The organism is Bacillus sp. FJAT-29814, from assembly GCF_001510715.1.
In the GTDB taxonomy this organism is placed as follows: domain Bacteria; phylum Bacillota; class Bacilli; order Bacillales; family Cytobacillaceae; genus Neobacillus.
This window is the reverse complement of record NZ_LMTJ01000005.1, coordinates 255,702-371,044: the sequence shown is the minus strand read 5'-3', so window position 1 is coordinate 371,044 and position 115,343 is coordinate 255,702. Positions and strand designations below refer to the sequence as shown.

120 protein-coding genes, 1 other RNA gene, 1 pseudogene and 2 other annotated features (2 of these 124 cut by a window edge) are annotated in these 115,343 nt (G+C 43.5%); of the genes and pseudogenes, 16 read left to right on the top strand and 106 right to left on the bottom strand.

Going from position 1 to position 115,343, the window contains the following annotated elements; all coding sequences use genetic code 11:
• The 11 genes from AR334_RS14210 to rpsU form a co-directional block, all read right to left on the bottom strand.
• A protein-coding gene (locus AR334_RS14210) for a diacylglycerol kinase family protein (protein ID WP_156431278.1) crosses the window boundary here: on the bottom strand, positions 1-307 show its 5' portion. It extends 83 nt beyond the left edge of the window; only the first 307 of its 390 coding nucleotides appear in the window; the start codon lies at positions 305-307; the stop codon falls past the left edge of the window.
• On the bottom strand, positions 291-761 hold the full coding sequence (ybeY, locus tag AR334_RS14205) for an rRNA maturation RNase YbeY (protein WP_066312026.1): 471 nt from the start codon (positions 759-761) through the stop codon (positions 291-293). The genes AR334_RS14210 and ybeY overlap by 17 nt, the downstream gene beginning before the upstream one ends.
• Positions 758-2,929, bottom strand: a complete 2,172-nt coding sequence (locus AR334_RS14200; protein WP_066312024.1) for an HD family phosphohydrolase — start codon at positions 2,927-2,929, stop codon at positions 758-760. The genes ybeY and AR334_RS14200 overlap by 4 nt, the downstream gene beginning before the upstream one ends.
• A gap of 198 nt (positions 2,930-3,127) precedes the next feature.
• A complete protein-coding gene (locus AR334_RS14195; RefSeq protein WP_066312023.1) occupies positions 3,128-4,093 on the bottom strand; it encodes a PhoH family protein in 966 nt (321 codons plus the stop codon).
• The gene (gene yqfD / locus AR334_RS14190) at positions 4,090-5,286 is read right to left on the bottom strand and encodes a sporulation protein YqfD (RefSeq protein WP_066312020.1); all 1,197 of its coding nucleotides are present in this window, start codon (positions 5,284-5,286) and stop codon (positions 4,090-4,092) included. Before yqfD ends, AR334_RS14195 begins: the two co-directional genes overlap by 4 nt.
• Positions 5,283-5,585: a sporulation protein YqfC gene (yqfC, locus tag AR334_RS14185; RefSeq protein WP_066312018.1), complete on the bottom strand. Its 303-nt coding sequence runs from the start codon at positions 5,583-5,585 to the stop codon at positions 5,283-5,285. Before yqfC ends, yqfD begins: the two co-directional genes overlap by 4 nt.
• A 96-nt stretch (positions 5,586-5,681) precedes the next feature.
• Positions 5,682-6,119, bottom strand: a complete 438-nt coding sequence (locus tag AR334_RS14180; protein WP_066312016.1) for a hypothetical protein — start codon at positions 6,117-6,119, stop codon at positions 5,682-5,684.
• Positions 6,120-6,142: 23 nt separating this feature from the next.
• The gene (gene floA, locus AR334_RS14175; RefSeq protein ID WP_066312012.1) at positions 6,143-7,132 is read right to left on the bottom strand and encodes a flotillin-like protein FloA; all 990 of its coding nucleotides are present in this window, start codon (positions 7,130-7,132) and stop codon (positions 6,143-6,145) included.
• A gap of 14 nt (positions 7,133-7,146) precedes the next feature.
• Positions 7,147-7,785 (bottom strand): nodulation protein NfeD, encoded by a 639-nt coding sequence (locus AR334_RS14170; RefSeq protein WP_066312010.1) that lies wholly within the window; start codon positions 7,783-7,785, stop codon positions 7,147-7,149.
• 116 nt (positions 7,786-7,901) lie between these two features.
• Positions 7,902-8,348, bottom strand: coding sequence for a GatB/YqeY domain-containing protein (locus tag AR334_RS14165; RefSeq protein WP_066312002.1), 447 nt, complete (start codon positions 8,346-8,348; stop codon positions 7,902-7,904).
• Positions 8,349-8,361: 13 nt separating this feature from the next.
• Positions 8,362-8,535: a 30S ribosomal protein S21 gene (rpsU, locus tag AR334_RS14160; protein WP_003152957.1), complete on the bottom strand. Its 174-nt coding sequence runs from the start codon at positions 8,533-8,535 to the stop codon at positions 8,362-8,364.
• Positions 8,536-8,740: 205 nt separating this feature from the next.
• On the opposite strand from rpsU, the gene AR334_RS14155 reads away from it, so the two are divergent.
• Entirely contained in the window at positions 8,741-9,685 is a 945-nt protein-coding gene (locus AR334_RS14155; RefSeq protein ID WP_066311998.1) for a Na/Pi symporter, read from the top strand.
• Positions 9,686-9,717: 32 nt separating this feature from the next.
• On the opposite strand, the gene mtaB is transcribed toward AR334_RS14155, so the two are convergent.
• The 12 genes from mtaB to gpr form a co-directional block, all read right to left on the bottom strand.
• A complete protein-coding gene (mtaB, locus tag AR334_RS14150) occupies positions 9,718-11,073 on the bottom strand; it encodes a tRNA (N(6)-L-threonylcarbamoyladenosine(37)-C(2))-methylthiotransferase MtaB (protein WP_066311997.1) in 1,356 nt (451 codons plus the stop codon).
• Between the two features lie 8 nt (positions 11,074-11,081).
• Positions 11,082-11,831, bottom strand: a complete 750-nt coding sequence (locus AR334_RS14145) for a 16S rRNA (uracil(1498)-N(3))-methyltransferase (protein WP_066311995.1) — start codon at positions 11,829-11,831, stop codon at positions 11,082-11,084.
• A 110-nt stretch (positions 11,832-11,941) separates the two neighbouring features.
• Positions 11,942-12,883, bottom strand: a complete 942-nt coding sequence (prmA, locus tag AR334_RS14140) for a 50S ribosomal protein L11 methyltransferase (RefSeq protein WP_066311993.1) — start codon at positions 12,881-12,883, stop codon at positions 11,942-11,944.
• Between the two features lie 17 nt (positions 12,884-12,900).
• Entirely contained in the window at positions 12,901-14,040 is a 1,140-nt protein-coding gene (dnaJ, locus tag AR334_RS14135; protein ID WP_066311986.1) for a molecular chaperone DnaJ, read from the bottom strand.
• A gap of 121 nt (positions 14,041-14,161) precedes the next feature.
• Positions 14,162-15,997 carry a molecular chaperone DnaK gene (gene dnaK, locus AR334_RS14130; RefSeq protein WP_066311982.1) on the bottom strand — a complete coding sequence of 612 codons (1,836 nt, stop codon included), beginning with the start codon at positions 15,995-15,997 and terminating at the stop codon, positions 14,162-14,164.
• Positions 15,998-16,028: 31 nt separating this feature from the next.
• Complete coding sequence (grpE, locus tag AR334_RS14125; protein ID WP_066311978.1) at positions 16,029-16,646, bottom strand: nucleotide exchange factor GrpE; 618 nt, start codon at positions 16,644-16,646, stop codon at positions 16,029-16,031.
• A gap of 97 nt (positions 16,647-16,743) precedes the next feature.
• Positions 16,744-17,775, bottom strand: coding sequence for a heat-inducible transcriptional repressor HrcA (gene hrcA, locus AR334_RS14120; protein ID WP_066313845.1), 1,032 nt, complete (start codon positions 17,773-17,775; stop codon positions 16,744-16,746).
• Positions 17,776-17,853: 78 nt separating this feature from the next.
• The gene (gene hemW / locus AR334_RS14115) at positions 17,854-18,996 is read right to left on the bottom strand and encodes a radical SAM family heme chaperone HemW (protein ID WP_066311976.1); all 1,143 of its coding nucleotides are present in this window, start codon (positions 18,994-18,996) and stop codon (positions 17,854-17,856) included.
• A gap of 77 nt (positions 18,997-19,073) precedes the next feature.
• A complete protein-coding gene (lepA, locus tag AR334_RS14110; RefSeq protein ID WP_066311967.1) occupies positions 19,074-20,912 on the bottom strand; it encodes a translation elongation factor 4 in 1,839 nt (612 codons plus the stop codon).
• Between the two features lie 119 nt (positions 20,913-21,031).
• Positions 21,032-21,358 (bottom strand): DUF3679 domain-containing protein, encoded by a 327-nt coding sequence (locus AR334_RS14105; protein WP_066311951.1) that lies wholly within the window; start codon positions 21,356-21,358, stop codon positions 21,032-21,034.
• Between the two features lie 17 nt (positions 21,359-21,375).
• Positions 21,376-22,575, bottom strand: coding sequence for a stage II sporulation protein P (gene spoIIP / locus AR334_RS14100; protein WP_066311948.1), 1,200 nt, complete (start codon positions 22,573-22,575; stop codon positions 21,376-21,378).
• Positions 22,576-22,682: 107 nt separating this feature from the next.
• A complete protein-coding gene (gpr, locus tag AR334_RS14095) occupies positions 22,683-23,798 on the bottom strand; it encodes a GPR endopeptidase (RefSeq protein ID WP_066311946.1) in 1,116 nt (371 codons plus the stop codon).
• Between the two features lie 210 nt (positions 23,799-24,008).
• Here gpr and rpsT point away from each other — a divergent pair, with 210 nt between their 5' ends.
• Entirely contained in the window at positions 24,009-24,269 is a 261-nt protein-coding gene (rpsT, locus tag AR334_RS14090) for a 30S ribosomal protein S20 (RefSeq protein ID WP_066311944.1), read from the top strand.
• A gap of 150 nt (positions 24,270-24,419) precedes the next feature.
• Here rpsT and holA read toward each other — a convergent pair whose 3' ends face one another.
• Entirely contained in the window at positions 24,420-25,436 is a 1,017-nt protein-coding gene (gene holA / locus AR334_RS14085) for a DNA polymerase III subunit delta (RefSeq protein ID WP_066311937.1), read from the bottom strand.
• Between the two features lie 302 nt (positions 25,437-25,738).
• Between holA and AR334_RS28925 the strand changes: the two genes are divergently transcribed.
• Positions 25,739-25,873, top strand: a complete 135-nt coding sequence (locus AR334_RS28925) for a YqzM family protein (RefSeq protein ID WP_082692944.1) — start codon at positions 25,739-25,741, stop codon at positions 25,871-25,873.
• A 70-nt stretch (positions 25,874-25,943) separates the two neighbouring features.
• Here the strand turns inward: AR334_RS28925 and AR334_RS14080 are convergent, their stop codons facing one another.
• The 3 genes and pseudogenes from AR334_RS14080 to AR334_RS14070 all read right to left on the bottom strand — a co-directional run bounded on the left by AR334_RS14080 (position 25,944) and on the right by AR334_RS14070 (position 29,520).
• Positions 25,944-28,271, bottom strand: coding sequence for a DNA internalization-related competence protein ComEC/Rec2 (locus AR334_RS14080; RefSeq protein ID WP_066311935.1), 2,328 nt, complete (start codon positions 28,269-28,271; stop codon positions 25,944-25,946).
• 72 nt (positions 28,272-28,343) lie between these two features.
• A pseudogene (locus tag AR334_RS14075) lies at positions 28,344-28,793 on the bottom strand (ComE operon protein 2); the annotation flags it as partial.
• Positions 28,794-28,863: 70 nt separating this feature from the next.
• Positions 28,864-29,520: a helix-hairpin-helix domain-containing protein gene (locus AR334_RS14070; protein ID WP_066311917.1), complete on the bottom strand. Its 657-nt coding sequence runs from the start codon at positions 29,518-29,520 to the stop codon at positions 28,864-28,866.
• An 85-nt stretch (positions 29,521-29,605) separates the two neighbouring features.
• Between AR334_RS14070 and comER the strand changes: the two genes are divergently transcribed.
• Positions 29,606-30,430: a late competence protein ComER gene (comER, locus tag AR334_RS14065; RefSeq protein WP_066311914.1), complete on the top strand. Its 825-nt coding sequence runs from the start codon at positions 29,606-29,608 to the stop codon at positions 30,428-30,430.
• Positions 30,431-30,499: 69 nt separating this feature from the next.
• Here comER and AR334_RS14060 read toward each other — a convergent pair whose 3' ends face one another.
• Genes AR334_RS14060 through AR334_RS14025 form a run of 8 tightly spaced genes read right to left on the bottom strand, consistent with a single transcriptional unit; the run spans position 30,500 to position 35,531 of the window.
• On the bottom strand, positions 30,500-31,264 hold the full coding sequence (locus AR334_RS14060) for a class I SAM-dependent methyltransferase (RefSeq protein WP_066311910.1): 765 nt from the start codon (positions 31,262-31,264) through the stop codon (positions 30,500-30,502).
• Positions 31,261-31,617, bottom strand: coding sequence for a ribosome silencing factor (rsfS, locus tag AR334_RS14055; protein ID WP_066311907.1), 357 nt, complete (start codon positions 31,615-31,617; stop codon positions 31,261-31,263). The genes AR334_RS14060 and rsfS overlap by 4 nt, the downstream gene beginning before the upstream one ends.
• Positions 31,618-32,187 (bottom strand): bis(5'-nucleosyl)-tetraphosphatase (symmetrical) YqeK, encoded by a 570-nt coding sequence (gene yqeK / locus AR334_RS14050; RefSeq protein ID WP_066311905.1) that lies wholly within the window; start codon positions 32,185-32,187, stop codon positions 31,618-31,620. It abuts the gene before it with no gap.
• A complete protein-coding gene (locus AR334_RS14045; RefSeq protein ID WP_066311903.1) occupies positions 32,177-32,746 on the bottom strand; it encodes a nicotinate-nucleotide adenylyltransferase in 570 nt (189 codons plus the stop codon). The genes yqeK and AR334_RS14045 overlap by 11 nt, the downstream gene beginning before the upstream one ends.
• 9 nt (positions 32,747-32,755) lie before the next feature.
• The gene (yhbY, locus tag AR334_RS14040) at positions 32,756-33,049 is read right to left on the bottom strand and encodes a ribosome assembly RNA-binding protein YhbY (RefSeq protein WP_066311895.1); all 294 of its coding nucleotides are present in this window, start codon (positions 33,047-33,049) and stop codon (positions 32,756-32,758) included.
• Complete coding sequence (gene aroE, locus AR334_RS14035) at positions 33,049-33,882, bottom strand: shikimate dehydrogenase (protein ID WP_066311891.1); 834 nt, start codon at positions 33,880-33,882, stop codon at positions 33,049-33,051. The genes yhbY and aroE overlap by 1 nt, the downstream gene beginning before the upstream one ends.
• Before the next feature lie 24 nt (positions 33,883-33,906).
• A complete protein-coding gene (gene yqeH / locus AR334_RS14030; RefSeq protein ID WP_066311889.1) occupies positions 33,907-35,013 on the bottom strand; it encodes a ribosome biogenesis GTPase YqeH in 1,107 nt (368 codons plus the stop codon).
• 2 nt (positions 35,014-35,015) lie between these two features.
• On the bottom strand, positions 35,016-35,531 hold the full coding sequence (locus tag AR334_RS14025; protein ID WP_066311887.1) for a YqeG family HAD IIIA-type phosphatase: 516 nt from the start codon (positions 35,529-35,531) through the stop codon (positions 35,016-35,018).
• A gap of 567 nt (positions 35,532-36,098) precedes the next feature.
• Between AR334_RS14025 and AR334_RS14020 the strand changes: the two genes are divergently transcribed.
• Positions 36,099-36,239 (top strand): sporulation histidine kinase inhibitor Sda, encoded by a 141-nt coding sequence (locus tag AR334_RS14020; RefSeq protein WP_066311885.1) that lies wholly within the window; start codon positions 36,099-36,101, stop codon positions 36,237-36,239.
• A gap of 48 nt (positions 36,240-36,287) precedes the next feature.
• On the opposite strand, the gene AR334_RS14015 is transcribed toward AR334_RS14020, so the two are convergent.
• Positions 36,288-37,085 (bottom strand): phosphatidylserine decarboxylase, encoded by a 798-nt coding sequence (locus AR334_RS14015; protein WP_066311882.1) that lies wholly within the window; start codon positions 37,083-37,085, stop codon positions 36,288-36,290.
• 131 nt (positions 37,086-37,216) lie between these two features.
• On the opposite strand from AR334_RS14015, the gene pssA reads away from it, so the two are divergent.
• Positions 37,217-37,756 (top strand): CDP-diacylglycerol--serine O-phosphatidyltransferase, encoded by a 540-nt coding sequence (gene pssA / locus AR334_RS14010; protein WP_066311879.1) that lies wholly within the window; start codon positions 37,217-37,219, stop codon positions 37,754-37,756.
• Positions 37,757-38,043: 287 nt separating this feature from the next.
• Positions 38,044-38,760 (top strand): RNA polymerase sporulation sigma factor SigK, encoded by a 717-nt coding sequence (gene sigK, locus AR334_RS14005; protein WP_066311876.1) that lies wholly within the window; start codon positions 38,044-38,046, stop codon positions 38,758-38,760.
• Between the two features lie 32 nt (positions 38,761-38,792).
• Here the strand turns inward: sigK and AR334_RS14000 are convergent, their stop codons facing one another.
• Positions 38,793-39,767, bottom strand: a complete 975-nt coding sequence (locus AR334_RS14000) for a F510_1955 family glycosylhydrolase (protein ID WP_066311868.1) — start codon at positions 39,765-39,767, stop codon at positions 38,793-38,795.
• A gap of 202 nt (positions 39,768-39,969) precedes the next feature.
• On the opposite strand from AR334_RS14000, the gene AR334_RS13995 reads away from it, so the two are divergent.
• The gene (locus AR334_RS13995) at positions 39,970-41,769 is read left to right on the top strand and encodes a M3 family oligoendopeptidase (RefSeq protein ID WP_066311864.1); all 1,800 of its coding nucleotides are present in this window, start codon (positions 39,970-39,972) and stop codon (positions 41,767-41,769) included.
• A 493-nt stretch (positions 41,770-42,262) separates the two neighbouring features.
• Here AR334_RS13995 and AR334_RS28920 read toward each other — a convergent pair whose 3' ends face one another.
• The 6 genes from AR334_RS28920 to mtnN form a co-directional block, all read right to left on the bottom strand.
• Positions 42,263-42,403, bottom strand: coding sequence for a YrzI family small protein (locus tag AR334_RS28920; RefSeq protein WP_082692942.1), 141 nt, complete (start codon positions 42,401-42,403; stop codon positions 42,263-42,265).
• Between the two features lie 38 nt (positions 42,404-42,441).
• Positions 42,442-42,582, bottom strand: coding sequence for a YrzI family small protein (locus AR334_RS28915; protein WP_082692941.1), 141 nt, complete (start codon positions 42,580-42,582; stop codon positions 42,442-42,444).
• A 30-nt stretch (positions 42,583-42,612) separates the two neighbouring features.
• Positions 42,613-42,753 carry a YrzI family small protein gene (locus AR334_RS28910; RefSeq protein ID WP_082692940.1) on the bottom strand — a complete coding sequence of 47 codons (141 nt, stop codon included), beginning with the start codon at positions 42,751-42,753 and terminating at the stop codon, positions 42,613-42,615.
• 543 nt (positions 42,754-43,296) lie between these two features.
• Positions 43,297-44,430, bottom strand: a complete 1,134-nt coding sequence (locus AR334_RS13990) for a bifunctional cystathionine gamma-lyase/homocysteine desulfhydrase (protein ID WP_066311862.1) — start codon at positions 44,428-44,430, stop codon at positions 43,297-43,299.
• 1 nt (position 44,431) lies between these two features.
• Positions 44,432-45,355, bottom strand: a complete 924-nt coding sequence (locus AR334_RS13985; RefSeq protein WP_066311859.1) for a PLP-dependent cysteine synthase family protein — start codon at positions 45,353-45,355, stop codon at positions 44,432-44,434.
• A 10-nt stretch (positions 45,356-45,365) separates the two neighbouring features.
• Positions 45,366-46,067, bottom strand: a complete 702-nt coding sequence (gene mtnN / locus AR334_RS13980) for a 5'-methylthioadenosine/S-adenosylhomocysteine nucleosidase (protein ID WP_066311856.1) — start codon at positions 46,065-46,067, stop codon at positions 45,366-45,368.
• Between the two features lie 253 nt (positions 46,068-46,320).
• On the opposite strand from mtnN, the gene AR334_RS13975 reads away from it, so the two are divergent.
• Positions 46,321-46,524 (top strand): DUF2536 family protein, encoded by a 204-nt coding sequence (locus AR334_RS13975; RefSeq protein ID WP_066311853.1) that lies wholly within the window; start codon positions 46,321-46,323, stop codon positions 46,522-46,524.
• A gap of 44 nt (positions 46,525-46,568) precedes the next feature.
• Here the strand turns inward: AR334_RS13975 and AR334_RS13970 are convergent, their stop codons facing one another.
• The 22 genes from AR334_RS13970 to AR334_RS13870 all read right to left on the bottom strand — a co-directional run bounded on the left by AR334_RS13970 (position 46,569) and on the right by AR334_RS13870 (position 69,512).
• The gene (locus tag AR334_RS13970) at positions 46,569-47,270 is read right to left on the bottom strand and encodes a YrrS family protein (protein WP_253701296.1); all 702 of its coding nucleotides are present in this window, start codon (positions 47,268-47,270) and stop codon (positions 46,569-46,571) included.
• Positions 47,271-47,393: 123 nt separating this feature from the next.
• Positions 47,394-49,379, bottom strand: coding sequence for a S9 family peptidase (locus AR334_RS13965; protein WP_066311847.1), 1,986 nt, complete (start codon positions 49,377-49,379; stop codon positions 47,394-47,396).
• A gap of 117 nt (positions 49,380-49,496) precedes the next feature.
• On the bottom strand, positions 49,497-51,242 hold the full coding sequence (locus AR334_RS13960) for a penicillin-binding protein 2 (protein WP_066311845.1): 1,746 nt from the start codon (positions 51,240-51,242) through the stop codon (positions 49,497-49,499).
• 73 nt (positions 51,243-51,315) lie between these two features.
• Positions 51,316-51,792, bottom strand: a complete 477-nt coding sequence (greA, locus tag AR334_RS13955) for a transcription elongation factor GreA (RefSeq protein WP_066311842.1) — start codon at positions 51,790-51,792, stop codon at positions 51,316-51,318.
• Positions 51,793-51,941: 149 nt separating this feature from the next.
• Positions 51,942-52,574 carry a uridine kinase gene (udk, locus tag AR334_RS13950; protein WP_066311839.1) on the bottom strand — a complete coding sequence of 211 codons (633 nt, stop codon included), beginning with the start codon at positions 52,572-52,574 and terminating at the stop codon, positions 51,942-51,944.
• Between the two features lie 4 nt (positions 52,575-52,578).
• The gene (locus AR334_RS13945; RefSeq protein ID WP_066311836.1) at positions 52,579-53,850 is read right to left on the bottom strand and encodes a U32 family peptidase; all 1,272 of its coding nucleotides are present in this window, start codon (positions 53,848-53,850) and stop codon (positions 52,579-52,581) included.
• Between the two features lie 25 nt (positions 53,851-53,875).
• A complete protein-coding gene (locus AR334_RS13940) occupies positions 53,876-54,805 on the bottom strand; it encodes a peptidase U32 family protein (RefSeq protein ID WP_066311834.1) in 930 nt (309 codons plus the stop codon).
• Positions 54,802-55,452: an O-methyltransferase gene (locus AR334_RS13935; RefSeq protein WP_066311832.1), complete on the bottom strand. Its 651-nt coding sequence runs from the start codon at positions 55,450-55,452 to the stop codon at positions 54,802-54,804. The genes AR334_RS13940 and AR334_RS13935 overlap by 4 nt, the downstream gene beginning before the upstream one ends.
• A 333-nt stretch (positions 55,453-55,785) precedes the next feature.
• Positions 55,786-56,910: an endolytic transglycosylase MltG gene (gene mltG, locus AR334_RS13930; RefSeq protein ID WP_066311830.1), complete on the bottom strand. Its 1,125-nt coding sequence runs from the start codon at positions 56,908-56,910 to the stop codon at positions 55,786-55,788.
• Between the two features lie 266 nt (positions 56,911-57,176).
• Positions 57,177-57,485: a DUF1292 domain-containing protein gene (locus tag AR334_RS13925; protein ID WP_066311827.1), complete on the bottom strand. Its 309-nt coding sequence runs from the start codon at positions 57,483-57,485 to the stop codon at positions 57,177-57,179.
• A 12-nt stretch (positions 57,486-57,497) separates the two neighbouring features.
• A complete protein-coding gene (gene ruvX, locus AR334_RS13920; RefSeq protein WP_066311824.1) occupies positions 57,498-57,914 on the bottom strand; it encodes a Holliday junction resolvase RuvX in 417 nt (138 codons plus the stop codon).
• Between the two features lie 3 nt (positions 57,915-57,917).
• Positions 57,918-58,184: an IreB family regulatory phosphoprotein gene (locus AR334_RS13915; protein ID WP_066311816.1), complete on the bottom strand. Its 267-nt coding sequence runs from the start codon at positions 58,182-58,184 to the stop codon at positions 57,918-57,920.
• Between the two features lie 57 nt (positions 58,185-58,241).
• Entirely contained in the window at positions 58,242-60,878 is a 2,637-nt protein-coding gene (gene alaS / locus AR334_RS13910; RefSeq protein WP_066311812.1) for an alanine--tRNA ligase, read from the bottom strand.
• 467 nt (positions 60,879-61,345) lie between these two features.
• Positions 61,346-62,425, bottom strand: a complete 1,080-nt coding sequence (locus tag AR334_RS13905; protein ID WP_066311808.1) for an AI-2E family transporter — start codon at positions 62,423-62,425, stop codon at positions 61,346-61,348.
• A gap of 93 nt (positions 62,426-62,518) precedes the next feature.
• The gene (locus tag AR334_RS28905) at positions 62,519-62,653 is read right to left on the bottom strand and encodes a YrzQ family protein (protein WP_082692938.1); all 135 of its coding nucleotides are present in this window, start codon (positions 62,651-62,653) and stop codon (positions 62,519-62,521) included.
• A 22-nt stretch (positions 62,654-62,675) separates the two neighbouring features.
• On the bottom strand, positions 62,676-62,867 hold the full coding sequence (locus tag AR334_RS13900) for a hypothetical protein (protein WP_066311805.1): 192 nt from the start codon (positions 62,865-62,867) through the stop codon (positions 62,676-62,678).
• Between the two features lie 11 nt (positions 62,868-62,878).
• On the bottom strand, positions 62,879-63,355 hold the full coding sequence (locus tag AR334_RS13895; protein WP_066311801.1) for a PRC-barrel domain-containing protein: 477 nt from the start codon (positions 63,353-63,355) through the stop codon (positions 62,879-62,881).
• 32 nt (positions 63,356-63,387) lie between these two features.
• On the bottom strand, positions 63,388-65,817 hold the full coding sequence (locus tag AR334_RS13890) for an ATP-dependent RecD-like DNA helicase (RefSeq protein ID WP_066311794.1): 2,430 nt from the start codon (positions 65,815-65,817) through the stop codon (positions 63,388-63,390).
• 34 nt (positions 65,818-65,851) lie between these two features.
• Positions 65,852-66,499 (bottom strand): lipopolysaccharide assembly protein LapB, encoded by a 648-nt coding sequence (locus AR334_RS13885; protein WP_066311792.1) that lies wholly within the window; start codon positions 66,497-66,499, stop codon positions 65,852-65,854.
• 247 nt (positions 66,500-66,746) lie between these two features.
• Positions 66,747-67,865 carry a tRNA 2-thiouridine(34) synthase MnmA gene (gene mnmA, locus AR334_RS13880; RefSeq protein WP_172799218.1) on the bottom strand — a complete coding sequence of 373 codons (1,119 nt, stop codon included), beginning with the start codon at positions 67,863-67,865 and terminating at the stop codon, positions 66,747-66,749.
• A 38-nt stretch (positions 67,866-67,903) separates the two neighbouring features.
• Entirely contained in the window at positions 67,904-69,046 is a 1,143-nt protein-coding gene (locus AR334_RS13875) for a cysteine desulfurase family protein (protein ID WP_066311781.1), read from the bottom strand.
• Positions 69,047-69,092: 46 nt separating this feature from the next.
• Positions 69,093-69,512 carry an Rrf2 family transcriptional regulator gene (locus AR334_RS13870; RefSeq protein ID WP_066311779.1) on the bottom strand — a complete coding sequence of 140 codons (420 nt, stop codon included), beginning with the start codon at positions 69,510-69,512 and terminating at the stop codon, positions 69,093-69,095.
• A 235-nt stretch (positions 69,513-69,747) separates the two neighbouring features.
• Between AR334_RS13870 and AR334_RS13865 the strand changes: the two genes are divergently transcribed.
• Positions 69,748-71,019 carry a replication-associated recombination protein A gene (locus AR334_RS13865; protein ID WP_066311777.1) on the top strand — a complete coding sequence of 424 codons (1,272 nt, stop codon included), beginning with the start codon at positions 69,748-69,750 and terminating at the stop codon, positions 71,017-71,019.
• Between the two features lie 53 nt (positions 71,020-71,072).
• Here the strand turns inward: AR334_RS13865 and AR334_RS13860 are convergent, their stop codons facing one another.
• The 3 genes from AR334_RS13860 to AR334_RS13850 all read right to left on the bottom strand — a co-directional run bounded on the left by AR334_RS13860 (position 71,073) and on the right by AR334_RS13850 (position 72,995).
• Positions 71,073-71,684 (bottom strand): superoxide dismutase, encoded by a 612-nt coding sequence (locus AR334_RS13860; RefSeq protein ID WP_066311776.1) that lies wholly within the window; start codon positions 71,682-71,684, stop codon positions 71,073-71,075.
• A gap of 133 nt (positions 71,685-71,817) precedes the next feature.
• On the bottom strand, positions 71,818-72,657 hold the full coding sequence (locus AR334_RS13855; protein ID WP_066311772.1) for a 2OG-Fe(II) oxygenase: 840 nt from the start codon (positions 72,655-72,657) through the stop codon (positions 71,818-71,820).
• Positions 72,658-72,701: 44 nt separating this feature from the next.
• Complete coding sequence (locus tag AR334_RS13850; protein WP_066311768.1) at positions 72,702-72,995, bottom strand: HesB/YadR/YfhF family protein; 294 nt, start codon at positions 72,993-72,995, stop codon at positions 72,702-72,704.
• 191 nt (positions 72,996-73,186) lie between these two features.
• Between AR334_RS13850 and AR334_RS13845 the strand changes: the two genes are divergently transcribed.
• Both AR334_RS13845 and AR334_RS13840 read left to right on the top strand, forming a co-directional pair.
• Positions 73,187-73,813: a metalloregulator ArsR/SmtB family transcription factor gene (locus AR334_RS13845; RefSeq protein ID WP_066311762.1), complete on the top strand. Its 627-nt coding sequence runs from the start codon at positions 73,187-73,189 to the stop codon at positions 73,811-73,813.
• Between the two features lie 112 nt (positions 73,814-73,925).
• Positions 73,926-74,546 (top strand): NAD(P)H-dependent oxidoreductase, encoded by a 621-nt coding sequence (locus tag AR334_RS13840; protein ID WP_066311753.1) that lies wholly within the window; start codon positions 73,926-73,928, stop codon positions 74,544-74,546.
• 29 nt (positions 74,547-74,575) lie between these two features.
• On the opposite strand, the gene AR334_RS13835 is transcribed toward AR334_RS13840, so the two are convergent.
• From AR334_RS13835 to AR334_RS29930, 5 genes are all read right to left on the bottom strand, one after another.
• Positions 74,576-75,343, bottom strand: coding sequence for a ThiF family adenylyltransferase (locus AR334_RS13835; RefSeq protein ID WP_066311745.1), 768 nt, complete (start codon positions 75,341-75,343; stop codon positions 74,576-74,578).
• Positions 75,344-75,506: 163 nt separating this feature from the next.
• Positions 75,507-75,704: non-coding RNA, 6S RNA (gene ssrS / locus AR334_RS13830), on the bottom strand.
• Between the two features lie 66 nt (positions 75,705-75,770).
• The gene (aspS, locus tag AR334_RS13825) at positions 75,771-77,540 is read right to left on the bottom strand and encodes an aspartate--tRNA ligase (protein ID WP_066311737.1); all 1,770 of its coding nucleotides are present in this window, start codon (positions 77,538-77,540) and stop codon (positions 75,771-75,773) included.
• A gap of 3 nt (positions 77,541-77,543) precedes the next feature.
• The gene (gene hisS, locus AR334_RS13820; RefSeq protein WP_066313837.1) at positions 77,544-78,818 is read right to left on the bottom strand and encodes a histidine--tRNA ligase; all 1,275 of its coding nucleotides are present in this window, start codon (positions 78,816-78,818) and stop codon (positions 77,544-77,546) included.
• Between the two features lie 85 nt (positions 78,819-78,903).
• Positions 78,904-79,148 (bottom strand) — a binding site (T-box leader).
• 54 nt (positions 79,149-79,202) lie between these two features.
• A complete protein-coding gene (locus AR334_RS29930; protein WP_066311734.1) occupies positions 79,203-79,379 on the bottom strand; it encodes an RNA polymerase subunit sigma-70 in 177 nt (58 codons plus the stop codon).
• 166 nt (positions 79,380-79,545) lie between these two features.
• On the opposite strand from AR334_RS29930, the gene AR334_RS13810 reads away from it, so the two are divergent.
• On the top strand, positions 79,546-81,315 hold the full coding sequence (locus tag AR334_RS13810) for an SH3 domain-containing protein (RefSeq protein ID WP_066311731.1): 1,770 nt from the start codon (positions 79,546-79,548) through the stop codon (positions 81,313-81,315).
• Positions 81,316-81,361: 46 nt separating this feature from the next.
• Here AR334_RS13810 and dtd read toward each other — a convergent pair whose 3' ends face one another.
• From dtd to AR334_RS13780, 6 genes are all read right to left on the bottom strand, one after another.
• Positions 81,362-81,805, bottom strand: coding sequence for a D-aminoacyl-tRNA deacylase (gene dtd, locus AR334_RS13805; RefSeq protein ID WP_066311729.1), 444 nt, complete (start codon positions 81,803-81,805; stop codon positions 81,362-81,364).
• Positions 81,806-81,818: 13 nt separating this feature from the next.
• Positions 81,819-84,014 (bottom strand): bifunctional (p)ppGpp synthetase/guanosine-3',5'-bis(diphosphate) 3'-pyrophosphohydrolase, encoded by a 2,196-nt coding sequence (locus AR334_RS13800; protein WP_066311725.1) that lies wholly within the window; start codon positions 84,012-84,014, stop codon positions 81,819-81,821.
• 242 nt (positions 84,015-84,256) lie between these two features.
• Positions 84,257-84,769 carry an adenine phosphoribosyltransferase gene (locus AR334_RS13795; protein ID WP_066311720.1) on the bottom strand — a complete coding sequence of 171 codons (513 nt, stop codon included), beginning with the start codon at positions 84,767-84,769 and terminating at the stop codon, positions 84,257-84,259.
• Positions 84,760-87,123, bottom strand: coding sequence for a single-stranded-DNA-specific exonuclease RecJ (gene recJ / locus AR334_RS13790; RefSeq protein ID WP_066311716.1), 2,364 nt, complete (start codon positions 87,121-87,123; stop codon positions 84,760-84,762). The genes AR334_RS13795 and recJ overlap by 10 nt, the downstream gene beginning before the upstream one ends.
• Positions 87,124-87,236: 113 nt before the next feature.
• A complete protein-coding gene (gene secDF, locus AR334_RS13785) occupies positions 87,237-89,501 on the bottom strand; it encodes a protein translocase subunit SecDF (protein ID WP_066311713.1) in 2,265 nt (754 codons plus the stop codon).
• A gap of 127 nt (positions 89,502-89,628) precedes the next feature.
• A complete protein-coding gene (locus AR334_RS13780; protein ID WP_066311707.1) occupies positions 89,629-89,925 on the bottom strand; it encodes a post-transcriptional regulator in 297 nt (98 codons plus the stop codon).
• A gap of 273 nt (positions 89,926-90,198) precedes the next feature.
• On the opposite strand from AR334_RS13780, the gene spoVB reads away from it, so the two are divergent.
• A complete protein-coding gene (spoVB, locus tag AR334_RS13775; RefSeq protein ID WP_066311704.1) occupies positions 90,199-91,746 on the top strand; it encodes a stage V sporulation protein B in 1,548 nt (515 codons plus the stop codon).
• 39 nt (positions 91,747-91,785) lie between these two features.
• On the opposite strand, the gene AR334_RS13770 is transcribed toward spoVB, so the two are convergent.
• A complete protein-coding gene (locus tag AR334_RS13770; RefSeq protein WP_066311700.1) occupies positions 91,786-92,445 on the bottom strand; it encodes a DUF421 domain-containing protein in 660 nt (219 codons plus the stop codon).
• An 82-nt stretch (positions 92,446-92,527) separates the two neighbouring features.
• Between AR334_RS13770 and AR334_RS13765 the strand changes: the two genes are divergently transcribed.
• On the top strand, positions 92,528-93,034 hold the full coding sequence (locus tag AR334_RS13765) for a TIGR04086 family membrane protein (RefSeq protein ID WP_367576359.1): 507 nt from the start codon (positions 92,528-92,530) through the stop codon (positions 93,032-93,034).
• Positions 93,035-93,121: 87 nt separating this feature from the next.
• Here the strand turns inward: AR334_RS13765 and yajC are convergent, their stop codons facing one another.
• The 10 genes from yajC to safA all read right to left on the bottom strand — a co-directional run bounded on the left by yajC (position 93,122) and on the right by safA (position 101,835).
• Complete coding sequence (gene yajC, locus AR334_RS13760) at positions 93,122-93,400, bottom strand: preprotein translocase subunit YajC (protein WP_066311697.1); 279 nt, start codon at positions 93,398-93,400, stop codon at positions 93,122-93,124.
• Positions 93,401-93,429: 29 nt separating this feature from the next.
• Positions 93,430-94,617, bottom strand: a complete 1,188-nt coding sequence (gene tgt / locus AR334_RS13755; RefSeq protein WP_172799237.1) for a tRNA guanosine(34) transglycosylase Tgt — start codon at positions 94,615-94,617, stop codon at positions 93,430-93,432.
• Positions 94,598-95,626: a tRNA preQ1(34) S-adenosylmethionine ribosyltransferase-isomerase QueA gene (gene queA / locus AR334_RS13750; RefSeq protein WP_066311686.1), complete on the bottom strand. Its 1,029-nt coding sequence runs from the start codon at positions 95,624-95,626 to the stop codon at positions 94,598-94,600. The genes tgt and queA overlap by 20 nt, the downstream gene beginning before the upstream one ends.
• Positions 95,627-95,647: 21 nt before the next feature.
• A complete protein-coding gene (locus AR334_RS13745) occupies positions 95,648-95,857 on the bottom strand; it encodes a DUF2905 domain-containing protein (protein ID WP_082692937.1) in 210 nt (69 codons plus the stop codon).
• A complete protein-coding gene (gene ruvB / locus AR334_RS13740; protein ID WP_066311675.1) occupies positions 95,854-96,855 on the bottom strand; it encodes a Holliday junction branch migration DNA helicase RuvB in 1,002 nt (333 codons plus the stop codon). The genes AR334_RS13745 and ruvB overlap by 4 nt, the downstream gene beginning before the upstream one ends.
• A gap of 10 nt (positions 96,856-96,865) precedes the next feature.
• Complete coding sequence (gene ruvA / locus AR334_RS13735) at positions 96,866-97,477, bottom strand: Holliday junction branch migration protein RuvA (RefSeq protein WP_066313833.1); 612 nt, start codon at positions 97,475-97,477, stop codon at positions 96,866-96,868.
• 149 nt (positions 97,478-97,626) lie between these two features.
• Positions 97,627-98,145, bottom strand: coding sequence for an intercompartmental signaling factor BofC (locus tag AR334_RS13730; protein ID WP_066311673.1), 519 nt, complete (start codon positions 98,143-98,145; stop codon positions 97,627-97,629).
• Between the two features lie 125 nt (positions 98,146-98,270).
• A complete protein-coding gene (locus AR334_RS13725; RefSeq protein WP_066311671.1) occupies positions 98,271-98,966 on the bottom strand; it encodes a YhcN/YlaJ family sporulation lipoprotein in 696 nt (231 codons plus the stop codon).
• A gap of 93 nt (positions 98,967-99,059) precedes the next feature.
• A complete protein-coding gene (locus AR334_RS13720) occupies positions 99,060-100,043 on the bottom strand; it encodes an aminoglycoside phosphotransferase family protein (protein ID WP_066311665.1) in 984 nt (327 codons plus the stop codon).
• Positions 100,030-101,835 carry a SafA/ExsA family spore coat assembly protein gene (safA, locus tag AR334_RS30645; RefSeq protein ID WP_066311663.1) on the bottom strand — a complete coding sequence of 602 codons (1,806 nt, stop codon included), beginning with the start codon at positions 101,833-101,835 and terminating at the stop codon, positions 100,030-100,032. The genes AR334_RS13720 and safA overlap by 14 nt, the downstream gene beginning before the upstream one ends.
• A gap of 207 nt (positions 101,836-102,042) precedes the next feature.
• Between safA and AR334_RS13710 the strand changes: the two genes are divergently transcribed.
• Positions 102,043-102,576, top strand: a complete 534-nt coding sequence (locus AR334_RS13710) for a transcription repressor NadR (RefSeq protein WP_066311661.1) — start codon at positions 102,043-102,045, stop codon at positions 102,574-102,576.
• 203 nt (positions 102,577-102,779) lie between these two features.
• On the opposite strand, the gene pheA is transcribed toward AR334_RS13710, so the two are convergent.
• The 16 genes from pheA to radC form a co-directional block, all read right to left on the bottom strand.
• Positions 102,780-103,634: a prephenate dehydratase gene (gene pheA, locus AR334_RS13705; protein ID WP_066311658.1), complete on the bottom strand. Its 855-nt coding sequence runs from the start codon at positions 103,632-103,634 to the stop codon at positions 102,780-102,782.
• Between the two features lie 94 nt (positions 103,635-103,728).
• Complete coding sequence (locus AR334_RS13700) at positions 103,729-104,178, bottom strand: ACT domain-containing protein (protein WP_066311656.1); 450 nt, start codon at positions 104,176-104,178, stop codon at positions 103,729-103,731.
• 30 nt (positions 104,179-104,208) lie between these two features.
• Complete coding sequence (gene obgE / locus AR334_RS13695; RefSeq protein WP_066311654.1) at positions 104,209-105,498, bottom strand: GTPase ObgE; 1,290 nt, start codon at positions 105,496-105,498, stop codon at positions 104,209-104,211.
• A gap of 47 nt (positions 105,499-105,545) precedes the next feature.
• Positions 105,546-106,076, bottom strand: a complete 531-nt coding sequence (locus AR334_RS13690) for a Spo0B C-terminal domain-containing protein (RefSeq protein WP_066311652.1) — start codon at positions 106,074-106,076, stop codon at positions 105,546-105,548.
• Positions 106,077-106,275: 199 nt separating this feature from the next.
• Positions 106,276-106,569 (bottom strand): 50S ribosomal protein L27, encoded by a 294-nt coding sequence (gene rpmA / locus AR334_RS13685; RefSeq protein ID WP_066311650.1) that lies wholly within the window; start codon positions 106,567-106,569, stop codon positions 106,276-106,278.
• Positions 106,570-106,917: a ribosomal-processing cysteine protease Prp gene (locus tag AR334_RS13680; RefSeq protein WP_066311646.1), complete on the bottom strand. Its 348-nt coding sequence runs from the start codon at positions 106,915-106,917 to the stop codon at positions 106,570-106,572.
• A gap of 16 nt (positions 106,918-106,933) precedes the next feature.
• Complete coding sequence (gene rplU / locus AR334_RS13675; RefSeq protein WP_066311643.1) at positions 106,934-107,242, bottom strand: 50S ribosomal protein L21; 309 nt, start codon at positions 107,240-107,242, stop codon at positions 106,934-106,936.
• Positions 107,243-107,255: 13 nt separating this feature from the next.
• Positions 107,256-107,336: a sequence feature (ribosomal protein L21 leader region), on the bottom strand.
• A 36-nt stretch (positions 107,337-107,372) separates the two neighbouring features.
• Positions 107,373-108,833 carry a ribonuclease E/G gene (locus AR334_RS13670; protein WP_066311641.1) on the bottom strand — a complete coding sequence of 487 codons (1,461 nt, stop codon included), beginning with the start codon at positions 108,831-108,833 and terminating at the stop codon, positions 107,373-107,375.
• A gap of 44 nt (positions 108,834-108,877) precedes the next feature.
• Complete coding sequence (locus AR334_RS13665; RefSeq protein WP_066311639.1) at positions 108,878-109,744, bottom strand: M50 family metallopeptidase; 867 nt, start codon at positions 109,742-109,744, stop codon at positions 108,878-108,880.
• On the bottom strand, positions 109,737-110,519 hold the full coding sequence (locus AR334_RS13660) for a M23 family metallopeptidase (RefSeq protein WP_253701295.1): 783 nt from the start codon (positions 110,517-110,519) through the stop codon (positions 109,737-109,739). Before AR334_RS13660 ends, AR334_RS13665 begins: the two co-directional genes overlap by 8 nt.
• Positions 110,520-110,629: 110 nt before the next feature.
• A complete protein-coding gene (gene minD, locus AR334_RS13655) occupies positions 110,630-111,433 on the bottom strand; it encodes a septum site-determining protein MinD (protein WP_066311635.1) in 804 nt (267 codons plus the stop codon).
• A 1-nt stretch (position 111,434) separates the two neighbouring features.
• Entirely contained in the window at positions 111,435-112,118 is a 684-nt protein-coding gene (gene minC, locus AR334_RS13650) for a septum site-determining protein MinC (RefSeq protein ID WP_066311631.1), read from the bottom strand.
• 117 nt (positions 112,119-112,235) lie between these two features.
• Positions 112,236-112,751: a rod shape-determining protein MreD gene (gene mreD / locus AR334_RS13645; protein WP_066311625.1), complete on the bottom strand. Its 516-nt coding sequence runs from the start codon at positions 112,749-112,751 to the stop codon at positions 112,236-112,238.
• A complete protein-coding gene (mreC, locus tag AR334_RS13640) occupies positions 112,748-113,629 on the bottom strand; it encodes a rod shape-determining protein MreC (protein ID WP_066311624.1) in 882 nt (293 codons plus the stop codon). The genes mreD and mreC overlap by 4 nt, the downstream gene beginning before the upstream one ends.
• Positions 113,630-113,676: 47 nt before the next feature.
• The gene (locus tag AR334_RS13635) at positions 113,677-114,699 is read right to left on the bottom strand and encodes a rod shape-determining protein (protein WP_066311621.1); all 1,023 of its coding nucleotides are present in this window, start codon (positions 114,697-114,699) and stop codon (positions 113,677-113,679) included.
• Between the two features lie 317 nt (positions 114,700-115,016).
• Positions 115,017-115,343, bottom strand: the end of a protein-coding gene (radC, locus tag AR334_RS13630; RefSeq protein WP_066311615.1) for a DNA repair protein RadC. 363 nt of this gene lie beyond the right edge of the window; 327 of the gene's 690 nt are visible here — the last part of the coding sequence; its start codon lies beyond the right edge, outside the window — the gene reads right to left on this strand; it ends in the stop codon at positions 115,017-115,019.

Here is a 115,343-nt window from a genome sequence, read left to right as displayed (position 1 = left end):
CCGCGCCTGCAGCGATATCCTTTGCCTGTTTCGCGAGCGGATGAAATTCCGGTGACGCAAGGTCGACAACGCGCTCAATCGCCGTATTTACCATTTCTAGGGCAAACATGCCGCAGATTGCAAACAGAATAAATAACCACTCGATAGCGGAAATCGAGAAATAGATCGAGACAGACAGTACAACCACCGAACCGGCCAAGTGTATTCTCATATTTCGTTCCTGTTTAACGGCAGTTACGATTCCAGCAATTGCATAGGAAAAGGAGTGCCAGATTGGTCTGGATTTTTGTTTATCGTGTGAGTCCATAATCATTCAATATTTCCCTTTGCAATGTGAACATTTCCTTCTCGTCTTCCTCGTTCATATGGTCATAACCCATTAGGTGTAAAAATCCATGAACAGCTAAAAAACCTAATTCCCGCTCGAATGAGTGCCCATATTCCTGAGCCTGCTCCTCAGCCCTTGGTATCGAGATAATGATATCTCCCAGAATGCGGGGCATGTCGCCACCAATGGGCTCCACCTCGCCCTCGCCAAGCTCCTCCATGGCAAACGAGATGACATCGGTCGGTGCATCCTTATCCCGATATTCACGATTTATCTCCTGGATCCGGTCATTTGTAACAAAAGTTATCGATACTTCGCTATGCTGTTCAACCCCTAGTTTTCCTGCTGCAAAATTTACGAGCCGTTCCACGTCAAGGATTTGTTGGTCTGAAAGCATATTCGTTTCGTCAAGGCTGTCAATTAGTAATGTCATGCTTGCTTCACCTTCTTTGTAAGTTCGGGATATTCAATCCGGGAGTGGAAGATTCCCTTAAGAGTTTCACATAAAGAATGAGTTACCATTTCAATTTCTTTTAATGTTAAATCACATTCATTTAACTGCCCATCTTGAAGCCTGTCCGTAACAATTTTTCGGACGAGCGATTCAATGGCTTCCGGTGTAGGTTGGGAAAGGGAACGGACTGCTGCCTCTACACTATCCGCAATTCCAACCACAGCGGATTCCTTAGATTGTGCTTTTGGACCGGGATAACGAAAATCTCCCTCTTGCGTGTCGGGATTATTTTGCACAGCCTTATGATAGAAAAACTTCAATAAAGACGTTCCATGATGCTGTTCAGCTATTTCAACGATTTCCTTCGGCATATGGTGTTTTCTTAAGATGGCGGACCCATCAATGACATGGGCAATGATAATGCTGGCGCTTTTATCCGGCGGCAAGCGGTCATGCGGATTGTCACTATGCATCTGGTTTTCGATAAAAAAGTTCGGACGCCGCGTTTTTCCGATATCATGGTAATAACTTCCAACCCTTGCCAACAGACCGTTTGCCCCAATTGCTTCACAAGCGGATTCAGATAAATTCGCGACCATGACACTATGATGATAGGTCCCTGGTGCCTCCATCAATATTTTTCGCAACAGTGGGTGATTTGGATTGGACAGTTCAATCAGTCTCATCGTCGAAAGAATGCCGAAGCTGGCTTCGAAAAATGGCAATAATCCCATCGCCAACACCGCTGAGCTGGTCCCAGAAACAAGGGCCGTGACAAAGTAATAACCATATTCTAGCCCGGAAAACTGCCCGTTAGGCAAAAACATTAACGCCAATAGCGTCATTAGGTTCACAAATCCGGTGAATAAGCCAGCGCGCAATATATTGGTCCTCTGGTTTTGGCTGCTCAAAAACAAAATCCCCGCCAATGAACTAAAGAGAATATAAATTCCCTCCGAATAATTTAACGTTCCGGAAACACCTTCATTAAACAGGATGCTCCCACAAACAGCCAAAATAATCGAAGATAAAATTGCCAGCCTCTCATCGATTAAAATCTTAATTAGGATTCCGCTCAATGCGGCAGGAACAAGATAGCCAATCCCTGAAAAATTAAAAATTTGCAGCATGCTAATCAGCTTCATTATAAAGATTGATAAACTGAAAATAAACCCAAACAGCAATAAGAACGTTTGACGTTTTTCTGGCTGTGCCTTCATTTCATAAAAATAAAAGTAGACAGCAGACAGGATGGTCACAATCAACATGATCAATCCGACAAAAGGTTTAAATGATTTTTCCGTTTTCAGTAAACCGACAAGTTGAAGCTGGTGAAATATTTCCTGATTGATTAGCTCACCTTCATCGACAATCACCTGCCCCTGAAGGATTTTCACCGGATCAACACTTTCCGCTGCCTGCTGGCGCAGCTCTTCTGTTGCTGATGGATCATAAAATTCGTTTTGAATAACTGCATATCTTCCAAGTTCAATCGCTGCCGCTTTTAGGCTGTCATTCAGTGTCGTATATCTTAATTCTTCTTCGACTCTTTTTTTGGCGTTTTCCACCTCGTCAGCCGGAATTCGTTTGGTCATGACATTGTTTATCGCCGTAACCGTCAAATCCTTGGCAATCGAAAGCTCTTCATTGGCGGAGAGAATTAAGCTTGTAAAAACCTGATCGGACAGCTGCTTTGTGACAGTGGTTGTCAATTTCCCCTTAAGCAAAGTAACCTTTTCAGCAGGGGACGGTTCCACGGGTGCGGGTTGTTCCTCAGTCGCAGCAGCTTCTTGTTTCTTCATAGTCTCTTTTACTTCATCATTTACTTCCGCAACGGCTTTAAAAATAGAAGTAATTAAGTCGACACGGTTCTGCGTATATTCATTTTTCAAGGTATAAACAGGCTGTACTTGATCGCGCGCTTCCTTCCGTTTCCTCTCCGTACTTTTTTTATCTTCAACTGTCGCCGGGGAGCGAATCGTTTTTTCGGCAATGGAGAACATATCAATGTCCAATTTTTCCGGTTTGACATTATTAAACATGACCGCAAACAATACCAACCCTAAAACAATAAAGAAAAGTATGCGAAAAAACGTAATATCCAGCAGTTTTCGTATCCGTAAGAAGTACTGATGCAGTATCTCCAAACAATATCCCTCCAACCAAGGCCTCTGAAATTCCATGCTTAACAACTATATGTATTTTACAGCAAGGCTGCTTTATGTAAAATGATAACAGTTTTTTCTTGAAGTTTCATCCTCAATTGACGGAACCCTCCATATTTATGAAATGAAAATGGGATAAACCTTTAAATTTGGTTTATCCCAAAGCATACATTCGTTCAGTTAAAGACTTGGTTTCTTTTCGTAAGCCTCAATAATTCGGCCGACAAGCGGATGGCGGACAACATCAGTTTGCTCCAGGAATACAAACGAGATGCCATTAACGTCCCGTAAAATGGCTTCCGCCTCAACCAGTCCGGATTTTGCCCCTTTCGGCAAATCGATTTGGGTCCGGTCCCCGGTAATGACCATTTTGGAGCCAAATCCAAGTCTGGTCAAAAACATTTTCATTTGCGCATGGGTCGTATTTTGCGCCTCATCCAAAATCGCAAAAGCATCATCAAGCGTTCGCCCCCGCATATACGCCAGCGGCGCAATTTCAATCGTCCCGCGTTCAATCAGCCTGCCTGTGTGTTCAGCACCCAATACATCATGGAGTGCATCATACAACGGCCTTAAATATGGGTCGACCTTTTCCTTTAGATCACCAGGCAAAAACCCCAGGCTTTCACCAGCCTCAACAGCCGGTCTTGTCAAAATGATTTTATTTACCTGGCCATTTTTGAGGGCATTCACAGCCATCACGACCGCAAGATATGTCTTGCCTGTTCCGGCAGGTCCGATGCCAAAGACAAGATCATTCTTTTTTATGGCATGAATGTAATGGCGCTGGCCAAGAGTTTTGACGCGAATCGTTTTCCCTTTAACATTTTTTCCAATTTCTTCATCATACAAGTTTTCAAAATAATCTAAAGTGCCTTTTTGCGCCATTTGCACCGCATAGAGTACGTCTCTCTGGCTAATATTAATTCCCTTGCGGATTACAGCCATTAACTTGTCGACAATTTGACCTGCCATGATGACGCTGTCTTCGTCACCACTGAGGCTAACGGATTCGCCTCTTGTAATGAGTGAAACATCAAGCTCTTCTTCAATGATCTTCAAGTTTTGATCAGCATTTCCCAATAGGGCGATGGCCTCTGACGGGGTTTCCAGCTGCACTTTAATCGTTGTTAACTTTTCTGTCATTCATTAGTCTCCTTGGGAATAGGTTGTCCGACGGCTATGTTTTCAATCATCTTAAAATGGATGTCAAGTATAACTTTACCATTTTCAACTGTCTTGTGTAAAATTTTTTCGTCTTTTAAGATAGCATCCTCATCCAATTGGCTTTTTATTTCTTTTCTCGCCAATTCCAACGCATTTTCTTCCGCTTCCTTCTCTGTATAGGTACGGGGGAGCACTTCGCTCTCGCGGATGGTTTTATTTATATAAGCGATGGGAAGTTCCCATTTCAAAAAATGAAGCTTATATATATTCTTTTCCGTTTCATACTCCTTAAATTCAGTTTTGCCAAATCCCCAAAATGGCAATTCAACTTTTCCAAAGGAAAGTAAATGCTTCACTTCTTCATTTCCGGTATATGCTTTAAAGTTCGTTTTAAATGGTAGTTCCACATGACTCTTATACCAGGTTTCTCCCCAAATTTCGCCCTTCGCGGCAACCTGCCTGAGATTTTTGCCCTCTTGTCCGATTTCACCTGATACCAGCAATTGCCCCTCTTCAACATGGTCATTTGTGTCGACCATTTTTTGTCCTTCCTCTACAAAAGTTTTCACGATGATTGCTTTCTTTTTTGCGACTAAATTTTGTGGTGCCAATACCTCCGGTGCTTTTGGTTCATTCTTTTCGACAACCTGCAGATGATAGGTTGTCCCGTTTAATTCCACACCAACCCACGTAAGTTCACCAATACTAGTGGTTAAGCCCCGTTGGATTCCTTCCACATTTTTCACGAAAAATTGTAGTTTGCCAATTTTAACGCCCATCTTGTCCAATTCCTGCCTGATTTTATATTCTGTTGCAGGCTTTGCCCCTTTAATCTCGATTCCCCAAATCACATTTGACAATAAAAAGATGATCAGAAGAAAAACCCCTGCCCCCACCATAAAACCGCTGTTTTTTATCATTCTCCGCAATAAAAAAGGGAATCCGTTCCTTCTCAAAAAAGAAACTTTGCACCCGCTATTGCGGACATAGGGCCTGATTTTTTTCGCTTCTGCAAGTCTCATTTTGAAGGTGATTGTCTCCGTTCCATGCCGTTTTACCCGCCAAATAAAAAAACCGTTCCGGGTCAGGTCATTGATAAACCGCTCAATGCCTTTACCGGTTACCTTTACAGTGACAAAGCCAAATAAAAATTCCAACCACTGATTCTTCATTTCGTTCCTCCCGGATTTTCTGTTAAATATAAAACCTGATCAATTTTTCCTTCGAGCAAAATCTCTTCAGGTAAAATTGTTTTGATAACAAATGAATTTCCTTTTATTAATAATTGGCCTTGTTTTAACAGGAGACGGAGTTCTTTATCTGTAAACGCCAGCAAGCCGCGGTGGTTCTCTATGTAGATGTGGATTTGTCCGATCATTGTAATACGGGGCAAATCCATTATGACATCTTGAGGAAGATCCATTTTGCTTGCCATCCAGTTCCGTATGCGCTGGCCCCATTTTTTTGCCATAAAAAAAGAACCCCCTTTCATCTCATGTTTATGAAATGAGCAGAGGTTCTAGCACATATTTTTCGATTTTGAACCTATTGAAATGGCCGTGTATACCTATCTTTTTTTTGCAAGATAGGGCTTTTTGGAACGGGGCTCTCCCAGAATTTCAGCCCAAATTATTCCATTTACCAGTGTGTCCGGATTGGGTTTTTCGGAACGAACGGGCTGTTCCTCTTCAGCATGCTGGATAGTGTCATTGATTCTGCTTTGCGGCATTTCCACTTGCTGCGGGTTTGCCCGATTGGCCGGACTGTCGGCCATTTCTTGTTTAGCCTTTTGGTGCTTATTGGGGAAGTTATCCTTTTTTATAACTTCCTTTAACTCAGTTCCAATTTCATTTGGCAATTCAGTTTGAAAAATTTTTTTAAAATCGTCAAAGGTATTGGCAGTGAACGGTTTGCCTGTTTGGAATGGTTTATTATTCTTGCCTTTGCCCTTTCCGAAAATCGTGGAAATAATCCCGATTATGATCAGGAACAGCAGTGTTTCCATGCTTCACCGCTCCCTTCTTTCGATTATTGTCCGTCCTTTTTCTCGCCTGTCATTTTACCGATAGAGCCTCTCATATCCGTATCCGCGGAGATGTTTTTAAAGTTCATATAATCCATCACGCCGATATTTCCTGACTTAAGGGCCTCCGCCATGGCCAGGGGCACCATTGCTTCCGCCTCGACTACCTTGGCTCTCATTTCCTGTACCCTTGCTTTCATCTCCTGCTCCTGGGCCACCGCCATGGCCCGGCGTTCTTCGGCCTTTGCCTGGGCTATTTTCTTGTCTGCTTCGGCCTGCTCTGTCTGCAATTCGGCACCAATGTTCTTGCCAATATCGACATCAGCGATATCGATTGATAAAATTTCAAAAGCCGTTCCTGCATCCAATCCTTTTGCGAGTACGGTTTGGGAAATAAGATCGGGATTTTCCAATACCTTGCTATGGCTGTCAGATGAACCAATGGTAGAGACAACCCCTTCACCAACACGGGCGACCACGGTTTCTTCACCGGCCCCACCGACAAGACGATCGATATTGGCACGAACGGTGATTCTCGCTTTCGCCTTCACCTCAATCCCGTTCATCGCCACACCAGCGATAAATGGGGTTTCTATAACCTTTGGATTAACACTCATCTGAACTGCTTCCAATACGTCGCGGCCGGCCAAATCAATGGCGGCACAGCGTTCGAACGACAACTCAATGTTGGCACGGTGCGCCGCAATTAAAGCATTGACGACACGGTCCACATTACCACCTGCAAGATAGTGGCTTTCCAATTGGTTAATCGTTACTTTTAACCCTGCTTTATGGGCTTTAATCAGCGGATTGACAACTCTGCCTGGAATAACCCTTCGCAGCCTCATGCCGATTAAGGTAAAAATACTGATTCTTACACCTGCAGCAAGCGCCGAAATCCACAGCATGACTGGCACAAACGACAATAATATGCCAAACAGAATTAATGCTACGACAACAATTGCCAAAATAAAAATAGTACCGTTTTCTAACATTAATTAAAACCTCCCTATTCGTTTACTGCTCTGACCACAATACGGGGTCCCTCTACCTTTATCACAATTACTCTGGTGTCCTTTTCTATAAAATCTCCTTCGCTGACCACATCTACTCGTTCATTCTTAATGATAGCTGTACCGGATGGACGCAACACCGTTAATGCTTTGCCCTCTTTCCCCAATAGGTCAGTACGATTTACATTTGATACATAGCCATCTTCTTTTTTGGCAACATCAAATAAAACCATTTTATTAAAAAGAAGCAGTTTCTTCCCCCAAACCTTGATCATCATAAAAAAAACAATAATTGAGATTAAAATGGCAATCAAAATCGAAACGCCCATTTGCAGGACGTCTTCCCCCGCCATAAAAAAGCTTAAAATCAGGGCTGCGAACCCTAGTGTTCCCGCCACTGCTCCCGGGAGAAAAAATTCAAAGAAAATCAGAAGTATTCCGGCAATAAATAATGCCAGTGTTCCAAAGCCAGCCAGACCTGCTTGAAAATGTCCATAAAAGAATAATAGCAATGCTCCTATACCGATGAAGCCTGCCAGGCCGAATTTCGGCGAAAACAACTCCAGCACAATACCTACACCAGCAATTGATAATAAAACGGTTACTACAATCGGATCAATAAGAAATTCAATCAATGAAAGGCCCTCCTTTCTTGGTCGTATTATGTATTACGGATAAAGCCTGCAAAGGTTTCATCTGGTAAATTAAAAGACCGCAGGCAAAGCTGCCCGCGATCTTAAGTGTCAGAATACTATGAAAGGTGTTGTTGTACAAATTTATTAACAAGTGAACCATCTGCCTTGCCCTTAACTTTTGGCATAATCGCAGACATCACTTTTCCCATTTCCGCTTTTGAAGTTGCACCGACCTCAGCAATCGTTTGTTTCACTATTTCTGATAGTTCCTCTTCAGAAAGCTGCTCCGGCATGTACTGTTCAACAATTGTCAATTCTGTACGCAACTTTTCAACCAAGTCTTCACGACCGGCTTTATCAAACTCATGGAGGGAGTCTTTGCGTTGTTTTAATTCGCGAGAAAGGACTGTTAACTCATCCGCTTCGGAAAGTTCCTTGACGCCAAGCTTAATGGCTTCATTCTGCATGGAAGCTTTAATCATCCGAATGACAGAGAGTTTGTCTTTTTCCTTATTTTTCATCGCTTGTTTCATGTCATTATTTAAACGCTCAAGAAGACTCATTTATTACACCCTCTTAAAATTTACGTTTTCTAGCTGCTTCAGACTTTTTCTTACGTTTTACACTTGGCTTTTCGTAGAATTCGCGCTTTCTTGCCTCTTGCAAAGTACCAGTTTTTGATACAGAACGTTTGAAGCGACGAAGAGCATCTTCAAGCGATTCGTTTTTACGAACGACGGTTTTAGACATCCTCTTTCCCTCCCTCCGAAACACAACACACTTACATCAATCCATGTACCTTGCAATTATAATATAACCTTGATACAAGGTCAACTGTATTTCACAATCCTTAGAACTTTATACTCAGTTTTTATGCACAGTCCAGTTATTTTTGATTGAATGTGGCATGTCCTATTCTATCAGGCCATACAATGTTTGAAGGGGGGCCTAAGACATGCTGTACATATTATTATTTGTTCTTTGCATTTTATTATTTATTTTTGGAATGACGATTATCAGGTTTGGGTTATTCAATTTATCCGCCAATAAATTGAAAACATGGCTGATTAAGCTAACCAGTACGCCATTAAAGGGCTTGGTTACCGGCACGCTTATTACCGCTCTTTTGCAAAGCAGTTCCGCTGTAATGGTGATAACAATTGGCCTGATTTCTGCAAGAATTATGACTTTTCCTCAATCAATCGGCATTATTCTAGGCACAAATATCGGCACTACCTTTAAAACGGAATTAATTACCTTTAATATAGATGCAGTCTTGGTACCTTTTGCAATTATTGGCGCTTCGCTCATTTTATTTCCCAACAAGAAGGCAAGAAGTATTGGAATGCTCCTGTTTGGGATTGCCTCTGTTTTTACAGCAATGAAAGGTTTTGAGATGCTTGCCCAACCGTTAACATCGATGAATGTCATCCATCACTTTATCCTCTCGATTAATGACAATATTTTGCTGAGCTTGTTGACGGGGATGTTCATTACCTCGGTCATTCAATCAAGCACGGCGATGACAGGGATTGCGATGGGCTTCTTGACCGCAGGGTTGCTGCAATTGGATGCAGGGATTGCGATTGTGTTTGGAGCCAATATCGGTACTTGCATTACCGCCTTGATTGCTTCGTTTGGCGGAGGAAAAGAGTCAAAACTAGCTGCCTACGCTCATGTCTGGCTGAACGTATTCGGCGTCCTGTTATTTGTTCCGCTAATTCCGTTTCTGACCGAGAATGCACCGCTCTTGGCGGCACGAAAAGAGGTGCAGCTTGCACACATCAGTGTTATTTTTAATGTCGTTTCCTCGCTTCTGGTCCTGCCTTTCGCCGTCAAATTTGGCGAGATGATTTTGTTTATCCATGACCGCAAACCGAAGGACCCAATAACGAAATAAGGGCGCCACACTGTTACGTGGCACCCTTCCAATTAAATCGCTGCTTCCTGTTTAACAGCAGCTGTATCCTCAACAACCCGGACAAACTGGCCTTCGTTGTACGGATAGCCCGCCTTGGTGATTTTAACCTTTACGATTTTTCCAACCATGTCCTCAGAGGCTGGGAACACAACCTTCAGGTAATTATCTGTGTAGCCCACGTACAGACCAGGAGTTTCCAATTCTTTGAATTCTTCTTCGGGAATGACCTCAAGAACTTCGCCTTCAAACTTTGAAGCGTACTCCTTGGCCAATTGGTCTGAGAGAGTAATTAGGCGGTGTACACGCTCATTTTTAACCTCTTCATCCACTTGGTCATCCATTCTTGCCGCTGGAGTGCCGGTCCGTTTCGAATAAGGGAACACGTGGAGCTCGGAGAACTTATTCTCATTAATAAAATTATAGGTCTCCATAAATTCTTCCTCGGTTTCACCAGGGAAGCCTACAATAACGTCGGAGGTAACCGCAAGGCCTGGAAGCACTTCCTTCAAACGCTCTAGGCGCTCTGCGAAAAATTCCATCGTATATTTTCGGCGCATTCTCTTTAAAACCGTATTGGAACCGGACTGAATCGGAATATGAAGATGACGCACAACAATATTGGATTGATTGATCACGTCAATGACTTCATCGGTGATTTGGCTTGCTTCAATCGAAGAAATGCGCAGTCTCTCCAGTCCCTTAACTTGGGCTTCTAAATCGCGCAACAGCATGGCAAGATTGTAATCCTTCATATCCTCGCCGTAGCCGCCCGTATGAATCCCGGTCAAGACAATTTCCTTATAGCCTGCATCGACCAATTGCTGTGCCTGGCGGATGACTTCCTTCGGATCACGCGATCTCATTAAACCGCGTGCCCATGGAATGATACAGAAGGTACAAAAGTTGTTGCAGCCTTCTTGGATTTTTAATGAAGCACGAGTTCTGTCCGTAAATGAAGGAACATCAAGCTCTTCGTAAACGCGGTTTTTCATAATATTGCCTACACCGTTAATTGGCTGGCGCTCTTGCTTATATTGCTCGATATAGTCAAGCATTTTGATACGGTCTTGTGTCCCGACAACAACATCAACGCCAGGGATGGCCATAATTTCGGCAGGAGAAGTCTGCGCATAACAGCCAGTTACGCAAATGACAGCATCCGGATTTTTTCGAACAGCCCGTCTAATCACCTGGCGGCTTTTTTTATCGCCGGTATTTGTTACAGTACAAGTATTAATAATATATACATCAGAAATGGATTCAAAGTCCACCCTCTCGTAGCCCTCTTGCTTAAACAACTGCCAGATGGCTTCAGTTTCATAGTGGTTCACTTTGCAGCCTAATGTATGAAACGCAACTGTTGGCATTGTTTTTCTCACCTCAGTAATTCAAAATGATAGGAAATGGCGGCCAGTGTGTATAACGGTGCCGTTTCCGTTCTTAAAATGCGCGGACCCAAGCCGCATAAGGTAAAACCATTGTTCTGCAGCTGTTCAACCTCTGCTTCAGCCAAGCCGCCTTCAGGGCCAAACACTAGTAATAGTGATTCACCTTGTTTCATTTGCTTTAGGACGGCCGAAAAAGCGGAAGCTTCCCCATTCCTGCTTTCCTCTTCAAAAGCTGCCAATTTATAATCAAACTCTTTGCCGAGTGCAAGCAATTGTTTAAAACTTACTGGTGCTTTTACATCGGGAATTCTCGTCCGATGGGACTGTTCGGCGGCTTCTTTGGCAATTTTTTGCCATCTGTCTATTTTTTTCGCCGCTTTCTTGTCATCCCATTTGACTACCGACCGGACCCCGGCAAACGGAATAAATTCTCGGGCTCCCAGCTCGGTTCCCTTTTGAATAATCCATTCCAGCTTGTCGCCTTTCGGAAGACCGCTGGCGATGGTCACAAATATCGGCAATTCAGGATTCTCTTCTTTCCATTGTACAACCTCAGCAACAACACTTTCATCGGTAATTTCTGCAAGTTTGCACACGGCCTGTTTTCCATCAGGATCGACACAAATGATTTGATCACCAACCACCATCCGCATAACCTTAATAATATGGTGACGGTCCTCAGCTTCGATGAAAAAACAGCCATTGCTTGCCCGATGTTGGACAAAGTAGCGTTGCATAAAATTGCACCCTCTCTTAAACATTTTACGCTTTATTTTACTAGAGATAGGAAAACATTGAAAGTAAAAAATAAAAAGGGGACCTATTATCCCCTCTTAAGCCTCTATCATTATAACCGTTTAGAAATAATCGCAACCCAATCTTCCATTAAGATTGTTTCGACAATTTCAAAACCAGAAGCAATTAAAGCTTCTTTAACCAAGTCTTTCTTCGGCTGAATAATGCCGGAAGTAATAAAGTATCCGCCTGGTTTAACAACCCGAGCCGCATCATCGGTAAATCTCACTATGACCTCGGCTAAAATATTTGCGACTATAACGTCTGCAGCCCCTCCCTCAACATTATTAAGAAGGTTATTTTGGGATACAGTTACAATATTACTGACTTTATTTAACTTTATATTTAATTTCGCCTGGGTTACGGCGACCTCATCCAAATCAAATGCCTGGATTTCTTTTGCCCCGAGCATCGCAGCAGCTATGCTCAAAACGCCAGACCCGGTTCCAACATCGATCACTTTGTCCCCTTGTTTCACCGTTCTCTCAAGGGCTTGGATACACATCACCGTGGTAGGGTGTGTCCCGGTTCCAAAAGCCATGCCCGGGTCCAATTCAATGATTAATTCATCACTGCTGACCGGCTCATAGATTTCCCATGTCGGTACAATCGTAAAGCGGTTAGAAATTTTAACTGGATTATAATATTTCTTCCAGGCAGTAGCCCACTCTTCCTCATTTACCTCGCTGATTGTGACAGTGTTTAAGCCTACATCTATATCATAAAGGATGAGGTTATTGATTGATTCTTTTATGGCTTCTACCGTTTCACCCAAGAAACTATTAACCGGCAGATAGGCTTTAACGATAACACCTTCCACAGGATAATCATCCGGATTTAGCTGGTAGATTTCACCGAATTGATCTTCTCTTTCTTTTGTCAACTCAAATGGATCTTCAATCACCACACCACTCGCTCCGGCTTCGTGCAGTATATGTGATATAGGTTCAATCGCTTCATTCGTTGTATGGATACTAATCTCGGACCACTTCATTTTGCCAGCCCCAATCCTTATTCGCCCTTAAAGGCGCGCTTTACTTTTGAGAAAAAACTCTCCTCGTGTTCACCAAGCGGTGTTGAACCACTGATGTCGGCGAATTCACGCAGTAGCTGCTTTTGTTTGTCGCTTAGCTTTGTCGGTGTAATAATCCGAACCTGAATATGTTGGTCCCCTACACCATAGCCGCGGACATTTGGCACCCCTTTGCCTTTTAAACGGAATCTTGTTCCCGTCTGTGTTCCGGCTGGGATTTTAAGTTTCACTTTTCCATGCAGCGTAGGTACCTCAATTTCATCTCCCAGTGTGGCCTGGACAAATGTTAATGGCATCTCGCAATAAATGTCATCGCCATCTCTTTCGAAAAATTCATGATCGCGGACATGGAAAACTACATATAAGTCTCCTGCAGGGCCGCCGTTAACGCCCGCTTCCCCTTGGCCAGCCATGCGCAACTGCTGCCCATCGTCAATCCCGGCAGGAATTTTGACATGAATTTTCTTGCGTTTCTTCACTTTGCCCGCCCCGCCACAGGTTGAACACTTGTGTTTAATATCCTTGCCTGTTCCATTACAGTGATGGCATGTTCTGCGGTTCACAATTCTGCCAAATGGCGTATTTTGCTCGACGCTTACTTGGCCGGACCCTTGGCAATGCTTACATGTTTCAGGCTTCGTTCCAGGTTTGGCTCCGGATCCATGGCATGTTTCACAAGTTTCCTCACGCGGAATTTCAATATCAGTCTCCTTGCCAAACGCCGCTTCCTCGAAAGAAAGGGTCATTGTGTATTGCAGGTCTGCACCTTGTCTTGGAGCGTTTGGATCCCTACGCCGGGAGCCTCCTCCTCCGCCACCGAAGAAGGTATTGAAAATGTCCTCAAAACCGCCAAAGCCGCCAAAATCTCCACCACCGCCAAAACCGCCAAAGCCTTGATTCGGATCGGCATGGCCGAACTGATCATAATGCGCCTTTTTTTGGTCGTCGCTTAATACTTCATAAGCTTCCGCGATTTCTTTAAATTTATCCGCCGCATCCGGCTCTTTATTAATATCTGGATGATATTGTTTAGATAGTTTACGATAAGCCTTTTTAATTTCATCCTTTGAGGCGCTTTTGCTTACCCCCAGCACCTCATAGTAATCCCGTTTACTCATGATTACCACTCCCGAATCTTTCACATAAAGATTATTCTAACACCCATAGGGGGGGATAGCAATGAAAAAGCCAAAGCCTTTAGCCTGACTTTGACTTTTTCATCGATTTCCTATTTAGAAATTATTTATCGTCTTTAACTTCCTCAAATTCTGCATCGACAACATTGTCATCGTGTTTGGCAGAACCGCCAGCATCTTGATTGCCTTGCTGCGCTTGTGATTGTTGCGCGGCTTGTTCATAAAGCTTAACGGTTAAAGCTTGAACGATTTCCTGCAAAGCATCTTTCTTCGTGCGGATTTCATTCAGGTCATTTTTCTCGATTGCCTGCTTCAACGCATCTTTTGCCTCGTTTGCCTTTGCCACTTCTGCAGCATCGACTTTGCCTTCAAGGTCTTTTAATGTTTTCTCTGTAGTAAAGACAAGCTGATCAGCTTCATTGCGAAGGTCCACTTCTTCTTTACGTTGCTTATCAGCTTCTGCATTTTCTTCTGCTTCTCTGACCATTTTTTGAATCTCTTCATCGGAGAGACCTGTAGAAGATTTAATCGTAATTTGTTGTTCTTTGTTTGTTCCAAGGTCCTTGGCACGGACATTGACGATTCCGTTTTTATCAATATCAAAGGTAACTTCGATTTGCGGAATGCCGCGTGGTGCCGGTGGAATATCAGTTAATTGGAAGCGACCCAATGTTTTGTTATTGGCAGCCATTGGACGCTCTCCCTGAAGCACGTGAATGTCAACGGCCGTTTGGCTGTCCGCAGCAGTTGAGAACACTTGTGATTTAGATGTCGGGATCGTTGTGTTGCGGTCAATTAACTTTGTAAATACGCCGCCCATTGTTTCGATTCCAAGCGAAAGCGGAGTAACGTCGAGTAAAACAACATCCTTAACGTCTCCAGTGATGACGCCACCTTGGATTGCAGCACCCATTGCCACAACTTCATCAGGGTTTACACCACGGTGTGGTTCTTTACCTGTTGCCTTTTTGATTGCTTCCTGAACGGCAGGAATCCGAGTTGAACCGCCGACAAGGATTACCTTGTCAAGTTCAGCAGGTGACATGCCTGCATCGCTCAAAGCCTGGCGGACAGGTCCCATTGTGCGTTCAACAAGATGCCCAGTTAATTCATCAAATTTCGCTCTAGATAACGTTACTTCAAGGTGCAGAGGACCAGCAGGACCAGCTGTAATAAATGGCAGCGAAATCTGGGTAGATGATACACCGGATAAATCCTTTTTCGCTTTTTCAGCCGCATCTTTTAATCGCTGCACAGCCATCTTATCTTGTGAAAGATCAATTCCATTTTCTTTTTTAAACTGGTCAACAAGATAATCAATAATGACTTGGTCAAAATCATCACCGCCAAGACGATTGTCACCGGCAGTTGCCTTTACTTCAAATACACCGTCGCCAAGTTCAAGAATGGAAACGTCAAATGTACCGCCGCCAAGGTCATAAACAAGGATTGTTTGATCTTGGTCGGTTTTATCCAAACCGTAGGCAAGTGCTGCAGCAGTCGGCTCGTTAATAATCCGTTCCACTTCAAGACCGGCGATTTTACCAGCATCTTTTGTTGCCTGACGTTCCGCATCGTTAAAGTAAGCAGGTACCGTAATGACTGCTTTCGTTACAGATTCTCCCAAATAATCCTCAGCATAGGATTTTAAATATTGAAGAATAATCGCTGAAATTTCTTGGGGAGTATATTGTTTACCCTCAACCTCTTCTTTGTGGGTCGTACCCATATGACGCTTAACAGACATAATCGTATTTGGATTTGTAATTGCCTGGCGCTTTGCCACTTCTCCAACTTGGCGCTCGCCATTTTTAAATGCCACAACAGAAGGTGTGGTCCGGTTACCTTCCGGATTTGGAATTACTTTAGGTTCCCCGCCTTCAAGTACAGCCACACAGGAGTTGGTTGTACCAAGGTCAATACCGATAATTTTGCTCATTCCTTTTTCCTCCCTACTACATTATGTAACCTTATTGGTTTACTTTTACCATTGATGGTCTGATGACCCGATCCTTTAATAAATACCCTTTTTGGAACTCCTGGGTCACAGCTCCAGAGCCAAAGTTTTCATCCTCACCCTGCATAACCGCATGATGGAACTGTGGATCAAATTCCTCGCCTACTGCTTCAATTGGTTCTACGCCTTCCTTTTTTAATGCTTCCAACAGGCTGCGATAAACCATTTCCACTCCTTGAAGCAATGACTTTGTTTGTTCATTGTCAGCATCCATCACAAGCGCTCTTTCAAAGTTATCGAGGACTGGCAGTAAATCGGTCACCAATTTCTGCGCTCTATATTTCTCTGCCGCTTCCTGGTCTAACCGGGTACGGCGGCGGAAATTATCAAAGTCGGCATGCAGGCGCAAATATTTATTTTCAGCCTCTTCAAGCTTGCCCTGCAACAGTTGGATTTCTTTTTGTAGTTCTTCAGTCGCAGCATCTGTCTCATCGCTTTGTTCAACCTCAACTTCAACGGCCTGGTCGATGGACATTCCTTCGGTTGATGCTGTATCCTCAGTAAGTTCACCATTTTTATTGACAATTTCTTCTGCCTCAGTATTCACTGCGGAGTTTTTTTCTTTCGTCAACTTACTCACCTCCCTTAAAGGAAAAAATTGATAAGTTATTTTTCGTTCACGGTAATAGGGTGAAATAGAAATTTCACCCTTATCAATATGACCGGCTCTATTTTAAATGATACAGCCTAGTTAAAACCGATGTTAAATCCCTGCTTAACAATTGCAATAAACTGATCACCCGAGAATATTCCATTCTAGTGGGACCTAAAATGGCGATCGTTCCCAGCTTTTCAGTTCCTGCTGAATAGGTAGCCGTAATCAAACTGCAGTCTTCCATCACGCTATTTTCATTTTCGCTGCCAATCTTTACGTTTATTCCTGCCGATTTACTTCTGATCAAGTTGGAAATCCATTCTTCCTGGTCAATCATCATAAAAAGATTGCGCACCTTGTCGATGTCATGGAATTCCGGCAAGGTTAACATATTGGTCTTTCCAGCGAAGAAAAGTTTCTCGCTGATCGGCATTTTAAAGGTCTCCGCAATATTGTGCAGCATGAAATCATAGTTATGAATATGCTGTTTAAGCAGCATTGCCACTTCTTTATAAATTTTATCATGCAGTTCGCTAAGCGGCGCACCAGACAGGCGGTCGTTCAAAATGTTAACCGTCCTTTCCAAATCACCTGCATCCATTGAAGCTGGTAAAGAAACTGTCCGGTTTTCAACATGTCCGGTATCCGTGATAAGAATGGCGACAGCTGTTTCTTTATTCAACGGGATAATTTGGATTTTCTTTAATTTATTTACGTTTACAGCAGGACCAAGAACGATTGACGTATAATTTGTCATCTCAGATAAAATCTTTGCAGAGCGCTGAATGATTGTTTCAAATTCAAAAATCTTTTCTGCAAAAATAGATTGAATAATCGAGATATCCTGGTTATTCAACACTTGAGGCGAGAGTAAATGGTCTACATAATATCGATAACCTTTTTCCGATGGAACACGTCCTGAAGAGGTATGGGGTTTTTCAATAAAACCCATCTCTTCCAAATCGGCCATTTCATTGCGAATGGTTGCCGAGCTTAATGATATTTCCTCTTTTTTCGACAAGCTTCTTGAGCCGACTGGTTGCGCAGATCGAATAAAGTCATCAACAATAACCTGAAGAATCAACAATTGACGATCTGTTAACAACATTCATCACCTCTGTTAGCACTCACTTGAAACGAGTGCTAATTATATTAATAAATTATCAAATAAGAGGGGATGGTGTCAATTAGATACCCCTAAAAATGCTTGAAAAACTTCATTCCCCAAAAGTCGGCCCCTTTTCGTCAAGCGGATTCGGTCCCCTTCCAATTCCAGCAATCCTTTTGTGACTAGGTCTGTTATTTCGTTCTTAAAGATTTCGCCTGGGTCTTGCGCAAATTTTTCAATAAAGTGTTTAACGGAGACTCCGTCCGTCTTACGCAAACCTAGGAACATCTCCTCTTCCATTTGTTCTGCCATTGATACGGAATTGACTTCCAGGACTGGCAGTTCCCCGCCGGTAATCCGGTCGATGTATTTTTTCACCGGAGCGATATTTGAGCGCCTAACCCCATTCAAATAGCTATGTGCGCCCGCACCAAAGCCATAATAATGTTCATTATTCCAATAGGTCAGGTTATGCCTGCTTTCATAACCAGGGATTGAAAAATTGCTGATTTCATATTGGTGAAAGCCGCGTTTTTCCATCTCTTCCATCACCAATTCATACATTTGCGCCTCGATATCCTCTCCAGGTGTCGGGAGCTTGCCTTTTTTCATCAGGTTATAAAAAACCGTTTTTGGCTCTATGATTAATGAATACGCCGAAAAATGTTGAATATCTAACGAAAAGGCAGTAGTTAATGTTTGTTTGAAATCCTCCACAGTTTGAGTTGGCAAGCTATAAATCAGATCAATGCTGATATTTTCGAATCCGACGGACTTTGCCGCTTCAATTGTCTTAAAAACATCCTTTGCCCGGTGGACGCGGCCGATTTTTTCCAACAGCTTGGCATTAAAGGTTTGGACGCCGAGGCTCAAGCGGTTTACTCCTGCCTCCTTTAATATTTGTAATTTATCCTTTGATAAATCACCGGGGTTGGCCTCAAACGTAAATTCCAGATTTTCTGATTGAGGCAGACGGCGGTTAATACTTTCACAAAAAATGAAAAGCTGCTTTTCATCTAAAGAAGTAGGTGTGCCGCCACCGACAAAAATTGTTTCCAATTCGGTTGTTGGATAGTGCTGAAGTGTCAATTGCATTTCTTGTTGTATTGCCTGCAAGTACTCATCAACAGGCTGACCTTTTAAAAACACCTTATTAAAATCGCAATAATGGCAAATATGCTCACAAAAAGGAATATGAAGATATGCCGCTTTAATCATCCGTTACACCTGCTTTTACTTGTAACAAAAAGAGGCAGGGTCTGCCATTAATTCAGCTTCCCTAACCTCCAGTCCTGTTACTGTTTTTTTGTATTGTTATCGTCCATTTTTAACACGGCCATGAAAGCTTCTTGTGGTACCTCAACGGAACCGACTTGTTTCATCCGCTTTTTACCTTCTTTTTGCTTCTCAAGCAATTTGCGTTTACGGGAAATATCACCGCCATAACATTTGGCCAGAACGTTTTTCCGCATCGCTTTAATTGATGAACGCGCGACAATTTTTGTACCGATCGTTGCTTGAATTGGAACCTCAAATTGCTGTCTTGGAATTAGATCCTTTAGTTTTTCAACAATGATTTTTCCACGTTCATAAGCGAAATCTCTGTGGACAATGAAGCTTAATGCGTCAACTTTTTCCGCATTCAATAAAATATCCATTTTAACCAGTTTTGATGGTTTATAACCGATTAATTCGTAATCGAATGAAGCGTAACCTCTTGTACTTGATTTCAATTGATCAAAGAAATCATAGACAATTTCCGCCAATGGGATTTCATAAATAATGCTGACACGATTTTCATCGAGATACTGCATATCAATGAAAATTCCACGCTTTTGCTGGCAAAGTTCCATAATCGCTCCAACATAATCATTCGGCGACATCATTGTTGCCTTAACATATGGCTCTTCTACCCGGTCAATTTTTTGCGGGTCCGGCATATTGGAAGGGTTATCGACATTAATTTGTGTGTCATCTGTCATATGCACGTGATAAATAACGCTTGGTGCCGTTGTAATTAAATCAATCTTAAACTCCCGCTCAATCCGCTCCTGAATAATTTCCATATGAAGCAGACCCAAAAATCCACAGCGGAACCCGAAGCCTAATGCTTGTGAGGTCTCTGGTTCAAATTGCAAGGCGGAGTCATTTAATTGCAGCTTTTCAAGTGCTTCCCGCAGGTCGTTAAATTTTGCGGTATCAATTGGATATAGACCACAATAAACCATCGGGTTTAGTTTCCGATAGCCTGGCAGCGGTTCTGTAGCACCATTTTTTGCATTCGTAATCGTATCACCGACACGGGTATCTCCGACATTTTTAATGGCAGCGGTAAGAAAACCAACATCACCAACTGATAATTCATCACGAAGGGTAGCTTTTGGCGAAAAAACTCCGACTTCAATTACTTCAAATTCCGCTCCTGTCGCCATCATTTTTATTTTATCGCCTGCTTTAACGGTGCCGTCAACGACACGAATGTAAGCAACCACACCGCGATAGGCATCATATAAGGAATCAAAAATCAACGCTTTTAATGGTGCTTCAGGATCGCCTTGTGGTGCAGGAACTTTCTCTACAACCTGTTCAAGAATGTCTTCAATCCCGATTCCCGCTTTGGCAGAAGCTAAGACAGCCTCCGATGCATCTAAACCGATTACATCTTCAATTTCATTGCGCACACGCTCTGGGTCAGCGCTTGGCAGGTCAATCTTATTGATAACTGGCAAGATTTCAAGGTCGTTATCAAGTGCAAGATAGACATTGGCAAGCGTCTGTGCCTCAATCCCCTGCGCAGCATCGACCACCAAAACTGCTCCTTCACAAGCAGCAAGGCTTCGGGATACCTCGTAAGTAAAATCGACGTGTCCCGGCGTGTCGATTAAATGAAAAATATATTCTTCCCCGTCTTTTGCTTTATAGGTTAATTGGACAGCGTTTAACTTTATCGTTATGCCGCGTTCTCTTTCTAGATCCATTGAATCCAAAAGCTGCTCTTTCATTTCACGGGATGATAAGGCATTGGTTTTTTCAAGGATCCTGTCGGCCAATGTTGATTTTCCATGGTCAATGTGGGCAATAATCGAAAAGTTTCTAATCTTCGATTGCCGTTTCAATCTTTCTTCTCTGTTCATGTCGTTCACTCCTACTAGACTTACGTCCACGCACGTAAAACTATTTTTGATTATAACAGTAGGAAAAACAAGATTCAATTAAAATCGAAAGGCGGCACCTTTTTGGTACCGCCCAGTTTTTAATCTGTTATCAGTTCTATCAATTTTTCCGAAGCAGTCGTTAACCCTTCAGACATTTTCTTCCCCATCGAGGAAAAGAAATTATAGGCACTGATTTCTTCCAACTTCTTCTTTTTTGCATCAAGATCGTGGCTAGTGATTTCATCGCCTAAAAAAGTCGCATTCAATTGTTGTCCAGTTTCATTGATGGATACCGCATTTTGAAAGTTGGGGTCATCGTATCCCTTCATTTTATGGATGCCGTTATTCGCCAGTTCCATCCCGGTTAACACCGCGATAAACATCAGTGCTGCAATTATAATGCTTTTTAGCATGAACAACTTCATGGGTATCCACCTAACTTCTATTGATTATCTGATGATTGCTCCACGTCTTTATTTACCTGTTCCGCCTGCCAGTAAAATTCGCTAAACATATCAGCAAGCGCATCCGCCGAGCGATTCAATTCCTCAAACGTATTATCGACACCGCCAAATTCAATCAGCATTGCATTTTCAGAAAGATTTTGATTGTAAATGCTATTAGATCCAGATTGATTTTTAACAAAAACTCCTCTACTTAAACCTTTATATTTTTTTTCTAAAAGTTTATGAAGGTCACTGGCTAGTTTTGCATTCTTCTCGTAATTTGGGTTTTTCCCACCGATAATAAATGCAAGTTTTGCATATGACTGCCCGTTAATAGTAATTGTTGTGTCATCTTTACGTTTCGAATCCCTGTGAACATCGATAAAATACTGGAGATCACGATTGGTAGCCATGGCAGCCTGAACAACTTCGCGTGATTCCTGATAGGATTTGTTGAACTTCAATCCTTTTTCTTTTAAATTCCCTTCGATATCGGTTTTATCAATATAAGTGCCGATTCCTCTTTGTTCTAAGCTGGCTTTTAATTGGTCACCGATTTTGGTAACGTTAATTTGTGAATGATAGGCCAGATTCGGGTTAGTGACACCTTTCAAATATGGTAAATAGGATTCCCGGTTATGTGAAAAATAAACGTATACCACTTTCCGTTCACCGGTTGTTTGATTGGGTGCTGGTGACTGATTTTCACCTGCGGGTTTATCCAAACCTTCCAAATTCTGCAGGGCAGCCTCGCGCTCCGCCTGCATGATATCGAGCGGCGGCGAAGATTCAACCGGCATATTTGTATAGTTGATTCCTTCGCCGGCAACAAGAATTTTCCCGTCGAACTGGTAAAAACCCGGAAGTTCCCTGCCAAGCAGACTGCGCGGGTCATCCAAATTAATGTTGCTGGACAGCTTAAAAATTAAATTGGTCAAGGTCGGGAAGGTAAAATCCGGCTTTGCCTTCAAGAAATGGTGGTTCTCCCAGCCCATCAATTGATACAGCAATTCACCGTTGACCTTCGTTGCTGCTTGATTGACAGATGCGGATGATAGCCGATATTGCGGCTTTAACGAGGTTAATAGCCCGCTTATGGAAAAAATGGAAAGCATAAATATAAAAATGGCTGTCACTAGCTTCAGTACTGTTGTTCCCTGTACCATTATAAAAGTTCCCGACGTTTTTGTTTTCATGGTTCCACCTCACACTCAGGATTCTAGTAAATCATATGAGGTTACTAGAGTTGGTAGAACCATTTCTTAACAGGGTCTATTATTTTTAAAAATAGACCCTGTATTGTTTATCTTGTGTAGAAGCCAGCGTTATCCTGGTCAATCGAGCTATGCAGGGATGCATTCAGCCCATTTGCAATCAGGTTCGCCATGTCTTCAATAAATACATCGACTTCCTTCGGGGTAACCATTAGATTATGCCCAAGCGGCGCCAGCACTTCTTGAATGAGTCTTCTTTTTTCATCATCAGGCAGCGTACCGACAATGCCAAGAAAGGTTTTTCGATGCTTTTCTTCCGGGAGATCTTCCTCGGTAAGTTTTTTGCGTTCACCAAAGGTCATTCCCGCCGGGGCAAGCGCCCGTGACGGACGATTCCCTTCCCGCATTTCCTTGCCAAAATGCTTTAAAATGAAATCAATCGTATCACTAGTAATCGATACGGCATCGACAACGGTCGGAACACCGATAGCGATCACCGGAACCCCTAATGTATCCTTACTTAGTTCTTTTCGTTTATTGCCGACCCCCGAGCCCGGATGGATGCCAGTATCGGAAATCTGGATCGTCGAATTTACCCGTTCAATTGAGCGGGATGCTAGCGCATCGATGGCAATAACAAAATCGGGTTTGGTTTTTTCAACAACACCAAAGATGATATCGCTCGTTTCAATTCCGGTCAGCCCCATCACCCCTGGTGCCAAAGCACTGACAGGGCGGTACCCTTCCTCCACATTCTCCGGTTGGAGTTCAAACAGGTGCCTGGTAACGAGCAGGTTTTCACAAACCATCGGGCCGAGAGCATCCGGAGTGACATTCCAGTTCCCTAGGCCGACAACCAAACAGGAATCTGTTTTTTTAATTCCGGCTCCCTCCATAAAATGGGCAAATTCTCGGGCAAACACCTCTTGAACCTTTTGCTGTACATCGGTATTTTGCTGGCGAATCCCCTGAACTTCCAGAGTTAAATACCTTCCAGCCTTTTTGCCAAGCTGTTGTTCCCCTTGTTTCGTCACTTCCACTAGGGAAATTTTAATATCATCTACATCTTTTTCTTTTATGATGACGCCTTCAATCTGAGAAAGATTTTCCTCCTGGTCAACTGACTGCTGCAGCACCATTTCTCTTGCTTCAATCGCCAAGTCAGTCCTGACCGAATACATGCTTAAGTCGATCGATTCATTCATTTACCATCACTCCTATGAAAAATAGAAACTATTTCCTAATTTTTCCCCGATTACAATAAATCATGCAACCGAAAAATAAGTAACCTAATAATGTATTGCAATCTGGGGTTCTGTTTGATAAAATATCTCTTGTTGCAATTAAATTGTGAATGATTGTTTAGTCGAGTTCATATAGTCTCGATTCTCGATTCTTTACAGGAGGTGAAATTAATGCCTAACATTAAATCTGCTATCAAGCGTGTAAAAATTAACGAAGCTAAAAATGCTCAAAATACAATGGCGAAGTCTGCTATGCGTACTGCTGTTAAGAAGGCTGAAGCTGCAGTTACTCTTAACGATACTGCTACTGCGAAAGAAGCTTATGCAACTGCTGCAAGCAATTTGGACAAGGCAGCTGCAAAAGGTCTTATCCACAAAAATGCTGCTGCTCGTAAAAAAGCTCGCCTAATGAAAAAAATTAACGCTTTGTAATAAATGGAAACTCGTCGATTGGCGAGTCCGTTAGGACGAAGACAGAGACGTAGTTGAATTTATGCGTTAAGAAAGGATAAAATTTGCTGAAATTTTATCCTTTCTTATTAGCTAAAAAAACGATTCCTCGAGCAGGAATCGTTTTTTTTATTATTTATTCAGCCGGAACAGAAGCATTTCAACCAGCAAGGATTTATTCATTCCGCCTGTTTTCATTTTGTAGTCGGCTTCAGCAAGGAAATTCATGATTTCCGATAGTTCTTGATCGGTAAATCTTGCCGCCTGGCCAAGAGCAAGCTTGACACGAAACGGGTGGGTTTTTAACAACCCGGCCGCCTGCTGTTGTCCATAGCCGCGTCTGGACAATTCTTTTACCTGGTAAATAAGCCTAAATTGACCTGCAAGCAAGGCTAAAATCTTGATGGGCTCTTCATTTTGCTTTATCAAATCGTAATAGATCCGTAATGCCTCATCAAGCTTACGCTGGACAACCTTTTCTATCAGGGTGAATATGTTTTGTTCCAGTGACCTGGCAACAAGTTTATCAACAAGTTCAACATCAATGTGTTTTTCATCTGCGGCATACAGCGCCAGTTTTTCCAGTTCACTTGAAATCATAAACAAATTTGTCCCGACAAGGGCAAGTAAATGTTCAATCGCGTCAGGATGGATGTCTATGCCATTTGTTTTTGCTCGATCCTTCACCCAATTTTTCAATTCTGGCTCTGATAATTTTTTCGCTTCAACTACTTCTACCTGCCGTTTCAGTTCCTTTACGATTTTCTTCCGCTCATCCAATTTCTCATATGGAGCCGAAAGAACGAGTACCGTATACGGTGCAGGCTCTTTTATATAGGTTTCTAACCTGGATATATTGTGATTGACCTTTTCTTTGGTCTTTTCGGATGTCAAAAACACGGGATTATGTAGAAAAATAACTTTCCTCTCACCCAAAAACGGAAAAGTCTCGGCATCCTCGATTGCCGCTTCAATTGGGGTCTCCTCTAAATCATAAGCGGAAAAGTTAAAGTCCAGCTCGTCCTCATTGAGAACCTGATTGAGGATTAACTGCTTCGTTTCATTGATTAAAAAAGCTTCTGTTCCATATAATAAATAAATAGGCGCAATATTTTTTTGTTTTATTTTTTTCCATATGTCCATAACCATTGTTCAGCGCTCCCTTTACTTCACTCCTTACTATCGTAATGAAGCGCAGGAATTTTGACAAGTGGTAAAAGGGAATTGACAACTGTCGCCATAGTGCCAATTCCCGATCTATAATAAACGCCTGCAATATTTGCCCTAGGAACTCATATTATCAGGCGGGAATCATCTGTAAACTTATTGTAGCCGTTAGTTAGTCAAACTATTTTGACAACACTTGTCAACAGAGGAAAAGCAATTAAAGGCGTGCTGGATTTTTTCAAAAGAATAGCTTATACTATATTGTGAAATAGGAGGGGTAGACTGTGAACGAATTTGAAAAGAATTTGCAAAGTAAGCGGAACGATGCAATTGATTCAGGGGTTGGATTTATCGTTTCTTTTGGTTTTTTTGCCACTATGTTTATAATTGCAACAGTCATTAAGCTGATTGGTTCTTAATATTTGGCTACATATGGTTTACTCAAGGAGACTGCCGATACCGGCAGCCTCTTTTTAAATTCTCTATATACTATGGAAGATAAGGGATAAAGGTTCCTTCCGTATGAAAAAATCTATAGGTTATTGCCCCGCTTTTATCCGTTCGATAAATCATCGTCTTTTGATCCCCCAGGAGGGTTAATACCTCCTGATGGGGATGTCCAAACCGATTATTCTCTCCGGCTGAGATGAGCGCAATCTTTGGCCGCAATTGATGTATAAATGAGCCAGCACTTGATGTCCTGCTGCCATGATGGCCGGCTTTCAAAACATCAACCTGTAAATGGGGGTATTTTTTTATGATTCTCTCTTCCCCCGCTTGATCCAAATCGCCGCCAAAAAACCAGCTGAGTCCTCCGATTTCAGCAGCAATAGCAACCGATCCGCTGTTTCTCTCTCCTTTAAAAGATTGTACAGGGGCGAGTATATAAAATGAACTTTCATCACTCTCCCATTTATATCCATTGGATACAAATACCACAGGAATTTCCTGAAGTTTTGCTTCTTTTATAATCGCTTGTTCCATTTGCGATGACTGCGTTACGTCCGGCAGCAAAATCTGTCTTACCTTAATTTCTTGTAAAACGGCAAGCGCACCACCAATATGGTCCATATCACCGTGGGTAAGGATCAGTTTATCAATCGTTGTGACTCCTTTTCCCTTTAAATATGGAACAACGACATCCCTTCCCACTTCATATGGCTTTGCCCTCCTTTTCCATTGTTCCTCATTGAATTCCAGAGTTCCGCCGGTGTCAATCAAATAGGTACCTTTCCGCTGAGGCAAATCAATCAAGATGCTATCCCCTTGCCCCACGTCAATCATCGTAACTTCACCATATGGATAAAACCAGTTCCAAGCAGGCTGAATAAAAAACAGGAAAATAACAAAAATAAACAAATATTTTTTATTTTTAGAGACAAACATTGTTTCCCAAACAAGAAAGATGGCACAAATCAGGATTATGTAGATTATTAGCAGCCACAGATTTGGCCTTCCCGGTGTGAAGGCGGCAAAATCTAAATTGGCAATGACAGCAATTAGTTTGTCAAACATATTTATGATTTTTACAAAAATCGCACTCAGGATGAACGGAGTTTTATCAAATAAAAGCTGAAGGAAAAACAGAATGTATAAGCCAGGAAGGTAAACAAAGGAAAATAGCGGAATGTATAATAAGTTGGCAAAAATGCCAATCAATGAAAGTTCGAAAAAGTGATAAAGCAGAAAAGGAAATGCTGCTAGTTGTGATGCGACCGAGACAGCTACCATTGCACCAAGTTTTTCATAATGCTTTAGGAGGTGCCCAACCGACAAAATAATCGCCCAACTTACCGAAAAGGACAGCTGAAAACCAACATCAAAAAGGTATAACGGGTTAAATGCCAGACAAAGCAGACATGCAATACTGATTGCATCAATCGGTAACAACCTAAGCCTCCCGTTCCACTTTTCCGTCAATAACACAAGAAAGATCATCAATGCAGCGCGAATAACCGAGGGTGAAGCCCCTGTCAAAATAACATAAACGGGCAAAAGCATAAGCAGGAAATTGCCCATAAACTGTCTGGTTAATCCAATTCGTATCCCCAAATAGAATATCATTGCAATAAGCAACGAAACATGAAGACCGGAAATGGCCAGCAAATGGACGATACCAGTCTCCTGGTAATCACCCAACACATCCCGGTCAAGCAGGCTCCTATCCCCAAAAATTAATGCGGCGGATAATGAGGCAATCTTCGGGGGAAAGTTATTTTCCAGATAACGAATCCCATTCAATCGTAATAATTTCAAAGTGATGACTGGGTTACTTTTCGCAGCCGGCACACAATTTTCCAAGGGATTTCGGTCGGTTTCGATGATCCAATATATTTCCTTTGTCGTAAGATACCGCCGATAATCAAAACCATTCGGATTCTTTGCGACTCTAGGCAATTTCATTTTGCCTGAAACAAGACAGGCCATGCCATAAAAAGACTGGGCTTTTAACGCTGCTTGTTCTTGTTGGGATTTGATTTTATATCGGACAAGGAGCTTTTCTTTATAGGTTATCTCGTTAGCTTGGATTTGCAGTAAATCGCCATCTATTTTGGGGTCTTGGCTGTATTCGAGGGTGAATGTCGTGGAATCGTTGGGAAGAATGCTGTGATTGTTCTTGCCCTCTTGATACCCAATAGCAAAAAAACAAACAAACGTTAACATAAGAACTAAAAAATGTTGCAGCGTTAAGCTTTTGTATGTATTTAAAAGATAAAGATAAAAAATCAGCAGCAGCAAAAATGGGGCAATTTTAATTAGGGATGCTGACACTGCCAACAGGGCGGCAACAGCAAAATAAAAGTATTTTCCAGCCATGTTTATTCTCCATTTGTTGAGGGATGGAACCAGCGCCGGTCATGAAACCAGCGCGGCCTTTTATTGGTTGAGATTCCGAAAATCAATTACTTGTTCAACCAATTCAACTTTTTCCAATTTGACGTTGGCTTGCTGAAATAATTCAATCGCATACGGATGATTTTTATAGTCCGCTGCATAATAAACAGTCTTAATTCCTGACTGAATAAGAGCCTTACAACATTGCAAACACGGAAAATGGGTAACATAAATTTCGGCACCGTCGGTTGGAACGCCAAACTTGGCACATTGCAGGAGTGCATTCATTTCGGCATGAATCGTACGCACGCAATGATGGTCAATCACATAACACCCCTTATCAATACAATGATCGCCACCGGCAATAGAGCCGTTATAGCCGCCTGCAATAATCCGTTTGTCCCTTACGATGGTAGCGCCAACTGTCAGGCGCGTGCATGTGCTGCGCAGTGCAAGTAAATGGCTTTGTGCCATGAAATATTGATCCCAAGAAATTCGCTCCATTGTCTAACTCTCCCTTGTAGTTTCTTTCTGTTTAGTTTAATGTGGCTTGTCTATCCGGTCAATGAGGAATTTATTTCACGATAACCAAATCCTTTAGTTTTTCAAAGGTCTTCTCACCGATTCCGCTCACATTCTTTAAATCCTCAACTGTTTTAAAAGGACCGCTTGTTGAACGATACTCAATAATCGCTGCCGCCTTTGCAGGACCAATCCCCGGGAGCTTTTGCAGCTCCCCTTCGTCGGCTTTATTGAGATTGATTTTACCTTGACCTTGGCTTGGTCCGCCCGCAACCTGCATAGGTTGTCCGCCATTCGGGCCCGCCGCGACATTTCCGGCTTCCCCAATCGCAGGGATGTAGATCACCATAGCATCCACGACATGCTCGGCAAAATTCACCTGTGTCTGGTCAGCCAGTTCCGTTAAACCGCCTGCTCGACTGATAAGGTCAATAATCCGCTCCCCTTCATCAGCTTTATAAACACCCGGCATTTTGACTTGGCCTTTAATATCGACCATAATGATTTCCTTTTCTTTTGCATCTGCTGATTTCTCCTCGGATAATGGGTCTGCCTCGTGATTCTGTACCTTTTCAAGCTTCTGTTCCATTCCCAGGGCTTGCCCAGGGTCCGGAGTGACTGGATTATTATTGTATAAAAAATAACCCCCTATCGCGATCAGCATCGCAGCGGCAAGATAGTACTTGTGTTCCAGTAACCAGTCTTTCAACTTGCTCATCCTTTCAAATGGTATATTTTACTTACATAGCTCATATTGTTATAAGAGAAACCGGGATGTGAAGGAGGGTTGTATCATGGAGGTAGGAATCATCGGAACCGGTAATATGGGAAGAATTTTGGTGGAGGCTTTCCTGGATGGCAAAGCTGTTTCCCCCTCATCCATGATGATTACAAATCGTACGATTGGGAAAGCAAAGCTGCTAAAAAATAAATATTCCGAACTCAGGGTTGGGGCAAATGCGATGGAAGTTGCGGCTCAATCCGATTTGATATTTGTATGCGTAAAACCGCTGGATGTTTTTAAAATTATCGATCAAATCAATCCATATTTAACCGAAAATAAATGCCTAGTTACGATTACAAGCCCTATCAGTACAAATCATATTGAGAGCAAAGTATCCAGCTCCGTAGCCCGGGTCATTCCAAGTATCACAAACCGGGCACTTGCCGGAGTCTCATTAATCACCTATGGAGAAAATTGTTCAGGCTATTGGCGAAAGGAACTCGAAAGTTTAATAGCCAAAATGTCTGTACCTGTTTTCATAGAAGAAAATATTACAAGGGTCGCTTCCGATATCGTCAGCTGCGGACCAGCCTTTTTCAGTTATTTGCTGCAGGCATTTATTAAGGGTGCGGTAAAGGAGACCGAAATTGATGAAAAAACCGCTACTATTCTTGCAAGCGAAATGATTGTCGGTCTTGGGGAATTATTAAAGCAAGGTCATTACACCCTTCCGTCGCTCCAGGAAAAGGTATGTGTAAAGGGCGGCATTACCGGTGAAGGGATAAAAGTATTTGAGAACGAACTAGGGGAAGTATTCCAACACCTGTTTCAGGCAACACACGCTAAGTTCAAAGAGGATTTGGACCAAATTGACTTGCAGTTCTCTAAACAATAATTCGCCTTTTTTCTACAAATTCCTCCTAAATTCTATACAAATAAACCATCTTTTTAAAAAAAAGATGGTTTATTTCTTTTTGGCGATAAAAAAGATCCGTTCAGAATGGTTTTGCGGCGGACTATGCTCAAAATCGGCATTAACCTCCAAAAGCTCAAAGCCCGCTTCTGTCAGCCACTCGGAATAATGCTGGATCGGAAATGTTCGTTGAAAGTGGAGCTCATCATACCGGTCATACTTACCGGAACGTTCATCCAGGACAAAAAAACTTAACTCGTGCTCAACACTGTTGGCTTCCTCACCGGGGAAGCTGTTCCAAATATAAGCGATATGGTCATCATTTAAGGCAAATGTCTGATTGATAAATACTTGGGTTATTTTATAAATCGAATGGACATCGAAAATGAGAAGTCCGCCAGACTTTAAATACAAAGAAGCTTGCCTGAAAGTATCCTTAACCTCTTGTTCGGTCTGAAGATAATTGAGCGAGTCGCAAAAAATGCCGATAACATCAAATAGAGCAGGCACTTCAAACTCAGCCATATTTTGTTCATAAAATGGAATCCTAACACCTACATCCTCGGCCTTTGCCTGTGCAACCGCCAGCATATCGGCAGACAAATCGATTCCGGTTACGTGGAACCCTTCTTTGGCAAAGCGAGCGGAAAGCTCTCCCGTTCCGCAGGCCAAATCAAGAAGCTGAAAGGGCTCTCCTGATGATCGGTTTATTTGATATTTTCCCAGCGTTTCCTTGACGAATTGAACCCATTGATCATAAGGGGCATCTTTCATCAGTTCATCATATAAATAGGCGAAATGCTCGTATGTGGTCATGTATTTAGTTCGCTGAGGATATCTTCCCGCGGTGCATCGCCCCATAGGCGCTCCAGATTATAATAGCTTCGTTCATCGCGATGGAATACATGGACAACTACATCGCCAATGTCAATCAGTACCCATCTTGCCTCGTCAAACCCTTCGATCCGTTTTACATCATAGCCATTCTCGTGTGCCTTTTCGCGAATTTCCCTGGCGATTGCTTGAACCTGCTTATCCGAGTTACCGTGACAAATGACAAAATAATCGGCAATTAAAGAAATCCCCTTCATATTTAACGCAATGATATTTTCCGCCCGTTTATCGTCCGCTGCTTTTACAGACATTTTTAATAACTTCTGATTTTCCATTTAATCAATCCTTCCATTTCGGATTAAATCATTATACGTATGAAACGTTTCAGGATAGACTGGTTGATTCTTTTTCATCAAGAACATAATTGTATTTTGCACCGACTTTAACAGGGCCCGGTCCAAATTTTCAGCAGCCATTCCCCTGACTTCGTCCACTCCGGGAAAATGACGTCCCGGTTCAATATAGTCTGCCAGATAAATTATTTTTTCTAGCAGGGACATTCTCGCTTTTCCGGATGTATGGTACCGGATTGCCGATAATATTTCCGGGTCGGAAATCCCAGCTTCCGTCTCAGCCAGATAGGCTCCTGCAGGTGCATGCCAAAGCTCGGCGTTATAGTCAAGCAGGTCGGCCGGAAAACCTTGGCTCAAAATAATTTCCCTCATCTCTTCCTTTGGCCGGAATTTGGCGTAATCATGAAAGATTGCCGCCAATTCGGCTTTCTTTACATCTGCACCGTATGCCTTAGCTAACATGATGGCTGTTTCCATCACCCCGAGGGTATGCTGGTAGCGGTGCTCAGTCAATTGTGGTTTGACGAGCTGCAATGCTATTTCACGTTCCATATAAATGCTTCTCCTCAATATACCGTAATACTGAATCGGCTATTAAATACCTGACTGTCTTCCCTTTTCTAAGCCTGTCTCTAATCATGCTTGATGATACATCGAAGGCAGGTACGTCAACATATTGAACGGGGTAATCGGTTTGATGACTATAATTTGGCCGCTCAACTCCGACAAATTGGACGAGTCTGACCAGTTCGTCTATTCTATGCCATTTCGGCAAATATTCAATCATGTCCGCCCCGATAATAAAGAAAAATTGATGGTCTGTAAATTGTTCCTTTAACAGAGTCATGGTATCAAAGGTATAAGACTTCCCCTCCCGTTCCAATTCAATCGGCTGAATTTTAAAATCAGGATGATCTTGGATAGCCAGTTCGAGCATCCGCAAACGATCCTCATTGCTTACCGCTTGTGATTTTTGTTTATGCGGTGGTTCGCGATTTGGCATCAGCCATACTTCGTCAAGCCCAAGGGCGTTTAACACCTCATTGGCAATTAACAGATGACCGTAATGGGGCGGGTCAAAGGTTCCCCCTAAAATACCGATTTTCTTCATCTCTGCCTCCTACTTCGGAAGGATAATTTGCTTATTCTCGACTGACTCCTTATAAAGCACAATCGTATTGCCGATAATTTGAACAATCTCTGCGCCGGCACCTTCCGCCAGCTGCTCGGCAACGTCGGTTTTGTCTTCATCGCAATTTTGTAGCACGCTTATTTTGAACATTTCTCTTGCCTCAAGAGCGTCGGCAATTTGTTTAATCATGTTCTCGTTAACCCCGCCTTTTCCCACTTGAAAAATCGGGTCCATATGATGGGCTTTCGCCCGTAAAAAACGTTTTTGCTTACCTGTTAACATTACTTTCCTCCTAATTGTTTAAGAACAATTTCTCTCATTCTGGTTGTGTTCGGGAAGATTCCGGTCCATTTTTCAAATGCCAATGCCCCTTGAAACACAAACATGTCAATTCCGTTTTGAATCATGGCACCTTTTTGTTTGGCATCCCGTAAAAATTGTGTTTCCAACGGATTGTAAATGATGTCACAAACCATCGCTTGTTGTTTGAGATTTACTAAATCCAATGGTTGTTCAGCCAGTTTCGGCGCCATTCCGATCATAGTGGTTTGGATAATTAAATCATAGTTTTCCAACTGACTTTCCGCTTCATACAAGGAATAGGCCCTTGATTCGTTTGTGTATGGACACTCTTTGATTAATTTCTGTGCTTTGTCCACCGTCCGATTGGCAATATCGATTGCTGCGGGGTTTTCCTTTGCCAAGGTAAAATAGATAGCTCTTGCCGCCCCGCCAGCCCCGATAATCAAAACTTTTTTTCCGGCAGCCTGAGGATAATGGGTGGTTAACCCTTTTAGAAAACCTGGTCCATCGGTGTTATAGCCGACAAGCCTTCCACCTGCATTGACCACTGTATTGACAGCGCCGATGCTGGCAGCCAGTTCATCCACTTCATCGAGATATTGGATAATGTCACTTTTATGCGGCACAGTTACATTGAATCCACCCGCGCCAATCGCCTTAAAGCCGTAAACCGCAGCCTCCAAGTTTTCAGGTTTTACCTGAAACGGGAGATATTGAGCATCAATTCCATAAAACGAAAATAAATCATTGTGCATAGTCGGGGACATCGAATGGCCGATTGGGTCCCCGATCACGGCGTACAGCTTTTTCACTTGTTTCCCCCACCCGTATAAAAATTATATCAACGACTTTCGAATCAAAGCTTGAACACCCTTTGGAACATAGGCGGCAACCTTCGCTCCAGGATCGTTAACCGTTATCCAGCCAAGTCCCGAAAAGACAATATCAGTCTTGGCATCTTTAATCATAAATTCATGTCTTACCAACTCAGGAAATGTATCAATGTCCGTTTTCCTAGGCGGAGTCAACAGTTCCCCAACATGATTTTCATAAAGCTCAGCGGCATTCTCTGTTTTTGTACGGTGTATATTTATTTCATTGGATACGTAGCAAATAAATGAACGTCTGCCGCCACTAATATAATCAAATCTGGCCAGCCCACCAAAAAACAGGGTTTGTTCTTCATTCAATTGAAATACTTTTGGCTTGATTTCCTTTTTGGGCGTAATCACTTTTAAATCCCTTTTATCGACAAAGTGGGCCATTTGATGATGGTTGATAATTCCCGGCGTGTCCATCAGCGCTTTTCCGTCATCAAGCGGTATTTCAATAATATCCAAGGTCGTCCCCGGGAAATGGGAAGTTGTAATCACATCCCCTTCGCCGGTCACTTGTTTTATGATTCGATTAATAAATGTGGACTTGCCGACATTGGTACAGCCGACGACATAGACATCTTTACCATTACGATGTTGTTCAATTGCAGCGGTTGTTTCTTCGATATTCCAGCCCTTGCCGGCACTTACGAGGAATACCTCCTCCGGTCTTAGTCCAAGTTCTTTAGCTTGCTGGGTCATCCAGTTGATCAGCTTTTTATGTTTGACCGATTTAGGGAGCAAATCTGCCTTGTTGCCGACAAGAAGGACTTTGTTGTTCCCGACAAAGCGGTGCAATCCCGGCAGCCAGCTGCCGTTAAAGTCGAAAATATCAACAATCATGACAATCAGGGCATCTCGTTCGCCCAGTCCGTTTAAAATCTTTAAAAAGTCATCATCCGTCAGGCTGACATCCTGGACTTCATTATAATGCTTTAGACGAAAGCATCGCTGACAAATAATCGATTCTTTTTCGAGGGCGGAAGTGGGCGCATAACCAATTTCCGCCGGATTTTCCGTCTGAACCTTTACACCGCAGCCAATGCATATATATTTTTGTTCGTTCACGTCTAATCCTCCCAAGACAGCATACCTCTTTTACGGAACCAATTCATGATTCTCCGTTCCGCAAACCTGTTAAATTTGGTCATGAATCCATCAGTCTGGGCAACCGGAACTACCAGAATCGTATGGAAACCGCTGCGATTGCCTCCGAGGACATCCGTTAATAATTGGTCGCCAATCACTACAGTCTCCTCTTTTTTCAAGTCCATTTGTGCCAAAGCGCGATTAAACGCCCTTGCCAGCGGTTTTCGCGCTTGAAATATAAACGGAATCTTTAGCGGGTCGGCAAACGCTTTAACCCTTGCTTCATTATTATTGGAAACAATCGTCACCAGAATATTTTGTTTCTTTACTTCTTCAAACCATTTTATCAAGTCCGGAGTGGCGTTTGGACGATCCCATTCCACGAGCGTGTTATCCAAATCGGTAATGATTCCCTTAATCCCTCTGACCTTTAGCTGTTCAGGCTGAATATCGAGAACACTTTTCACGTGTTCATTCGGCAGAAATTGTTTTAGCACTAATTGACACCTCAAAACTATAATTTAACAGTCTTATTACTTGGCTAATAATAAATTACCAAATTTCACCAATTTAATAATTTATTATGTCGCATAATTTCAACTACGCCTCTGTCTTCGTCCTAACGGACTCGCCAATCAGCGAGTTTACATTTAATTCATCATAACGAATTTTACCATATGTTTCAAAGAATAAAAGGCCCTATGTTATTGTTCTTCATTTCTTGACAATCCATGACACGTAAATCAGAAACCTGCTGGAATAATTTAGGGTTCTCCCAAATTATGGCGAATTTTTAAACAAACAAAAAAACTTTTCGACAAATATCGTCTTTTTTAACAACTGTGGATAAAGTTATTAACATTATACCCATTGAATCATTCACTTTTAAGCGATTTATAAACAAAATAATCACAAGTTATCCACCTAAACCTGTGGATAGTTGGATCGATTGTTCTCCAAGAATAAATTTGGTAGATTTAGGGTACACCAATTGAACCTACCATTTTATGAATCCTTTTCATCAAATAGAACACTTTATTTTAAACGTTGGAGGTGTCTTCTACGTGAGGAAATTGTCAGATGAATTATTGATTGAGTCTTATTTAAAAGCAAGAGAGCTAAACCTGAGCCCGGATTTTATCAGCCTGATCGAAACCGAGATTCACCGTCGTTCCCTTTATTATAAAATAAAGAAGACTTCCTAATTATATTTGCCCAACCAAGGGATATTTTACGAAAAAACGGCGGCGCCATCATGCGCCGCTGCTTTTTTTACTTAAAATCCCAAGCTTTTCGCCAACCTTCATTTCCTGTGGTGTTTTAAGGTTTGGATCGAGTTCAAATGTATTCTTCTCAAACAATAAAACAACAGTTGACCCAAAGGTAAAATAGGCAATCTCCCCGCCTTTTACTAAATTCGAGCCTTCATGCACAGTTTCAATCGAATTAACAAACATGGCGCCAACCTTGACAATCGCCACATGTCCAAATTCAGTGTTAACCTCTGTAATGACCCGATAATTTTTGGCAAGCGTCCGTACCCCATATTTTAATCCCCACTTGTTAACCGGATAGGATTTCGATCCTAGCGTCCATTGATTTGTAACTGTTCCATTGACAGGACTGTGAATGCGATGGTAGTGGCTTGGACTTAAATACAAAATGACGTATGTACCATTCAAATATTTTGGCAACACATTAGGATCTCCAAGCATTTCCTCTATGGAATAAGTTTTGCCTTTGACGATAATTTCGCTGTTTTCCTTAATCGGCCCGACATCCTCAAGCACCGCATCAACGGGACTGACAACCGCATCATCGCTTTTGTATATGGGCCTTGCACCCTTTTTGAGATTCCTTACAAACAAAGCATGCAGGGTAGGGAACTCGTGAAGCCCTTTTTCCATTTCCGTTTGATTAAGCTGATAGATTCGTGCAAACGATGGCACGACAAAACGGCTGATACGAGACTGGGCAAAACGTTTTAAAATAGCCGATGTCCATCGGCCATTCGTTAATTCAATCATTAGACGATAAACAGTCTGTAACAAAGGCATTACCCCCAAATAGTGTAAAAATACTCTTTACGAATAGACATAAAACCCGTAAAATTAAATAATATAGAGTTAACAACAATGGTACGGATTATTCTTCCATCCAAAGAAAGGAGTGGAAAACTGAAATGTTTTTATTAGATGTAATCGACCAGACGATTAAGAAACTAAAATCCCAGACAGCCAATGTCATAACCCTGACGAATTTATCTTTAGGCGGTTTTGCCATCGTATTCGGACTCCATGGAAATTTGAGATTAAGTCTGCTGCTCATTTTTGTTGCAGCATTGGCGGACCGGTTTGACGGCATGATTGCCCGAAAGTTTAATATTGAATCTGAGTTAGGCAAACAATTGGATTCCATGAGTGATATTATATCATTTGGCGTGGCTCCCGCACTATTGTTATATCAGGGAATTTTGCATGAATTCGGTGGACCGGGGTCCTTTTTCACCGTATTTTATATCGGTTGCGGCGCATTCAGATTGGCACGATTTAATATTACTGAAAACAATGGATTCTTTACTGGATTGCCGATTACTGCGGCAGGCTGTTTGGCCACGTTAAGCTTTTTGGCCATCCCCTATCTTCCGGCACAAACGTTCTTATTTATTATCATCATTCTTTCATTCTTAATGGTTAGTACGTTCAGGTTAAGAAAAGTATAAATTTTTTGATGTAATGACCTACTATTGCCTTATGGCATAGTAGGTCATTATTGTCTAGCTGCAGCGCCTAGGGGCTCGAGGTCATAAGCCAATCCGTCAAGAAGGTTAAAAAGCAACCTTCTAGCCGGCTCGTCTTATGCTGGTCGCCCCTGGTCAAGGCGCTTCCGCTTTTCCTATTATAATAGCACTAATTTCAAATTAAATAATCTGGACAGACACAATTTCCCGTTTTCTTCATAGGAATTATTAATAGGCTTTAGTCCAAAAAAGATACGGGGTGGATATGGATGTCTGGAATCTTAACGGCTCTTGGCTATTTACTTAAAGAATTTTTATTTCTTGTATCCTATGTAAAGAATAATGCCTTCCCTCAGCCCCTATCCGCTGCAGATGAACGAAAATATTTAAGATTAATGGCCGAAGGGGACTCACACGCACGAAATATGCTGATAGAACACAATTTGAGGCTCGTTGCCCACATTGTAAAGAAATTCGAAAATACCGGCGAAGATTCAGAGGATCTAATATCGATTGGAACAATCGGATTAATAAAAGCAATCGAGAGCTATTCCGAAGGGAAAGGAACAAAGCTTGCAACCTACGCCGCACGTTGTATAGAAAATGAGATCCTCATGCATTTACGCGCATTAAAAAAGACCAAAAAAGATGTCTCCCTACATGACCCGATTGGCCAGGATAAAGAGGGCAACGAAATCTCGTTGATTGATGTATTAAAATCGGAATCTGAAGATGTTATTGATACGATACAAATGAACATGGAGCTAGAGAAAATCAAAAAATACATTGAAGTTCTCGACAGCCGTGAAAAGGAAGTCATTATCGGCCGCTTCGGCCTCGATTTGCAAAAGGAAAAAACCCAGCGGGAAATCGCGAAAGAGCTGGGAATCTCCAGAAGCTATGTTTCAAGAATTGAAAAGCGAGCATTGATGAAAATGTTCCATGAATTTTATCGCGCCGAGAAAGAGCGCAAGAAAAAAAGTTAGCATGAAATGAAAACTCGCCAATTGGCGAGTTTTCATTTACCTTCTTTTAATATGTTGTTCCAGGACTTGCCTCCGTCCACCGATTCATAGAGGTCATTTTTATAGGTGGCGAAAGTGATTTGATTTTGATTTTTTGAATTCGACGCCAAGTAGGTGATCGGATTGTCATAATCCAAAAACGGGATCGCAATGTCGGCTTGTTCTCCAGAGACCGGATTTATTGTTTTTAATAATATGTTCTCATTTTCAACACTGCTATATAAAATGGAATCGCCTGAGAAAGTTAATGCTGTGACCATTACCGGAGCAGTGATTACCTTCATTGTATTTCCGTTGTCCATAGAATAATAAATCCCTGAGCGAGTTGACATTGCCATGGAATCACCATTTGCAGGATGGACCGCAATCATCCCGAGTGAATCCGCTTTGAAGCCATTAAGCTCACTTTTTTTCCAAGTTTCGCCGTTATCCTTGGAATAGTTGACGCCCATGCTTAAGCCATTTTTTTGCTGATCACTTATCAGATATAGGTTGCTATTCGAATAGCCAGCTGCCATAAAAACAAAATTGGCTAGTCCGTAAAAGGCCAATTTTTCGAGCGTTTCCCCTTTATCGGTACTCTTGACCAGGCCTAGAGGGTCCTTTAAATCAGCCCCCTTTTGCGGATGTCCACTCGAAATAAAACCAGATTCAACAGCCTGGAAACCCATATATTTATGGTTATTCGTTGTAGTCTCAAACCATTTCCCGTCTTTAAACATTTTCAAACCGGCATTTGACGCAACATAAAGTGCCTGATCATTCCCCGGATAACCGACCCCAAAAATACGGCTTATTTTTACCGGGTTTGCCTCAGTGACTTCATATTTTGTTGTGTCAGTATTTTTGGTTTCCTGCCGTTCTTTTGGATTCGAGGGTTTTTTCTCCTCCTGATTACTTGTACAGCCTGTAACGGCAAGTAACACGACCATTAAAATAGGCAGTATTAGGCGCTTTCGAGATTTCATTGTTCTCCTCCTGAACATGCGTTTAAAACTCTATCTTCAAATGAATTTATTAATCCTCATCCATCACACTTATAACTCAGATATTATGACATTGTCAAATAATCGGGACCATGGTGTGCTGTTCAGCAAAATTCAAAGTTATAGAAATTTTCCGCCAACAAATTTATAATGAGTTAGTACATATATAAAGGGGGTACATAAAATGTCAGCCACAACCTATAAAGATGTGTGGAACCTGGATGTGTTTTTCAAAGGCGGAAGCGATTCCCCTGAATTACAGGAGCACTTAACCCATACAGCAGAATTAATCGAACTTTTTCAAACAAGGGTAAATAACTGGACACCTGCCAATTCCCCTGAGGACGGCAAATACCTGCAGGAACTGCTTCTCGATTTTGAGGAAACAGGAAAAAAACTTCGCCAAGCAGGAGCCTTTGTCGGATGCCTTCAAGCCCAAAATATTCACGATGAAAAAGCCTATAACCTTGATGCGCAAGTAACAGGGTTAAGCGCTTCCTTCCAGACAGCGCTTGGAGCATTAGACAACCAACTGACCAAAATTGATGATAACGTCTGGAAACAGCTATTGGCAGATGGCCCGTTGGAGGAACTATCCTTTGTTTTGACGGAACGGCGCAGCAGGGCAAAGGAAAAGCTGTCCAAGGAAGAGGAAGCGCTTGTTAACGCCCTAGGTGTGGACGGCTATCATAGCTGGGGGCAATTATATGACTTAATCGTCAGCAAAATAAAAGTCTCCTTTACGGAAAACGGCGAAGAAAAACAGCTTTCCGTCGGGCAGGCCTTTAATAAATTTTCAAGCTCTGACCGAAGCTTACGCAGTACGGTATTTGCGGGTTGGGAAAAGGCATGGGGCGACCAGGCTGACATTCTCGCAAAGACATTAAACCATCTTTCCGGCTTCCGATTGAATGTTTACAAAAAACGCGGATGGGACGAGGTATTGAAGGAACCGCTCAGCATCAATCGCATGAAAAAAGAGACGCTTGAAACGATGTGGACCGTCATCTCGGAAAACAAACAAAAGCTTGTTCAATATCTGGAGCGTAAAGCAAAGTTATTGGGTTTGGAAAAATTAAGCTGGTTTGATCTGGATGCGCCATATGGGACAACAGAAACGAAGGTATCCTACCAGGAAGGGGCCGAATTCATCCAACAAAACTTTGCCCTGTTTGGCGAAAAATTGGCTGCATTCGCAAAAATGGCATTCGAGAAACAATGGATTGAAGCGGAGGATCGCCCAGGAAAAGCGCCAGGCGGATTCTGTACTTCTTTCCCAGAAAGTGATGAGTCGCGGATTTTTATGACTTACTCCGGAACGCCATCCAATGTATCTACACTGGCACATGAACTGGGGCATGGCTTCCATTCGTTTGCAATGAAAGGGGTACAGCATCTTAATCGAAATTACGCGATGAACGTGGCTGAAACAGCCTCGACTTTTGCGGAAATGATTGTTGCTGATGCATCAGTCAAAAATGCAAAGGATGAGGACGAAAAACTTGCGCTGCTTGATGACAAAATTCAGCGGACTGTGGCGCTGCTGATGAATATCCATGCCCGCTTCCTGTTTGAAACACGTTTCTATGAAGAAAGAAAGCAAGGGCCTGTGTCGGTCGAAAGATTAAATCAATTAATGCTTGAGGCACAAAAGGAAGCGTATTGCGAAACACTGGATGAATACCATCCACTTTTCTGGGCTTCCAAGCTCCACTTCTTCATTACAGGGGTGCCTTTCTATAACTTCCCTTATACGTTTGGTTATTTATTCTCACTGGGAATATATGCACAGGCACTTCAGGAAGGCAAAGGCTATGAGGAAAAGTATATCGCGCTGTTGAGGGATACTGCCTCAATGACAGTCGAAGACCTTGCCAATAAGCATTTGCAGGTTGATCTGACCAAAAAGGATTTTTGGAAGAAAGCTGTTGATATCTGCCTAGCTGATATCGACGAGTTTTTGGAACTGACAGAAGGAAAATAAGAGAGGATAAAAAGAGCATCGGTCGCATTTGACCGATGCTTCTTTATTACACTTCTACACTTAATTCTGCCAAGATAACGCAGCCAATCGCCCCAGTAATGACGAAAGCCATAGCAACCATAAACATCATCTTACTCCACCCCTTAGATTGATCACCTTAATTTCAATTTATCATATTTTCACAGTATCAATCTGAAGGAAATGTGAACATTGTGTTAACAACATTTTGATATTCTTAGCTTACTAAGAGATTTATGATATTATTTTAAGTCTTTTTTCTTGGTTTTAAAAATCAATGATAACAGTAAAACATGCAATGGCATTTTTGATTACCTCCCATCCTCGATTTTCATGGACTAAGTGGTATCTTTCGAATCCCACAAATCTGCACCTCGTCCTTTATTTAGAAAATTAATCATTTTAATTACCACCTTTCTTTCATTAGTTTTTACACGTATCCAGCTAACGTGCTTATCTGCCAAATGGCGATAACTTACATAATTCGGTACATGGAAATTTGGCGATCTTTATTTTGCTCGTAAAGTTTATTAACCATTTCTTGTTGAATCGCTTCATCAGCGCTTACTTTACGTTTTGTAATTGTAATTGTTAAGAAAAATATATTGAGGGTCATGTTATTCACTTCCTTTGGAAAAACCCCATAGATTTGTTTTACATAAGACGATGCATGGCAATTTGCCGATCCTTGCTTTGTTCGTAAAGCTTTTGCGCCAATTCATTGCGGGACTCTTTATTCAGATCTACCTTGCGTTTATTAATGGTTAATGTAAAAAAGAAAATATTTAGTGTCATTGTATTAACTCCTTTTGGTTTGTATATTATTTACATCAAATGATGCACTGAAATTTGCCTGTCTTTTGTTTCCTGATACAGTTGTTCCACCATTTCCTCTCGCGCCACGGCTTCGCGGTCTACAGGTCGTTTTTTAATTGTAATTGATAAGAACAATATATTTAGGGTCATAATTGTCACCTCCTTTAATGAAGTCCCCTTACAAATTTTAAAGCAGCCTCATTACCTTATGCCGAACATATCCATTTGGCTAGTAAAAAGGGCACAAAAAGGCCGCAAGAAGTCACCCCTTGCGGCCTAGCCTTATTTGCCTGTTTTTAGGCACAAAAAAGCCACAAGGCGTCATTCTCCCTGCGGCTTGGATATATACGGAAATAAAAAGTTAAGACATCCATTCCAATCCGGTCGAATGAGCATTATAAAAATATTCAGTTGTACCAACACCCGAAGACCAAGCAACATTGTTAACACATACAATTCCATTGAACAATAACATTCTCATCGACCTCCTTTTGGAATAATTTACTTACTACGGTAATTATATCCACATCTATGTAGTTTGTAAACCATTTTGTGAACTTTTTATGAAATTAATTAAAATGCCCTTTTTAGGACAAAAAAAGATCCCAAACCTAGTTCGGGGACCTTTAAAAAGGAAATGGGTGTCAGGCACCATGTGAAATTTTCACATGGTGCCTGACACCCTTTGTACCCTTACTCCAGTGCTTGTGTTAGATCCTCAATTAAATCCTGGACGTCTTCTAGTCCTACGGAGATGCGGACGAGTCCGTCACCGATGCCGAGTTCTGCTCTTCTTTCGGCTGGAATGGAAGCGTGGGTCATTCGGGCTGGGACGGAGATTAGACTCTCAACTGCTCCAAGGCTTTCAGCAAGGGTGAAGTATTTTATCTTGGCCAGGATTTGGTCAGCGGTTTCGGCGCTGCCGACATCGAAGGATACCATACCGCCAAAGCCCCTAGCCTGCTTCTTAGCAATTTCGTGGCCCGAATGAGTTACAAGCCCCGGATAAAATACTTTTTTCACCTTAGGGTGCCCTTGTAGAAACTCCACAATTGCCATTGTATTCGCCTCGGTCTCTTCCATGCGGACACCCAATGTTTTGATGCCTCTAATCAGCAGCCAGGAATCCTGTGGCCCCAAAATCCCGCCTGTGGAATTTTGCACAAAATGTAGGTCCTGTGCCAGCTTGTCATCATTTACCACTACTAGCCCGGCCACTACATCACTATGGCCGCCGATGTATTTAGTGGCACTGTGCAGGACCATATCTGCCCCGAGCTCGATTGGATTTTGCCAGTATGGGGTCGAGAACGTGTTATCGACGATCGTCAACAGATTATGTTCCTTGGCTAATCTGGCAGCCGCTGCAATATCAGTAATTTTCAGAAGCGGATTGGTTGGTGTTTCAATGTAAATCGCTCTTGTATTTGGCCTGATTTCGTTTTTAATATTTTCCAAATTACTTGTATCCACAAAGGTTGAAGCAATCCCAACCCGGTTTAGCACCTTTGTCATCACTCTGAAAGTGCCCCCGTAAACATCATCCGTTAAAATGACATGGTCACCACTGTTAAACAGCATAAATACAGCTGTAATCGCTGCCATTCCTGAACCGAAAGCAAAGCCGGCCTTGCCGCTCTCAATATCTTTAATCAGTTCCTCCAGCGCATGTCTGGTCGGATTGCCAGTACGGGAATATTCAAAGCCTTTGTGTCCGCCAACTCCCTCCTGCTTATAGGTGCTGACTTGATAAATCGGAAAGGAAACGGCCCCTGTTGCTGGATCTTCACTAATTCCGCCATGGATTAATTGTGTTTTTCTTCTCATGTCAAATGCCCCCTTCAAAAATCTTTTTGCTTAAATAGCGCTCGCTGCCATCAGGGAAAATGACCACGATGTTGGTTCCTCCTTTAGCCGCCTTGGCTTCTTCCAAGGCAGCATAAAAAGCAGCCCCTGATGAACTACCCACAAGCAGCCCTTCTTTAGCCGCCAAATCTTTTACATAGGCAAAAGCATCAACATCGGAAACCGTGTGAATGGCATCAAAATAATCAGGATCCATAAACGGAGGCAAAAATTCCATCCCAATCCCTTCCGCCTTATGCGGACCAGGTTCTCCGCCATTTAAAATTGACCCCTCCGGCTCGACAATCACCGTTTTTATATCCGGTTTCTGTTCCTTTAAATACCGGGCAGTGCCCATAAACGTGCCTCCGGAACCCGCGCCAGCGACAAAGATACCAATCTCGCCGCCCAGCTGCTCCCATAGCTCGGGGCCCAGAGTTTTGTAATAAGTCGCGGGGTTGGCAGGATTGGCAAATTGCTGAGGACAATAGGAACCCGAGATTTGTTTAAGCAGCTTCTCTGCTTTGGCAATTGCCCCCTTGATTCCCGCTTCCGTCGGGGTATGAACAATTGTGGCTCCTAACGCCTTCATGATTTCCTGCTTTTCAGTGCTGAATTTTTCCGGTACACAAAAAATAACCTTAATTCCTTTATTGATGGCGGCAAGGGCCAACCCAATCCCCGTGTTCCCGGCGGTCGGCTCAATGATCGTCCCTCCCGGACGCAGCTTGCCGCTTGAAAACGCCTCGTTTAACAACTCCATCCCGAGCCGGTCCTTAACGCTTCCGCCGGGATTCATGAATTCAAGCTTCGCAAATAGACGAACGCCTGCAGGCAAAGAAAACTGTGTAATTTCAACCACTGGTGTATGCCCAATCAATTCATGGACGTTTTGATAAACCTTCATTATTCCACTCCTAGGAGTTTTTTAAAGCCTCCACCATCTTCATAACAAGCGTTGCCGAATTGGTCGCGGCTTTATCAATATACTGATCAAATGATATTTCCGATTCTTTTCCGGCAATATCAGACAGCGAACGAATGATCACAAATGGAACGCCAAACCGGAAAGCAACCTGGGCAATTGCAGCCGCTTCCATTTCCACTGCCTGTAGATTATTAAATTTACGGCGGATAAACTCAACCCGTTCTGCGTCTTCCATAAACGAGTCACCTGTAGCAATTAAGCCTCTGACAATTTGAAAGTTTTCAATCTCATTTGCCGCCGATTCAGCAATAGCCATTAATTTTTCATCTGCAAGAAATGCGGCTGGCAGCTGCGGCACTTGGCCATATTCATAATCAAACGCGGTTACATCAACATCATGATGGCGCACTTCGGTCGATATGACGGCATCCCCTACATTCAAGTCAGGATTTAATCCGCCTGCCGAACCTGTGTTAATAATGCAATCTGGCTTATATTTTTCAAGCAGGATGGTGGTGGACATTGCCGCATTGACCTTGCCGATTCCTGATCGAAGCAAAATTACGTCCATGTCGTGCATTTTGCCAAATGTAAATTCGCAGCCTGCCACTTCCTCCTGTGTTTGGGCTTGAATATTTTCTCTTAGTAAAGTCACTTCTTCTTCCATTGCTCCAATAATCGCGATTTTCATTTTTTTCTCTCCTATTGTGTTTCCTGCATTATTTTTTGCTTTAACGATTATCTGATGTTAATTTTCCTCAGATTACTACAACGTATCCGCAAACACCATTTTACATGTTTTGCTGAAGGGTTGCCAAAAACTTTCTCAATTTCCTACAAGTATACTATGGAATATTAACGGTAAATGCCCCTAGTCTTTCCTTAGCTAATCGTTGCCGTACGAAAAAAATATATTTAGAATGAAGTGAAGGGGGACTTTAAAAATGAATTTTCAATTTGAGTTAATAGAGGACAAAATAGAATTCTTTGAAGCAGGCGATTTGAAAACTTTACAGAAGAAAATTGAATCACAAATTGAAGAGAACCGGGCAATCTTGCTCGGGGTACATTCTGTTTCGCATCAGATGCATGTAAATGAAAATGGCCAAACCTATTTCACGGCTGTCGTTCATTTCAAAAAAAAATAGGATGGGGCCAAGTCAGGCCCATCCCATTTTTTTGCCCACATTTTTTATGGCTTTACAATTTCCGCGATTTCTTCCACTTTTGTCGGCAGCCAGCCTTTGCCATCAACCCATTTAATATAAACATTGTATTTCTGCTGTTTGTCTTTTGAAGCAACTGTGCCAACGGAAGCATTGGCTGCGGATTTATCGCGGCCAAGCCAGTAAACAGTCATGTTGCTTGGGTCCAATCCGGTTGCATAGGTAATCGCGTTCAGCATTTCCTGCCAATCAACGGCTGTCTTATCATAAACTGGCGTATGCTGGCCTGTTTGTGAAGTACCCACAGGCTCCCACGCCGGATTGACAATCGTTTTTAACACATTGGACGAACTCCCGCCGTCTGAGACAACCGCCTGGGAATCATCGGCTTTTTCAGTAGTTGAAGCCTCGTCGCTCTGTTCTTCCTCTTCAACTGCCTTATCCTTCGATTCATCCTTATTGGCGTCTGTTTCTTTTGTCTTTTCCGCTTCTTTTTTAGAAGCCTCTTCTTTAGGCTTACTCTCTTTTCCCGCATTATTCTTTTCTGTTTGTTTTGGCGTTGTCGCCGTTGTAGAGGCTTTCTCATCATCCCCGCCCACAAATATGTTATAGGCCACAATGATAATTAAAGCCAGGACAAGAATGATTAAACTATTTAAGACAAGATTTGTTTTTTTACGTTTTGCGCGGTAATCAGACCGCGAATTTCGATTAAATTCATTAGGCAAACCAACCACTCCTCCTAAACAATAGGCTGTGAATATTTTAACATGATTTGCAGATAACTTGAAGGAATTTTGTTTTTGTGCAAAAAGCCGCATGCTGTTATTCGCATTGCGGCTTTTGAAAAATCAGTCAATATATTCATTAAACCAGCCAGCAATATAATCGAGGCGATTGATCCGCAGTGAGGGTCTTCCGCTCCGGGACAGCTCGTGGTTTTCGTCAGGGAACCGGACAAACTTCGTTTCCTTGCCCAACCTTTTTAAAGCAATAAACCATTGTTCCCCCTGTTCAATCGGACACCGGTAGTCCTTTTCACTATGGAGAATTAATAGCGGCGTTTCTACGTTTTTAACATAAGCCAATGGTGAATGCTGCCAAAGTGTTCCAATGTCAGTAAGGTCTGATTTGATCTGCCATTCTGTAAAATAATAGCCGATATCACTGACCCCGTAAAAGCTAATCCAGTTAGAGATGGACCGTTGGGTGACAGCCGCCTTAAAGCGATTGGTCTGGCCGACAATCCAATTAGTCATAAACCCGCCGTAGCTTCCACCTGTCACACCGAGGCGATTCTCGTCAATGAAATCATAGTTAGTCAGAATATAATCAAGTCCTAGCATTAAATCTCGATAATCGTTACCCCCATAGTCCCCTCGGACGGCATCGACAAATTTTTGACCATATCCATGACTTCCTCTTGGATTGATATATAGAACTGCATACCCTTGTGCCGCTAATATTTGAAACTCATTCATAAAGGTATTGCCGTACATCATATGGGGACCGCCGTGAATCTCAAGAATTAACGGAGATTTCTGGCCTTCTTTAAATCCAATAGGCTTCATCAGCCAGCCATGGATATCCCAGCCATCGGCTCCCTCAAATTCGAATGCCTCCGGCTGTGAAAACTCAAGCTCTTTTAAAAATCCTTTATTAACATCCGTCAGCTTTTCTAGTATTTGCCCATCAGGCAACGAAAGCAAATATAAATCACCGACTTCAACAGGTGTACTTATTGCAGCAATGGCTCTATTGGATTCAGGATGAACAGAAAGGCCATAAACATGGTGTTCGCCGGTTGTGACCCCTTGAACAGTTCCGTTTACATCGGCAAAGTAAATATTCGTATTCCCCTTGTCTGAGGCAATAAAATAGAATCCCTTGCTGTCAGTTGCCCATACTAGGGCTGGTAGGGTCGCTCCCTGTTGAAAATCCCCGACCAGATAGTTCCCCGCCGGTACATCCCAATTTGCTGTCAGGCAGGATATTTCACGGTTTTCCGTCTGATAAAGCCATATTTTTGCAAGAGTGGCGTTTTCAAATTTACGTTCATGACCAAGAAATCCAAGATAGCGTCCGTCCGGTGACCATACAGCCTGTCCAAAGGAACCTGTGCCCTTCGTTACCGGCGTTAGTGTTTTTGTTTCTACCTCCAACAAATAAACATCATGATTAAAAGAAAAATCCGGTAGTTCTGAATAATCGGCTCCAACAGCGAGTTGTGTTCCATCCGGGTACCAATCGTATAGCGAATGGTGGTAATTGCCTTCTGTTAACTGCTCTACTTCGCCCGTGTAAACATCAACAACAGCAATTTGCTTGTATGTACCTTTCCAAAATCCCTCGGAATCGGATTTATATTGCATGAGAGACACTTCCAGGGGCTTTGGATGTTCTTGCTTATTGTCCTTTACCTCGTCGAAGATCGTTTTCCCTGCTTTTAAGGAGACCTGAAAAGCTAGCCTTGAGCCATCAGGTGACCAAACTGGGTTAGTGGCGCCACATGCCAACGTGGTCAGCTGCTGTGCTTCGCCGCCATTAACACATAATAAATAGATTTGGTTTTTCCCGCTACGATTTGAAATGAATGCAAGCTTCTTTCCATCGGGGGACCAGCGTGGCGAGTGATTTTTATCTTTGCCGAAAGTCCACTGGACTGGCGCCGAGCCGCTGTTAATTGTTCCATGGTAAATATGTGACCTATATTCATCCGCCTCCTGGTCAATCGTAGTTTGTACAAAAACATAAGAACTTCCATCTGGAGAAAGCTGCGGATTTACTACAGATTTTAATTCATATAAATCTGCTGGGGTTATTCCTCTTGCTGCCATTTTCATTCCACCTTTTTGCGCAATATACTATTTATTTCGACACCTGAAATAATTCCCCTGCAAAATAAATAAAAAAACAGTCAAACCCTAACACGAGTTTTGACTGTTCCTCCAATATTATTGCTCATAAAGAAGCTTAACCATGTCAGAAAATAACAACTGAACCCCGCCTTCCTGTTCCGATACATCCAAATTAACTGCCACTAAGGCATATTTGGGATTTTGATACGGAAAGTAGCCGGCAAACCACTTGTTATATAATTTTTTCCCATCCTTAAATTTTCCTGTTTCGGCAGTACCTGACTTTCCTGCAACCTCATATGGAAGGTCTTTATACCATTTTCCGGTGCCGTTTGGATTGACGACGACTTCCCTTAACAACTTTTGCAGCTTCATAGCCGTATAGGGCGATATAATGTCTCCCTTTAAACTCTGCTCGGGAAACTCTACCATCGTCGTGCCATTCTTGTATTGGATTTTCGTAGCCGTCCTGACCATTTCCTTTTGCCCTCCTCTGGCAATCGTCGCCATCATATTAGCAACGGCTAATGGAGTAGCCCGGACCTCGTGCTGTCCAATGCCGGACATAGCAGCGAAATTGGCATCTTTTCTGGCTTCATCTGATAAAAAAACACGTCCTTTATCCTCTTCGGCAAGCTGTCTGAAATTGCTGGTATGATAGATATCGCCATTCCAGCCGACAGAACCGATCAGTGACAGTTTGGTTGCAAATTCCTCCAACAGATTCGGGGCTTGCTTTTGCAATTCCTTTGCAAGTTCCCCAAACGTCCGGTTGCAGCTTCTAGCAAAGCTTTCAGTAAAATTCAACATTCCATAATCGTATTTGAGCTCGGGCTTGCCGTTAATTTTCTGGCTGCAATTAAACAGACGATTGGGATCGTCGAGATTATGTTCAATGGCAGCAGCTGCCACCACTGTTTTAAATACCGAGCCGAGGATGTGCTGTTTTAACATTAAGTTGGTAACCCCTTCGTCATTATAGGGGTTTTTCTTATTGATGTCCGGCCGTGACACAAGCGCCAATACACTATTGTCCTCAATATTCAGCAGAACAAGGCCGCCTTTGTTTATTTTATGTTGTTCGACTAACTCCTCGGCTTTTTGCTGAATATTTTTATCAATGGTTGTCCGAATATTGACGGGATAAAACGGATTAGCAGGGTCAACATATTTTACATTGATTCCAAATAACGGGGCACCGCCGCCATCGACATGGTAGACTAGTTTAGATTTTCCTTCAGGAAGGAGAAATTCATCGAAGCTTTTTTCAAGTCCGGATATTCCGATTAGCGTTTTGTCCGATAATTCCTTATCAGGGTATCGCGCCTTCAAAAGCTTGGGATTTTCACCAGTAAGTCCTAAAAGCTGTTCGGCAGGAATATCTGAGCGCTCAAATTTTTTCTCAATCGCAAACACCCCAGGAATCTTTAGCGCATTAATTTTTTGCATTTGCGAAGAGGTTATTTCAAGTGGATCTGGTTCGCCGTAGGCAAATGGCTTTTTGGCACTATCCACAGCCGATTTGAGTGAATAGGCAGGAATCCCGGTAATTTCAGAAACTTTGTCAGCTTCCCAATTCATTTTTTTTAAAAAAGGAAACAAAACAAGCACGCTGACTTTTTTATGGGTAAGCATTTCGCCATTACGGTCCAGAAAATTTCCCCGCCCGTTATCAATCACAAGCTCTTGTGTTCTTTGTTTAACACTTTCCTCAAGCAAATTGACATTATGCTTTGAAAACGTTTCTGTTTCCACTAATTGAATTTGAATTAATCGGACAATCAACAGTGCAAAGCCAATAATGCAAATCATAAGCCAGCCAATCGCTCTTCGTCTCCACATAAAAAAACACCTCGTCAAAAGTGTTGACGAGGTTTTGTTTTTTCAAACTTTATTTTATTAAAAGCGCTTTAATTTACTTAATACTTACGATACGTACGCTCATTTCGCCGCCAGGCGTTTGGACCGACACTTGGTCGCCGACTTTTTTGCCAAGCAGGCTTTTGGCAATCGGAGAGTCATTAGAAATTTTCCCTTCAAAAGGGTCAGCTTCGGCGCTGCCGACAATGCTATAGGTTTCTTCTTCGCCATCGGGAAGTTCGACAAATGTGACTGTGCTGCCCAATGAGACTGTATCCCCGGCAAGTTCGCTTTCACTAATAATCTTGGCATTGCGGATCATGTTTTCTAACGTTGTAATTCTACCTTCAACAAAAGCTTGCTCTTCCTTCGCTGAATCATATTCCGAGTTCTCGGATAAATCCCCAAAGCTTCTGGCGATTTTAATCCTTTCCACAACTTCTTTGCGCTTCACCGTTTTTAAGTATTCAAGCTCTTGCTCCAACTTCTCTTTTCCTGCTTGCGTCATTGGAAATACTTTCTCAGTAGCCAAAACCCTCACTCCTTCTAGTCCTTCACAACCCCAGTGTTGTGTATGAAATATATGTATTTATGATGCTTGAAAAAATAAGATAGCAAGCGCGTCCTTTAATAGGGCGCGCAGGGTAAATAAATTAATTTAGATATATATTTGCTATTGTTTCATAAAATTGCTTTTTGTTCAAGAATTGTTTGAATTTTTGTTACCATCAAATCGATTGCCACATGATTGTGTCCGCCTTCCGGAATGATAATATCCGCATAGCGCTTTGTCGGCTCGATAAACTGATTATGCATCGGCCGGACAACATTTGTATATTGATCAATGACGGAGTCAAGAGTGCGCCCGCGCTCTTTGATATCGCGCTGCAGGCGGCGCATAATCCGGATATCCGCATCCGTATCAACGAATAATTTAATATCCATTAAATTGCGCAGACGTTCATCCTCAAGCACCAGAATTCCCTCTAAAATGATAACATCCTTCGGTTCTACAAATATGACCTGTTCTGACCGTGTATGCAGGGCATAATCGTAAACAGGCTTTTCGATTGGTTCATATCGCAACAGACGCTCAATATGTTCAATCAGCAAATCATTGTCAAATGCCAGGGGATGATCATAGTTTGTTTTCAACCGTTCCTCGAATGGTAAATGGCTTTGATCCTTATAATAATAGTCCTGTTCAATCACTAAAATGGACCGATTTTTAAAGCTTTCATAGATTGCTTTTGTTACACTGGTTTTTCCCGAGCCTGAACCGCCGGTTACACCGATTACAACCGGTTTATACATTTTGCTAGTTCTCCTTTCGCATCATGTTGTTAGGATAAACCGGTTTGTCCAATTTAAATCGTACAATTTGCAGCGGATGTCTCGCAGCATCCAGCTCATTCCCTTTTTCATCCCAAATTTTATCAATCACATGTGTAAAGTTTTGGATTTCCGGTCCAAAAAATTCGACTTCCTGCCCAGGTTTGAAGTGATTGCGCTGCTGCAAGGTAACCATTTGTGATTCTTTATCATACTCCAATACAAGACCGACAAACTCATAGCTTGTCTTTTTGCTATGATTACCAAACATCTGCTCTTTATACCCCGGTACACCTTCGAAAAATGCCGTTGCGGTTTCCCGATTGGCACATTTATCAAGTTCCTCGAGCCACTCTTTCTTGATGACAAAGTTATCGGGATCGGCACAGTAGGCATCAATGACTTTGCGATAAACACTGACAACTGTCGCGATATAGTGAATCGATTTCATCCGTCCCTCAATTTTCAAGCTGTCAATTCCAATTTCAATCATTTTTGGAATCGATTGAATCAGATTTAGATCCTTCGGGCTCATGGCAAATGGGGCATCGTCGTCAGCAAATAGTGCAGTCTCAGGATTCTCCCCTTCAAGCTTGTAAAGATCATAATCCCAGCGGCAGGACTGGCAGCAGCCGCCGCGGTTGGAATCCCGGGCTGTCATGTGATTGCTCAATGTGCAGCGGCCAGAATAGGCGATACACATCGCACCGTGAATGAAGGTTTCGATTTCAATATCAACCTTTTCCTTCATCTCGCGAATTTCTTCCGCACTCGTCTCACGAGCAAGTACGACACGCTCCAAGCCTTCTTCTTTCCAAAATTGAACTGCCTTCCAGTTGGAAAGGGATTGCTGCGTACTTAAGTGAATCTCGATTTCCGGTGCAATACGACGGCAGGATTCAATAATTAACGGGTCAGCCACGATAATGCCGGCCACCCCTGCCTCTTTCAAGCCAAGCAAGTAATCATCCAGTCCATCAATGTTTTCATTGTGGGCATATATGTTTGTTGTGACATATATTTTTGCTCCGTATTTTTTCGCGAATTCTACCCCTTCCTTCATTTCCTCCAAGGTAAAATTATCGGCGTTTGAGCGGAGACCATATTCTTGACCGCCAATGAATACCGCGTCGGCACCATATTGAACGGCGATTTTCAGTTTTTCAAGATTGCCTGCAGGAGCTAGGAGTTCCGGCTTTTTTACAATGACACGTTTTCCATCAATAATCTCAGAAATCTTATCTTTAACTGTATTCATCAATGAACTCCTCCCTTTCTAAAAATTAATATACTGTCTCTTTGAAAAAGAATCCTGTATCGAGCGGACGATTGGCAGGCTGGATTTTCTCGATTGCCTCAAGCAGTTCGTCCTTTTTATCATCATAGAGATCAGGATCTTCGGCAAATAAATCAATCGCCTCACGATATAGTTTGGTGACAGCGGCAATGTATTCCGGCGTTTTTAAAATCCCGTCGATTTTAAACGAATCGACACCGGCTTCGAGCATGTCCTGCAGCTCGTCAATAATGCAGATATCATTCGGGCTCATGATATGAGTGCCATTTTCATCTTCAAAAATTGGATATTTATTTTCACGTTCTTTATCGTGGAGAAACATATTTTTTTGCTGTTTGCGGTTTTCAATCTCCAACACTTTGCCTTGGTATTCAAAATAGTTGCCCAAAAGCGACCGCTTGGATTGGAACATACAGCTCATGCCATGGACCTGAACCTCAATCTCCACTTCAGCCTGTTCCATGATTTCCACGATGGAGTCCATGTTGATTTCACGGGCCAATACTGCTCGTTTTGTCCCTTTTCTGCCCCAATAGTTGCATGTATACCAGTTAGTCCCGGTCGTTTCAGTGCTCCAGTGCAACTTCATTTCAGGAGCCGTTTCCCTTACAGCCAGCAAAACAGCGGGATCGCCAAAGATAATTCCATCAGCCTTAGCGTCGGCCGCAAAGCGAATATAATCGTTCAATTCAGCAAGTTTTTCATTATGAAAAATCGCGTTCATGGCTACATACACTTTTTTCCCTTTGGAATGGGCCAGTTCGATCGCGTTTTGGACTTGCTCGCGGTTAAATTCCCCCGCAAGCCTTAACCCATAGCGCTGCTCTCCTACAACAAACGCATCTGCCCCCGCCTCGGCGAGCGGCAAAATATCATCTATAGTGATAGGAGTAACTAATAATTCAGGTTTCTTCATTTCCTCTCACCTCTTCTTTTACTAATGGCGACCCCGTCCCCGACAGGTAGGATAACGGTATCGTAATCATGATGATTCATTAACCAGCGATTAAAACCGTCTATTTTTTTTACGAGATTGCGTGTGCGTTTTGACTCTATTTCAGATTCGGCCACTAAACCTTTAAACAATACATTATCCGTAATAATCATGCCATCCTCATTTAGATAACTAGAGTAAAGTTCAAAGAATTTTTGGTATTGTCCTTTGGCTGCATCGATGAAAATCGCGTCAAATGGGGCATAATCGCTTACCTGTTTTTCAACCTCAAGGGCATCTCCTTCAATCAGAGTAATTCTCCGCTCATGCCCGGAACGGCCAATGAATGCTTTCGCAAGTTGAATTCGTTCCTCGTCCCGCTCAATAGTAATAATTTTCGCCTCAGGAAGGGCATCTGCCATTCGTAAGGCAGAGTAGCCAATCGCCGTACCGACCTCAAGGATTTTTCCGGATCGATGAAGCCGGAGCAGCTGGAGCATCGTTTCAATCCCGGCAAGTTCCATAATCGGGACCCCATGCTCTATTGCATAAGCTTCCATCTCCATCAGCAATGGATTGCGCTCACCGATAAGGTCGTCTATATAAGAATGCAGCTTCTCATTTAACAAGCTGCTTCACCTCAATCCTATTTTCGCTAATCAGAATTTTTTATCTCAGCTTCGCACGCATAAGTTCAACTACGTCTCTGTCTTCGTCCTTACGGCCTCGCCAGTCTACGAGTTTTCATTTATAAGCATTGTTGCCAAAAAAAGGCTCTTTAGACATAAAAAATAGCGTTCACAGATCTTGTCGCTACAGGCAATCTATTTAAAGCCTGTGTGCACACGGGTAAAAGCCCTGAAATGTACCTTACTGTGAATTACGCTATAGTTTTCTTATAAACACCTGAACTATTCTACCACAAAAAACGGGGAAATGCGACCATTTCCCCGTAAGAATGATTATTTTTTGCTGGAAATATGCTTGGCTTTTTCCCTGTTATGTTCATCAAGTGTTTTGGTAAAAATAACTTCGCCTTCCGGAGTGGCAATGAAATAATAAAAATCAGTTTTCTCAGGGTCCAGTGCTGCCTCGATTGATGTCTTTCCAGCATTGGCGATCGGACCAGGAGGCAGTCCGGTATGTTTATAGGTATTGTATGGAGAATTCACTTCCAAATCCTTATAAACGACCCTTTCCTTGTGTCTGCCCTGAGCATATAACACTGTTGGGTCTGTCTGGAGCATCATACCCTTGTCCATCCGGTTATAAAACACACTTGATATTTTTTTTCGGTCGGCTTTTTCTGTTGCCTCCTCTTCAATCAATGAGGCCATCGTTAACATTTGATGGATCGTCAGATTTTTTTCTTTCCCAACCTCGGCGTAACTCCCCAGAACATCCCGTGATTTATTCAGCATCGCTTCAACCATTTCCTCTACCGATGGATTCGTTTTATAAAATGGGTAAGTTGCCGGGAATAAATAGCCTTCTAGCGGATACATTACCGCTGGATTTAAAACATCTTCAGTTAAAATATCAGGATATTTGGCAATGAGCGTTTTGATGTATTCCTTGTCATTTAGTTTATTCAACACATCTGTTTCATTTTGTTTAGTAGCCTGCGCCATAATCGACGCTATTTCTTTTAGCTGCTTTCCTTCGGGTATGGTAATTTTGAAGGTGGCCTCAGCAAGCACCTTGCCTGTTTTCAAGCGGCCGACGATTTCCTGAACATCCATGGACGGGCTTAACTGATACTCCCCGGCCATAAAGCCACCTTCATTCTTGAGCTTCACATAATATTTAAACACTTTTGCATCTTTGATAATTCCACTGCTCTCCAGTCGCTGTGCTATTCCGGTTACAGATGAGCCAATTGGAATTTCCACCTTTTTCTGTACCTTGCTGCCGGGATCCATAGGCTTAAGTGCCGATTGTATGTAAAGATATCCGCCTCCGCCAATAATTCCAATCAGGACAAGAAGCAATACCGTAACAATTAGGACAATCCTGCGGACAACCCTTGCCTCACTTTGATGCTCCAGCATTTTTTGCCGAATAATGTCTTTTTTATCCTTAGTCATAACCAACCTCCCTTGCCGCCATCAGTCGTGCCCATAAGTTATTTTTCTATAAAATTATTATTGCAGTTGCAAAAATTAGACATCGTAATTATTTCAGCATATAGGAAGGAAAATGTCAATTTAACATTGATTTTGTCATGATTTGCATTAATGGAAACTCGCCGATTGGCGAGTCCGTTAGGACGAAGACAGAGGCCTAGTTGAATTTATATTTTCTTATTAGCCAAAAAAAAACCAGCAGTTTGTCTGCTGGCCCTTCGTTCATTTTATTCTTCATCATCCAAAGTAAATGTATTATAAACCTCTTCAATGATGTCCCACTCTTCATCAGTTGTAACTGGCATTAACTCGCCAATGCTGCCGTCTTCTGCAGGCGTATAGGCATAGGCATGTACGATGACTTCTTCTTCATCCTCGCCATCTCCGACCGGATAACATAATACATAGGACTTTTCGAACTCTTCCGAATCAAAAGTAAACAGGATTTCGAATAATTCTTCATCGCCATCTTCATTAACTAATGTTATATATTGCTCTTCTTCGTGGTTGTGATCGTGTTCGTGTTCGTGTGTCATTTTTTCACCTCATTATTTTTTGCTATCAAGATAGCCCTGGAGAATCATGGACGCGGCCATTTTATCGATGACCTTTTTCCGTTTTTTCCTGCTGACATCCGCTTCAAGCAGGACGCGTTCGGCCGCCATGGTCGTCAAGCGCTCATCCCATAAAACGGTTGGAACATTAAACCTTTGTTCTACTTCGTCCGCAAACCGCTTACTTGCTTCTCCGCGCGGACCAATCGTGCCGTTCATATTTTTCGGCAGGCCTATCACTACTGTACTAACTTGATACTCTTCTATTAATTGCCCAATTTCCTCAAAACCAAACTCCTGCTTGTCCTCATTGATTTTGAGGGTTTTCAGCCCCTGTGCGGTCCAGCCTAGTTCATCACTTAGAGCTACCCCGACCGTTTTGGAGCCGACATCTAAACCCATTATGCGCATGCCTTAACCCTCTCGCTGCTGTTTTAAATAGGATTTCACTAACTCCTCAATAATCTCATCCCGTTCAAGCTTGCGGATAATATTTCGAGCATCGCGGTGGCGCGGAATGTAAGCCGGGTCACCGGAAAGCAAATATCCGACAATTTGATTAATTGGATTATAGCCTTTTTCCTTTAATGCCTCATAGACCTGAAAAAGAACATCGTTCACATCATGTTCAAACGGCTCTTCGGGAAAATTAAATCGCATCGTTTTATCAAAAGAGCTCATGAAAGTGCACCTCGAATTGGAATAGTTACCTATATTTTACACTACTTTGTCCTTTTATCAAACCGATTTTACCCATTCCTCGACAAATTGCAGTGCAGAATCGAGTTTTTCCGGGTCCTTTCCACCTGCTTGAGCCATATCCGGACGACCGCCTCCGCCGCCTCCGCATCTAGTGGCAACCTCTTTAATTAATTTTCCGGCATGATACCCTTTTTCATTTAAATCTTTGGTTACGGCCGCAATCAAATTAACTTTTCCATCAAGGGCACTGCCAAGCACAATGACAGCTGAGCCAAGCTTTTGTTTCAAGTCATCTGCCATGTTCCTTAAGTTATTCATGTCAGCTGCTTGAACCTTTGCCGACAGCACGGTCACCCCGTCGACTTCCTTCGCTTTTGATACCAGGCTGCCAGCTTCAATATTCCCAAGCTTGGCCGCCAAGGATTCGTTTTCCCGCTGCAGATGCTTGAGTTCCGCAAGCAGGGTGTCAATCCGGCCGCCAACTTCTTTAGGACTGGTTTTCAGCTTATCTGCAGCATCTTTCAGCAATCCTACCTGCTCATTTAATGCTCTGTAAGCAGATTCTCCTGTAACGGCCTCAATTCGTCTTGTGCCGGCGCCGATACCGCCCTCGGAAACGATTTTAAATAAGCCGATGACAGAAGTGTTCGGCACATGGCAGCCGCCGCAAAGCTCAAGGCTGTAGTCGCCTACTTTCACAACGCGAACAATATCCCCATACTTTTCGCCAAACAGGGCCATCGCACCCATTGACTTGGCTTCAGAAATCGGTTTTAGGCTGATATCGACTTCCATGCTATTCCAAATCTTCTCATTGACGATTTTCTCTACTTGTTCAAGCTCCTCCGGCTTCACCTGGCCAAAGTGGGAAAAGTCAAAGCGCAGACGATCAGGTTCAACTAGTGAACCGGCCTGATTTACATGCTCGCCCAATACATCTTTTAATGCGCGGTGCAGCAGGTGGGTGGCCGTATGGTTTTTAATGATTTTGACACGGTTGGCACCATCTACCTGAGCAGTTACCTGCTGGTTGGTTTTTAGCGTTCCGGATTCAACAACCACTTGATGGAGGTTCTGTCCATTTGGTGCCTTTTGCACATCTTTAACCGCCACTGTCACTCCGTCCCCAACGATCACACCTCGGTCGGCGATTTGTCCACCGCTTTCAGCATAAAATGGCGTCATGCCAAGAATCAGTTGGACCTCTTCGCCAGTTTCAGCCTGATCGGCAAGCTCGCCATTTTTAATAATCGCAAGCACAGTGGAATTGGTTTTCAGCTCATCATAACCGACAAACTTGCTTTCAGAAGTAATATCGCGCAGCACGCCGCCTTGGACATGCATGGAGTTTTCATCATGGCGGGCAGCCCGGGCGCGTTCACGCTGCACTTCCATTTCAGCCTCAAAGCCGTCATGATCAATTTTTAGACCTGCTTCCTCGGCATATTCCTCTGTTAACTCAACCGGGAATCCGAAGGTATCATACAAACGGAAAACATCTTCCCCGGAGATCGTATCGCTACCTGTGTCTTTGGCCTTCTTCATGACGCTTGCCAGGATGGCCAAGCCTTCGTGAAGCGTTTCATGGAAACGCTCTTCCTCATTTTTGATGACTTTTTGGATAAATTCAGTTTTATCCTTTACCTCCGGATAGAAATCATGCATGATTTCGCCGACAACCGGAACAAGTTCATACATGAATGGGCGGTTGATGTTGATTTGCTTTGCATAGCGGACAGCACGGCGTAGCAGCCGTCTTAGCACATAGCCGCGGCCCTCGTTCGACGGCAGAGCTCCGTCGCCAATTGCAAAGGCCACCGTACGAATATGGTCGGCAATGACTTTAAACGCAACATCCTTCTCTTTATCAATTCCATATTTTTCTCCTGAAATTTCCTCAGTTGCGCGTATGATTGGAATAAACAAATCAGTATCAAAATTGGTTGGAACGTTTTGAACAACAGATGTCATCCGTTCCAGACCCATACCAGTATCGATATTTTTCTTTGGCAGCGGTGTGTACGTGCCGTCAGGATTATGATTAAACTGAGAGAATACAAGGTTCCAAATTTCAAGATAGCGCTCGTTTTCACCGCCAGGATATAATTCCGGATCGTTCGGGTCGTCGCCATACTCCGGACCCCGGTCATAGAATATTTCCGTGTTAGGGCCGCTAGGGCCTTCACCGATATCCCAGAAGTTGCCTTCGAGACGGATAATCCGTTCCTCAGGAATGCCAATCTTTTTGTTCCAAATTTCATGGGCTTCATCATCTTCTGGATGAATCGTCACCGATAATTTATCCTTTTCAAAGCCAATCCATTTTTCATCGGTCAAAAATTCCCATGCCCACTCAATCGCTTCTTCCTTGAAATACTCGCCAATCGAGAAGTTGCCCAACATTTCAAAGAATGTGTGATGGCGCGCCGTTTTTCCGACATTCTCAATATCGTTGGTACGGATGGATTTTTGGGCATTGGTGATTCTTGGATTTTCCGGCACTACCCGGCCATCAAAGTATTTCTTTAATGTTGCCACACCGCTGTTGATCCATAACAATGAGGGATCGTCGTGCGGAACCAGCGATGCACTTGGTTCAATATGGTGTCCTTTTTCTTCACTAAAAAACTGCAAGAACATTTTTCGGATTTCTGCACCCGTTAAGTTTTTCATACTAATTTAGCCTCCTTAAATTAATAAAATACACATAACTACTTGAAAAAGGCGGTGTGAGCAGAGCTTCGCTATTCTGCTTCCGGCAGAAAAATTTTTATTTTCCGCTCTACCTGTATCAAGCGAAAAATCTATGCGGCGCTCCGCCCCTTTACCGAAAAAAAGAATACAAAAAAGCCCTCATCCCTATAGCAGGGACGAGAGCTTGCCTCGCGGTACCACCCTGATTATGGATACAAAAAAACCGTACCCATCTCTCAAATGTTGCCTTAACGCGGCTAGACGGCAGGGATTAGCTGCACTCCGGATTAGCGTTCTGTCATCCTTCATCTGGAGTCCCTTTCAGCCGGGGGAGACTCCTCTCTTCCACGCAAATGCGTTACAGATGGACTATAACATACTCGATCCTTCTCCATGTTGATCTTATTATATGACGAATTATATCTACCCGCCACGGGTTTGTCAAATCACTGCGAATTCGGTTCAGTTCGTGCGGTCATGAAATGTTGTTTTGCGTGAATAATCCCCACTTTAAGGACAGCAAGGACCGGTACCGCCAAAATCAATCCAAGAATCCCGCCAATTTCTCCCCCCGCAGTAAGGGCGGCCATTATCATTAGCGGATGCATATGAAGGCTCTTCCCGACAATATAGGGTGACAGGATATTCCCCTCGAGGAATTGCAGACCAAACACAATGACCAAAGTAATGATGACAAGTTTCATAGAGGTAGTTGCGGCAATAATCACCGCAGGAACAGCCCCGATAAACGGGCCGAAATACGGAATAACATTAGTGGCCCCAACAATCAGCCCTAATAGCAATGGGTATCTTAAGTCAAAAGCCCAGAACAGTATAGTCGAAATCGTACCGATAATTGTACAAACGAGCAACTGGCCCCTGATATAACCGCCCAGCGATTCATCAACATCATGCAAAAACTGTGTCCCTTTCTTCCGCCACTGTTTCGGAGTAAGGTACCAAACCGTCCTTCTGATCAGCTTGAAATCCTTCAGCATGTAAAAAGTGATAAAAGGGATGATCATTAAAATTAACGCTGAATTAAAGAATTTAATTAAAATCCCAACGAGAATAGTCAAGAGCGAATCAAGCCTTTGTTCAAAGGCATCAATTCCATCATTTATTCTCGTTTGTAGCCCATCCGGCCACTCTCTTGTATGCGATTGGAGCTCCCCTACATAGGTACGATATTGCTCGGCAAAAACGGGAGCACTCTCTGACAAATCCTTAAGCTGATCAATGATTGCGGGAATCCCTTTATAAAGGGCAAGGCCGATGCCGCCAAAAAAAACGACGTAGATCAGGATAATGGCAAGGCCACGATGGAGCCCTTTTTCATGCAATTTTTCGATAATGGGATGGAGCAAATAAGTAATAAACCCGGAAACGATAAAGGGCATAGCAATAATTGCAGCCACTCTGACAATAGGCACCCAGACAGAGCGAATTTTTAAAAACACGTAAATTGCAATCAGCAACAGAAGCAAAAATCCGATTCGGTAAAACCATTTCATGCGAATGTCCACTAGAATGCCTCCTTACGGTTATTTTTGGAGACCGCATGTGGAAATATTCCCATTAGCTAAAAATCCCCCTCAATTCAGAGGGGGAGTCATTCATTAAAAAATCGCTCGTTTAATTTTCCTTTGCATTTTTCGCATTTGGCGGCCAGTCATTACATTATTTCTTTGGGCTACATTATAGGCTGCCATTCCGGCACCAAAAGCAATCACCGACGTCATCAATTTGTTCATTACGTTCACCTCTAGTTATTATTTAAAGAGTGTAACGACGCAATTCTTCTTCAAACAAATCATCCAATGAACTCAGCGTTCCGTCTTCCTCCACCTGATGGGTATTAATGATGCCTTTGGCTAGGGACAATTCGATAAAACAATTCCAGCAGTAATATTGATTAATGCCAATTTTTCCAATATCCTTGCTGGAGCAATTTGGACACTTAAGCATGAAAAGACACCTCACGTTTGATTAACGTCTACGATAATGGCGTCCTTTCCAATCGTTAAGGGCTTCTCAGATTGGATGATTTGTTTCCCTTCTGCAATATCCGAAAAGAAGCCATCCGTAATTTCGTACCCTACGATTGTGCCCAATTCTTCCTGAAAATATACATCTTTTAACAATCCGAGCGACTCACCGCTACTCGACAGCATCATCATCCCATCAAGCGAATGCTGATGATTTAATGTATATTCCGGACCTTCTTTCAGTTTTTCCAATTGCCCTTCATCCTCGATCATGACCCCATCCCAGCCGAAGGAAGCTACCTTTTGAATATCCAAAAAGTAAGTTTGTTTGAAGAAAACGCCCTTCTTCATAAGCAGGCCTTTAACGACTCCGTCCTTGGAAATACAAAGGTCACAAATTTCGCCGATTTTCGTCCCTTTTTTCGTATCAAAAACAGGCTGTCCCTTGAGTAAGGAAAATGTTCGCAAGAGTGTCCCTCCTCCGTTGAACATTCTTAGTTTCAGTCATTCACAAGGAAATCATAAGGTGAAACATTATCCATCCCAATCATCGGGTCAGCCTGCATTAACTCTTCCTCTAACGAAAGTTCTGTTTGTTTAGATTCTGTGCAATGGTCAGCTGTCACTTTTGAAGCGGTTGTTTTCCCCGGAATGGCTTCTTGCAGTTTTTCGCACAGGGTCGTCAAGCGGGAAAGCTCATCAGCACGCTCGACACCCATTTGCAGCGCATCAACCTCGCCGCATAGCAACAATGACTGCTTCGCCCTTGTGATCGCCGTATAAATCAAATTTCTTCGCAGCATCCGATAATAGCTTCTTGTTACGGGTAAAATAACAATCGGAAACTCGCTTCCCTGCGATTTATGGACCGAACAGCAGTAGGCATGGGTAATTTGCGTCAAATCCTGCCTCGTGTATTCGACTTCATTTCCTTCAAAGGTAATATAGATCATGTCTTGCTTCTCTGTATTTTCCTTAGCATAAATAATCGAGATAATTTCGCCGATATCGCCGTTAAACACGTTATTTTCGGGCTTATTGACGAGCTGCAGCACCTTGTCACCAATTCGGTATTTGACATCGCCAAACTGAATTTCTTTACGCTTGCCATCGGGATTCGGATTAAAAATTTCCTGAAGGAGCACATTTAGACGGTCAATCCCAGCCGGGCCGCGGTACATGGGTGCCAGAACTTGAATATCCTTTGCGGTGTAGCCTTTGTTTTTCGCATTTAAGGCCACTTTTTCAACGACCTGTGGGACCTGGGCGGTGACACATTTAATAAACGAGCGGTCGGCTTGCTTAACCGTTATATCGTTCGGCAAGTGGCCTTTTTTGATTTCATGAGCAAGTTCGATAATCGAAGACCCCTCTGCCTGACGGTATATATCTGTTAATCTGACCGTAGGAATCCGTTCAGAACGCAGCAGGTCCTTTAATACCTGGCCAGGACCGACTGACGGCAACTGGTCCTCGTCACCGACCAAGATAACTTGTATATGTTCAGGCAACGCCTTAAACAGCTGGTTGGCGAGCCAGATATCGAGCATCGATGTTTCATCAACAATTAATATTTTCCCCTCAAGCGTGCTGTTTTCATCACGGTCAAAGTTTTCCGTTCCATTATAACCAAGCAGGCGGTGGATCGTCACAGCGGGAAGACCTGTGGATTCGCTCATCCGTTTGGCCGCCCTGCCCGTTGGCGCTGCCAGCAAGAATGGAAATGGTTCATCTTTATGTAAGTAATCCTTTGGTTCTAACGAGCAGCCATGGAGTTCTGCGTATAGCTCGACAATTCCTTTAATGACCGTTGTTTTCCCGGTCCCTGGTCCGCCGGTTAAAATCAGCATCGGTGACATTAGAGCCGTTTGAATCGCTTCACGTTGTGTGGGTGCGTATTGAACGCTAAGCCGTTCCTCTAGGCTTCCCAAGGCAAGCAAAAACTCCGACTCTGGAAATTGGTCCTTATACTCTGTCTGCTTTAGTATACGGCTGATGCTTGTTACCAGCCCTTTTTCCGCAAAAAATAGCGACGGCAAATAGACTCGCTTCTCCTCGCCGATGATTTTCCCTTCTTGTTGAAGCTTGATGATTTCATCGGAAATAGCGAGAAAATCGATTTGGTCCCGCTTGTTTTCTTCCAGGAGGGACTTTACTTGCTTCAGCAAATCCTCGGCATGGACATAGACATGCCCTGTTTGCATACATTCATTTTCCAGCGTATACAAACAGGCGGCTTTTATTCTGTCAGGATGGCTTCCGGAAATCCCCAGTTGAAAACCAAGCTCATCGGCCCGTCCAAACCCGATCCCTTCGACAGCCTCAACAAGCTGATAGGGATTTTTTTGGATGACCTCAAGAGTATTCTCCTTATACGCCTGATAAATCTTCATCGACAACTGCGGACCGAATCCGTATTGGTTGAGGGCGACCATTATCTGCTCTAGACCCTGGTGCTCCATCAATGTATCATACAGTGTTTTCGCCTTATCGGGAGGGAGCTTTGGAATGGAATCCAAAAGTGACGGCTGGGTGAGAATTTTAGAAATGGCATCTTCCCCCAATGTTTCGACAATGTTTTCAGCTGTTTTTTTACCAATGCCTTTAAACATTTCCCCTGAGAGGTAAGCGATCACGCCCTGCTTGGATTGCGGCATATCCTTGCGAAAATGGCTTGCCGAAAATTGCGGGCCAAACCGGGGATGCTCCTTAAATTCGCCGTAAAAAATATAGGTCTCCTGCTCGTGGATTTTTGGAAAATAACCGGTGATCACCGCTTCTTTGTCACTGTATTGATCATTTGTTTCATCGACACGAATTCTAAGCACTGTATACAGGTTTTGCTCATTATGAAAAATCGTGACAATAGGTCGGCCCTTGACAAATTTCCCCTGATCACCGAACAAATCCAATGAATTCTGCTTTTCCATTGTGCTCCCTCCTTCCCAGTTTAAATAGTTCTCTTTATTGGTTCATAATTTTCCTAGCATGTCCCGCAAGCAAATGATCCGGTTGAATTTCTAGCGCTTTCGTAAACATTTCTTCCGCTTTTTCGGCATTATCTTTAAAAACATAGGCAACACCTAGATTGTAGTAAGCATCTGAATGAGTCCGGTCGAGCTCAATGCATTTTGTGAATTGCTCCATCGCTTCATCAATGAGCTCAAATTGGGTCAGACACAACCCATACTGGAACCTAGCCTCTGCATCATCCTTATTGAGTTCGACACTTCTTTGAAGGTACGGCAGCGCAAATTTTGGCTGCTCCAAATGCATCAGGGTAAGCCCAAGCATAAAATAGTTATCGCCTGTGTCGAGGCCATGTTTCAATGCGATCTCATACATTTTTTTTGCCTGGTCATATTCCTCATTGCTGAAATAAAGGTTGCCTGCGCTATAATAGGCCGCCGCGGCAGTTGGATCGATTTCCATTGCTCTTTTATAAAAATTTAACGCTTTATCGTTATCGCCCAAAGCGGCAAGAACATTGCCGAAATTAATGTAGGCGGTTGGATTTTTCGGGTCTTCGTTAATAGCATCGTAAAAGGCCTTTGCTGCCTCTTCTAGATTGCCTTCCTGCATGTATTGGACACCTAATTGGTTTTTATCCACTATTTTTCAACTCCATTTCAAAGGGAAGTATACCATATTTTGCTCTTGGAAGGCGACGCTGGTATCGCGACAGGGTTATTTCGCTGAAAGACCGGTTTATTTCGCCAAATACAGGCGGGATTTCGCCGTTTCGGTCCGTTATTTCGCCAAAACAAGCCTGTATTTCGCCGAATCATGCCTACATTTCGCCAAACGCAAAATTAAGTACAAAAAACCCCGACTCCGGCAATCGGAATCGGGGTTAACATCAACCAACATATGTCAGGCGTTCGCCCTTTTTATAGACTTCATCAATCGTTCCGCCGCCGAGACATTCATCTCCGTCGTAAAATACAGCCGCCTGTCCTGGGGTCACCGCCCGAATCGGTTCGGCGAAAATGACCTCAACACGGCCTCCATCAAGCAAGCGAACCTTAACTTTATGGTCCTCCTGGCGGTAACGGAACTTGGCCGTACAATCAAATTCTGCCAATTTCTCCCGATTGGATACCCAGCTTACATTCGTGGCAATAATTGAATCGGAGTAGAGCATTTCATTATGAAAGCCTTGGCCGACATATAAAACATTACGTTTTAAATCCTTGCCAATTGCAAACCACGGCTCACCTGAACCGCCAATGCCAAGCCCATGTCGTTGGCCAATGGTGTGATACATCAACCCTTCATGGCGGCCTTTGATCTCGCCATCAAAGGTCTCCATATTGCCCGGCTGAGCAGGAAGGTATTGACCTAGGAACTCCTTGAAATTCCGTTCACCGATAAAGCAAATCCCGGTGCTGTCCTTTTTTGCAGCCGTAGCAAGACCCGCTTCTGTGGCAATTTCCCGGACTCTTGCTTTTTCTAGATTCCCGATCGGGAACATGACTTTGCTAATCTGCTCCTGTGACAGCTGGTTCAGGAAATACGTTTGGTCTTTATTTTCATCTAGACCGCGCAACATTTTGTATTCCCCATCGCGATATTCCACCCGGGCATAGTGGCCGGTGGCAAGATAGTCCGCACCCAAATTCATCGCGTGCTCCAAAAATGCCTTAAACTTGATTTCCTTGTTGCACATCACATCAGGATTGGGCGTGCGTCCGGCACGGTATTCTTCAAGGAAATAGGTAAACACCTTGTCCCAGTATTGCTTTTCAAAATTGACGGCATAATAGGGAATGCCAATTTGATTACAGACGCGGATGACGTCGTTATAATCCTCCGTCGCAGTGCAAACCCCGTTTTCGTCAGTGTCATCCCAGTTTTTCATAAAAATGCCGATGACATCGTAGCCTTGCTGTTTCAGGAGCAAGGCTGCCACCGAGGAATCGACGCCGCCTGACATTCCGACAACCACCCTAATGTCTTTTGGATCACGTGTTTCCACATTGGTTCACCTCTCTTTGCTGCAAATTAATAAAAAATTTATTTTTTCAAGCGCGAAACAACCTTAACCGTTTCTTCCGCCGCTTTCATGACTTCTTCAGCACTCGTCGTAAACCCAAAGCTATAGCGAATCGAGTTTGTTAACCGCTCTGACTCTTTGCCAAACATGGCAACCAGAACATGGGATGGCTCGATCGACCCTGCCGTACAGGCGGATCCGCTTGAGACGGCAATTCCTGCCAAATCAAGGTTCACGAGCATAGCTTCAACGTTAGTGCCTGGAAAGCTTAAGTTTAATACATGTGGCAAAGATTTTTCAAGCATTCCGTTTAGTGCGAAATCTACTTCATGCTTCTGAAGGACTTTCAAAAAGATCTGTTTAAACTGGGCAAACTTCTCGCGCTTGGCAGCACGGGACTCCATCGCAATCTCCACGGCTTCGCGGAAACCGACAATCGAAGCGACATTCTCGGTACCTGCCCGACGCTTGCGTTCTTGTTCGCCACCAAACAGCCGGGGTGCCAGCTTTACTCCAGACCGGACATAAAGAAAGCCTATCCCCTTTGGCCCGTTAATTTTATGGGCGGAAACGGATAGCAAATCGATCAAACTTTCATTCACATCAATGGCTTCCATTCCGTATGCCTGAACTGCATCAGTATGAAATTTCGCAGGATGGTCTTTTAAAAGCTGTCCAATTTCCGTAATAGGCTGCAAGCTGCCGACTTCGTTGTTACCATACATGATCGAAACGAGAATCGTATCGTCTCTTAATGCCCGCTCTAAATCCGCAAGCGAAATCATCCCTGTCTCATCGACAGGCAGGTATGTGACCTCATAGCCAAGTTTCTCCAGTTTTTCACAGGCATGAAGGACCGCATGATGCTCGACAGCGGTGGTAATAATATGTTTTCCTTGTTCCCTGTTGCTTTCGGCGACACCGAATAATGCCATATTATCGGCTTCCGTTCCGCCGCTTGTAAAAATAATCTCGTTTTCCTTGGCGCCAATACTTTTCGCCATCACTGCGCGCGCCAAATCTATCTCATGACGCGCTTCCCTGCCAAACGAATGGATACTCGAGGGATTTCCGAACGTGCTGTTCATCACCTCAAGCATTTTTTCGATGACTTTTGGGTGCATAGGCGAGGTGGCGGCATGGTCGAGGTAAATTCGTTCCATGGATTACACCTTCAATCAAAATAATTCTCCAGTATTACCATTGTCATTAAATATAAAACATATAACCTTCCATTTCCGCATCATCGCGGTGATTGGCCAAATCCTCGAGTGTGGTATTATCAAGCACATCCCTGATGGCATCGCGGATCCGAATCCACAGCTCACGTTTCGCAGGTTCTTCATCTTCGATTCCTTCGACAGGAGTAATCGGTCCTTCCAGCACCCGAATCACATCGCCCGCCGTAATTTTGGACGGAACTTCGGATAAAATATAGCCGCCGTAAGCTCCCCTAATGCTTTTAACCAAACCAGCATTGCGGAGCGGCGCAATTAATTGCTCCAAATAATGTTCAGATAAATCGTTGGCCTGGGCAATTGTTTTTAAGGAAGTCGGCCCCTCCCCATAATTTTTCGCCAGTTCGATCATGATGGTCAGACCGTACCGTCCCTTTGTTGAAATCTTCACAATAATCACTCCTTATATAAAAAAGGCGGTGTGAGCAAAGCTAGGCTCTTCTATTCTTAAGTGGAATCAGTTACTTAATACCAAATCGAATTTAAATGAACCACTTTTGCGACGCTCCGCCCCTTTTCCGCTAAGTTAATTGATAGGCATTTGAATTATATCATATTCTTCTTTAATATGCTTTTTCGGGAAAAAATGATAAGATTAGAGCGAATATTTATTGGGAGAGATGATTATGCAGTCAAAACCTCTCGCATTTCGGATGCGGCCTCGGAGCTTGGAAGAGGTCGCCGGCCAGCAGCATCTTGTTGGTGATGGAAAAATTATCGCAAGAATGGTCAAAGCGAAACAGCTTACATCAATGATTCTATATGGTCCGCCAGGAATTGGCAAAACGTCGATTGCCAGCGCGATTGCCGGCAGTACAAAATATGCGTTTCGAACGTTAAACGCTGTCACAAACAATAAAAAGGACATGGAAATCGTCGCCGCCGAAGCGAAGATGTCGGGAAAAGTCATTCTTCTACTTGATGAGGTTCATCGGCTCGATAAAGCGAAGCAGGATTTTCTCCTGCCCTATTTGGAAAATGGAATGATTGTTTTGATTGGGGCTACAACCAGCAACCCCTATCACGCGATTAATCCGGCGATTCGCAGCCGCTGTCAAATATTTGAATTGAAGCCCCTGACTCCCGAAGAAGTCAAACAGGCCTTAATTCGGGCCGTGGCAGATAAAGAACGCGGTTTGGGTGATTACCAGATTGAAATTTCCGATCAGGCTCTATTACATTTTGCCCAAGGTTCAGGCGGCGATGTAAGGAGTTCATTAAATGCTTTGGAATTAGCTGTCCTATCGACTGACCCGGATGAGGATGGCGTCATTCATATTGATGTTGGAACCGCCGAAGAGTGTTTGCAAAAGAAAAGTATCGCAGCGGACAAAGATGGGGATGCCCATTACGATGTCCTTTCGGGGTTTCAAAAATCGATTCGCGGCAGTGATGTCAATGCGGCCCTGCATTACCTAGGCAGATTAATAGAAGCCGGTGACCTGGTAAGCATTGCCCGCCGTTTAATCGTGATTGCCTATGAAGATATCGGGCTTGCCAATCCGCAGGCCGGGGCCCGGACATTAGCGGCAATTGAAACGGCAGAACGGCTTGGATTTCCCGAAGCGAGGATTCCACTAGCGAATGCGGTCATCGAATTATGCCTTTCGCCAAAATCCAATTCAGCGATTATGGCCATCGATGCAGCCCTTTCCGATATCCAAAAAGGAATTACCGGTGATGTGCCGGATCATTTAAAGGACGCCCATTACAAGGGGGCAAAGGACCTTGGCAGAGGCATTGGCTACAAATACCCGCATGATTATGAAAATGGCTGGGTTCCGCAGCAATATCTCCCAGACAGGATCAAACATAAACAATACTATGAGCCGAAAAAGACGGGAAAATTTGAGCAAGCGCTTGCGACTGTTTACGAAAAGCTCTCGCGAAAAAATTAGCCAAAAAAATCCCTCGTGAGACGAAAACATCAGCCTCGCGAGGGATTTTTTAATTATTGCGCTTGCTTATAAAGTTTGTTCACTTCGTCCCAATTAATCAAGTTAAAGAATGCACCGATGTAATCCGGTCGCTTGTTTTGATACTTAAGATAGTAAGCATGCTCCCAAACATCAAGACCAAGAACAGGCTTCGTGCCTTCCATTAATGGGCTGTCTTGGTTAGGTGTGCTAGTGATGGCAAGGTTTCCGTTATCTACGACTAGCCAAGCCCAACCTGAACCGAAACGGCCTGTAGCCGCTTTAGTAAACTCATCTTTGAATTGCTCATAGCTTCCGAATGCCTGATTAATCGCATCGGCAATTTCACCTGTTGGTGCGCCGCCTGCATTTGGAGCAAGGATATTCCAGAATAGGCTATGGTTAGCATGGCCGCCGCCATTGTTGCGTACAGCAGTGCGGATATTCTCAGGAACAGCGTCCAGGTTAGCGATTAGTTCTTCGACGCTCTTGCTTGAAAGATCATCGTGTCCTTCAAGAGCGGCGTTTAAATTGTTCACGTATGTAGCGTGGTGACGGTCATGATGAATATTCATTGTTTGCTCATCGAAATGTGGCTCAAGTGCATTTGCAGCATAAGGTAAAGCCGGTAGTTCATACTTTGCCATTTTATATTCCTCCTGTTTTCATTAAATTGATTACTCTCCCATTATAGTGCAGGATATTTAACTTTTTCAACTAATAAGTTTAGAAAATGGTGTTATCATTAATTCATCTTTGCTTTTCAAATATCATTTGCCATTAATAGATTTTCCCTTGCCTGATCCACTTCGTGGCAACCCATTTTTCACCCTTTGTCACTGGTACAGAGGTATGTAATGAAAATCGATCCACCTGCCCTTTACTATTGCCATAGTGAAAATATACGGCAGAGCCTTTTTTGGGGACAATAGAAACACCGGCTTTTGGAAAGACCGTTTCCCCACCTGATGAAACATCGTTTAAGTAGATTAAAAAGGTTCCTATTCGCTGTCCGCCTTTTTCTGCTTTAACCTGTCCTGAAGGGAAATAATCAAAGTGAGGCTTGTATTCTTCGCCAATTTTATAGTTTAAAACCTGGAGCCCTTCTCCCTGTTCAATCGGATAATTCGTTAACTCAGCGATTATTTGTTCAATTTTCCAAACAAGCGAATTTTCACGTATGGTATAGTACATCCCCTTACTTGTCCTGCCCGATGCCACTATTTCCTCCCCAGTACTAGCGTCAATGACATGGGATGGCTCCAGTCGACCCATAGAGAGATTAATCAGTTCATCACATTCTTCCATGCTTAAGACATTGTCTAAGTGCAGGATAAATGGATGCTCAACTCTGGAAAGGACCTTAATTTCACGGTCACTGGTATAAAGTGTATTGCCCTTCTGTCCTATTTCAGGTACTTCATGCAAATAAGGAATCTGCTTATCTTTGGTTTCAATTGACTGGTTACCAATAATCCTTAGGATGGTCCTTAGGGCAAACTCTTCGTCAAATCCTTTTTTCACCATTGCATGAACGATTGCCTCAGGGGCTGCGCCGTTATTCACTGTCTGCAAAATCCACTTCTTTAAATCACCGGATATATGCTTGATTTTTTCCATTGCGAATTACTCCTTTAAGCGAATGCCAGCCGGCACAACGACACTCATGGCTTTACATATTTGTATTCCAGTTCATCCTCTTTTTCATCATACTCAACATGAAGGTCATGACCGTCAAAAAACCATAAATCATCCGCTTCGATATAAAATAGAATCCCATCCATTTGAGAACTGACAGCAACTTTCACTGGCTCCTCCACTGTAAAAGCCAAACTATAGCCTTTCTGAACCGGACTATTGCCATAAATCTGCGTATAAAACCGCAATGTATCACCGCTTGTAAGCCCGATATCTTCCTTAAACCACTTTAATGCCTGATTACTGATGACAATCTCCATAAATTTATTCCTCCTGTGTCATATTATACTAAAAAGAAAAATGGAAAATAAAATTATTTATTCGATACTCCCATATTAGTTTTGATAAATCAAAAAGTAGTATACCAGTAAATAAATATGTTAAAATGGACCTTATAATTTTGCATATTTTTATACCTTTTGGTTTGATAAATACAGGCAGGTGATGAACAATGGGCGTAAGAGTCTCAACTAAAGATAAAATCCTTGAACTATTAAAAAAAGAGACAAATCTAACCGTAAGCCAACTGTCTAAATTTTTGGGGATTACGGAAATGGCGGTCAGAAAACACTTGACCGTTTTGGAACGAGATTCGCTCCTTACGATCACCGAAGTCCGGCAGCCGATGGGAAGGCCGTTGCAGGTGTATTCTTTATCATCACAGGCGGATGAAATGTTTCCTAACAGTTACGAAACATTGGCGATTGAATTTCTTCAGGACCTTCAAGATTTGCATGGAGAGGAAATAATCGACCTTCTATTAGAAAAAAGAAGCGAGCGCCAGAAAAACAATTACTTGCCCCAAATGCAAAACAAAAATTTCGCTGAGAAAGTTCACCAGCTAAAGGAAATCCAGCTAAAGAAGGGCTATATGGCCGAGCTGAAAAAAATAGATGACAACACGTATGAGTTGATTGAATTTAATTGTCCCATCTTCACAGTGGCAAAACAATATAAAAAGGCATGCAGCTGTGAAACCAATATGTTTAAAAACGTTTTGGGCACAGAACTCGTCAAAAGAGTTACCTGCAAGACCGATGATGAAGATCACTGCCGATTTTTAATAAAAGCCCATTGAGAACAGGCCGGATACCAACACCGGCTCTTTTTTTTGAAAAATTGGGATTCATATTTCTGTCTGTGACGAGAAAACTAATGCCATATAAATATTCACAGAAAGCAGGGAAAATATGGCAAAAGTATTAGTTGTCAGGGCCCACCCATTAAACCAACGAACCTCTCGCTCGATGCAAGTGACAGATGCTTTTATTGAATCTTACCGAAAACAACATCCGGATGACTATGTTGAAGACATCAACCTTTTTAATATGATGGTCCCTGAAATTGATCAGGATTTGTTAGATGCCTGGGATGAGCTCGGACAAGCAAAACCCTTTTATCAATTAACCAACTCCCAACAGCATAAAGTGACTCTATTTAATTCCTTTACCGCAGGCTTTATGGAGCAGGATAAAGTGATTATTGCGAATCCACTATGGAATTTAAATATCCCGACACGATTAAAAGCATGGTTTGATTCCATTACGGTTGCCGGCAAGACATTTAAATATACCGAAACAGGATCAGTTGGGTTGGCGGAAGGCAAAAAAATCCTTCATATCCAGGCCAACGGCGGTTTCTACAATGGCTCGGATCCAGCCAGCCAATACGTAAAAACGATGATAACCTTTTTGGGTGTGACCGACTTCCATCAGCTGTTTGTAGAAGGAATGGACCAAGCACCGGATAGGGCGAGCGAAATTATAAATGTTGCCATTCAGAAAGCTACAGAATTAGCAAAGACATTCTAAAGCAAAAAATCCCCAATCCGGGGATTTTTCTATTTCTCGTCGCTGACTCGGGTAATTTTAATGTCTTTTAATAGTTGCCTGACAACGTAGCTTGCCATGATTAACCCGCAGGCTGACGGTACGAACGCATTGGAAGCAGGCGGCATTTGGGCCTTTCGAATTTCGGCTTTGTCATTCCCGACAACTTGTCTGACATCCTCACGAATGACAATCGGACTTTCGTCGGAAAAGACTACAGGAATCCCTTTGTGAATTCTTTCTTTACGGAGCTTTGTACGGATAACCTTTGCAATCGGATCGGTATGAGTCTTGGAAATATCAGCAATTTTAAACCGGGTCGGGTCCATCTTATTGGCTGCGCCCATACTTGAAATAATGGGAATCTTTCGCTTTAAACATTCCTTCATCAAATGGATTTTATAAACAATCGTATCCGAAGCATCCACAACAAAGTCCAAGTTATGGCTGAAGATTTCTTCATAGGTTTCTTCAGTATAAAACATTTTTAACGCGATGACTTCACAATCCGGATTAATATCTTTAATCCGCTCCTTCATTAAATCAGCCTTAGGCTGGCCGATTGTAGACAGCAGGGCGATTAACTGGCGGTTAATATTCGTAATATCGACATCGTCTTTATCGATGAGGATTAATTTACCGACACCCGAGCGGGCCAGTGCTTCCGCCGCAAAGGAGCCTACTCCACCAATGCCGAGAACCGCCACGGTGGTATTTTTCATAATATCCAGTCCTTCTTTACCTATCGCAAGCTCATTACGAGAAAATTGATGCAGCATTATGTTCACTCCATGTATTAATTTCGATTTTATTCTAATATTTTTCACCCTAAAAAATATATCATACTCATCAATAAAAACAAGTATCAAGATGGGAATAATGTTAAATTACAAAAATAAAACCTCTCTGCATAGGCAGAGAGGTTGAGTAATAAAAAAAGCGAAGAGTCCCAATGGTGCCGTCGCTTTTTGATCCTTCGTTTTGATCCCGCACTCAGCAGGTGGGTGTCCTGTTCCCGGTTTTGTAAGTCCCCTCGCTCGTTATAGAGTGGGGCTTTTACGCAATCGGAAAACGCTGGACTCCCGGATAAAATGTGTTCGGTCAAAACTTCAGGTAACACAACGTACATTTCAGGACTCTTCTTGACTGATTTAATCATAGCATATTTTCAGGCTGCCTTCAAGGCAGCCTAAAAGCAAATTCCAGTTATTTTTTAACATTTAATGACAAATTAAGCTCTGTCAATTGAGCAGGAGCTACCTCACTCGGGGCATCCATTAACAGGTCGCTGGCGCTTGCTGTTTTCGGGAAAGCAATCGTATCGCGTAGGTTGGTCCTTCCAGCCAGCAGCATCACCAATCGGTCAAGTCCGAGGGCAATTCCACCATGCGGAGGTGTTCCATATTCGAACGCGTTTAACAGGAAGCCGAACTGAGCCTGAGCCTCTTCAGGTGTAAAGCCAAGCACGTTGAACATTTTTTCCTGGATATGCCGCTCGAATATTCTCAATGAACCGCCGCCAAGCTCGTAGCCATTTAGAACAATGTCATAGGCCTGGGCACGCACCTTTGACGGATCACTATCCAAATATTCCAAATCCTCTCGTACCGGCATGGTAAATGGATGGTGGGCAGCAAAATAACGCCCTGCTTCCTCATCGTATTCCAATAGCGGCCAGTCCGTTACCCAAAGGAAATTGAATTTGCTCTGGTCAATTAGGCCAAGCTCTTTGCCAAGCTTTAATCGCAACGCTCCGAGCGCATCGGCCACAACAGATTTTTTATCGGCAACAAAAAGGAGCAAATCCCCTGCTGAAGCCTCCAAGGTTGCTGTTAATGCCGTGGCATCTTCATCAGTGAAGAATTTCGCAATCGGTCCCTTTAATCCTTCGGTATCAACCTTTAGCCAGGCAAGGCCTTTCGCGCCGTAAACAGCGACAAACTCCGTTAACGCATCAATGTCCTTGCGCGAGTACTTTTCAGCAGCTCCCTTTACATTGATGGCTTTCACCTGTCCACCGCTACTAACCGCTGAAGCAAATACTTTAAATCCGGATTCCTTAACGATTTCAGACAGATCAACAAGCTCAAGACCAAAGCGGGTATCAGGCTTATCTGAGCCGAAGCGACTCATCGCTTCATCATAGCTCATCCGTGGGAATGGCACGGTCACCTCAATGCCTTTGACTTCCTTCATCAACTGAGACATCATTCGTTCCATCAATTCCATGATGTCATCCTGGCTTAAGAAGCTTGTTTCAATGTCAATTTGGGTAAATTCTGGCTGGCGGTCAGCACGCAAATCTTCGTCACGGAAGCAGCGGGCGATTTGATAGTACCGCTCCACTCCTCCAACCATGAGCAATTGCTTAAACAGCTGCGGTGATTGCGGCAACGCGTAGAATTCTCCCGGATGCACACGGCTTGGAACCAAATAGTCGCGCGCCCCCTCAGGTGTGCTTTTCGTTAAAATCGGTGTTTCAATATCCAGGAATCCTTCCGAATCCAGGAAATCCCTAATTTGCTTGGTTACTCTATGGCGCATTTTTAATGTTTCAAAGATAACCGGTCGGCGGAAGTCCAAATAACGGTATTTTAGCCGGATATCCTCCGCTGCATCCGTTTTGTCGGAAATCGTAAACGGCGGTGTTTTGGCCTCATTAATAATCGTTACTTGTTCCGCCTGAACTTCGATTTTGCCAGTTTTCAAATTTTCATTTACAGTACCAGGTTCACGGGCCACGACGGTTCCGACAACATCCAATACATATTCATTACGGATTTTTTCCGCAATCGCCAAGGCATTATTGGATACCTCCGGGTTGAATACTACTTGAACAATCCCGGAACGGTCGCGCAAATCGATAAAAATTAACCCGCCAAGGTCACGTCGTCTCTGGACCCAGCCCTTTAATGTCACTTTTTCCCCTACTGCTGTTTCAGGTACTTCACCGCAAAAATACGATCTCCCAAACATGCGTTACTCCTCCTTCAACCCTTGAAAATATTGCACAACAGAATCAAGGTCCACTTCCTTTTGTTCCCCTGACGCCATATTTTTCACATTGATTTTGCTGTTTTTAAGCTCATCGTCACCAAGAATAGCCACATATTTTGCCTTTAGGCGGTCAGCGGCTTTAAACTGGGCTTTAATTTTTCGATTCAAGTAATCTCTTTCAGCAGAAAAACCGGCGAGGCGAAGCTGTTGCAACAGTCCGACCGTGTAATCCTTAGCTTCTTCTCCAAGCGCCGCCAGGTAAATATCGATGCTCTCATTCATTTCCATTTCAACGCCCTCAGCCTTTAGTGCAGCAATCAAGCGTTCAATACTAAGGGCAAGCCCAATTCCCGGTGTTTCCGGTCCACCGATTTCGTCAACCAGGCCATTATAGCGTCCGCCGCCGCACAGAGTCGTAATTGCTCCGAAGCCCTCGGCGCTGCTCATAATTTCAAATGAGGTGTGATTATAATAATCCAGGCCGCGAACGAGATTGGAGTCAACCTCAAACGGAATATCAAGCTGGGTCAAATAAGTTTTCACCTTTTCAAAATAGGCTTGCGATTCCTCGTTTAAGTAATCGAGAATAGATGGCGCCGATTTCATCAATTCGTGGTTACGGTCCACCTTGCAATCCAAAATGCGAAGTGGATTTTTTTCAAGCCGGTTTTGACAGTCTTTGCAAAACTCTCCAATTCTTGGTTTGAAGTGATTGATTAACGCCTCTCGGTGAGCACTGCGGCTTTCCTTGTCGCCAAGACTGTTGATAATCAGCTTGAGCTTCGTCAAGCCCAATCCCTTATATAGGTTCATCGCCAGGGAGATGACTTCGGCATCTATTGCCGGATCATTGCTTCCAAGCGCCTCGATTCCAAATTGGACAAATTGGCGGAATCGGCCCGATTGCGGGCGTTCATAGCGAAACATCGGTCCCATATAATAAAGCTTTACAGGCTGATTGGCATAGCCAAACATTTTTTTCTCGACAAATGCTCGTACCGTTGAGGCAGTGCCCTCGGGCCTTAATGTAATGCTCCTGCCGCCACGGTCTTCGAATGTATACATTTCCTTTTGAACGATATCTGTGGTATCACCCACACCCCGTGAAAACAGCTCCGTATGCTCAAAAATCGGTGTCCGAATTTCTTTATATTGGTACTTTTCACAAAGCTCACGCGCCTTCGTTTCAATCAGCTGCCACAGCTCCACTTCGCCTGGCAAAATATCCTGCGTCCCTCTTGGTAAGCTAATTGACATAGCAGAAAGCCCTCCTTCTTTTTTTCCTTTTTTATGTATAGCGGACATTTTTTCCAAATAAAAAAACTCCCATCCCTTGTATAAAACAAGGGACGGAAGTTTGCTTCCGCGGTGCCACCCTAGTTGAAAGGCCAAAAATTGCGTAAGCCTTTCCTCTCAAACAGTTAACGCCTGTCACGTTCTTCTCCTACTAGAGACCAGATCTTTTTCAGAGAGAAACCTACGGAGTGTTCCTTCATTAAGATTCATGCGGAAATACTTTCAGCCCGGGGCATTTCCTCTCTTTTCATGGATTTCGCCTTAACTACTATGCTCCATCATTGGTTCAGATAATTTCATTATTTAATAATAATACGGAGCATCGTCGGCAATGTCAAGCAAGAATTATGATCTTTCCAGCCGTTTTTTTAACTTTCTGACATCGCGCATCGATAATCCAAATTCAGAAGCAAGCTCAAATGTCCCTGAGTGCTGCTCTTTCTGAATAAAATCATGAAAATCCACCCCGAACAACCGTCCATCCATTGATTGTATGTTTGAAGCTTTGTCGCTTGCTCTCATGGCTAATCCCCCCTGATTGGACTTCCTATTATGCTTATTATTTCCAAACAGGGTAAATTCATTCGCTAATCCATCGCAATTTATTATTATATGGCCGAAATTGGCAATTTAGGAATGATTTTCAGTAAACTTTACGTTAAAATGAATTTTAAGAAGGAGGTTCACGATGACAAAAAAGTTAAGTTTACTGGTATTATCCGTTATTCTCATTTTCGGAGCCTTCCTGCCGCAAGAAAAAATGGAGGCTGCAGGTGGTTCGGTTGTCATTGCATCTGATACCGTCAATGTCCGTACCGGACCCGGTCTAAGCTATCCATTGGCGAAAAAGGCAGTACGAGGGGAAAAATATCCAATCGTTAAAGAAAAAGGCGATTGGATCCAAATTCAGCTTTCACTCGGGAAAACAGGCTGGGTCGTCAATTGGCTCGTTACAACCGATAAAGATAACACTGTGAAGGCTGCAACCGTTATAGAAAAAAATCAAGCCAAAGCCAACACTGGTCAGTTAAGGGTTCGCTCAGGTCCTGGGACAAGCTTTCAAGTGGTCGGTTCGTTAAGCAAAGGGCAAGATGTGACCATCCTCAGCCAAAACGAAAACTGGTATAAAATCTCATCCTCGTTTGGCGAAGGCTGGGTATCCAAAGAGTACATAAGTATTACATCTGTTAAACAGGAATCAAGTGCAACACCTGCCGCTGCCAAGGTGGCTGGTACAGCAGTGGTGAGTACCGACACATTAAATATTCGCAAGGGGCCCTCTGCGTCAAGCACCATTGTCGGCAAGCTGACAAAAGGGACAAGCGTTACAATCTTATCCAAACAAAACGACTGGGCTGAAGTCAGCTATCTAAAAGTAAAAGGATGGGTTAATGCCAAATATCTGGACAACCAAAGTGATGGTGTGAAGACGGCCGCCAAGAAGTCGACGAGCGATTTAAAAGGTACGGTAACAGCCTCAAGCCTTAGTGTCCGGTCTGATGCTTCATCAGATTCGAACGTAATCGGAAACGTTACCAAAGGACAAAGCTTTTCCATACTTGAGGAAAAAAATAATTGGCTGAAAATAGAGTACCAGTCTGGGAAGGTTGGCTGGGTTGCGGCATGGTATCTTGACCAGAGAAAAAATACAAAGCCCGTTTCTACTGAACAAGGAAAAACTGAACCTGAGAGTTCGATCACCATTCTGCAAAATGGATCAAATATTCGAACGGAGCCAAACACCCAATCTGACGTACTGCTTCGCGCCAATGAAGGAGACACCTTTCAAGTGAGCGGGGTAGAAAATGATTGGTATCAAATTAATTTAAAGGACGGCAGCACTGGATATATTGCCGGATGGATTGTCTCTGCCAACGGTACTGTGCCTCGTATCGAGAAGTCGGGTGCCGGTGGATATTTGAAGAATAAAACGATTGTTGTTGACCCTGGACACGGCGGCAGGGACGGAGGTACAACAGGAGCCAGCGGTACATTGGAGAAAGACCTTACCCTCCGCACAGCGAGACTTTTATACGATAAATTAAGGGCGGCAGGAGCGAATGTGTATTTGACACGCAACAGCGATACATTTATTTCACTACCATCAAGGGTAAGCATGGCCCATTCGAAAAATGCCGATGCGTTTATTAGCTTGCATTTTGACGCCAACGAAGACAGAAGTGCACGCGGGATAACCGGGTATTATTATCATGTTTACCAACGAAAGCTGGCGGAAACCCTTTATGCATCCGCGGTCGGGAAAACGAAACTGGGTGACCGCGGCGTTGCCATTGGCGATTACCATGTCATCCGTGAAAACAATCAAAAAGCAGTTTTGATGGAGTTAGGGTTTATCAGCAATCCTGAGGAGGAAATGACTGTTAAAACAGGCAGCTACCAGGAAAATGCAGCATCCGGGTTGTATGAAGGACTGGCAAGATATTTTAAAGAAAGTTAGCAGAAAAAAATAAAGGCTTGGCGCCTATTATGTGCCAAGCCTTTCTCTATGCTTTACTCTCAATTATTAATGTAACTGGACCGTCGTTGATTAATTGAACATCCATCATCGCGCCAAAGACACCTGTCTCAACGTGAATCCCTTTTTCACGAAGCAGTTTGTTAAAGGTCTCATAAATCCCAATTGCATATTCAGGTCTTGCCGCGTCAATGAAACTGGGCCTTCTGCCTTTACGGGTGTCCCCATACAGTGTAAATTGGGAGACCGACAGGATTTCACCGCCAACATCCAGCAGTGATAGATTCATCTTCTCGTCAGCATCCTCAAAAATTCTTAGGTTGGCCACTTTATCGGCAAGATAGGCTGCGTCCTCTTCTTTATCATCGTGGGTGACGCCAACCAAGAGAACAAGTCCGCTCTTGATTTGCCCCTTAACTTCTCCTGCGACAGTGACACTTGCCTGCTTACTGCGTTGAACAACTATTCGCATCCTCTAAAACTCCTTAGTTCATCATTCGGCGCACCGAATAAATATCCGGGATTTGTTTAATTCGGTCAACGACCTTTTGCAAGTGGCTAACGTTATGAATCGCGATTGACATATTGATTGTCGCCATTTTATTGCGGTCGGTTTTTCCCGAAACAGCCGAAATATTGGTTTTCGTTTCGTTAACTGCCTGCAGGACCTCATTCAGCACTCCGCGGCGGTCATAACCGCTGATTTCAATATCAACGTTATATTCCTTGCGGTCATTTAACGCGGATTCCCACTCAACCTGAATCAGTCTTGACTGGGCATCGCCTGAATCAATATTGGTACAGTCGGCACGATGCACAGACACCCCACGGCCTTTCGTAATATAGCCGACAATTTCATCGCCTGGAATTGGATTACAGCACCTTGACAGACGAATCAATAAATTGTCAATCCCTTGAACCCGGACACCGGACTCCCGCCTTTTAGCCGTCGGAAACGCCTTTAAGTCGGTGATGGCATTTGTAATACTTGCGGACTGTTCCTGGTCGCGTTTTTTGCGCCATTTTTCTGTGAGACGGTTGGCTACCTGCAGGGCAGTGACTCCGTTGTAGCCCACAGCTGCATACATATCTTCCTCGCTGGAAAAATTAAATTTTTCGGCTACTTTTTTTAGATTATCAGCCGTCATAATTTCTTTAATGTCAAATTCCATGTTGCGGATTTCTTTTTCAATCATTTCCTTGCCTTTTTCGACATTCTCTTCACGACGCTGCTTCTTGAAAAAGGCACGAATCTTGTTTTTCGCCTGTGAAGTTTGGGCAAGCTTTAGCCAATCCTGGCTCGGACCGTAGGAGTGCTTGGAAGTTAAGATTTCAATGATATCGCCGGTTTTAAGCTTATAATCCAGCGTCACCATTTTGCCGTTCACCTTTGCCCCAATCGTTTTATTGCCAATTTCGGAGTGAATCCGGTAGGCAAAATCAATCGGGACTGAACCGGATGGCAATTCAATGACATCCCCTTTTGGGGTAAATACGAATACCATGTCGGAAAACAAGTCAATCTTTAATGATTCCATAAATTCTTCCGCATTCGCGGTATCATTTTGGAATTCGAGAATTTCTCTGAACCATGTCAACTTTTGTTCAAAAGTAGAGCTGTCATTGATTGCCTTTCCCTCTTTATAAGCCCAGTGGGCGGCAATCCCGAACTCGGCAATCCGATGCATTTCAACCGTTCGAATTTGCACCTCAAGCGGGTCGCCCTTCGGCCCAATGACAGTGGTATGCAACGATTGATACATATTCGGCTTCGGCATCGCAATATAGTCCTTGAATCGTCCTGGCATTGGCTTCCAGCAGGTGTGAATAATCCCCAATACCGCATAACAGTCCTTTATGCTATTGACGACAATTCGGACAGCAAGCAGATCATAGATTTCGCTGAATTGCTTGTTTTGGAGTGCCATTTTTCGATAGATGCTATAAATATGCTTTGGACGTCCTGAAATCTCCGCTTTAATGGAAACCTCACCCATCCGCGCCTTTACTTCTTCAATAACATCCTCAAGATATTGCTCGCGTTCTGCCCGCTTCTTTTTCATCAGATTGACAATCCGGTAGTATTGCTGCGGATTCAAATATCTAAGCGCAGTATCCTCCAACTCCCACTTAATCTTGGAAATCCCCAGACGGTGTGCCAAAGGGGCGAAAATTTCAAGTGTTTCATTTGAAATCCGGCGCTGTTTTTCCAACGGAAGATGCTTGAGTGTCCGCATATTATGCAAGCGGTCAGCAAGCTTAATCAAAATAACCCGGATGTCCTGGGCCATAGCCACAAACATTTTCCGGTGATTTTCCGCCTGCTGCTCCTCATGAGACTTATATTTAATTTTTCCCAGCTTTGTAACCCCGTCAACAAGCATTGCCACTTCGTCATTAAACTCGGATTCGATATCCTTTAAGGTTACACTTGTATCCTCAACGACGTCGTGAAGAAAACCAGCGGCAACCGTTGCCGGATCCATCTCCAAATCTGCCAGTATCCCAGCAACTTGGATCGGATGAATAATGTAGGGCTCGCCGGATTTTCGATATTGGTCACGATGAGCATGTTTGGCGAATTCATACGCCTTTTTTACCATTTCAACATGCTCTTCGTTCAAATATGTTCTTGTCTTGTCGATGACTTGGTCGGCTGTTAACACTTGATCATTCGCCATGAAATCACCTTTATTTTTGACTAAAGTACGAGTCGGTATTTTATATATCATTTCATTCTATGAAAAATCGTTCCTAAATTAGAATGATTGTTACTATTATCGAAAAAAATGGCGGAGATGTAAAGAGATAAAGACTTTTTTCTGCAATTTATATGATTTTTGTCGAATTTTCCAATGAAAACAAACTTTATTAAAACTATATAAAGAGAGCACTCTTGCTCCCGAGTGCCCCTAAGAACTTATTAATAGTGCATTAATGTTAAGATATCATAACCTTCAAGCTTGTTGCGGCCTTCCAAATAAGATAATTCCACCAGAAAGGCAATTCCCGCAACAACGCCGCCCAGCTGTTCTACCAATTGTATTGTTGCATCAATCGTGCCGCCAGTTGCCAGTAAGTCGTCGGTGATCAGCACACGCTGGCCAGGCTTAATCGCATCCTTGTGAATCGTCAAAACGTCTTTTCCATATTCGAGGCCATAGCTGACTTTTATCGTTTCGCGTGGCAGCTTTCCTTCCTTACGCACTGGGGCAAAACCTACTCCGAGAGCATAAGCGACCGGACAGCCAATAATAAATCCACGTGCCTCAGGACCGACAATGATATCAATATTTTTATCTTGCGCGTATTCGACAATTTGATCTGTTGCATATTTATAGGCTGCACCATCGTTCATTAATGGCGTAATATCTTTGAAAACAATACCCTGCTTTGGATAATCCGGTACAATAGCCACAAATTGTTTTAAATCCATTCCTTAACTGCCTCCTCAAGCTTAACAGGCTCTTCAATCAGTGTATCAAACAAGGCTTTCAACTCCTGGAAGGAAGAAAACAGCAGTTCTTTTTCCAGTTCATATTGCTCCTGTTTTAATTGATAGGTTCTCGAGTCTGTTAAATCGCGCTTCTGCGCCGACCTGTTTAGTGTGATAAATCCATTGTTAATTGTAACAAAATCCAGTTCATAAAACACCTTTGACATAAATTTAATTGTTTCCTGCGACCAGCCTCTCGCTTTTGCAATATCCGCACCGTAACGTCTTAAGTCAATCGGTCCTTTTTTGAGCAGAAATGCATAGTACCATTTAAAGTGTTCGCGGGTTGGAACAGTGCTGAAGAAATCGCTGGATTCCTTGTAAAAATAAGTGTATATTCGCGCCGGCTGTTTCCCCTTCAATAACTGTGTCAGCATGTTTTTTGTTGTCGGAAAGTCTGCCAATACAAGATTGGCCTGGTGACAATCAAAGCGGACCGCCTCATCGGAATTTTGAATCAGGGCGGCATCATCTTTTAATATAGGGCTGATTTTTTCGAAATGGTCCTGGTTAAAAAAAACAATCTTCCTGGCTTCGACAGGAACAGCATCCACAATCGAGTGAAGCCGCTTTTGGCCGCGGAAATCAAATAACTGCCACTTAGGAATAGCGATGTCATGAACAAAAATTTGCGGTTTACGTATATTGTTCCATTCATTAACGGATAATTCCCCAATTAATGAAATTTTTGATACAGGAGAGATTTCATCAACCAATGGCCCCAAACCAAAGCCGACCCCATCCAAATTGGCACCATTATCATTGAGTAATATCTTTAAATGGTTTTGGTCGCTGCCTATTTTCTTGATGCTGGTAATGTTAACATTGTTTATTAACACCTTGGGCTTGGAATTGTCCATCCCAAAGGGGGCAAGCAAATTCATTTCTTCTAATGAGCCAAGATTAATATCCTCAAGATGAACCTCCTCATCAAGATAGGTCACCGGAATAAAATCCTCATCCGCTAAAGTTTCAGCGGCTAGGTGATTTAATCTTTCCCTTAACTCGGGAACATCATTTATGCTGAGCGTCATCCCAGCGGCTCCCGGATGCCCGCCAAAATGAGGCAAAATATCTCGGCAGGTTGACAAATTATGAAACAAATCAAATCCCGGAATGCTTCTCGCAGACCCTTTGGCAAGGCCTTTTTCGGAATCAAAGCTGAGAACGATCGTCGGCCGGAAGTATTTTTCGACAAGCCGGGAAGCGACAATGCCGATTACCCCGGCATTCCAGCCTTCCCTCCCGATGACAAGCACTTTGTTGGCAGGATCCGAGTACTTTGATTCCACTTCTTCCATTGCTTCTTCAGTAATCGTATTGACAATGGTTTGGCGCAATTTGTTAAGCTCATCCATTTCCTGCGCCAATTCTTCCGCTTCGGCGGGGTCATCAGTAAGAAACAGCCGAACAGCCAGCTCTGCGTCTTCCAGGCGGCCTACAGCATTGATTCTTGGTGCCAATGTAAATCCTACCGTTTCTTCGTTAACGGTCATTGGATTTATACCCGCTATTTTCAAAATGGCTTTTAGCCCGATTGTTTGGGTGGTTTTTAACTTTTCAAGACCTTTCTTGGCAATCAGGCGATTTTCGCCAGTTAACGAAACCAGGTCCGCAATAGTGCCAATAACGGCAATTTCCAATAAGTGCTCTGGAAGCCTGCCATAAAGGGCATGGGCCAATTTAAACGCAACGCCTACCCCTGCCAAGTCACGAAACGGGTATTGGCTGTCAGGAAGCTTGGGATGAATGATGGCCAAAGCTTCTGGTAAAACCGGTCCAGGTTCATGGTGGTCGGTAATAATCAGGTCAAGGCCAAGCTCTTTGGCAACAGCACCTTCGTGGACAGCGGATATGCCCGTGTCTACTGTAATAATCAATTTTATTCCTGCCTCCGCTGCTTGGCGGAACGCAGGTTCATTTGGGCCATAGCCTTCTGTAAACCGATTAGGTATATAAAATTGGACATTCGCTCCCAAATCACGAAGAGTAATCATCATAACTGAAGTGCTGCTGACACCATCGGCGTCGTAATCACCAAAAATGAGAATTGGCTCATTTTTTTCAATTGCTTCCCGAATCCGGTTAACGGCCAGATCCATTCCTTTTAGTAAATACGGGTCATGGAATTCATCCTTAGCAAATAAAAAATACCGTGCAGATTCAACGGTATCGAAGCCACGATTGACAAGCAGCGATGCAACAAAGGGTGTTATTTTCAATTCATTTTCCAGCTTTTTTGCTAGATGCTGGTCAGATTTACGAACAATCCATCTTGTTTTCGACTTTAACATGCATGTTTCACCCCTCAGACTTTCTTATTATACAGGAGTAGAAACCGGCTTTCAATGAGGATATTATTTGAAAAATAAAAACCGCAGAAGGCTGCGGTTTTTACTGAAAGTCATTAAACTTGTGGCTGATCGGAATATTTCCGTTTTTCTTTGACGGTTTTGATCACGCCTTTTTTCTTAAGTTCGCGGGTTTTAAACACATACCATAGCGGACCGGCGATACAGATGGATGAATATACACCTGCAATCAAGCCAACGAACAAGGCGATTGAGAAGTTCAGAATGGATTCACTGCCGAAGAAGATTAAGGCGACGACAGTAACCAGCACAGTCATTACGGTATTGACCGACCGGTTTAAGGTCTGCCGAATACTGACGTTTAGAACTTCAGCAATATCTTCATTTGTTTTAAGTCGCTTTCTCTTCTGCATGTTCTCACGCATCCGGTCGAAGGTAACAATCGTATCGTTAATCGAATAACCGACGATTGTCAGGACTGCCGCGATAAACGTTAAGTCCACCTCAAGCCGAGTGATGCTGAAAAAGGCTACCATAAAGAAGGCATCGTGGAGCAATGAAACAATTGCGGAAATTGCCATCGCCCATTCGAAGCGAACTGTAACATAAAGGACAATCCCGAGGGAAGCGATAAGCAGCGCAATAACTCCATTTTTGGCGATTTCTTTACCAACAGTCGGAGAAACCGTGCTTACATTTGGCTCGTTGCCGAATTCAGTCTTCAATTCAGCTTTTAGCTTAGCAATTTCATCCTTTGTCAAGACCTCTTTAAGGCGTGCAGAGGCCCGTTCGTTTTTATCGCCGGAAATTAAAATATCATCCGGTTTGATGTTATGCTCATTTAAAACAGTTTCTACCTTTTGGGTAGTTAATGGTTGGTTCGATAATACCTCGATCCGAGTTCCATTGGAAAAATCAATGGACAAATTAAGACGGAAAACAAGTAACAAAACAATCCCAAGCGCTAACAAAGCACCTGAAACAATGAAGAATATTTTTCTCGTTTTAACAAAGTCCAGCTTGTCCCATCTCGTAGGAAGATCCAACGTATCAAAGTTTTCGGAAATATCATGGATCGCTGATTCCTTGACAGCAAACCAACTCTTCCTTTTATTTAAGAATCCGCTGTGAACCCATAAAGCAAGAAATAGCCTCGATAAGAATACTGCGGTTAAAAAGCTCAACGCGATACTGACTAAAAGCATTGTCGCAAATCCTTTAATGGAGCTTGTTCCATAGAAGAATAGGACAGCAGCTGCCAAAATCGTCGTTAAGTTCCCATCTAGAATGGACGAGAATGAGTTTTTGCTTCCGGCCTGGAACGCGGACTTAACCGACTTGCCGACCTTCAGTTCTTCGCGAATCCGTTCATAGGTAAGAATGTTGGCATCTACCGCCATCCCGACCCCTAGAATAAGGGCCGCTATGCCCGGCAGCGTTAAGACAGCATTCATCCAATCAAAGACTAGTAGCACTAAGTAAATATAAACCGATAAGGTGACCGTTGCGATAAATCCGGGAAAACGGTAATAAACAAGCATAAACAAATAAATGAGGGCAATCCCGATAAGACCAGCCAGAATTGTCTTATTTAACGCCTGCTCACCAAATTGCGCCCCGACGGAAGTTGAGTAAACCTCCTTCAGTTTAACAGGGAGGGCACCGGCGTTTAACAAGGAAGCCAATGTTTGCGCTTCTTCCGCTGTAAAGCTTCCGACAATAGAAACGGTATCCTGGTTAAACACTTGATTTACAGTTGGTGCCGATAAATATTTTGGCTTTTCTTTTGTGATTTCAGATTTAAAGGAGTCTTTTCCTTCCTCAAAATCCATCCAAATAACCAGAACATTATTTGGTCTCATATTGACTATATCTTGGGTAACCTTACGGAACTTGTCAGCACTTTTTAATGTCAATGAAACACTTGGTGCTCCGTTTTCATCAAACGTCTGCTTGGCTCCGCCTTCCTTCAAATCTGTCCCGTCCATCATCAGTTTATCATTGGCATCACGGAAGGTCAGGTTCGCTTGTGTTGACAGGATTTCCCTGGCTTCATTTTGGTCCTCGACACCAGCAAGCTGAACGCGGATCCGGTTTGAACCTTCAATTTGAATATTAGGTTCACTTACACCGAGAACATTGATCCGTTTATCAAGCGCCTTGGCAGTACTGGCCAATACATCACTATCAATTTTTTGGCCCTTTTTCGCAGGCTGTACTTCGTAAAGTACTTCAAAGCCCCCCTGCAAGTCCAATCCAAGCTTGATGTTTTTCAGAATTCCATTTGTTGTTACTCCCATTGTGCTTCCCAATAATACAAGGATTAACAGGAAGGCGACAATTCGACTGCGTTTTACCATTATGTATTGTTCCTCCTTAGTACGCCATGCAAAAGGCACTTACAAAAGCTGCAAAAAAATAAAAAAAGTCACTGCTACCATTATGGAATAACTCACAAAGAGTGTCAATTTACAAAAAATTGAATCCTTATTTCAATAATTCACTTAACTCGTTTTCATCTTCAAATGAGAACTCAGCCGTTTTATAGGCTTCGATTTGTGCATAGCTTAGATAATCGCTGACTTTCACCGAGAGGATGTCCTGGATGACCTCAAAAAGCTTCGCTTCTTCTTTTGCCTTGCGCCATTTCTTCTTGATTAAAAATTCCCAAAATTCCTGCTCTGTAACCGCGTCATACCCAAGCAGGCGAAACTCTTCCAATTTGCTGATGATTGCCGGTTGTACCTGTGTGCGCAATTCATCATGCCCAAGGCTATGTTCCATGTCATCTTCCCCCTCGGAGAAACTCTCCCGATATAATAAAGTGAAACTTCAATCAGTGGGGGTTTTTTCCATGCCCCACTGATTGTTAGTTGAACCAATCGGACATTTACGGGCAGTTATCCCCCACCTATATTCTTTAATTCGTCTAGTTTTACTGCCCGTTAATGTGGGATAAAAATACAAAAAGCCGGACAACTTGTCATGCTTTGTCCACCATGGTGCATATAGTTAATTGTATATGATTTCGCCTATTTTGAGAAGGTGGGAAGTGGAATGTCTAAGTTTTTAAAAGGGACTTTCATCCTGTTGATTGCCGGATTAATTACACGAGTCCTTGGTTTTATTTATCGGATTGTCCTCGCGCGCAGCATTGGCGAAGAAGGCGTCGGTTTATATATGATGGCTTATCCAACTTTTATTCTTTTAGTAACGATTGTCCAGCTCGGGCTGCCAGTGGCCATCTCAAAAAATATTGCCGAGGCGGAGGCAAAGAAGGATTATGGTGAAATTAAAAAAATACTTGTCGTATCCCTTTCTATAACCATTTCGTTGTCGCTTATTCTTACACCAGCATTAATCCTATTGGGCCCCCTTTTATCTACAACACTTTTTACGGATGATAGGACGTATTATCCTTTAATGGCGATTATTCCTGCCGTTCCCATTATCGCTGTTTCATCCGTATTAAGAGGCTATTTCCAAGGACGGCAGAATATGCGGCCGTCGGCGTTTTCACAGATTTTGGAGCAGCTAGTTAGAATTGCATTAATTGCATCCGTTACAAAAGCTTTTTTTCCCTACGGTGTCGAATATGCTGCAGCAGCGGCAATGGCCGCATCCGTCATTGGCGAGCTGATTTCGCTTATTTACCTGCTAACTACCTTCAAATTGAAAAAACGCTTTAAATTACGGAAGAATTTCTTCCAATTTGTCCATAAAGGAAAACGAACATTCAATGATTTAATGAGTATCGCGTTACCGACGATGGGGAGCAGAATGATTGGTTCGGTCGCTTGGTTTTTCGAACCGATCGTGGTGGCCCACAGCCTGGCTATTGCAGGTGTACTCGCCATGGATGCAACAAAGCAATACGGCGCTTTAACTGGCTACGCGATGCCGCTGTTAATGCTGCCGTCCTTTGTTACCTTTTCATTGGCAACCTCACTTGTTCCGGCAATTAGCGAGGCAAATTCAGTGAGAAACTTTAAATTGATTGAATACCGGCTGCAGCAGGCATTGCGCTGGACCTTTCTAACGGGCGGACTGGCCGTGATTGTTCTTTATGTACTGGCCGACCCGCTTATGCAGCTGATGTACGGTTCCAACAAAGGTTCCTACTTCATTCAGCTGATGGCTCCTTTCTTTTTGTTTTATTACTTTCAGGGTCCCCTGCAGGCCGTTCTCCAGTCGTTAAATCTGGCAAGAGCGGCGATGATTAATAGCCTGATTGGGGCGGTTGTAAAAACGGGGGTTATCTTCCTATTAGCCTCCCAAGCCTCTTTCGGGATTACCGGGGCAGCTCTAGGGATTATCGTCGGTTTTGTCCTGGTGACCATTCTGCATTTTGCCACCGTGTTAAAAAAAGTGTCCATTTCCTTGTACATTCGTGACTATGCAAAAGGGTTTATCGCCATGGGCGCTGCCGGCTGGCTTGGGTATTGGATATTTGAACATGTTTTTATTGCGGAGCATTTAGCAGTTCGAGTGCTATCCTCCGCTACCGGAATGGGAATAGCCTATCTGGCCATGTTACTGGTATTAGGGCTGATTAAACGGGAAGAACTGCAGCGCATCCCCTGGATCGGCAGCCTGTTTGCCTGAAAAGTAAGGAAGACACGCCTACGGTTAATTGGCGTGTCTTTATTGTTCATCCATTAGGTCAACGAAAAATTTTCCATTCTCATAGCTGCAAAACGAAATTTTTTTTATATCCCGATATCCTTGCTTTTTCAATTCTTGGCGCAGCCAAAGATTCGTTTTGTTAATTTTTCGCAAGTTTTCCTCGTCAATCGTTCCATCTAGGATTAACGGAATCGTGATATCTCCGGATTTTGTTTCATTGTTTGTCTTTAGCTTTTCGATGACAGACAAACTTCCCGAAGACTCCAAGATGGCAAATTCAACATCACCAATGCTTCGGATATTTTTCTCTCGAAGCTGGGTCAGTAAATCGTCAAAATTATATCGCTGTTTCCGCATCGCATCCTCATCGACTTTTCCCCTGTTAATAATAATGCTCGGTTTCCCGTCTACCAAATCGCGAAATTTTTTACTTTTTAAAGAAAAAAAAGCCATTGAAATTTGGATGAGCATTAAAATGACCATGGGCAGGATTGCATCGAATATCCGGACGTTTGGCCGCTCAATCGCCACAACAGCCAATTCGCCAATCATGATAAACACAACAAGGTCAAGAATACTTAATTCGCCAATTTCACGTTTGCCCATTACCCTGAAAATAATATGGATTAATATATATAAGATAAGAGTTCGAAAAATAATCTGCAAAAAATTCTCCACAGCTGCTCGCTCCTTTTCATGATTCAATTATATAGTGTCTACAACACTTGAAGATTCATGAAAGGAATTACCTTCCAAAAAAGTGAAAATTTTAATTCTACTTTGGGACACCCCTGAATACGCTTGTACTAAGAAAGAATCTGTTTTTCCGGGGCAAAGTTTATTATCAGTCTGCCGGATGCGGAAGGGGGAGAGAAAAATCGAATCAAGAAGCTTTGGTACTGCGATACTGTATGGATTGATTTTTATCTTTGGCTTTGCAGTTGTCTGCAGCCTGATTTTTTCCTTAATTCTTAGGTTCACATCCACCCAAGAATCTACGCTTCAATATATTGTGACAGCTTTATCTTTTATCGGACTTTTTGGGGGCGGGTTTCTATCAGGAGGCAAGAAAAAGGAAAAGGGCTGGCTTATTGGCGGGTTAACTGGCCTCGTTTACTCGTTTATTGTCTTTTTATTTCAATATCTGGGCTATGACCGCTTGTTTGATGCCGAGCAGGTCATTTATCATACCTGCTACACATTAATTGCGATGATGGGTGGCATTTTGGGGGTTAATATTGCGAATAGCAATTCCAGAACCGCGTAAAACGGAAAAAGGAAGCCATTCCATTTGAGGAGGGCTTCCCTTTTTTAAAATCGTTTAGCTCCAAAGCCTAAAGGCCCGATTTACAATTTAAACTTCGGCCGTTTTCGCAGATTCCGTAACTTCACGGATCGCAGAACGGTCGTATGTAAGACGGCTGCCGTCTCCGCACTTAATCACGACTTTATTTTCATCGATAGAGTCAATAAAACCATGCAAGCCGCCAATCGTGACGATTTTGTCACCCTTCTTCAAATCGCTTTGCATTTGCTGAACCGCTTTTTGGCGTTTCTGCTGGGGACGAATTAATAAGAAATAAAACAATACAAACATTAAAATTAATGGAATGAGTGTACTTGCTCCCTGCATCTAGTTTCCCTCCTTTCAAAAATCATCTATTAGAAATTTTTTGCATCCGGTTTGTTGAAACCATATTGCTCAAAAAATTCTTCGCGGAAATCACCAAGCCGGTCTTCCATAATGGCTTGTCTGACTTTCTCCATTAATCTTAACAGAAAATAGAGATTATGATAAGACGTTAATCGTATTCCAAACGTTTCATTACAGCGAATTAAGTGACGAATATAAGCACGGCTGTAATTTCGGCATGTATAGCAATCGCACTCGGGGTCAAGAGGACCGTAATCTCTGGCATATTGCGCATTTTTTACGACTAGGCGCCCCTGGCTAGTCATCAAAGTACCGTTTCTAGCTATCCTTGTCGGCAAAACACAGTCAAACATATCGATTCCGCGAATCGCCCCGTCAATCAAGGAGTCCGGCGAGCCGACGCCCATCAAATAGCGAGGTTTATTGGACGGTAGGAGCGGCGTCGTAAATTCGAGCACCCGATTCATCACATCTTTTGGTTCACCCACTGAAAGGCCGCCAACCGCATAGCCCGGAAAATCTAGCGAAACAAGATCTTTAGCACTTTGACGGCGCAGTTCCTCATATTCGCCGCCTTGAACAATGCCAAACAATCCCTGATCTTCCGGCCGCCCGTGGGCCTTTAAGCAGCGTTCGGCCCAGCGTGATGTCCGCTCGACTGACTTTTTCATATATTCGAAGGTTGCCGGATATGGTGGACACTCGTCGAATGCCATCATAATATCGGAACCGAGGGCATTTTGAATTTCCATTGCCTTTTCCGGTGACAAAAATAATTTCTCACCGCTGAGGTGGTTGCGGAAATGGACGCCCTCCTCCTCAATTTTCCTGAACTCACTTAAACTGAACACCTGAAACCCGCCGGAATCGGTCAAAATCGCCCGGTCCCAGTTCATGAATTTATGCAGGCCGCCTGCTTCCTTGATGATCTCATGTCCGGGACGGAGCCATAAATGATAGGTATTGCTTAAAATAATCCCGGCACCCATTTCTTTCAGGTCCTCTGGCGACATCGTTTTCACCGTCGCCAGCGTACCGACAGGCATGAACGCTGGAGTATCAAATGAACCGTGCGGAGTATGGACACGGCCAAGCCTTGCCCCCGTTTGTTTACATGTTTTAATTAATTCATAGCGAATCGCTGTCAAAATTGTTTTCTCCTTCCATCTGTTTATCTTAGATGATAAACATCGCATCGCCAAAGCTGAAGAAGCGGTAGCGCTCCTCAACAGCGGTGTTGTAGGCATGTAAAATATGTTCCCGGCCAGCCAACGCACTAACCAGCATGATCAGGGTAGATTTTGGCAGGTGGAAATTCGTAACCATCCCATCAATCGCTTTGAATTCGTAGCCAGGATAGATAAAAATACTTGTCCAGCCGCTGCCTTCTACAAATTGGCCATTATTGGCGGAGGCAATCGTCTCCAGAGTCCGGGTCGATGTGGTCCCAACCGTAATAATTCTTCCACCGCTGTTTCTCACTTCGTTTAACAATCTTGCCGTTCCTTCCGTTACCATATAAAACTCGGAGTGCATATCATGTCCTTCAATATCATCGACATTAACGGGTCTGAAGGTTCCTAATCCGACATGCAGGGTAATGAAGGTGACATGAACACCTTTTGCTTTAATCTCTTCAAGCAGCTCTTCGGTAAAATGAAGACCTGCTGTGGGTGCTGCCGCTGACCCGGGTTCGCGGGCATAAACAGTCTGGTAGCGGTCCCGGTCCTCCAGCTGTTCTTTTATATAGGGCGGCAAAGGCATTTCCCCCAGCTGATCAAGAACTTCATAAAATATTCCCTCGTATGTAAAATCCAACAGGCGGCCGCCATGCTCGGATGTACCGGTACAAACTGCTTTCAGGAGCCCATCACCAAATACAATCTCCGTGCCTTCTTTGACCCGTTTAGCGGGCTTTACAAGTGTCTCCCATTGGTCGCCTTCTGTCTGCTTAAGAAGGAGGACCTCAATTTTGGCTCCAGTATCTTCTTTCACACCAAAAAGGCGTGCAGGAAGTACCTTTGTATCATTCAATACTAGGCAGTCCCCTTCACGCAAATATTCAGTAATATTTTTAAAAACTTCATGTTTTATATCGCCTGTTTCTTTATCCAAGACCATCAATCTGCTGTCGGTTCTTGTTTTGAGCGGAACCTGAGCAATCAATTCTTCTGGCAAATGAAAATCAAACAAATCTACTTTCACAAAAAACACACCTTACTTCTTTCATTTCAGCTTCGCACCGATAAAATAGAATATCACAGACAAGATAATACTTACAATAATAGAAGTGACAAGCGGGAAATAAAATGTAGTATTCCCTTTTTTAATGACAATATCCCCGGGAAGCTTGCCGAGATGCAAAAACGGCATTAAAAACCCGATTAGAAAAATAACCGCGCCAATAATCATCAACGCTTTGGATAGGCCTGTCACGGCGCTGGCACCTCCATGCCAAAATGATGATAAACATTCGCTGTCACGATTCGCCCCCTTGGAGTACGCTGGAGGAACCCAATTTGCAGAAGATAGGGTTCATAAACATCCTCTATCGTTTCAGCTTCTTCACCGATTGATGCCGCAATGGTATCAAGCCCGACAGGACCACCGCGGAATTTTTCAATAATTCCTTTGAGCAGCTTGTGGTCGATATGGTCGAGGCCAAGCCTGTCAACCTGTAGGAGTTCCAACGCTTCTCTTGCGAGCGGAAGATCGATAGAGCCGTTGCTCTTGACCTGGGCAAAATCACGCACCCTCCTGAGCAGACGGTTGGCAATCCTTGGGGTCCCCCTCGCTCTTCTTGCGATTTCCGCCGCCGACTGGCCGTCAATTTCCGTTTCGAATAATTCGGCCGTGCGTTTCACAATGCTTGTCAGTTCATCTTCTTTATAATACTCGAGCCGGCTCAAAACTCCAAATCTGTCGCGGAGAGGTGCCGATAACGCCCCTGCCCTTGTAGTAGCACCGACAAGCGTAAACGGCGGGAGGTCGAGGCGGACGGATCTGGCAGTCTGACCCTTACCAATCACGATATCAAGGCAAAAATCTTCCATCGCCGGGTACAGGACCTCTTCAATTGATTTAGGCAAGCGGTGAATCTCATCGATAAATAACACATCACCGGGTTCAAGTGCCGTAAGAATGGCTGCTAGGTCCCCCGGCCGTTCTATCGCCGGTCCTGAAGTTGTCCGAATGTTAACACCCATCTCATTGGCGATGATTACCGCAAGAGTCGTCTTTCCGAGGCCCGGTGGCCCATATAAGAGGACATGGTCCAATGTCTCGTCGCGAAGCTTAGCCGCTTTGATGAAAACCTCAAGATTCCCCTTTACCTGCTCCTGTCCAATGTATTGCCTTAAGGTTTGCGGCCTGAGGCTCTGCTCAAAGCTTATTTCACTTTCGTTCACTTCACTGGAAATAATCCGGTTTTCCATTGATTATCACCTATTTCAAAAGCCGCTGCAGGGCCTTTTTAATGTATTGGTCTGTTGACAACTGTTCTTTGCTCAGTTCCGGTGAAATCTTTTTAATTTCCTTCTCGGAATAACCTAACGCCCTCAGGGCAAGAATAGCTTCTTCAAGCGCCAAGTTATCTGTCTTCGCCTGTGTTGGCAGCTTATCGGCATTAAATAAATTTGGAAAATAATCAGGGACAATGGACTCTAACTTGCCCTTCAAATCCAGAATCATCTGGCGCGCCGTTTTCTTACCCACGCCCGGGAATTTTACCAGGAAGGCTTCATCTTCGTTTTCAATCGCAGCAATAACTTGCTGGACCTCTCCAGACGCTAGAATGGCCAGCGCACCCTTCGGCCCGATGCCCGATACATTTAATAGCTTGGTAAACAGCATTTTTTCTTCCCGCGTTTGGAATCCGTATAACGCCATGATATCTTCACGAACATAGTGGTATGTATAAACAGTAACCATTGTTTGCATTTTACCGGAGTAAGCAAACGGATTAGGCGCGGCAATTTGATAGCCGATCCCGTTGTTCTCAATGACAATATATTCCGGTCCGACAAATTCGACGGTTCCTTTAATAAATTCGTACAATCCGATTCTCTCCCAAATTTTCTCTCGAAAAATTTCTCTACGTGCGTTTTTCGCACTGTATTTCATTCTAACATACAACCTTGAACTATTTGAAGAAAAGCAAAAAAAATCAGCCTGATTCAACTAAAAACAGTCTGATTTAAAATGTATTATTCATTTTTTATCGAATACGGTTTGAATGTTTCCAAAACCTCTACATAACGATCCTTTGTTTTGATCGGTATCCCCTGCAACAATTCCTGCTGGGCTTTGCTTTCAAGCTTTTTAACATCTATTTGAAAAAATGATTGGATAATTCGCAATCGGTCTGGCCGCCCATTAAAAATCGTCAAAACTCCATCCTCCGTCAATCCGAAATACCCGTTTGCTTTTAACAAAGGAGAAATATCGTCAACCTGCTTTTTAAAAACAAAGGTTGATTCATCATTTCTGAGGAGCTGCCATTGGTCATATTTAGCCCAAAAGTTCTCCATCGACCAGCATGTCTCCTGAATAACCTCCTGGCTGATTTCGCCATCCAAATAATTTCGTTCCAAAATTACCGTGATCTGCAGTGGTTCCTTATTGAGCTGTGCGCCAGCTTTAGTTGCTGTTCCCCAAATCGCATCGCCGGCTAAAATGGCAAGAATGACTGGTACCGCCATTATCGCTTTTCGATTGAACCTCATGCTACTCACCTCTTCCTCGGAAGAATTGAACAAACTTTACATTACTAGTTTAGCCTTATTTTCCCTTTTTATCCTTGATAGTAAAATTGCAAAAGGACAAAGCACAATCGCTTTGTCCTTAGGGATTATTTTGGCTCCGGCTGGCGGACCTCATTGTTGATGTTGCGGTCTCGACCGAGTGCACCTTCATCCGTATCAACCTTTACAGATCGGTCTTTGACAAGAGGCTGTACCGCATTTTCAATCGCGCGCTTTGTTTCGGCGGCTCTGCTTTGATCATTTAATTTTACCGATATTCTGACAGTATTGCCATAGGAAACGGACCGGATGCTTCGAACATTATCGACATCTCGTACCCTGTTTCTGATTTGATCCGTTATTCGCTCTTGAAATCCTGGATCGACCACAGAACCGGAATTCGTATTGCCGATATCTTTATTTAAATGGCCGTGGTAATTTACATCGCTTGTACTGAACCGGTTGTCGCGCTGGAACCAGTTACGGTCTGTTTTTGCCAAAGGCGTCGTCGGATTTTTTGGATGCCCGTTTTCATCTTTTTCTTGAAGCATCTTCCTTCTGTTATCCTTGTCGAGACGGCCCTCATCCCCCAAATTATGATCCATCATTTCCATCAGTCCGCCGTCATTATCCCGCAGAAAACCATTGTTAGTCGTCCGATGATTTTCATTTGAATAATATCCTAGTGGTAATGCATTATTATTGGAATCATTAGCGGTTGAGTGGTCATTGTTATTGGCACAGCCCGCTGCTCCTGCCAGCAAAAGAATGGATAAAGGAATCATCCACCGTTTCTTGTTCAAGCGAAAAACCCCCTCGCGCAAATCTGAGCATTTTCCAGCTCATGATTAGGTTGTGATTTAGGGGGAATTTCATTCTATTGCGAACCTACATGATTATTCCAACATATCCTTCAATTTTTCAATAAACTTTTTCCTGTTGTTAAATTGCCCAATCGACAAGTCGATGACCGAGTTTAATTTTTTCTGTTCTCGATACCAATTTTCCCTAATAATTCGATTCCACTCGCGATAAATGTCAGCAGGATAGACTAAGGCAGTTAGGAATGCCTGATCGTTCAAATATTTCTTAAGTTGTTTGTGGCTGAACAGTTTTTCTAAGGACCAGTCTAGATAAGGGAGAATGCGGTTGGCATACTGCAAATAATCGTAAGCCGGAGGGCCGATATTAATTAAATCAAAATCAATCAGATAAAGCTGCCCGGCCCGATTGCGCATAAAATTATGATGGGCTACATCACCATGAAGGATCACCTGCGGTTCGTCCCCGAACTCCAATTCATTATTAATTTTTGATAAAGACCATTGACCCCATGAGAGGATTTCGTTTGTATAAGGTTCGGCAATAAAATAGCGGAGGAAGTGAAGATTATTGGTAAATTGCTGAAATCTCCCCACCCATTTCCCATTGATGTCGCCTTGTGGCAGCAAAGTCCGATATCTCGCTTCAAATGCTGCCGTTGACTGGTGAAATCGCTCCAGGAGATCTAATCCTTCCTGGCGGTTTTTTTGTGAATGGTAGGAAAAAACAGTTTTACTAGGTGGAATATATTCGATGCAGCCAAAATAAGTGCCTTCAAAAAACAACTGTGAATGGACCGGAGGAACAATGAATTTGTAGGTGTTTAAAAACCCCTCTTTTCTAAGCGTGTCTGTAAAGGCCTCTTGCAGTTTAAGTCTTTGATTTGTTTGATATCCTTTTACAATAAACGATTGATTTTTTGTTTTTATAAAAAATACATTTTCCCGAAACGCGCGAAATTTAACGATGTCTTCCTTAAACTGCGATTTAAAATAAGAGAAGAGACGATCGAGGTAAGAATCGTCTCTCATGTTGTTGTTATTATTAACTGCTCTCATCGGAATAACCTTGTGTTCCAAAGGAATCTGTTCCGACCGGTCCTATGCCGTAGGGGTTCATAAACGGCGGCTGGGCCACATTCACTGGTGCTGTATATGGCGCGCTGTAAATAGGCGGGGTTGGCGGTACAAATGTTGGCAGCTCCGGTGCTGGAGCCTGAGCCGGTGCCCCACATCCGCAATCCTCTAATGAGCCTGTTCCAACCGGCAGGCTTTGCGGTTGAGTGCTGCCGGCCGGCAGCATTGCTGGCGATGATTCGATTTCAAAAGACGGAAAAGCTCCCGGTGCTCCTGCCATTTGCGGGTAGCCATAAGGCGTGGCACCATATTGTGTTCCAGTCCCGTAAGACGATCTCATTTGCGGATTACCCATTGTTCCATCAGGACCTGATCGCATCGACGGACTAAATCCCATCCCCGTAGGATATCCGCCTTGCATTGGCATTCCCGCCGGATTGGCGCCTAATTCCGCCTGTCCTTGGGGAAATCCAGGTGTTTGCCCATATCCTATTGGCATTTGATTATAGCCCATTGGCGTCTGCCCATATCCCATTGACATTTGATCGTAGCCCATCGGCATTTGGCCATAGCCAGCTGGATATTGGCCTTGCGGAAATTGGCCGTAACCTGCCGGGTATTGACCCATCGGCATTTGCTCATAACCCATTGGTGCTCCGTACGCTCCAGGCATTTGACCGGCTGGCATTTGGGCAGTACCCATAGGCATTTGGCCATACGCGCCCGGCATCTGCGCGTATCCGGCAGGGTCCATCGTCATCGGCTGCTGATAACCAGGATTAAATGTGGTCCCCATCATGGCCCCTGGATTTCCTGCACCCATTACTGGCATTTGTGGCATAAATGATGAAGATTCATCACCAAAATGGTGCGGCACAAACCCCGCTCCAGCGACTTGCGGGTACCCTGCAGGAACACCGGCGGCCATTCCTGGTGCCATTCCTGGTACCATTCCTGGTGCCATTCCTGGTGCCATTCCTGGTGCCATTCCTGGTACCATTCCTGGTACCATTTCAGGTGCCATTCCAGGTGCCATTGGCATCCCCATTCCTAGCTGATAAGGCATGGCCGGCATCACCGGGAAACCGCCAAATGGCGGACAAAATCCTGGACCAGGCATAACAGGCGTGACAGGAACACAATATTCCTGTACCGGCATTTCAACTGGTGTTGGTACAGGAACAGGATTGGCTTGAATTGGAAGCGGAGCCGGAATAGGATTTGCTTTTATCGGAACTTCCTTCATCGGCATTTGTTTTATGGGCATTTCTTTGATCGGCATTTCTTTGATCGGCATTTCTTTGATTGGAACTTCTTTTATCGGAATTTCCTTCTTTGGAATCTCTTTGGCAGGAAGTATAGGCATTTTTGGCTGTTCTTTTACCGCCATTTTTTTCATTTGTGTAATATAATGTTGATGGATGTCTATTTCAGGAGCTACTTGCAAAGGCATTTTTGGAGTATAAGGCGCTTTCGGTACTTCTTTGATGATCGGCTGCTCTTTTATAGGCACTTCTTTTACCGGCATTTCCTTAATGGGTGCCTCTTTTTTCGGCATCTCTTTTATCGGCGCTTCTTTTTTCACTCCCAGATGGACAGGCCCTTCTTTTTTAATGGATCCTCCTGAAGTCGGAACCTTTATTTTCATACCGGGCATAATCATATCAGGGTTACTGAGCTGTGTGTTCATCTTTTTCAGCTCTTCAAAATTTACGCCGTACTTCTTGGCGATCTTCCAAAGAGTATCCCCTTTCTGTACGATATGGATCTTCACTCTGATTTCCCTCCTATGCATAAGTCCATATAGTGTATGTGTAAATGGGCAAAGTGCTATCATTCTTCACAAAAACTTATGCTAATTTTTATCAAATTATGTTTGTACCGACAAAAGACCCTATTGGCTTCGGGGTGTGATGAATTTTAATTTGGTACACAGTATGTTAAAATTGGTAATCATGCTGATTCGTAAGGAGCGTTTTGGATGGAACAGAAAAAGATTCTTGGGGAAGAGCGGAGACAATATATCTTACAATTACTAAAATCAAGTACTGCGCCGATAACGGGGAGTGAACTGGCCGAGCGAACGAATGTAAGCCGGCAGGTTATCGTTGGCGACATAACGCTGCTTAAGGCTAAAAATGAACCCATTATCGCGACCAGTCAGGGGTACATATACTTGCAGCAGGCGGCCAATGCCCAGGTCGTTGAACGTACCATTGCCTGCCGCCATACACCCGAGGAGACAGAAAAGGAATTGATCATTTTTGTCGACCATGGGGTAACAGTAAAGGATGTGCGGATAGAACATGCGGTTTACGGAGACCTCACAGCTTCGATTATGGTTTCCAATCGGCAGGAGGTAAAGCAGTTTATGGAAAAAGTCCGCACTACAAAGGCATCATTTTTATCAGAATTAACCGGCGGGATTCACCTGCATACTGTTTCGGCAGGCAGTGAAGATGCACTGGATAAGGTGGAGGACGCTCTTAGGGCTGAAGGGTTATTGATGGTTTAAGAAGTCTAGTGGAGAAAGAAAGTCCGTAGAATACGGCTCCTACGGACATTTTTGTTGATTTTCCATACCGTATTGTCCGCAGAACAGCTTCCTGCGGACATTTTCGCTGATTTTCCATACCGTCTTGTCCGCAGAACACATTCCTGCGGACATTTTTGTTGATTTTTCATACCGTTTTGTCCGCAGAACACTAAATTTTTAAGTTAATTTAATTCCAACATAATCTTAGGGTAGCTTCCGAGCACTTTCACACCACAGCCCAGTGCCTCCATTTCCGCAATTGCACCTGGAATCAAGACTTCATCCAGCTTCATTTCGATATCGATGACAAAAAAGTAATTTCCGATTCCGGTTTTCATTGGACGCGATTCAATTTTTGAGAGATTCAATCTCCGCCAAGCAAATGCCGACAGTACCTGATGCAACGCCCCCGCCTGGTCGGATGGCAGCGTCACCATCAACGTAGTTTTATAATAATTTGCTCCGCTAAACTCTAGCAGTTGCTCCTGATTTTCTGTCAACACGACAAAACGTGTGTGATTATAATCAAAATCATGAATATTCCTTTTTACAATTGTCAGCCCATACTCCTCGGCCGCCAATTCATTGGCAATGGCAGCAATATTACTCTCAGGAGTTTCCTGCACCATTTTAGCTGCCGCGGCAGTAGATGACTTGCTTTCTGATGGCACCCCTTTAAATTGCTTATGTAAAAAACGGTGACACTGGGCAATCGCATGAGAATGGCTATAAATTCTCGTTACCTCCTGCCAGTTTTCGGCGTTGGCAGGATGAACCATAAAATGCTGTTTAATAGGAAGGGTAATTTCCCCAACAATCGGAATATCCACCTCCTGGGTCAAATAATCAAGCGTTATGTTAACAGAGCCCTCCAAGGCATTTTCGAGCGGAACAACGGCAAGGTCAATATCGTTGTTAACAACGGCATCCATGCATTCGGGTATTGTCTGAAAAGGTAGATGTTCTTGCGTTTTAAATACCTTTTTAACGGCGAGTTCAGTAAATGTTGCCTTTGGACCTAAATATCCTACTTTCAATTTCCTCTTCTCCCTTTTCTGATGTACAAAATTAGAAATTTCCGAAAAATATTATTAAAAAAGAAAGCCGGGACAGGCTTGTGAACATAAATCACTACGCTCCTGTTCCCAGCACTTCGACCTTCTCGACAAACTCAAGCTTCCTCAGATTTGCAAGCAGGTCATTGATATCATTCGTCAGTCCGGCGGTGTTCAGAGACAGGGTCACGTTCGCCCGGCCTTGAAGCGGGATGGTCTGGTGAATCGTCAACACATTGCAGCCTGAAGCCGCAACAACAGCCAATAATTTTGACAATGTCCCGGAACGATCCTCGAGATGGAAAAACAATGAGATAATTCGCTCTTTCGACACTGTGGAAAATGCAAAAACGGTATCTCTATATTTATAAAAGGCACTTCGGCTTAAATCGACCTTTGAAACAGCATCCCCAATCGATTCGGCCTTGCCTCTTTCAAGGAGGTCCTTTGCTTCAATCGTTTTCTTCATGGCCTCTGACAACACATCTTCGCGGACTAAATAAAATTTTTTCTCAAAATTATCCATGCCCAACCTCTCCCTCTTTGGGACCCCTCATTATTCAATAAACTCGAATTCAAACTCCAATAACTTCACAATATCCCCGTCTTTTGCGCCACGTGCCCGAAGTGCATCGTCGACTCCAAGTCCGCGTAATTGACGTGAGAAACGGCGAACGGATTCATCTCTTGAAAAATCAGTCATCTTAAACAGCCGTTCGATCTTTTCACCAGAAACAACAAACGAACCGTCCGGATCTCTTGTAATCGTAAAGGCATCCGGGTCTGCCTCGTGTTTATAAAGAACCCGGTTAACGCCCAGTTCTTCCTCTTCGTGCTGCAGCGGGAATTCAGGCGTTTCTTCCAGCATGTCAGCCACCGCAAATAACAGCTCGCGCAAGCCTTGACGAGTAATCGCGGAAATAGGGAAAATCAGATAATCCTCTTTCAGCTGCTCTTTAAACTTTTTCAAGTTTTCCTCGGCATCTGGCATGTCCATTTTGTTGGCAACAATGATTTGCGGCCGCTCGGTCAAGCGCAAATTATATTCCTTTAATTCACGGTTGATGGTCAAATAATCCTCATAAGGATCCCGGCCCTCCATGGCAGCCATATCAATCACATGAACAATAACCCTTGTGCGTTCAATATGTCGTAAAAATTGATGTCCCAGCCCAACACCGGCATGTGCCCCTTCAATCAACCCTGGGAGGTCAGCCATGACAAAGCTTCGGCCATCCTCAGTCTCAACCATTCCAAGATTCGGTACAATGGTTGTAAAATGATATTCGGCAATTTTCGGTCTCGCGGATGAAACAACCGACAACAACGTCGACTTCCCGACACTCGGAAACCCAACGAGTCCAACATCGGCCAACAGCTTCAATTCCAAAACTACGTCACGCTCTTGACCTGGTTCGCCGTTTTCAGCGATTTCGGGGGCAGGATTGGCAGGTGTTGCGAATCGAGTGTTCCCCCGGCCGCCGCGACCTCCTTTGGCAATAACAGCCCGTTGGCCGTGCTCAACCAGGTCCGCAATCACCTCATTGGTTTCTGCATCCATGACCACCGTTCCCGGCGGTACCTTGACAATCATATCCTTTGAGCCACGGCCATGCTGTCCCTTGGACATGCCATGCTCGCCGCGCGGTGCCTTAAAATGGCGCTGGTAGCGGAAATCCATTAGAGTCCGTAAACCTTCCTCGACGACGAAAACTACATCCGCGCCCTTGCCGCCATCGCCGCCGGCAGGACCGCCCTTCGGCACATATTTTTCACGGCGGAACGCGACCATGCCATTGCCGCCGTCGCCGCCTTTAACATAAACTTTTACTTGATCGACAAACATCTTTATCCTCCAGTCGGATACTCAAAATTACTGATTGAATTCCATGCCTAAATGGCCGGCATAAATACTTCCATGGAAAATTCGTTATTGGATAGATCTTTAACCTCCGCATGAATCGCCGGTTCTGCAAGGAATGCTTCAATCAGTTGATTATTACTTATTATCCCGCGAAAATCAAAAAAGAAACGAATTCCGTTTGACTGCGGCTCAATAGTTATTGATAAATCGTTCTCCTGAAATGCCTCAATGGCTTGATCCAGACAGTTGAAAAAAGACTTTGTCCAATCTGCCAGGATGCCATCATCTATCTTTATGTACTCCGAATCCTGAAAAACTTCATATTCAAGCCGAAACGAGTGGTTTTCCCAGTTTGTTTTTAAAAGCAGTGCCGCAAACTTCGGCAGCAATAAATTGGACAGTTTTGTCTCATGCTGGGTCTCGATGACAATTTCATCAATTACCTTTTTCGCCCTGTCAATCCGCCCTAAATCCAAGTTTGCCTTGATCAGCTGCAGTTTGTTTAGCCAGTCATGGCGTGAATGCCGAAGCACCTCAATAATGTCCCATTCTTTTTCCATACCGTACTCTCCAATTCTTTGTCGGAAACTGTTTGCTGATAGTATATCAAAAAAACAACCGGTAGTAAGCATTTTTATGTATTGTAAAGGGGAAAATGAAGGAAATTTAACCAGCGAGAGGGGGGGAGCAGAGCGGAAAATTCTTCCTAAATTAACCAAAAAGAAAACCCTAACCATTTGGTTAGAGTTTTCTAAGCCATTAAGCTTCTTGAGCAGCTGGATAAACGCTCACCTTTTTGCGGTCACGACCAACGCGCTCGAATTTAACAACGCCGTCGACTTTTGCATAAAGAGTGTCATCTCCGCCACGGCCTACGTTTTCACCTGGATAAATCTTTGTACCGCGTTGACGGTAAAGGATAGATCCGCCGGTTACGAATTGGCCGTCTGCACGCTTAGCGCCAAGGCGCTTTGAGATGGAGTCACGTCCGTTCTTTGTAGAACCTACTCCCTTTTTAGATGCAAACAACTGAAGATCTAATTTTAATAACATCTAGTCCACCTCCCGCTTTTTGAAGGTTATTTTTATGTGCTCGCCATACTCCTCTTCAATCGCCCGTAATGAGACAATCATACCTTCTAGAAGAAGTTGAACTTTCTCATTGATACCTTCAGGGAGCTGCCCCGGAAGAACACAGCGGAGAAAGCCCTCTTCATGGTCAATTGCAATGTCAGGAGTAACTCCGGTTAACTCGTGTACGGCATTGATTGCCCCAACTGAAACCGCCGATACACCTGCACATACAATATCCGTTCCCTTCGCAGAGAAAAAAGCATGACCACTGATTACAAATGATTGAATGGAATTGGCTTCCGTACGATTAATCGTAATGTTAATCATCTATAGGTTCAACACCTTACGCGTTGATTTTTTCGATGACAACTTTAGTGTAAGGTTGACGATGACCTTGCTTCTTACGGTTATTTTTCTTCGCTTTGTACTTGAACACGATGATTTTCTTTTGACGGCCTTGCTTTTCAACTTTAGCTGTAACAGTCGCGCCTTCAACAACAGGGCTTCCTACCTTTACAGTTTCACCGCCAACGAAAAGAACCTTGTCAAAAGTAACTGTTTCGCCTGCTTCTGCATCTAATTTCTCGATGTAGATCGCTTGGCCTTCTTCGACTTTAAGTTGCTTACCGCCAGTTTCGATAATTGCGTACATGAACTGCACCTCCTTATAAACTCAGACTCGCCATCCACAGGCGTTTATGCCAAGCATAAATCTTACTACCTGTTCTGTGCGGTTGTAGCACGGGTGCGCTACAAACATAACATTAAAATCCTAACATAATTCAATCCCCAGTGTCAACAGCTTTTTCGGCAATCTCCGACACTACGCCGAATTGCTTTAATAGATAATAAGGCTTGTCTCCATGCCGGATTGAAAAAAATAATTTCAAATGCAAGAGGCTTTCAACTGCATCCTTATGTTCATTATTTGGTCCAAGCAGCGCCTCAACAACCGCTTTTGTTGTCTCAATCAGCACGGCGTCGTGTTCCGAAAACCGATGCTCAAGCAGTTCCCGTTCCAACCTGAAAGCAATTGTCTCCTCACTAAGTATTCTCCCTGTTCCCTCGCAAACGGGACACTTCACCTGCAATGCCTCAGAGAGCGTCACCTTCGTTTTCTTCCTCGTTAACTGAAGGATGCCAAGCGGAGTAAAGCCAATCACCTTCGTCCGTCTTTCGTCCTTCATAATTTCCGTCTCCAAGATCTCCAAAATGGCCTTCATGTCCTGTTCTCGGCTCATATTGATGAAATCAATCAGTACAATGCCGCCAATATCACGCAGCCTCAGCTGCCTGAGGATCTCCCTTGCCGCCAGCTGATTTGTTTTAAAAACGGTATCCTGGTAATCAAGCTTTCCGGAAAATTTTCCGGTGTTGACATCAATGATGGTCAGCGCTTCGGTTTCATCGAAAATAAGATAGGCACCTTGATCGAGCCAGACAATCCGCTTTAGCGCCTTATCGATTTCATGCTCAACCTTATAGGCCGAAAAAATATTTTCCCTTCCATTATAGTAATTCGCTCGAATATTTTTGCCTTCTAGCAATTTCTTTAATGTAAGGTCATCGACAATGACTTCTCCGGTAACCATCCGTGACGCCTGGCCAATAATCATTTCAGTAAAGCTGTCATTTTGATAAATCAGCCCCGGCTTCTTCAATTGGGAGGCCCGGTGCAGCAGTTCCTGATACTGTCCGCGCAGAAACGTGATTTCTTCGTGGATTTCCGTTTCTGCTGACTTCAAGGCAGATGTTCGAAAAATTAGCCCCTCTTCTGCTGTTTTACATGTGCTGCCAATCCGGCGAAGTGAAGCCTTGAGCTTTTCATCGGCAATTTTTTTCGAAACGGCCACATAGCGCCCGTTCGGCATGTAAATCAGGTTATCCCCCTGGATTTCAATAATTCCCGTCACCTTTGCCCCTTTTGTACCGGCTGCATCCTTTTCGACCTGGACGAGCAGCTTCTCGCCTTGATGCACGAAGGAGGATACATTTCGCTGTTTATCGTCAGCCAACACATAGGCCGGCAGCTGGTCTCGGTGCAGATAAGCTTGCTTTTCCTCACTAATATCGACGAACACGGCATTCATCCCGGGTAGCACCTTGGTGACAGTCCCATAATAAATATTACCGACCAGAGAACGATGCTCTGGCCGGTCGATTACGAGTTTTTCAACCTTTTGATTTCGCAAATAGGCAAATCTTTTTTCCCTTGAAGCATAATTAACAATTAATCTTTCCAATCGGCCTGCCTCACTTTTTAAATTGTTGGTTCTATTATACATTTTTAAAACAAAAAAAGAAGGTCGCTGATTTTATCGGTGAGTCTTTTTTCAGTAAAGTAGGCATGGAGAATTTCGTTTTCGTCCAGGATCCCCTTTTCCTTTCCGTCCGATTCTACGATGATCGGGTGCTTGCAGCCCCGCTGAAATTTTTCAAGAACATGAATCAGCAAATCCTGTTCATTCGCCTGAATCGGGATTAAAGCCTGTGGGTTTGATTTTTTTCCGTAATACCGTTCCAATAAGAACCGGATAAAAATGAACCGCCGCTGCTTCCATTCATAGTAAAGCGAGAAAAATAGAAAGCCAATGACAACCCAGACATTGATATGTGCTGGTGAGGTAATCAGGATGGCGATTGAAAACAGGCAAAGGCTGATAAAGGAAATAATCAAGGTTAGCCGGTGGGCATTGGTAAAGGAATCTTTTAATGAGAGCAGTAAAAATACCAGTTTTCCTCCGTCAAGCGGCCAAACTGGAAACAAATTAAAAATCAAAATCATGAGATTGTATTGGATAAACAGCGGGAATAAATCTACCGGAAACAAGTTGAAATAATTCAGGAGAAACGCTCCGCCCACCATCCACACATGCTGAAGCGGGCCCGCCAGGACGACGATTGCCTCTTCCTTAATCGGTCGGTTCCCGTGCTCATCCATTTCCGCCACACCGCCAAAAGGCAGGAGGGTGATTTTTTTTATTCGCCAGGAAAAAAAAGAGGCTGCGGCAGCATGCCCCATTTCATGAACAAAAATAATACCTAACAGCAAACACAGCTCCACAAAATGTGCAGTCGCAATCGACAAGGCGATAACAAGCCATAACAAAGGATGGATGTGAACATGACGAAGCAGCTCGATCGCTTTATTCAAGTCGAATCACCTTAATCGGGTCGATGAAGCCATCCCCTTTTTTAACGGCAAAATAATATTGCCCTTTCGTTTTGTCTTCACCTGCTGAAGCCGAAACCGTACCGACTACGGTTCTTTTTTCAGCGTAATCAAATAATTTCACTTTAATGTCGTTTAAGTTGCCGTACCAGGTCTCTGTCCCATCAGAATGCTGAATGATGACCGTCTTGCCTATGTCTTCTTTTAATCCGGCAAAAACCACATTACCGCCATTAATCGTTTGGACGGGGGCATCCTTGGCTGTTTCAATCATGATCCCCTGGCCGTTTTTCTCAAAGTTCTCCAACATTTTCCCGGATACAGGCACCGCGCCCTTTTGCAGTTCTTCATTTTTCTCTGTTTTATTCCCTTCGGAGAACGGGAGCAGCGCCAGCGGCTTGCCGAATTTATTTTCATACCATTCGGATACAGCCGCAAACTGGAAGTCCTTGTCCATTGTTTTGGTAATGTAATCCCGCGCCGGGTCCAGTGCTGCCGATTGATTGCGGAACAGAATCGCCACCACTAAAAACAGCAGGACCGAAGCCAATATTTTGAATAGGAATACTTCTTTTTTAAATAGCGGATGCCCATCTTCACTATTGCCGCCTGGGGATGGAGGAATATAATTAAATTCGAGTTTTTCCTCTTGACCAGGCCAAAGCAATTGGCGGTCAGGACTGTTGCTTCCAGACCCTTTTTCCCGCTTGCGCTTGGCAATTCGCCGCCTTATTTCATCCGGAGTAGAGCGTGCCATACCCATCAACCCTTTTCACACAGTTTGTACAAGTTTATGAGGATGGTGGGCGGAGTATGACCCTACAAAAAGAAAAAACCTGTCCACCTCGATGTGAACAGGCATATCTATTAACGAACACCAAAGAATTTTTTTAACTTGGAAAAAACTCCTTTATTGGCTTCCTCCAATGGCTGAAGCGGAATGGATTCGCCAAGTATACGGCGGGCAATATTTCGGTAGGCAATCGAGGCCTTACTGTTTGGATTCAGAGCAATTGGCTCACCGTGGTTGGAAGCTTTAATCACTTCCTCATCATCGGCGACAATGCCGATTAACTCAATGGATAGGTGCTGGGTAATTTCATCGATATCCAGCATATCGCCGCTTTTCATCATATTGTAGCGGATCCGGTTAACAACTAATTTAGGCGGTTCCAAATCCTTTTCTTTTTCAAGCAAACCTATAATCCGGTCGGCGTCGCGAACAGCGGAAACCTCCGGAGTGGTGACGACAATTGCCTTATCGGCACCGGCGACTGCATTCTTATAGCCCTGCTCGATTCCGGCAGGACAGTCGATGATAATGTAATCATAATCCTGTTTTAATTCTTCCACTAACTCTTTCATCTGCTCTGGCTTAACCGCAGTCTTATCGACCGTTTGCGCAGCAGGCAGCAAATATAGTAAACCATCAAATCGTTTATCCTTAACCAATGCCTGATGCGTTTTGCATCTTTTTTCGATTACATCAACAAGATCATAGATAATTCTATTTTCAAGCCCCATTACGACATCCAAGTTTCGAAGGCCGATGTCTGTATCGACTAAGCATACTTTTTTCCCTTGAAGGGCCAGCGCCGTGCCGATATTTGCGGAGGTTGTCGTTTTGCCGACACCGCCCTTCCCTGATGTAATTACAATAGCTTCTCCCACTTTAATGTCCCCCTTCTACCAATCTCGTAAGATTAGGCCTTAACTGAATTAAAGCTTGTAATCTATCGATGATAATTTGATGGTTATCATTTATGTAAGCACATTCCATTTCCCGGTTTTCGCTGAGTGGGTTGGAATCCGGTGCCCGATTGATGTGGCTGGCAATTCTTAGCTGAGACGGCTTCATGCTCGAGGCCGCAATCACAGCTTGGTCATTCCCAAAGCTTCCCGCATGGGCAATTCCTTTTAAAATACCCATAATAAAAATATTGCCGCCGGCGATGACGGTCCCGCCTGGATTGACATCCCCAATCAAGAGCAAATCCCCCGGAACCCTTAATACTTGTCCAGAGCGAACGATTCTCGATACCGTCATAACCTCGTTCTCTTCCTTCAGCCGATTCGCTTCTTCTTTCGTTATGACATTGGACTCAATATCGTCCACGACCAGATTCTTCTTTTGGCGGATTAACTCTTTAAGCTCTTCTCGCTGCTCTTCTGTAAGATAACGATTGCCGACCTCCACATTTACCGTGATTAGATGGCGCTCCTCTTGCGTCCGCAGGTTTGCAGTCAGTTTTTGGTCCAATTCACGCTTTAATTCGTGATAGGAACAGCGATCGTCTAGATGAAGGACAAGTCCGCCCTTTGTCCCTTTTATTGTAACATTTTGCCGATTTTTCATGGAGAAATTTCACCTCATAATAAAAACACATTTCAGTATCACTCTGGATGATTACAATCAAAACACACCCCATCTTAAAAAAATTCGCCATGGGGTGTCCAATCTCCTTCTTTTAATTTATTCTTCCTTCAAGACTTCGGCATGCTTCTCAAACCAGCGCTTAAAAGGATAGGCGGCCACAACTAGAAAGATCGCATTTAAGATAAGGGTTGGATACAAACGCAAATTGACAAAATCGATGAACGCCATGCTTGTGACATGAATCAAGTAATTGAGTTCATACACGCCAACTTCAAGCAAGGCTATCCCGAACATCGAGACTAGGAAAGCAACGATAATGTTGTTATGAATCACCTGCATTAATTTAGTGATCAGATAACATATCAACGGGTAAAGGAATAAATAAATGCCGATCACCTCGACATATACAACGTCAAACAGGAGGCCGAAGATGGCCGCATAAATAATCCCTTGCTTTTTCCCCACATAAATCGTTAAAAATGCCAAGGCGGCAAACAGAAACCTTGGCGCCAATATCCGGGATTCAAAGCTGTCCGCCGGCCAAAATTGAATAACGATACTTTCAAAAATAAAAAGAAATAAAAACAAAAGAGGAAGAAGGAATTTTTTCACAGCTCCTCCTCCTTCCCGTCCTTCAAAGCGCCTTTCTCAGGCTGTGTCATCAGCCGTTTGATGACGATGACATTCTCGATATCATAAAAATCCGCACCCGGTTTGACCAATGCCGTTTGATTTAAACCGTATTGATCAGGCTTCACTTCAACCACTTTTCCGATTGTCAAACCCTTTGGGAAGACTCCGCCTAATCCCGAGGTAATCACAGCTTGGTCCTTTTCAATTTTTGCCCCTGAGGGAATGGCCTTTACTAACAGCAATTTTTGCTTATCATCAAAGCCTTGGACAAAGCCGAAAACCTCCGTTTCGCCTTGAATGACGGCGGAAATGCGGTTTTTCGGGTCCATTGCGCTCAACAACTGTACGGTCGAGCTAAATTGGGTGACACTTTTTACTTTCCCAATCAGGCCGCTTGACGTGACGACGGCCATATTTTTCTTAATCCCATTTGATTTTCCTTTATCAATAATAATCATTTCATGCCAACGATCAGGATTTCTGCCGATCACAGTTGCCGGCAGTGGCTCGAAATCTCTCAGGGTTCTAGTTTCATCGAGAACTTCACGTAGATCTTTATTATCTTTTTTCAGCTCTTGAACCTCTGCTTCAAGGCTGGCGATTTTTTCTACCCGTGATTTTAATTCCTTATTCTCTTCATAAGTATTTTGCAGATCCTGAAGATTTTCAAAAAAGCCTGCAAGATAATGCGCAGGCTTTGATACCAGGGATTGAACCCAGCCGGTTGTATCCTTCAGAAACTGCTCCGGCCAGGTTAGGTTGCTCCTCTCCCGTAAAGAAAACCCAATCAATGCCACGAGAACAATTATGCTGACTAGCAAAATGATCAGACGTTTATTCAAAAAGAACTGTGGCATGATAGTACACCTCTATTTTTCTAATGGCGGTATGTCCGCTTTTTAAGTTAACGCGATTCCTTCGCTTTGTTTTTAAATAAATGGATGTGATCCAATGCTTTCCCTGTACCGATGGCGACACAATCAAGCGGATTTTCAGCAATCAACACCGGCATTTTTGTTTCTTCGCTGATGACCCTGTCCAAATTGCGAAGCAGCGCCCCCCCCCCGGTCAGGACAATTCCTCGGTCCATAATATCCGCTGCTAATTCCGGCGGCGTTTTTTCCAACGTGTTCTTAACGGCTTCGACAATCGCATAAACCGTATCGCTTAGGGCCGAAGCAATTTCCTTCGCGGTAATCTCAATCGTTTTCGGGAGACCTGTCAATAAATCGCGGCCGCGGATTTCCATATTGTCAATGCCTTCCGGTGTTCCCGCTGAACCAATTTCCATTTTGATGGCTTCCGACGTCCGGTCACCAATCATTAGGTTATAATTTTTACGAATATAATGAACGATGGCATCGTCCATTTCATCGCCGGCAACACGAATCGATTGAGAGGTGACAATGCCGCCTAAGGAAATGATGGCTACTTCGGTTGTTCCACCGCCGATATCGACCACCATGCTTCCAGTTGGCTCCCAAACAGGCAGATTCGCGCCAATCGCAGCAGCGAACGGCTCTTCAATCGTATAGGCGTCCTTCGCCCCAGCTTGTCTGGTCGCATCGATGACTGCCCTTTCCTCTACAGCCGTGATTCCTGATGGCACACACACCATCACATAAGGCTTGCCCGAAAAGATTCCTTTCGTTTTCTGAGCCTGGCGTATGTAATGCTTCATCATCGTCGCTGTTATTTCAAAGTCGGCAATGACGCCGTCTTTCATTGGTCTTAGTGCGACTACATTCCCTGGAGTCCGGCCAATCATATTTTTTGCATCATTCCCGACCGCAACAATGTGCTTTGTATCGGTTTGCATCGCCACGACAGATGGCTCTCTTAAGACAATTCCCTTCCCTTTCACAAATACAAGCGTATTTGCGGTTCCTAAATCTATTCCAAGGTCCTTCGTTCCAATTCCAAACATAATCAATGTATCTCCCTTTCTGATACGAAATGCAACAAATACTAATTGGCAGGTGATGTTTTAAAAATGTTTCTTACCTGGCGGGTAAATGGTGGCAATTGTCGTTCAGCATGTTTCTATTGTCGTTCAATGGATTCCAATTGTCGTTCAGTACGTTCTTACTGTCGTTCAATGGATTCTAATTGTCGTTCACTGATCTTCAATTGTCGTTAGACTTTCATCACCTATCAGATAAGACGTTTTAAAGCTCTCTATTCAAAACAATCCTCAAAAATCATAACTAATATTATATCCTATCGTCAAATAAAAACCTAGTATCATAAATATCCTTTTTCCTTTAAGGAGACAAACTTGTTTTCTCCGATAATCAGATGGTCGAGCAGGTCGATGCCGATAATCTTTCCGCACTCCGCCAGCCGCTTGGTCACCTCAATATCCTCTCTGCTCGGAGTGGGATCTCCTGAGGGATGGTTATGCAGTGCGATAATCGAGGCAGCGGACCGTTTAAACGCTTCGCGGAACACCTCTCTAGGGTGGACAATCGAGGCATTCAAGCTGCCAATAAAAATCGTCTGCTTGTGAATCACCTGATTTTTCGTATTTAAATAGAGACAAACAAAATGCTCCTGCGTCAAAAAGCGCAT

Excerpts from the sequence above, each read along its gene's own strand:
- ybeY (WP_066312026.1), bottom strand. The coding sequence starts at position 761 with ATGACATTACTAATTGACAGCCTTGACGAAACGAATATGCTTTCAGAC.
- AR334_RS14195 (WP_066312023.1), bottom strand. The coding sequence starts at position 4,093 with ATGACAGAAAAGTTAACAACGATTAAAGTGCAGCTGGAAACCCCGTCA.
- yqfD (WP_066312020.1), bottom strand. The coding sequence starts at position 5,286 with ATGAAGAATCAGTGGTTGGAATTTTTATTTGGCTTTGTCACTGTAAAG.
- yqfC (WP_066312018.1), bottom strand. The coding sequence starts at position 5,585 with ATGGCAAAAAAATGGGGCCAGCGCATACGGAACTGGATGGCAAGCAAA.
- AR334_RS14180 (WP_066312016.1), bottom strand. The coding sequence starts at position 6,119 with ATGGAAACACTGCTGTTCCTGATCATAATCGGGATTATTTCCACGATT.
- floA (WP_066312012.1), bottom strand. The coding sequence starts at position 7,132 with ATGTTAGAAAACGGTACTATTTTTATTTTGGCAATTGTTGTCGTAGCA.
- AR334_RS14165 (WP_066312002.1), bottom strand. The coding sequence starts at position 8,348 with ATGAGTCTTCTTGAGCGTTTAAATAATGACATGAAACAAGCGATGAAA.
- rpsU (WP_003152957.1), bottom strand. The coding sequence starts at position 8,535 with ATGTCTAAAACCGTCGTTCGTAAAAACGAATCGCTTGAAGATGCTCTT.
- AR334_RS14155 (WP_066311998.1), top strand. The coding sequence starts at position 8,741 with ATGCTGTACATATTATTATTTGTTCTTTGCATTTTATTATTTATTTTT.
- mtaB (WP_066311997.1), bottom strand. The coding sequence starts at position 11,073 with ATGCCAACAGTTGCGTTTCATACATTAGGCTGCAAAGTGAACCACTAT.
- AR334_RS14145 (WP_066311995.1), bottom strand. The coding sequence starts at position 11,831 with ATGCAACGCTACTTTGTCCAACATCGGGCAAGCAATGGCTGTTTTTTC.
- prmA (WP_066311993.1), bottom strand. The coding sequence starts at position 12,883 with ATGAAGTGGTCCGAGATTAGTATCCATACAACGAATGAAGCGATTGAA.
- dnaJ (WP_066311986.1), bottom strand. The coding sequence starts at position 14,040 with ATGAGTAAACGGGATTACTATGAGGTGCTGGGGGTAAGCAAAAGCGCC.
- dnaK (WP_066311982.1), bottom strand. The coding sequence starts at position 15,997 with ATGAGCAAAATTATCGGTATTGACCTTGGTACAACCAACTCCTGTGTG.
- hemW (WP_066311976.1), bottom strand. The coding sequence starts at position 18,996 with ATGATTAAAGCGGCATATCTTCATATTCCTTTTTGTGAGCATATTTGC.
- lepA (WP_066311967.1), bottom strand. The coding sequence starts at position 20,912 with ATGAACAGAGAAGAAAGATTGAAACGGCAATCGAAGATTAGAAACTTT.
- AR334_RS14105 (WP_066311951.1), bottom strand. The coding sequence starts at position 21,358 with ATGAAGTTGTTCATGCTAAAAAGCATTATAATTGCAGCACTGATGTTT.
- spoIIP (WP_066311948.1), bottom strand. The coding sequence starts at position 22,575 with ATGAAAACAAAAACGTCGGGAACTTTTATAATGGTACAGGGAACAACA.
- gpr (WP_066311946.1), bottom strand. The coding sequence starts at position 23,798 with ATGAATGAATCGATCGACTTAAGCATGTATTCGGTCAGGACTGACTTG.
- rpsT (WP_066311944.1), top strand. The coding sequence starts at position 24,009 with ATGCCTAACATTAAATCTGCTATCAAGCGTGTAAAAATTAACGAAGCT.
- holA (WP_066311937.1), bottom strand. The coding sequence starts at position 25,436 with ATGGTTATGGACATATGGAAAAAAATAAAACAAAAAAATATTGCGCCT.
- AR334_RS14080 (WP_066311935.1), bottom strand. The coding sequence starts at position 28,271 with ATGGCTGGAAAATACTTTTATTTTGCTGTTGCCGCCCTGTTGGCAGTG.
- comER (WP_066311914.1), top strand. The coding sequence starts at position 29,606 with ATGGAGGTAGGAATCATCGGAACCGGTAATATGGGAAGAATTTTGGTG.
- AR334_RS14060 (WP_066311910.1), bottom strand. The coding sequence starts at position 31,264 with ATGACCACATACGAGCATTTCGCCTATTTATATGATGAACTGATGAAA.
- rsfS (WP_066311907.1), bottom strand. The coding sequence starts at position 31,617 with ATGGAAAATCAGAAGTTATTAAAAATGTCTGTAAAAGCAGCGGACGAT.
- yqeK (WP_066311905.1), bottom strand. The coding sequence starts at position 32,187 with ATGGAACGTGAAATAGCATTGCAGCTCGTCAAACCACAATTGACTGAG.
- AR334_RS14045 (WP_066311903.1), bottom strand. The coding sequence starts at position 32,746 with ATGAAGAAAATCGGTATTTTAGGGGGAACCTTTGACCCGCCCCATTAC.
- yhbY (WP_066311895.1), bottom strand. The coding sequence starts at position 33,049 with ATGTTAACAGGTAAGCAAAAACGTTTTTTACGGGCGAAAGCCCATCAT.
- pssA (WP_066311879.1), top strand. The coding sequence starts at position 37,217 with ATGTTTTTATTAGATGTAATCGACCAGACGATTAAGAAACTAAAATCC.
- sigK (WP_066311876.1), top strand. The coding sequence starts at position 38,044 with ATGTCTGGAATCTTAACGGCTCTTGGCTATTTACTTAAAGAATTTTTA.
- AR334_RS14000 (WP_066311868.1), bottom strand. The coding sequence starts at position 39,767 with ATGAAATCTCGAAAGCGCCTAATACTGCCTATTTTAATGGTCGTGTTA.
- AR334_RS13995 (WP_066311864.1), top strand. The coding sequence starts at position 39,970 with ATGTCAGCCACAACCTATAAAGATGTGTGGAACCTGGATGTGTTTTTC.
- AR334_RS28920 (WP_082692942.1), bottom strand. The coding sequence starts at position 42,403 with ATGACCCTCAATATATTTTTCTTAACAATTACAATTACAAAACGTAAA.
- AR334_RS28915 (WP_082692941.1), bottom strand. The coding sequence starts at position 42,582 with ATGACACTAAATATTTTCTTTTTTACATTAACCATTAATAAACGCAAG.
- AR334_RS28910 (WP_082692940.1), bottom strand. The coding sequence starts at position 42,753 with ATGACCCTAAATATATTGTTCTTATCAATTACAATTAAAAAACGACCT.
- AR334_RS13990 (WP_066311862.1), bottom strand. The coding sequence starts at position 44,430 with ATGAGAAGAAAAACACAATTAATCCATGGCGGAATTAGTGAAGATCCA.
- AR334_RS13985 (WP_066311859.1), bottom strand. The coding sequence starts at position 45,355 with ATGAAGGTTTATCAAAACGTCCATGAATTGATTGGGCATACACCAGTG.
- mtnN (WP_066311856.1), bottom strand. The coding sequence starts at position 46,067 with ATGAAAATCGCGATTATTGGAGCAATGGAAGAAGAAGTGACTTTACTA.
- AR334_RS13975 (WP_066311853.1), top strand. The coding sequence starts at position 46,321 with ATGAATTTTCAATTTGAGTTAATAGAGGACAAAATAGAATTCTTTGAA.
- AR334_RS13965 (WP_066311847.1), bottom strand. The coding sequence starts at position 49,379 with ATGGCAGCAAGAGGAATAACCCCAGCAGATTTATATGAATTAAAATCT.
- AR334_RS13960 (WP_066311845.1), bottom strand. The coding sequence starts at position 51,242 with ATGTGGAGACGAAGAGCGATTGGCTGGCTTATGATTTGCATTATTGGC.
- udk (WP_066311839.1), bottom strand. The coding sequence starts at position 52,574 with ATGTATAAACCGGTTGTAATCGGTGTAACCGGCGGTTCAGGCTCGGGA.
- AR334_RS13945 (WP_066311836.1), bottom strand. The coding sequence starts at position 53,850 with ATGAATACAGTTAAAGATAAGATTTCTGAGATTATTGATGGAAAACGT.
- AR334_RS13940 (WP_066311834.1), bottom strand. The coding sequence starts at position 54,805 with ATGAAGAAACCTGAATTATTAGTTACTCCTATCACTATAGATGATATT.
- mltG (WP_066311830.1), bottom strand. The coding sequence starts at position 56,910 with ATGACTAAGGATAAAAAAGACATTATTCGGCAAAAAATGCTGGAGCAT.
- AR334_RS13925 (WP_066311827.1), bottom strand. The coding sequence starts at position 57,485 with ATGACACACGAACACGAACACGATCACAACCACGAAGAAGAGCAATAT.
- ruvX (WP_066311824.1), bottom strand. The coding sequence starts at position 57,914 with ATGCGCATAATGGGTTTAGATGTCGGCTCCAAAACGGTCGGGGTAGCT.
- AR334_RS13915 (WP_066311816.1), bottom strand. The coding sequence starts at position 58,184 with ATGAGCTCTTTTGATAAAACGATGCGATTTAATTTTCCCGAAGAGCCG.
- alaS (WP_066311812.1), bottom strand. The coding sequence starts at position 60,878 with ATGAAAAACTTAACGGGTGCAGAAATCCGAAAAATGTTCTTGCAGTTT.
- AR334_RS28905 (WP_082692938.1), bottom strand. The coding sequence starts at position 62,653 with ATGAACAAATTGATGACGTCGGTGATTGCTTTTGGTGCCGGAATGGCA.
- AR334_RS13900 (WP_066311805.1), bottom strand. The coding sequence starts at position 62,867 with ATGCTTAAGTGTCCAAATTGCTCCAGCAAGGATATTGGAAAAATTGGC.
- AR334_RS13890 (WP_066311794.1), bottom strand. The coding sequence starts at position 65,817 with ATGGAAAAGCAGAATTCATTGGATTTGTTCGGTGATCAGGGGAAATTT.
- AR334_RS13875 (WP_066311781.1), bottom strand. The coding sequence starts at position 69,046 with ATGGAACGAATTTACCTCGACCATGCCGCCACCTCGCCTATGCACCCA.
- AR334_RS13865 (WP_066311777.1), top strand. The coding sequence starts at position 69,748 with ATGCAGTCAAAACCTCTCGCATTTCGGATGCGGCCTCGGAGCTTGGAA.
- AR334_RS13860 (WP_066311776.1), bottom strand. The coding sequence starts at position 71,684 with ATGGCAAAGTATGAACTACCGGCTTTACCTTATGCTGCAAATGCACTT.
- AR334_RS13855 (WP_066311772.1), bottom strand. The coding sequence starts at position 72,657 with ATGGAAAAAATCAAGCATATATCCGGTGATTTAAAGAAGTGGATTTTG.
- AR334_RS13850 (WP_066311768.1), bottom strand. The coding sequence starts at position 72,995 with ATGGAGATTGTCATCAGTAATCAGGCATTAAAGTGGTTTAAGGAAGAT.
- AR334_RS13845 (WP_066311762.1), top strand. The coding sequence starts at position 73,187 with ATGGGCGTAAGAGTCTCAACTAAAGATAAAATCCTTGAACTATTAAAA.
- AR334_RS13840 (WP_066311753.1), top strand. The coding sequence starts at position 73,926 with ATGGCAAAAGTATTAGTTGTCAGGGCCCACCCATTAAACCAACGAACC.
- AR334_RS13835 (WP_066311745.1), bottom strand. The coding sequence starts at position 75,343 with ATGCTGCATCAATTTTCTCGTAATGAGCTTGCGATAGGTAAAGAAGGA.
- aspS (WP_066311737.1), bottom strand. The coding sequence starts at position 77,540 with ATGTTTGGGAGATCGTATTTTTGCGGTGAAGTACCTGAAACAGCAGTA.
- hisS (WP_066313837.1), bottom strand. The coding sequence starts at position 78,818 with ATGTCAATTAGCTTACCAAGAGGGACGCAGGATATTTTGCCAGGCGAA.
- AR334_RS29930 (WP_066311734.1), bottom strand. The coding sequence starts at position 79,379 with ATGAGAGCAAGCGACAAAGCTTCAAACATACAATCAATGGATGGACGG.
- AR334_RS13810 (WP_066311731.1), top strand. The coding sequence starts at position 79,546 with ATGACAAAAAAGTTAAGTTTACTGGTATTATCCGTTATTCTCATTTTC.
- dtd (WP_066311729.1), bottom strand. The coding sequence starts at position 81,805 with ATGCGAATAGTTGTTCAACGCAGTAAGCAGGCAAGTGTCACTGTCGCA.
- AR334_RS13800 (WP_066311725.1), bottom strand. The coding sequence starts at position 84,014 with ATGGCGAATGATCAAGTGTTAACAGCCGACCAAGTCATCGACAAGACA.
- AR334_RS13795 (WP_066311720.1), bottom strand. The coding sequence starts at position 84,769 with ATGGATTTAAAACAATTTGTGGCTATTGTACCGGATTATCCAAAGCAG.
- recJ (WP_066311716.1), bottom strand. The coding sequence starts at position 87,123 with ATGTTAAAGTCGAAAACAAGATGGATTGTTCGTAAATCTGACCAGCAT.
- secDF (WP_066311713.1), bottom strand. The coding sequence starts at position 89,501 with ATGGTAAAACGCAGTCGAATTGTCGCCTTCCTGTTAATCCTTGTATTA.
- AR334_RS13780 (WP_066311707.1), bottom strand. The coding sequence starts at position 89,925 with ATGGAACATAGCCTTGGGCATGATGAATTGCGCACACAGGTACAACCG.
- spoVB (WP_066311704.1), top strand. The coding sequence starts at position 90,199 with ATGTCTAAGTTTTTAAAAGGGACTTTCATCCTGTTGATTGCCGGATTA.
- yajC (WP_066311697.1), bottom strand. The coding sequence starts at position 93,400 with ATGCAGGGAGCAAGTACACTCATTCCATTAATTTTAATGTTTGTATTG.
- tgt (WP_172799237.1), bottom strand. The coding sequence starts at position 94,617 with ATGCGATGTTTATCATCTAAGATAAACAGATGGAAGGAGAAAACAATT.
- ruvB (WP_066311675.1), bottom strand. The coding sequence starts at position 96,855 with ATGGAAAACCGGATTATTTCCAGTGAAGTGAACGAAAGTGAAATAAGC.
- AR334_RS13730 (WP_066311673.1), bottom strand. The coding sequence starts at position 98,145 with ATGAGGTTCAATCGAAAAGCGATAATGGCGGTACCAGTCATTCTTGCC.
- AR334_RS13720 (WP_066311665.1), bottom strand. The coding sequence starts at position 100,043 with ATGAGAGCAGTTAATAATAACAACAACATGAGAGACGATTCTTACCTC.
- AR334_RS13710 (WP_066311661.1), top strand. The coding sequence starts at position 102,043 with ATGGAACAGAAAAAGATTCTTGGGGAAGAGCGGAGACAATATATCTTA.
- AR334_RS13700 (WP_066311656.1), bottom strand. The coding sequence starts at position 104,178 with ATGGATAATTTTGAGAAAAAATTTTATTTAGTCCGCGAAGATGTGTTG.
- obgE (WP_066311654.1), bottom strand. The coding sequence starts at position 105,498 with ATGTTTGTCGATCAAGTAAAAGTTTATGTTAAAGGCGGCGACGGCGGC.
- AR334_RS13690 (WP_066311652.1), bottom strand. The coding sequence starts at position 106,076 with ATGGAAAAAGAATGGGACATTATTGAGGTGCTTCGGCATTCACGCCAT.
- rpmA (WP_066311650.1), bottom strand. The coding sequence starts at position 106,569 with ATGTTATTAAAATTAGATCTTCAGTTGTTTGCATCTAAAAAGGGAGTA.
- AR334_RS13680 (WP_066311646.1), bottom strand. The coding sequence starts at position 106,917 with ATGATTAACATTACGATTAATCGTACGGAAGCCAATTCCATTCAATCA.
- rplU (WP_066311643.1), bottom strand. The coding sequence starts at position 107,242 with ATGTACGCAATTATCGAAACTGGCGGTAAGCAACTTAAAGTCGAAGAA.
- AR334_RS13660 (WP_253701295.1), bottom strand. The coding sequence starts at position 110,519 with ATGGCACGCTCTACTCCGGATGAAATAAGGCGGCGAATTGCCAAGCGC.
- minC (WP_066311631.1), bottom strand. The coding sequence starts at position 112,118 with ATGAAAAATCGGCAAAATGTTACAATAAAAGGGACAAAGGGCGGACTT.
- mreC (WP_066311624.1), bottom strand. The coding sequence starts at position 113,629 with ATGCCACAGTTCTTTTTGAATAAACGTCTGATCATTTTGCTAGTCAGC.
- AR334_RS13635 (WP_066311621.1), bottom strand. The coding sequence starts at position 114,699 with ATGTTTGGAATTGGAACGAAGGACCTTGGAATAGATTTAGGAACCGCA.